Below are 115343 nucleotides of genomic sequence, written 5' to 3'. Positions count from 1 at the left end.
TGGCGGTGGCGAAGAAGAGAATCACACTGGCACCCAGTGCATATTGCCAGAACATCGGGATCAAGCCAATGAGAAAGAGGACCAGCAGCACCACAGTCAATATGTTAAGTCCAGCCGAGATCCAGAATAACGTATTTAGTGAGGAGGAGGAGCTTGAGGGCTGCTCAAGCCATTGTAACAGGCGTTTGCCCTCTAACTGGTCAAACTTCCCACGGGAAGCCAGTAAAGAATTGAGCGTGAGGCGATCCCGAAAACGTGTCAGTGGTGTTAACTCACGCACCAGTGCCTGCCGCTCCTGAATGGTGGAGAGATCGGGTGAGGTCTGGAGCAACCAGTCGCGCAGGCGTAACATCCCCTCACGCGAAACACCGGTATTCACCAGACGATGAATCGAGCGCTGGCCCGTAATATCAATGTCCACCTCAAAAGGATGACCCTCAATCGGGGGTTCAGAGAAGACCGCCGGGATACGCTCCCAGTCCAGGCGCATACGAGCGATATGCGCGGTCTTGATGTGTAGCCAGAGAGTATAGCGAGCAATACTTTGATCGATCAAGCCATGGAAGTGGGCCACCACCCCAAATAAGATCATTGAGACCACAAGGACCGGGATGGCCAGCCACCATAAAGATGCGATCAACAGCACAACGGTCAACGCGATCCCCACGAAGAAAATGGCGACCCGCGACCATGAATACACATTACTGCGGGGTGTCTGAGCATCTATGCGACGTTGCAGGCGGGCAATCTGCGCCTCAAGCAACTTGATACGTTCTTGTTTCTTATCCACTCTATTGTCTATCCTTTAATGGTCCAACAACTGGTTACATAGCAGTCTAACACTTCCCCCTATCATCGACAAGAGAACAGGTGGGCACGACTTGTAAGCAACACTTGCCACGAGGTATCATGAAACCAGAGAAGGCTGCGAAATCAAAAAGGGCGTCTCTATCCATATTATAATTGAAAACACGCCCATTAGCTTTCATTCAGGACCAGCTAACACCTGCTCTATTTATTCTATTCAACGAAGAAAGGGAATACCAGATGCATCTTCAGGATAAAACATTTTTTGTGACCGGCGGGGCCTCCGGATTGGGGGCGGCCTGCGTACGTCTATTGACGGCTTCAGGTGCCAGGGCAATCATCGCGGATCTTAACAACGAGACAGGGTCAAAATTAGCTCAGGAGCTTCCTGAGAAGGCCTTCTTTGTGTCAACTAATGTCACGGACGAACAGAGCGTGCAAAGCGCTTTAACAAAAGCCGTAGAGCTTTCTGGAGCGCTTCACGGTGTTATTAACTGCGCCGGTATCGGTTCTGCGGAAAAAGTGATCGGGAAACAGGGACCTGCAAGCCTGGAAAGTTTTACCCGTGTCATCAATATTAATCTGATCGGCACCTTTAATGTGATTCGGCTGGCCGCCATGACTATGAGCAATAATCAGCCGGAGGAGAATGGTGAGCGCGGTGTCATCATCAATACAGCGTCGATCGCGGCCTTTGATGGACAGATCGGGCAGGCCGCCTATTCAGCCTCCAAGGGAGGAATTGTTGGAATGACACTGCCGATTGCGCGCGAGTTTGCCCGCTATGGTATCCGCGTCATGACGATTGCTCCCGGCCTCTTCGATACCCCCCTGCTAGCCGGACTCCCAGAACAAGCCAGGATCTCACTGGGCCAGCAGGTGCCCTTCCCATCTCGCCTGGGACGCCCTGAAGAGTATGCGGCCCTCGCCAAACATATCATCGAGAATGAAATGCTCAACGGCGAGGTTATCCGCCTGGATGGTGCTATCCGTCTAGATTGGAACCGTCGTTAAGAAAATCACTGTAACTAATTTTATCTGAAGCAAGCCACCAATACGCAGTAAGCTCACCTCTTAGAGTGCTTTTTGCAAGCGTATTGGTGATTTCTTGCACCTGCTCTTTTTCCTGAGGTGTGCTTACCAGGTCCGCCACGGACTCTAAATCCTCATAGGTCACAGTTCGGTGGTATATGTTAACGAGTGCTCGTCCTTGACGGGGCAAAGCGCGGCGCGTGCTATATAATTTTGCTCTATCGTATATCCTATACCAGGAAAAACGCGGGAATGCTTTCATCAACTCTATCTGTGAAGCGGTAGGATATAGAGAACGCAATAAATTATCTTCTTCAGGAGTCCATGCGTCATTCGTGTTTGGCATAGCTCCTCTCCAGATGAGCGCGACATCTGGACTAGTAGCGATCCCATTTTCCCATATAATGTTCAGGAGAAACAGATGGGGAGATATGATATTTAGCTTAATTTCCTTAATGACTTTTCGTATCATTTTCTTTTGATATTCACTATCAAGTTTTCTATAATCCGTAGGCAAATGCGACAATATATAATAGAAATTAGGAATGACCGTCTCAGGGTCTTCCTTTTCATTCTGTGCTTTTTGTTTTTTTAAAATATTTTTCAGGGCGATTTCCGCACCTACCAATTGGTCTATATAACGGGCTTCCGTTTGCTTACTTAAAGGGCGGGCAGGGTTCGTAAGCAAATTATCCAAATGTTCGATATGTGCTTCCGCTCTTCCTATCTGTTCATTGAACAGCCGCACTTCGTCTACCAAATCCGTTTTCTGGTTTTCCCATAACACCCTTATTCTTTCACTCATTTCACTATCGCATCGAACAAGGTCGCATAAACGGTTCAGGACAATATCATCTAATTCCGCACAAGATACTGCCCATATTGATTTAGTTTTAATAATCCCAACTCTATTACTACCATACAATTCTGCACCTTGATCGCAGGCATAACGGCTTTTTATATTTTTATTTTCTTGATTATCAATGGAGAAGCTTACGGCCCCATTGTCACTTTTTAAGAAGCCATGTAGAATAGCTTCCGACTCCCATTTTTTGGTGTGGTTACGCGCACGCCTACTGTTTTTCCTGAAGCCAAAGGGAGTTCCATCAGGATAATGCCCGGTAATGGCAGCATAGCACGGGGTAAGCAAATCCATTGGAACTGCAGCCTCAAATGCTCCTGCCAAAAGGATTTCATTTCCCAGTTCATCCTTACCGATTTTGGCGTATCCTCCCAACGTCAAGTTACTCATGTAATGCTTAACAGAATCAAGGCTTGAGAATGTGTATCCAGTTTGCGTTTTCGACATAACGGTGAGGAAGTTATACCGTTGTAAATCCTCTGCCGAAGGATACGGGAAAAGATGGGGAAGCGTCTCAATGAAATGGGCAAGATATGCCAGGGAAAAATCACTAGTGATGAATTGCTTGAAAAGCTCCAGGGACATATCAAGCCACGAGCGATAGATAATCGGGCGCTGCTCGCCTTTACATGCTGTACGATCAATCACGTAAGGGGCAGGCAAATGGCCACCACCATAAAGGCCTCGCTGCACTTACTGCTGGCGCGTTTCAGTCAGGTAAAGGATCTGCGTGGACAGATAATTATACGCATCCTGCATCTCTTTCCTAAATGCCTGTACATCCTTTTTTATCACGAAATCATATACTGTATTCCCTGGCACAATCACTTTTAATTTTTTCTTCTCAGCCAGGTCGATGAACATACTGACATTGCGGAAATGTTCATCACGGAAGAGGCGGTCAGCGCGAGCAATAACCAAACTGCCCACCAGATCATTAGCGATATCGATGTATAATTCAGACAACTTCGGACGTTCATCATAGCCTTTCGTACCACTTATACCTGCCCCTTCATCATAAAGTAGGATATTGGAATTATCCTCATCCCCGCGTATCTCTATGGCGACACTCACCATCATTTCCTGCCTTAAACGGCCTTCATAATGGTTTTTGTCGGATTTCTTTCGGGATTGCCGGATAAGAACGCCGGTCTTTCGTTTGAGATCAACGCTAATACCTGCTAAATCGTATTTTGTTCCCTGAGCAGTATGTAGGATTTTAATAGCCACGTCTCTCGCCTCACTTACTATCCCCAATATATTGATTTAACCCTAATTCATTAGAAGTAATATGATATATAGACTATATTACTTTATGAAAATTGATAATATTATATATTATATTATACAAATCATTACAAGTATTGGCATCATAGCGGTTTGAACGGCATACTAGAGATATAATTTGTTTTTATTAGAAGTTTAACCTATGGGACTGGAAGGATGCTAAGTTAAGCTTGGACGGGCGGAGGCAAAACTGGCCCATGAAGCAAGAATTCGCGCCGCCACGGTGAGCGGCGCGAAATGTTTTAAACTGTGATATTCACATTAGTCCCCATCTGTCTTATTGGGGTTTATCGCCCTGATCCCAGTCAAGTGCCATTTTAGCGCTGGTGCCGCCGTCGATGTAAAGTATCTGACCAGTGATAAAATCGGCGGCATCTGAGGCCAGAAAGGCCACGGTCGGGGCGATATCCTTTGGACGCCCCACACGTCCTAGAGGAATCAGGCTATTGCCAAACTCGGTGGTATAGTTGGGGATCTCATGATAGCGTGGTACCTCGATCAGGCCTGGTCCGATGGCATTGACACGGATGCGCTTAGGAGCAAGTTCAATGGCCAGTTCACGCGTAAAGGCGATAATGGCGCCCTTGGTGGAAGAGTAGACTGAATGGCGCGTGAAGCCAGCCTCCCCATGGACTGAGGTGATATTGATGATACTGCCACCTCCCCGTTCCTCCATGGATTTGATGGATTGCTGGGCACAGAAGAAATAGCCACGCATGTTCAGCTGAAAAACCTCATTAAACATCTCTTCAGTGACATTCTCAAATTTATCAGCCCGCGTCACACCGGCATTGTTGACCAGAATGTCGATACCGCCAAAGTGATTGATCACACTATCCACCAGATGCCGACACTCCTCTACCACACCCAGTCTGGCTTCCAGAGCCATCGCACTTCCCCCCAACCGCTCAATCTCCCCCACCGTCTCATGCGCGCCAGCGGCGCTACTGGCGTAATGCACCGCCACCTTTGCTCCCTGACGAGCCAGTTCAATCGCGATCGCCTGACCGATCCCAACGCCTGCCCCCGTCACCAGAGCCACCTGTCCTGATAGTGTACCCATGATCTTAAATCCCCCTCGATAAGATGTCGAAAACGTACTCGGATAACCAATCTGACTATTTGGGTATAAGTCTATCACGCACCAAACCCGAAAAGAAACACGATACGCTACGGTGGGTAGCAAGCGACCCTGTGACGATGGTCATAGGGTCGCTTTTTTTGTTAGCTTCTTTGTGATTTCTGGATATAGCTGATAGCGATGGCAGTACCAACCACGGCGGCGAAGATGACCAGGAAGGCGGTGGCGTTATTACCGGGACTATATTCTTCTCCTTGTACAGCGGTAACCTCTTCATCCGAGACGCCCAGGAGGCCGCTCAGGCTATCAAGCATACTACCATAGATACGCTTGAGGCCGAGGGGAGCAAAGGTGCGCTCAAAGAAGCCTTTGACGCCTGTAGCACCATCCCACTCACTGGTGACACGGACACGAGTCTTGCTACCATTGTTGAGTGGTGCCAGGGACCAGGTGGTGATCAACGATGAATTATCATCACTCTCAGTCAGGACCGAGCCACGGACCGCCTCATCGACATGCATACGGTAGACGCGTTCACGGTTAGCGGCCCTTAAGAGATAGCTGATAATGGTGCCACTCCCCTTGCCGCCTTTTTCTACGGTGTAGTCAAAGAAATTTGGAGTTAACAGCTTTGGACGTTGCACTTTATAATCAGAAAGAATCGCATAGACTTTTTCGGGTTGTGCATTAATAATGCGCTCTTCGCGAGCGAAAACTCGACTCATACAATTCCTCACATTCTCTTCTCTACAAACCATCCACACTGAAAATCGTGTTGAAAAACAGCACAGTTCAGGTGAGGCAACCTTCCAGTTTTTGAGTACATGCACATGCTTATTTATGCAGCATTTAGAGGGTACTCTCTCTCATCATAGCACGTACTGAGAAGAATTGAGGCGTCAGAAACAATGAAACGATAGGAGGATGTTAATAGATGGGAAAAGACCGGGGCCGTGAGAATTTTTATCTCACGGCAGCAGTGGGGTGTTCTTCTGATTGCAGGCAGGCATAGATATTCAAAGTATCTGCCAACTGTATTTTGGTCCAGGTCTGCAACGCCGCTGGTACATCAGCATTTTCAGGCGTGCCGGACGTGGTCTCTCCGGTTTTCAACTCCACAGGTAGAACATACGAGGATGATTGTTGCTTGTTCTTGGCCGGCACATAGATGAAGAACTCATGGGCGGGCAATGGGTAATTACTCATCGATGGATACTCCTTATGGTTGGGCGAAGGCACCTGGCCTCATCCATAGTATGCCAGCTGAATATGAAGAGATAATAAAGAGAATGTTATAAATCTGTCATAAAGGGGCTTTTTTTTAACATATCCAATGGGACCAAATAAATCGTAAAGGCAGGGCTTGCCCCCAATACTTTCAACTTAAGCATGAGAAAAAAGAGGGATTGATGAGAAAAAGAAGTTCTCACTTCGTCATAGACAGAAGAATCTACGTCCTGTTTTTTGATGAAAGGAACTTCTTCATGCCTAGCTTACGCCATGTGGGCCCCAATGACAAGATCTGCGCCTTGATTGATATGAATGTTTTCGAGGCCTGTTTCCCTGCCACGCTCATTGCTGATATCTTTGGCGTGCCTTCCCACCAGCAGACCAAGCGTCGACCTCGGCGTGTGCGTCAGTGTACGCGCCTGAGCATCATCCTCTTCCAATGTTGTTGTTCTTACTGGCGTCGCTCTTGCCAGCAACAGGTCTGGAAAAAGCTTGTCGATGGGCTGATGGATCTGCATCCCACCATGCGTGAGCACCATATGTCGGCTCAAGCCTTAGCCGCACAACGTGCACGCTTAGGATCTGATCCCTTTCGCCAATTGCTGGAGCGTGCTTGCCGCCCGCTGGGTGATGCCCTCACAACCCCGAGCGCCTTTTACCAGGGATTACGGGTGATGGCCATTGATGGCACGCTCTTCAATGTTGCTGATACCCCAGCCAATGATGCGGCCTTCGGTCGATCAAGCAACCAATACGGCAAAGGAGCCTATCCTCAGGTGCGTGCCGTGATGCTCATGGAATGTGCCAGTCATGCCGTCATCGCTGCTGCATTAGGAGGTTACCATTGGGCTGAAGCGCATGGAGTGCGTGAGGTCATGCGATCGGTGGTGCAAGGGATGCTCGTGCTCGGCGATTGTGGCATCTTCAGTGGGATGTTAGCACAAGAGGCCAGAGAAAAGAATGCGCATGTGCTCTGTGGGCTTTCCCGTACGAGCTTACGCCATCGGCATACCGAGCTTTCTGATGGAAGCTACCTGGCGATCCTCAACCCCAATCGCAAAGCCACGTATCGCGCCACAGAGAAACAGACCGTGCGAGTGATCGAATACACCCTCACCGATGAGCGCCTCGGGAAGCCAGGACGCCTCTATCGGCTGGTCACCACGTTGTTAGATGAGAAAGCGTCTCCATCTCATGAGCTCATCGAGCTCTATCAGCAACGCTGGGAGGTGGAGCTCATGATCCGAGAACTCAAAAGTGTGTTGCATGAGCAGGTCAAAGTGCTGCGTGCGAAAAAGCCCGACGGGGTCAAGCAAGAAGTGTATGCTCTGCTGCTGGCTCATTACAATCTGCGATTTTGGATGGTCAAAGCGGGGGAGCAGGCAGGCATTGATCCCTGCAGGTTGAGTTGTAAGCACGCATTAGAGGAGTTGCGCCTGCGGGTCGAGCGGGTCGCAACATGGAGTCAGCAGCATCGCGAACCGCTCCTCGATCGAATGATACAAGAGATGAGTACGCATGTCTTGCCTGACCCCATATTGCGGAACAATCGAAGAGAAATCAAACAGGTCTATAACAAACACAAGCCAAAAAAACGAGGGAAGCCAGCGCCAGCTCCCTTCGAAAAAACGGACACCTATCTCTCTTTTGTTGTCATTCATGTCCGGGAGATGGGAACGCAGGACGCATCTCTCCCGGACACAAAAAGTGCTTAAGTTGAAAGTATTGGGGCTTGCCCCTGCTACCTGTTCACGTCTGACCCGCCGCTTAAACACGTGCCTTTGTGGCTGGCAGATCCAGGCACATCCAGCCGATAGCTTGTCCCTGGTTGTATCGGCACAGCCAGGGACAGGCTCTGTCTTTAGCGGGTGGCCAGTTTGTGGTCCTGGGTCTGCTGGCTCGCATCGGCGGTTGGAGGCGTCAGGAGCTGCTTGGCTCGTTCGAGTCCGATGGAGAGTAAGAGGGTCGGGATACGTGGACCGGTGTCACGACCACAGATCAGGGTGTAGAGCGCGATGAAGAAGGAGCGCTGCGCCAGCTTGAGCTCTTCGTTGGGTGGCGTATCTACGGCCAGTCCACGAATCACTTTGGGTATGCTGTACATAAGCTCGGAGAGTGCGGCCAGGTTCCAGGAAGCATCCAGGTGCTCGGCTAGCATGCGCACGCTGGCCTGGTCCAGTTCGGAAAACTCAGCGAAGGACTCACTATCAAAGCTGATGTTGATATGGGTACGCTCGTCATCGGGCAGGTAGCTATTAACCCAGTTTAAGGCGCAGGTGAAGCGTGGCTCTAGCTGGCTGCGTAAAGCTTCCAGGTTCTCCATCTCCGGTAGGGTCTGTGAGATGATGCGCAAGACCTGATCCTCATTGGCCTGGGTGACATCAATCACCGAGGTTAACAATGGGAAGGGGACCGCGTTATGGGTATAGACAACCTCTTCGGTACTGGTCCTGGTAGCACGCTCAAAGAGACGCTGGTTGCTCTCATTGGCCGTCCCCTTATTGATCTGGCGCACCAGGGCATCCCACTCTTCATACATGCGCAGCAGTCCCTGACCATAGTCGATGTCAAAGGCCTGGTTATTGGCGCGGCGGGCATAGAGCCAGCGTAGGATAGCAGGCTCAATAATATCCAGGGCCGAAGAAATGGTCGCGGTAGTACCGACCGAGCTAGAGATTTTGGAGCGACCGCCCATCCCGACAAACGCGTAGCCGACGAAGTACGGAGCTTTGACACCATAGACCTTCTCGATAATGCGCTGACCGACAATATAGCTACTACCCGGTGAAGCGTGATCCTCGCCGGCTGGCTCAAAATCAACCTGCTCATAACTCCAGCGCATCGGCCAGTCGATTTTCCACAGCAACTTGCCATCAATGCGCTCGTTCAGGCTATAACCACCCTCATGTCCACAGTTATCGCAGACATAGGTCAATGCGGCATCTTCATCGCGATACGAGGTCAGGCGTGTCGTGTCTTTATGGCAATTGTCGCAGTATGGCTTAAAGGGATAATAGGCGGCGCGGCGCTCGTCCACGGTCTCCTTCTGGCCTTCCAGGTTCTGATACTCAGCCAGAATATCAAAGATATCAAAGCGCTGCCGAATCGCTGCCTTGATCTGCTCGCGATAATCCCCACGGCGATAGGCCTCAGACTGGCGGATGTAGCGCGGATGAATGCCCAGGCGGCCCAGGCCTTCCACAAAACTACTGATATAGCGTGTGGCATAAGAATCATACTCGCCAAACGGATCCGGGATATCGGCATAGGGCATACCAATATACTTCGCATATTCAGTCGGAACGCCAGCCGGCACCTTGCGCAAACGATCATAATCGTCCCAGGAATGCAGATGATCCACCTTCCAACCACGACCACGTAGCTCCTCCGCCACCAGATGGACCGTCATCGGCTCACGCAGATTTCCCAGATGGACAGGACCTGACGGACTAATGCCCGAGGCACAAACAATCGTGGCGTTCTCGCCCTTACGCTGCCGCACACTTGCTTCTACACGGTCAGCTACTTTCGTTACCCAATCAGCTTTCATGATAATTTGTTCTCTCCAGAATATATGTTTATGTTGTCTTTTTTTTTATATGTGTTCGCCCAGCCACGATCGTGTTGATGGTTGCGTTACTTACGATACGATCAGGGATATTATGGCAGGTGGGTTTTGATGGCATTCACGAACTCGGTGGTGCCGGCCTGGCCACCCTGGTCGACAGGTAACAGGGTACCCGCTTGATAGGTTTGTTGGATGGCGGACTCTAGTGTTCGTGCCTGTTCATTATACCCCAGGTAATCAAGCAGTAATGCGCCCGATAGCAGCATGGCGGTTGGATTGATGATGCCTTTACCAGCCAGATCTGGCGCCGATCCATGCACTGGCTCGAAGTAGGCATAGTTCTCACCATAGCAGGCGCTGGGTGAGAGTCCCAGGCCACCGATGGTACCACTGGATACGTCGGCCAGGATATCACCATGCTCGTTGCCCAATACCAGTACGTCCAGGGACTCAGGCGATGCGACCAGGCGGCGCGCCATGTCATCAACCAGAAATTCCTGATAGGTTAGCTCAGGATGCTGGCTGACCGCTTCTTTGACGATACTACGGAAACGGCCATCGGTACGCGGCTGGATCGAGTATTTGGCGCCCAGTGTGACACGACCAGGATAGCCGGCGGCCAGGCGTTTCAGCGCCAGTTCACAGGCGTAGGTCGCCACACGCTGCATCTGCTCGTCCGTACTGACCTTGAGCGAGTAGGCCCCCACTTTATCGACCGGAGGGGCCAGCCACCACGAGCTACTGCTCGGCAACGCGTCCAGTTCCGCGACATCACCTTCCCGTGGAGGATACATGCCCTCCAGGTTGTCACGCGCAATCACATAATCGATACGCTCAGGATTGAGCATAGGACTGCGATAACCAGGAATCCAACGTACCGGGCGCACGTTAATATACGTCTCTTTATTCCAGCGTAGATACCACAGGATAGGTCGGCTGGGACCACCACTGGCACCGAACAACGTACAATCGGCCGCGTCGATCGCTTCGCGGGTCACATCTGGAAACGGCGTACCGTGGGTCACCTGCGCCTCACGGCCACAGGGCGCCTCCACAAAACGTATCTCAGGTACCAAGCTGCGCAATATCTCAACCGTCGGACGCATCACCTCAGGAGCCGCGTCATCACCAGGAATCACACACACCAGTGGCGGGGACTGTACTTCTCGACGACTCATCGCATGCCCTCTCTTTCGCTTCTTCACAAGGGATCAGCAAACAAACAACGATTCAAGCGCATAGGATCGGATAAAGTACAGCACACATAAAAAAGCCCTTCATCCTCCCAATAAGGACGAAGAGCGCAAACTTTCGTGTTACCACCTGTATTCACTGCTACCTCACAGTAACAGCCTCAGCGGGTATAGAAGCCTATCAAGCCGGCATCTATACACCAATCCATCACGGGGACCACCGGCGAGTTCTACTCTCATCACATGATTTCTTCTCGCAGCTCCAGGGTCTTCTTCGCGGAACCTCAACGTGCAAGCTTCTCAGCACCCGCCTGCTCTCTGTTCGTCGCAGCTACCCGCTACTCTCCCTGTCAAAGCCTTTTTCCATATAGCATTGTTATTGTAGCTATTTATAGCACGCCCCCCATATTATGTCAACAAATACCACCATACTATCCCTCACAGGGCGTCATCTATGCTGCGCTTTTCTTTTTGCGTTCCTGGTAGCCAACCCAAAATGCATAGAGATGGAATCCCAAAAATACAAAAGCCAACGATAAAGTTATCGCATCCGGAATTTCCACATGCCAATAATAGGCAAAAAACACTAAACCTTCCATAACAACAGCAACAGCCCAGGCAATGAGACGAAAAAAACAGGCTGTCTATGCCATGGTACAAAAACACCCGTCTCCCGCATTGTTTTCTTGCTATTCACCCATCTGAGCAACTCAGAACTTAACAACCCAATGCCGATCAGCAAACTACTCGTCACCGTTGGAATGTGCTTGTTATTGTCAAAAATGATGATCCCTATAACAGACAGAAATACAAGCGTGGCAAAAACAAATAGAACAACTTGTAGCCGCGTATATCGTTTTTTATTCATATGGCCCCATACCCTTATTTTCATCCTGATAATCCATAACCGATACCTGGATTTTTACGGTCCATATGACAATTTAGATTCATGCATAGGGCTAAGATGAAGTCTACGCCCCTCATGGTGGATGGTGCCGACGCCCATATCTCCGCGTACGTTCGGCATCATCATGAGTGGCGATCCTATGCGCGATGGAACGACGTGAACAGCGGGCCGAGCATACGCCGAGTGGGCGCCACACGCAAGGCCGGCACGCGGCTTTTTCGACGGCGATACGTGTTTAGAAAGCATCGCATGCCTGTGGCGCCTACACCATTCATATTTCTTCAACCCTGATCACTCGGCAACGTGTTAGCTGGCAACCATGCATGTAAACCATGGAGGTGCGATTCTGCCATTCCACACGTTCCTGTTCAACTCCAGCATCACCAAAGATGATTGGTGTAGGCGCCACAGACATACATGCCATTATGCACGTATCGCCGTTGACCAGGCTGTATGTCGGCCTTGCGTGTGGCGCCCACTCGGCGTACGTCACGCTGGCTCATGACGCCCCTGGCAGTCATGATTAGGTACAATATATCGTGAAACGAAATGGTGCGAGCAAAATAGCATGCCGTTATGCCGAGGTACAATCTTCTACCGGTGGGGCTATGACAATCTCTGGCTGCGGCGTTTTGCGCGGTACCAGGAATGGGATTGAGCCAGTGGTGGAGATCCAGGAGCCTGCGATGATCAACACAAAGCCTAGCACCGTGGCGATGGTGAGTTGCTCTCCAAGAATGGTGACACCCAGGAGGACAGAGACGGCGGGATTAACATAGGTAATCACGGTCCCACGGCTGGCTCCAACTTCGGCGATGAGGGCAAAGAAGGTTGGCAAAGCCAGGGCGGTACAGATCACGCCGAGGATGAGCAGGCTCACCAGCACACTCGCGCTGGGCACGCTACTGGGAAGCCGCGTCAGAATCAAGGGCAGCAGCACAATACTTGTGACGCTACATTCACCAGCCGCGACAGCAGTTCTGGGTAAATCAACCAGAGGTCGATGCTTGAGCATCATGGCCCCGATCGCATAGCCAGCCGCCGCAAGCAGGATCAATATGGCACCAAACCACAGCTGACTGTCTCCTCCAACATCGAAACCTAATAAGACAACCAGACCGACCAGACCAATCAAGAGACCAATGAGGCGCAGGCCAGTGACACGCTCGCTTTTATCGAAACCCAGCGCGATCAGCGCTACCATGATCGGATTAGAGGCAATCAGCAGGCTGGTGAGCGAGGATGAAACATGTTGCTCGCCATAACTAATCAACAGGAACGCCCCAACCATATGGATCATCGAGAATAGCAGGACCATGGGCCAATTTTTGAAGAGTGATCGTAGCGCCTTCTGATGTGCCACCATCGGCAACAACACCATAGCTCCAATTAAGGCACGAGCAAACACCACCACCGCCGGATCCAGTTCACGTACAGCAATTTTGATAAAAAAGTAAGGGATGCCCCAGAAGACAGAAATAGCAATAAAGAGTATCCAGCCCTTGCGTGTCATAATAGCTCCCATATCTGTAGTTAAATCGCCTGATAGCAATAGCTCTTGTTCATTGGGAATGATACCATATTGATGGACTTGCAAAAAGAGCCTTTTTTACATGCAAGAAGGGGGCCATTTTCCTCAACCATCAACCTCCACGCGTGACAACATAAGAACGTAAGAACGTAAGAACGTAAGAAACATAGTTTTTAGGGAAACGTAAGAATAAGAACGTAAGAAGCCAACAATCTCTGCTTATCTGGTTTAGCATAAGAACATAAGAACATAAGAACGTAAGAAAATATATTATTACAGGCAGAAAGTATAGTAACGTAAGAATAAGAACGTAAGAAGGCTTGATAGTTGTTTTGTATTTCTCTCCTTGCAAAGCTAACCGTATCTTTTTGTCTACTTTCCTTGCAGAGATTAAGTACCTTTACGTAACAACTACTTCTCTCTGCACAAATAAACGTATCTTTTTGTCTACTTTTCCTTGCAGAGATTAAGTACCTTTACGTAACAGTTAATTCTCCTGCAAAGCAAAAAGTACCTATTCGTTTAATTTCCCTTACAGTGATTAAGTACCCCTTATCGTTCCTTATAATATATATAATATCCCCCCCTCATGAGTCATCCCCAATTTTTCTGAAATCGCTCAAGGTCTCGGATGAGTGAGCAAACCGTGAGGGGATCATCAGAAGGTGGGAGGAAACAACCGAAGCGGGGACGGTCATCGTTCCACAAGCGACTGAGTGCCCATCGGATCCGATAGAGTGGTGCCTGCACGTGCAGGCACCGCTTTCCGGTTCGGTGACATCGGAAGCGCAAGAGCGCTTGCACGAGTTCGTGATGCCTCGGATCAAGCAAGGAAAGCAGGAAGGCATAGACGAGCATGACCATACCAAGCAACTTGAGTCGAGCTTCTAACGACCACAACCGAGGACATTCCAAGGCCAATTCACATTTCGCATAGCGAAAACTCACCTCAATTTGCCATCTCCGACGATAACTGAAGAACACATCCCATGCTTGCTCTTCGGTGTGGACTGGCTCATTGGTGATCAAATACATGATGCCTTTTTTGACCCGCGCTTTCACGAGAAACAATGGTTCGTGCGTCTGAGGATGGCGAAGGGCTGTCCACCACAGATCACAGGCCATCTTTTCTCCCGTTCTGCCATCCCAGATCTCTTTGTGCGCGCGATACTTCTTCCCCTGGCCAATTTGCCACAGCTTCTTTTCCTCTCCGGCCAGTGTCAGAAACACGTGATGTTTGACCCAGCGGATAATGAAACGGGCCCGATACTTGGCGAGCACGCGCAGCCAATATCCTGAGGCATAGCCGCGATCAAAGACATGAACCAGCAAAGAACCCCATTTCCTGACACAGATCCGCAATCCCTCTTCTTCCGCATCTCGGAGCCTGGTGGCAAAGACGCCTTTGGTTGACCACCACTTCGTGACTGCCAGATGAGGAAGCCCTTGCATTCCGACAATGAGTGCAGCATTCCACTGCATTCCCATGACCCTGACCGGACGAGCAGCAGGCCAATTGAACACGAAGCCCCGCTTTGTCCGCTGCCGCCTCTTGGCTTTACTCGAGAGAACCGGGCAGAGTCCTTCCAACTTTTCGCTTTCGGCTTTCTCCAGCACACTTCCATCCCAGATGCAGAGGATCCGCTTGCATTGCTCTTTGAGGGTGCGTACCTCCTCATCCGCTTTTTCCAGCAGATAGTGGTCAATGAGTCCTACCGTCCACTTCACGGATCGCAACAGCTTTCCGACCCGCTTGGTGCCTGCGGTAGCACTACATGCGTAGCCATCATAGCCTTGCAGATAGGATCCAAGTTCACTTATCCACAGGGCTTGCGGGTTATTGCGCAAGCGGATGATGGCGACCAGGCATTGCAGCAAGGTGCGCACCAACCGTTTGTCTAAGACATCATCGAGCCTGAGCAAAAAAGGCTGCAAAAACTGTTCAAGCAACTGAAGCAGATGCTGTGATCCCCCCTGCGGATCTTGTTCCAAGCGTTTGAAGGTTTCTGACAATTCTGACATAATAACGATGGATCTCCTCATTTAGTGATTGTTTGCTTTTCATATTCAACAGTCTAAATGACGAGATCCATTTTGCCTAGCCCTTCTTTTTTGCCTAGCCCTTCTTTTGAAAAATTAGGGATGACTCATATATTATATGTATTTTTTGTTTATTATAATTAACAGTATTCGTTTTGTCAAGCTTTTAGTAACTTTAACAAATTAAAGCATAAAAAATAATCATAAAATTATTTAACAAGTATTATATGTTTCTTACGTTCTTATTCTTACGTTGCAAGAGTTAAGCAGAGATTATAGGCTTCTTATGTTCTTATTCTTACGTTCCCCTAAAAACTATGTTTCTTACGTTCTTACGTTCTTACGCTCTTATGTTCTTACGCTAAAATAGATAGTAAATAGCGTGAATGTTCGGCGCTTTTTGAGGAGAAACCTGGGAAATCGGTGTCAGTCATGGGAATCAGCCACAGAGCGTCTAGAGAAACTAGTACTCTGTCATTGTTCAATTGATGGGTAGAGGCGTTTGAGCTTGATGCGAGCATCCGCGGTGGTGAAACGCCAGTTGATCGTTACGTTTGCCTGGTTGCGTTCACGCTGCCAAGCATCCACCTGAGCGGCAAGCGCCTCTCTGGTTGGAAAGCGATCGGACAAGCATTGACGCGCTAAGATGGACAGTTCGATCTCGGCCATATTCAGCCAACTCCCATGCTTGGGCGTGTAGTGGATTTCCAGTTTCTCGGTCAATCGGCGGGCCTCGGCTGGTTCAAACGTCTCGTAAAACGAAGAGGGAGTATGGGTATTGAGATTGTCCATCACCAAGACGATCTTCTCCGCATGGGGATACTGGACGTCAATGATCTCGCGCAAAAAGAATGCCCAATCCTTTTTCGTGCGCCGCTGGCTCACGCGCACCTGACAAGCCCCGGTTTCCGGTTCCATTGCCACAAACACGCTGCACACTCCTTTCCGTTCGTACTCATAATCGATGCGTTCGGGTTCACCCGCTTCCATCGGGATCGGCTCCCGGGTATGGGCCAATACCTGTTTACTCCCCTCATCCATACAGATCTTTGGGCACTTGGGATCATATGGACGCTGGTACACCTCAAGCACATCTTCCATATGATACACAAACTCCGCATTGGCCTCGGGGGGAATACAATACTGGTTCTTTAGCCACGGTTTGAGTTCATTTTTTTTAAGGTCACCCACACCGTTTGATGACTGATGTGATCGACAAACCCCAGTTGTACCAATTTGTCCGCGAGCAGGCGCATCGTCCAGCGTTTTTGCCCTCCTTCCGTCTGACTACACGCCAGCGTGACCAACTGCGCTTCCAGTTCCCCATTCATTTTCCGTTTCTCGGGTCGTTCCGGTTGGGGACGACGCACGAGCGCATCCAGCAGCCCTCCCTCCACAAAACGTTGCCGAACTCGTCCTACGGTTGCCGTTCCCACTCCCAGGGCTTCGGCAATCTGTTGATCTTCCCAACCCGCTCCTTGCTCTCCCTGATCGGCTTTTAGTAAGATCCTCGCATGGGTCTGGATGCGCGCTGGCGCCTTGCCTCCTGTGAGCAAACTCTCTAACAGCTTGCGTTGTTCTGCGTCTAACTGAATGGTATACTTCTTCATGGATGCCTCCTTGAGCTTGGTTTTTTATTCGTAACTCAAGGATACTCCTTTGGTCTCCATTTATCAAATCAAGGATGACAGAGTACTAGTTTGGGTAAGCGTAAGAATATCATCGACCACTTGAACAAGGGGTCGTGTAGCGTCTATTGTTACGCCGCTGGTGGGAATGGCTCCTTTTGTTTGATGCAAGCGCACAATAGTTTCCAGCTCCTCTGGTCTTCCGCCCCAGTCAGTTGGGTCCCGTGCCACTCGCTCATCAATCCGCCGAAGACAGGTGTCAAGGTCGACATCAAGGATAAACACGCCGTCTAATAACTCGATGAATTGGGGGAAATTCCTCGACGCACCGCAGAAAAAGGTGACCGCCTCATCCTTGTTCGCGATGAAGGCTTGGACTTTCTCTATATCCCAAAGGGGGGATAGGTGGAGATCAGACGTGAGGGCATCCGGATTGCCTTGATACCTCAATTCCCGGTCACCATGAATGGCCTGGTAGCCGCGCCGCTGCAATTCTGTACAAACCGAAGTTTTGCCGGTGCCGGAAACGCCCTCGATGAGATAATTCCTTTTACCCATAGGTCCATCTTACCTCGTTGTAGTCATAGCGACTGCATTTTTGTATGTTTCTCTATCTTCTTAATAGTAACCCCATGGCCGCCTTGAAGGTGGGAAAATAGACAGCATTTCCAACTCCAAGAAGAAGTATACCAGATGGAAAAGAAGGTTCTCTAGACATTGGGCCGCCGATTTTCCAGGCTTCACCTCAAAAAGTGTCGAACATTCACGCTATTTACTAACAGATAAGCAGATATTTCAGGCTTCTTACGTTCTTATTCTTACGTTTCCGTAAAAAATTATTTTTCTTACGTTCTTACGTTCTTACGTTGTGACAGATAATTGGATTGAAGACCAGAGACCAAAAAAGTACGCGATGATTGGTTGAGAATATGCGCAAAGGACAATACATTCAATTTAGCCATCTTACACAACGTGGGAACTCGGCGTGTGAAGCCGGCCTTACGTACGCCGTGTGGGCGCCACACGCAAGGCCGACATACAGCTTTATCAATGGCGATATGTGCATAAAAGCATGTATGTCTGTGGCGCCTACACCAATCATGTTTCTTCAAACATGATCGTTCGGCAACGTCAGGTTCGCCATCACTCATCCAAATCATGATCGTTCGGCAACGTTCAGGTTCGCGATCATGCACCCAAATTATGATGCGTGATCTGATTCGTACAGGAACGGGTCTAGATGGATGGACATGGAATGCCAAACGTTCCCCATCCCTTCCGCAACACCCAACGTGATTCGTGTAGGCGCCACAGCACTGCGTCTCGTTCAAACACGTTGGCCCACGTAAACGTAGCAGTGCGGCCTCGCGTGTGGCGCCCACTCGGCGTAAGTAGGGCTCGCTAAACGCGCCCTCCCGGCGTACGTAAGGCCCGCTAAACGCGCTATGCCATCCAGAACAAGTACACGAACTATGATTCGTGTACTTGCCTGGTCCGTTGGTTGAAAACGCCATCCCGTCTGGTCATTTTGGGGATGGCGTTTGAGGGTTAGTAGACGAGTTGGCCGTCGTTGGCTTGAATGTAGTTGATGATGCCTCCGGCGGCTACGATGCGGGCGACGAAGGGGTCGAGCGGTTCGGACTGGAAGGTCTGGCCGGTGGTCAGGTTGGTAATCTGGCCGGTGGTCAGGTTTACGTCGAGCTGCTGGCCGTCTTCGCTGTTGAGGACGGCTTCTTCACAGACAAGGACGGGCAGGCCGATGTTGACGGCGTTACGGTAGAAGATGCGGGCAAAGCTGCGGGCAATCACGACTTTGACCTGGTTGGCCAGGATGGAGGTCGGGGCATGCTCGCGTGAGGAGCCGCAGCCAAAGTTGTGTCCACCTAGCAGGATGTCGCCCGGTTGTACTCCCTGGGAGAATTCGGGATAGGCTTCGTACAGGCAGTATTTTGCTAGCTGGGCATGATCGGTGGTAACGTTATAACGTCCAGGTATAATCAGGTCGGTGTTGATGTTGTCGCCGACTTTCCAGATGCGTCCCATGGGTGTGTGTCCTTTCGTTTCGTGCGTGTACAGGTGTCCAACCAACCGGCTCAGGCCAGGTTTTCAGCGAAGAGTACGGTCCTTGGATCGGTAATATGGCCGGTCAGGGCGGTCGCGGCCACGGTGGCTGGACTACCAAGATAGATTTCGGCGGTGGGATCACCCATACGGCCGGTGAAGTTGCGATTCATGGTGGTCATGGCGCGTTCGCCCGGGGCCAGGACGCCGAAGTGACGGCCAATACAGGGTCCACAGCCTGGAGTACCCACGGATGCGCCGGCTTCGGCGAAGATCTCCAGGTAGCCGCGTCTCATGGCCTCCAGGTAGATCTCACGGGAGGCGGGAATGACGACCATACGCAGATCGGGGCTGATGGTGCGGCCGCGCAAGATGTTAGCGGCGATCTCCAGGTCGTCCAGGCGACCATTGGTGCAGGTGCCCAGGAAAACCTGGTCGATCTTGATGTCTTGGACCTCTTCGGCGGGATGCACAATATTGACATCCGGCGGGCAGGCGACCAGGGGTTTCATGTTGGTGACGTCGATCTCGATGACCTGTTCATAGTGTGGATTGTGGGCACGCAACAAAGGATAGTCTTTATCGGTTCGTCCACGTAACCATTCCCGCGTTGTCTCGTCGGCCGCGATCAGGCCGGCTTTTCCACCCATCTCGATGGCCATGTTAGAAAAGGTCATGCGCTCACTCATGGAGAAGTTTTCAATGACCTCACCGGTATATTCCAGGGCGCGATAGTTGGCTCCATCTACACCCAGGCGGCGCACGATCTCCAGGGAGATGTCTTTCGCAAAGACACCAGGAGGGATCTGGCCGGTGATATGCACATTGATGGTTTCAGGCACGCGGAACCAGCTACGTCCGGTGGAGTAGGCAACACCGATATCGGTTGAGCCCATACCGGTCCCGAAGGCTCCGAAGGCTCCATAGGTGCAGGAGTGGCTATCAGCGCCGACGATGATGCTACCAGGCAGGACAAAGCCCTTCTCTGGCATAACCTGGTGGCAGATACCTTCCTGAAGGATCGGGATCTCCTGTTCTTTGGCGAAGGTGCGTACCTCGCGGTGCAGGGTCGCGGCCTGAATCGTCGCGGCAGGAATGATATGATCAAAGACAATATGTGAGCGCTTCTGATCAAAGACACGGCCCTTATTCTGTTCGGCCAGCTTGCGGAAAGCTTTGATGGCCAGCGGCGTCGTCGTATCGTGGCTCATCACATGATCTACATCCACTACAACGGTATCTCCCGCGGACACAGGACGGCCCAATCTATAACTAAAAATCTCTTCGGCTAGCGTTCCCATACGAGGCTTCCTTTCTCTTCATACCAGGCAAGAATAAATGTGTTGACCTCTTCATCGTTGAGCGAGCCATGTTCGGCCCGCTCTTTGATCGCCCGGGTCAGTTGCGCGACCTCTTCAGAGGTCAGTTGTAGTCCCAAGGTGACGGCGCGATGTCCCACGGCATAGCGACCCGTGAAACGGGAACCGACATCGACGTGGCGCACCAGCCCAAAATCGGTGGGATTGAGGATTTCATAGGCGCCTGGATTATTCAATACGGCTTTGGTGTGTACCCCGGCGCGATGGGTGAAGGCGCAGGGAGCCGTGATCGGCATGTTATAGGGGATATTGATGTTCAGACACTCGGCCACGTATAGCTCTAACTCCATCAACTGGGTCAGATCGTAGTGTGCCAGCAGGTCTGGATAGTGGATATAGAGTTGCGAGATGATCCCACTCAAGGAGGCGATCCCGTTACGCTCTCCGATCCCCATGACCGTGACATCCAGGCAGTCGGCGCCAGCTTCAAAGGCGGCTATGGTGTTGGCGATGGCACAACCGGTGTCGTTGTGCCCGTGAAACTCGATACTTACATTGGGATAGCGTGCTGCTGCCAGGCTCACCAACCGGTCAACCTGACGTGGCGTTGCTATGCCAACAGTATCCGGCAGACCAATGCGTTGGACGCCAGCTTCGACTACGGCGTCAAAGATGGTCAGCAGGTCGACCAGATCGCTACGAAAGGCATCTTCGGCCGAGAAGCGCACATAGCGGCCAGCGGCACGTACCTGCTGGATCAGCGGCACGGACTGCTGGACGATCTGTTCAATGCGGCGCCCATGGCTATACGAGCGTAGTTCTGTGGAGGTCCCAAAGAACAGATTCAGACCATAGACGTCGGTATCTAAGGCGGCCTGGACATCGGCCTCAACGCAACGCACATGCGCCACGACATGCGATCGTAGACCCAGGGCACAGATAGCCTGGATCGCTTCACGGGTCTCAGGCGAAGAAACGGGCGAGGGCAGTTCGATAAACGTCACCCCCAGGCGATCCAGCCAGCGTGCGATCTTCACACGCTGCTCCAGCGTAAAAAAGGTTTTGATGAATTGCTCCCCCTCGCGCAGGGTGCTATCCAGAATAGCGAGCGATCTCATAAGGCTGTTTCCCTTTGTGCTGCAATCGTATGCAGAACATGTTCGAGTACATCAATCGCATGGGTATATTCCGTGAGGCTGATATGCTCGTTGGGTGTATGATCAAGGCTTGAATCTCCAGGTCCGTAGGCAACGATATTCTGTCCCCAATGTGGTCCGACGACATTCATATCGGATGTGCCTGTCTTATTTTTAAAGGTCGGCTGTGCTCCCGTCGAGCGGATAGCGGCGATGAAGGCGCGTGCCAGCGGAATGGTGCGTGTGGTCTGGTAGGCAACCTCTTCACCGGAAAACTGGATGTGGATATCATCTTCATAGGCCCAGCGCTGTAGTTGCTCACGCAGGGCGGGAATCTCAAACGCTGGTGGCAGGCGATAGCCAATCGTGAAACTGGTACGCTCCTCCAGGCCATTGTGACTGCTCTGGATACTCCGCAGGGAGGGTTGCAGGGCCGCGAAGGCCGAGCTACCGGCGTGCTGCTGATTCCATTCTTCAGCGTGGCGGCGCACGCGTTCCCAGAATGCCGCAGCAATCTCATTGCTGCTGCGGGCCGGGCCGGCACTATGACTTGATTGTTGGGCGACGCAGCCATTGATGAGTAGACGGCCCTTGTAGCCAATGGTTACGGCCCGACTACTACTTGGCTCACCAATGATGCAGGCGGATGGCTGATAGCGCTGGATGATCCCACGTGCCCCACGTGAGGTCGCGGCCTCCTCCTCGACCGCACCGACCACAATGATTGGTTGCAGTCCGGCTGACTGCTGGGCGATGCGAGCAACGGCACAGATAAAGGCGGACAGAGGTCCCTTGGCATCGACCGCGCCACGTCCATAGAGCAGGTCATCCTCGATACGGACAGGGATATTACCCGGCACGGTATCCATATGTCCGAGCAGGACCACAGGCGCTTGCTCAGTTGGCTCAGCATGGGTACTGGCGACAAAATTACCAACCTCATCGACATAGGCATGGAGTCCTAGCTGCTGCGCCTGCTCGACGAGAAAGTGGGCCAACGAACTTTCTTGACGCGAAAGACTGGCGATGGTCAGCATTCGCTGTAAGAGCGTGATTTCAGGCCTTGCGCCATCATTATGGATAGTTATGGCATTAATTGGTTGCAGAGGCTCTGACGCGCCTCTCAGGACCTCCTGAACGATGTCTAGTGCCTGGTCTAATTGTTCGCGGCTGATAACGAGTGGCGGCAGCAGCCGTAGAACATTGGCTCCGGCGGGCAAGGCCAGCACACCACGCTCGCAGAGGGCCTCCAGATAGGGCTGAACGCGTTTGGTAAGTTCAATACCTATCAAGAGTCCACGTCCACGCACCTCACGGATCAAAGGTGATTGTATGGCACGCAGACGCTGCTGAGCATAGGCTCCTAGCTCTGCGGCTCTGGTAGCCAGCTCTTCCTGTTCTAGGATGTCTAGCGTGGCCAGGGCGGCCGCGCAGGCTAGAGGATTACCACCGAAGGTGCTCCCATGGGCACCTTTCCCGATACGCCCGCTCTCCATTACTCGTGTTCCCAGACAGACCGCTCCCATCGGAACACCGCCGGCCAGGGATTTAGCCAGGCAGAGGATATCTGGCTGAACGCCATATTGTTCACAGGCAAAGAGGGTACCGGTACGACCAAAGCCGGTCTGGATTTCATCGATGATCAGGAGTGCCCCACGCTCACGACACAGGGCCGCCAGTCCCTGGACATATTCTTCCTGGGCGACATGGACACCGCCTTCGGCCTGTATCAGTTCTATGATCACGGCGGCGGTATCTTCACTAATCGCGTTAGCGGCCGCCGTCAGATCGTTATAGCGCATATGCGAGACATTGGGGATCAGCGGAGCAAATGGCTCGCGGTAGTGCTTCTCCCAGGTAGCGGAGAGCGCCCCCATACTACGACCATGGAACCCGCGTAGCGTCGCCACGATACCAGTACGCCCGGTCGCCAGGCGCGCAAATTTAAAGGCGCCCTCAACCGCTTCAGTACCACTATTACACAGAAAAAAGTTATTCAATCCTTCAGGCGTTATCTGCGCCAGACGCTGTAGTAAACGGGCGCGTACATCGTTATAAACCACTTCAGGACAGGTGATCAGGCGCTGGGCCTGCGCAGCCAGGGCGGCCGCGATCTCGGTCCGGCCATGTCCGATGTTGGCTACGCCATGTCCGGCCATGCAATCGATATAGCTCCTCCCATCGGCGTCCCACAATGTGGCACCTTGCCCGCGTACAATCTCAACCGGACGCTTCCCATACACACCGCTCGTATATTGATGCTCTATTTCTACTAAATTTGTGCCCATCTGGGACCTCCCCTCCTCTTTCTTTTCGCGATTATTTATTCACCGACGCCATCTCACGGATAGGTAGGTGGTGATTCTCTACTGTATAATTTGTCTGTGCCTGTTCACTCATAGTGGTTGTAGCAATAGTGGTGCCGGCTCCATTCAGTACGGCTCGCAGTGATGCGCTACCGATACAGACGCGTGCCACACCACCGTTCAGAGCTTCCTGAGCACCCAACAATTTCTTACGCATGCGCCCTCGGGCATAATCCATAAAAGTCTCTAGCTGGTTAGCGGGAATCGACTGGATCAGGGTCGAGCTATCCTGTGGATCACTCAGCAGACCCGGAACATTGGTCATGATAATCAAAGCATCGGCGTGTAAAGCCGCAGCCACAGCCGCCGCGGCCCGATCACCATCCACATTCAGGCGCTCCCCTTGATGACTCAGGGCCAGAGGCGCAATCACCGGTGTATAGCCAGTGTCCAGCAGCATCTCCAGCAACGTATTGTTAACCTGCTCAATCTGACCCGTATAATCATCGCGTAGAATCTGAGTTCGGCCTTCCGGCGTCACGGAGCGCACCAACGCCTTACGCCGCGCCACCAGCAGGCGACCATCCACACCAGCCATCCCAAAGGCATTCACACCCAGTCCTTGTAGCTGAGCCACCAGATCTGTATTGATCTGGCCCGCCACCGCCATTGAAAAAATCTCCAGCGTCTCACTATCGGTATAGCGGCTCGTCATCCCACTCGGCGAAGTAATCATGCGCTGTGGATGACCCAGCCGCTCAGACAACGTATTGGTCAGATCCGACCCACCATGTAACAGCACCACCCGCTCGCCCGCAGCCACCAGCTCCGCGATCTCGCGCACAATCGCCGTCGTCGCAACCCCGGCACCGCCACCAATTTTTACCACCAATGTCATCGTACACATCCTTTCAAAAAACCACGATATCCATCGCCATCACATAAACTGGGACCGCCCCGACGCAAGAGAGGCAAATCGGGCGCAAGGACCGAGCCTACACGGGATGCAGACCTGGGAAGGTCAGGCCCAGGGTCTCGTCCCAACCCAACATACAGTTCAGGGCTTGCACACCGTTACCGGCGGCGCCCTTCATCAGGTTGTCGAGGGCAGCCATAACGACGACGCGCCGCTGCTCCACGTCTACCTCAAAGCCAACGTCACAATAGTTGCTACCGGCCAGGATCTTGGGCTCGGGATAACGGTAGACACCATTACGTTCTTTGACCAGGCGCATAAATGGCTCGCGCTGATACGCTTCGCGGAAGATGCGCCAGATGGCTTTCTCTTCCAGGTCCTCATTCAAAAAGACATGGGCCGTCACCAGGATGCCGCGTACCAGCTCAACGGCGGTGGCCGAGAAGGCTACAATCTGTTTCAGGTCCGCCCCACCATCCAGTTGTCCCAGTTCCTGGATCAACTCGGCGCTATGACGATGGCCCGTTGGCTCAAACGAACGGACCGCGCCACTACGATCAGGATGATGGCTGGAAGGTCCAGCCTTGGCTCCGGCGGCCGATGAGCCGACTTTGGCCTCGACGACCAGTGGTAGCGCCTGATTCACGACTCCGGCTCGATACAGCGGGGCTAATCCCAGGATCGAGGTGGTCGCCATACAGCCGGTACCACTGACCAGGGTAGCCTCGGTTAGCTCACCACGATGGAGCTCAGGGAGTCCATAAACAGCCTTGGGCAACAAGTCGGACGCTGGATGCTGATGGCCATACCAGCGCTGATAGAGCTCCGGCGAACGCAAGCGGAAATCTCCGGATAGATCGATGACCCGTGGTGCCAGTCCACGATAACGCTCGATCTCACCCGACGAAACGCCATGCGGCAGGCACAAAAAGAGTACGTCACAGGCTGTCAGGTCGTCGGGATGACAGAAACGCAGTGTACTGATCTTGCGCAGGTTCGGGTGGGCGCTATGCACAAAATGGCCGGCCTGACTGCCCGAGGCGACCTGACTAATCTCGACCATCGGATGGAAGAGCAGCAGGCGGATCAACTCGCCTCCGGTATAACCAGATCCTCCTACGATACTTACGCGTACTCGACTCATAGCACAACCCCTTCGCGTACCTGACTGAAGATATAGTCAATCATCTCTCGCGGAATGTTTACGCCAGTTGGAGCAATACTGTTACGGAACTCCATTGTGGCGTTGATTTCATTGATCAACAGGCCCTGTTCAGGATCTTCAAAGACATCTACGGCCAGGATACCGCCGCCAACAGCCCGGGCGGCACGGACACAAAGGCTATCCAGTTCAGGAGTCACAGGACAATTTTCGGTGATGGCCCCACGGGCGGTGTTGGTGACCCAATGGGCGCTACTGCGATAGATGGCACAGATGGTGCGACCACCGACCACAAAGGCCCGGATGTCACGATTCGGCTTCTCTACATGCTGCTGAATATAGTGAATATGATGTTGATATGAACCCAGCGTCTCCTGATGCTCAATCACAGCCTCGGCTGCGTCACGATCATTGACCCGGGCCAGCAAACGCCCCCAGGAGCCACTAATCGGCTTGAGGACCGCTGGATAGCCAACCGACTCGATACCTTCCAGCGCACGATCGGCATCAAAGGCCAGCAGCGTACGTGGCACAGGCAGACCAGCTCGTAACAGGGCCAGCGAGGTCAATAATTTATCGTTACAGAGAGCGGTCACGGCCGCCGAATTAAACACCGGGATCCCCCAGTGTTCCAGCACGTGCAGAACAGCCAGGCCACGGGACTGACTCACGCTACGGCAGAGCACGGCATCATACGCTTGCCAGCGCTCCTGCGGCTGCGCCAGATCGAATAACAGTTCGCCATCATCGATGACGTCAAAATCGATCGCACGCTCTCGCAACGCTTCCACCAACAATTTCTCTTCCACGCGAACTCGCGATGTCAGGATAGCCAGGCGCATAGGGTTACTCCCCCCAATCTTCCTCGACCTCAGGGGCCAGGGCTACTTCAGGTTGCTCTACATTAATGACTTCCAGTTCAGCGTTACAATCAGGACAAAAGGTGATCTCGCCAACCATTAAACCCTGAACCTCAACGTTTGCTTCACATTCGGGACACTGTGCTGCCATCTTCTTATTCTCCTCTTTATATCTATTATTACTGTATTTACCGCTAAATTTTTCCGCTAAAAAAAGCCCTTCATCCTCCCAGTAAGGACGAAGAGCATCAACTCTCGTGGTACCACCCTCATTTACCTATACCTCACGGTACAAGCCTCAGTGTACAGAAATACGCATTTCTGTAACAACCCGGTAACGAGGGTAAGTCGACAAAGTTCTACTCTCACGTGAAACGTGATTTCTTCTCGTAGCTTCAGGGTCTTATTCACAGGATGGGCATACGAACATTCCAGCATCAGTTCGCTCTCTGGATGCGCCAGGGACCCGTTACTTTTCCCTACACTGCTTCTATCTTTTGTTTTGTTGTCTATGTACCTTATGTCATCTGTACGTGGATAAAAGACAAACAAAAAAGCCCTTCATCCCACTACTCAGGACGAAGAGCACATAACTCTCGTGTTGCCACCTGCATTCGTTGCCACCTCACGATAGCAACCTCAGCAAGTATGTATCTGTCATACATACTCAGACCCGATTACGGTGGTCACCGGCGAAGTTCTACTCTCGCGTGAAACGCGATTTCTTCTCGCAGCTACAGGTCCTTATTCACGATCAGTATACGTGTAGACTTCTCACCAACTATCTACTCTCTGTTCGCAACCATGGATCGTTACTTATCCTGTCACAGCCTTTTTTATGATGCGATTGTTTGTTTCCTTATTGAAATTTATAACATGCCCATTTCCCAAAGTCAATGCCTGTATCATGAAATCCACTCCCAACCACCAAATAATGACATTCCCTACAACCCCACCACCCCCCATATAGACAAAATCACCATGCCCCACAGAATCAACGGCCCCCACACCCACCCCAACGGATGTGATGGGAGCACGAATCGTAACGGCAGGGCTTGTCCCTGCTACCCGTTCGCGTACGAAATGCCCCTCAAACACGTAGCGTGAAGCCAGCCAGGCGTACGGCGAGTGGCGCCACACGTTTTCCCATCCAAAACCGGACCACGATCCATGCTCATGACCAGATACGTTTACGAGGGCCGAGGAGACGGCAACCCGCAAGGGGATTGCCCTACAATACTCATTTCTAGGTTACTTTATCTTCTATTTCAAGCATAAATGTTTCTTCTATCTTGAAGACATGAAACAAGAAAGACGACAGATGTAGGGCAATCCCCTTGCGGATTGCCGTCTCCTCGCTCCACATAAAGTTTCTTTTGATCACGACCATGCTGGATAGGAAAGAGCACGACGTACGACTCGCTCCGGGCACAACACTGCTCTGCGATAAAGTACAGAAAACATGGAGAGTACAACTATGATAAAGCATTTCCGTAATATGTTAGAGTAGAGGTAGACTATCTGGGATGAAAGGTTATCGTGAATCATAATTCGCAAGCAGCACAAACAGATATCGATGAAGAGACGAATTCGGTACGGGCCCGATCATATCAGGCTATGGCTAAATCGTGCCTGTTTCGTGGTCTGAGCGTATTTCTGGCTTTTTGTATCCTGACCTTTCTGATCATCCAGTTACCAATAACGGATACCAATAAGCTGCTATTTATGCTGGCCTTGATCAGTGCAGGCCTGCTCGCTATCTGGCTAACGACACCGCGTACAGCGACACCAGTATTTGAGGATGAACTGGCCGAGTCTGAGGACCTGGAAGCCACTGAAATAATTGAGCAACCAGAGGATAGCATAGATGAGTCGCTACCACTATCCACAGACTATTTTGAACAATTGGTGCAAGAAGCCCTCAATGAAATTCCCCGCGAATTCGAGCCGTATCTCGCTAATCTGGCGGTCATTGTCGAGGATGAACCGGATGCAGAGCTACGTAAACAGATGGGACTCAAAGCGAACCAGACGCTATTCGGACTCTATAATGGCAATCCTCTGACCAGCCTGGGACACAGCAATAGTCTCCTCCCCGAACGTATCACGATCTATCAAAAGCCGATTGAGACCTATAGCCATGGAAATCCCAATCGTATCCGTAAACAGGTCCGTGCCACGGTCCTGCATGAAATCGCCCACCACTTTGGCATCGATCACGACGAGATGCCCCGCTGGCTTAAATAAACCCACTCCCCCTTCATAACATACTATATGGCCCCAACCTGATCATGGCGCAAGCTAATCGACCGCGCGGGTAATCGACCGCATGCGTTCAGCCTATGGATCAAAGGAGGAAAAGAACTAATGGCTGATCCAAGGCAACCATTCAATAGTGATGATGTTGAGCAGCAGGTAGATCAGCTCTCGACCTCTGATCATACTACCTACCATACCGCGAACACCGACCAACACTTTCTTCATGATTTGCGCCGGGTGCTCGCTAGCGAGGACGTGAGCACACAGATGCAGCAAGATAAAACCTCGCTACAACAGGCCCTGACTCGGATCAAGGCAGCCAGCACGCCAGCATCCGCCATGCGTGGACACCTATATACTCGCGATGATACCGGTATCATTTTCATGGATCTACGCTCACCGCAAAAGGTTCTCCCACCATCCAAACCAGGTATGTTCAGACGTGCTTTAAGCACGCTTGCAGTGGCTATTATTGTCCTTACTATTGTGGGTGGCTCAGTGTTCTTTTTCGCCCAGAGTGCCCAAAATCCACGTGCCCATCAACCATCATCCAGTACAGGTGCAGCCGCCACGAAACCAGGAACGATCGTCTACCGGCAAATCGAAAATGATCTTATTGGAGACCTGCAATGGACACATGGCAGTAAACGTCTTTTCTCAACAGCTGCTCAACTCTCCAGTTGGGATGCATTTACTGGTGCCCATGTCATAAAATATCCCGTCATCGCTAAAAATTCAGGCCTTCTAAGTTCCCGACTTTCACCAGATAATCAGATGCTAGCTGTCTGGCAAGTAAAGCAAATTGTACTGCTGGATGCCAGTACAGGCCACCAACTCAAGTCTCTTACGGCTCCTTCTTTGCCAGCAGGCGATAAAGCTCTCGCGGACCATTACTCACCTGAGCTCCATTGGTCCCCAGATGGTAAATTCCTGAGCACTGTTCTACAGTCTCCATTCAGTGTTAAAAACACGCTAAAATCTACCAATATCCTGCTGACATATAATGTCGCGACGGGAGAACGCCACGAGACTCGTCTCTCGCAAACCGATCTAACAGGCATATCCTGGTCTCCTGATGGCAAATATATCGCGGCAGATAATTTTACAGGTACACTCTCCATACTTGATGTCACCAACGGGCACAGCATCAAAACATTTCAAGTTAATCAACCACCGATTACAACCATTAAATTAAACTGGTCATCCGATAGCAAGTTGTTGGCGACGACAGATTACCAGACGGAGGCTCCTTCCCGGACTGTCTCAACCACTATCTGGAATGTCGCAACCGCCACCAAAGTTATGACCTATAAAGGCGCATCACAGCTGACGTGGTCTCCTGATAATAGATATATTGCCTTTATCCCTGATAACAATATCTCCGATGTCAGGGTTGTGGATACAGCCAATAATCGCGAGGTTATGACCTACCATCAGAAGAGCCATATTCGTAGTATTGTCTGGTCTCCTGATGGCAAGCACGTAGCCTCTGGCGGCGATGGCTCCGTCGACATCTGGGTAGCCCCTTACTAAGTCCAGTCTGGCAACCATGAGCCTTAACTTCAATAAACAAGAAAACAGGGAGCCCTCAAATCGCATTCGTGGTGGCTGAGGGTTCCCTGTTTTCTACTAACAGTAAAGGAGAGGGAGGCTCTGAAGCAAACCATAATAGCAGCCTGCCTCAGGCATCCTCTCGATCCCCTCCTCTACCTGGCACATACCTTAGCCCCGTGGATCACTACCAGTCAAAGGCAATGCTGGATAGTGATGAACCTGGACCTCTTGATGGTGCTGCTGATGATGGTGTTGCTCGTGATGTATGATATTGACATTTTCATTCGCGTTGTTGTTGTTATTGTTGTTATTTATATGTATACGATTGTTCTCGCCGTTATTTTCATGACGATTATTTTCATGATCGTCACCGCTGGAATTGGCATCATTGTCAGCGTCACCAACACTATTGTCTACACTATTTGTGTCGCTATGAGTGTTTTCTCCACTGCCTGGATCACTCTGGGCGCTATCTACGTTACCGTTGTCTCCACGCAGTCCGTCTGTGCTTCCATTATCTCCATGGGGGCTGGCCACACTGTCAGTACCACCGTAGGAGTTGTCTGCACTGCTGTTGTCAAGCTCGGGATGGGCTGAACTGTCAGTGTCACCCTTGGGAGACGAGTTGTCCGTTCCCATGAGTGAGGTATAGGGTGTAGATGAAACGACAGGTAAACTTGCTTTCGCGGCAACGACATTACCCCGGACAGAAGCCTGGAAGAGCACCACACTTCCCAGGAGAAGCATAAACAATAGCAAAGCTCGTATAGCTAAGCCAGTCCGTGCTATAAATTTTTTAGCACCTTTTGTTTGATACATAGCATAGTCCTTCTTTCATATTTTAAACCAGTAATATTTTTTTCACGTCATAAAAGATAGCCTCACATTAATTAATGATCAACTAATAATTTAGCGTGAAAAAGATTTCCTGCTACGATAATTCTATCGGCATACGTAAGATTTTTAGTGAGGGCATGCTGCTTTGAAGCTATCGCAAACACGCTGCTTTTTATCATATCCATCCAAAACTACCATTTGAATCGTCCTGGAGCGCCGAATCCTTATGACCGGACAAATGCTCCTTTACCATATTTTTTTGTTTTGCATACTCGCGAACACATTTGCAGGTGATGAGAAGACACTTGTCTCTGTTGTCTATGACTTTGTGGTGGTTCCCATCCAACATTGGACATAAGGATTCGTCGCGGTGGCTATAACTGAGGTGAGCACAAAACGTGGCGCACAGGCAGGCAACAAATGTATAATTTACCCGATATACGGCTGCACCTGCCTCCATACGCACTTGACATCTTTTGTATAGGATGGTACCATTTCTCACGGACACGTATAAATTCATGGAATTAAGGTTTATATGAAAAGGGCATTACCACTTGCAGTCTATAACGCCGCATAAGCGACCACGCCTGGGCTTTTGCGGCAGGAATTGGCGCTTATGATGCTTACTCACACTATGTTTCGTGTGGGTGCTTATAAGTATGCCTTTTGCATCCTCTTCGCCTCTTTTCCTTCCTGAACGGGTCATCACATTATCGCCTACCCTTGTGATTGCGTGTGTGTCGCCAAGCATCGATCCTCTCGTTGCTGATTGCCTGCGGCACTGTGTGCTTCCCGTTTGCATTAAGGTACGAGAGTACTCGTATGCGATCGTGCAATGCTGCACTTGCCCATACAACAATTTATTCACCAGTCTGACGGACAGACAGACAAACAGGAAATTTATTCAAAACAGCAATTATTAAAAGAAGCACGCAGGGAGATAAAAACGACACTATGCTACAGGTTAATCATATTAAACTAGCTTACGGCGCTCGCACTATTCTGGATGACATTTCGTTAACGGTAGCCCCGGGCGAAAAAGCCGGCTTGATCGGTATTAATGGAGCGGGTAAGAGCTCGCTACTGAAAATCATTGGCGGTTATCAAAGTCCTGATGGTGGCAATATTATGCGCCCCAGAACATATGGCTATCTTTCCCAGGATGTCGCCCATGAGACGCCGGTCAAGGCAGGCGGTACGGTCCGGGATTTCATTTTCAGCGGCAATGGCCTTGATGATGCGATCGTGAAATACGAGGAGCTTTCGCTGAAGATTGCCGATCCTGAAATAGATGATCTTGAGGCGGCGCTGGCTGAGTTTGAGGAGGCGCAAAACACGCTGGAGCATCTGGGATACTATGATGCCGATGCCCGCAGTGAACAATTAATTAGCGGCTTAAATATCGGTGGTGTGACCCTGGATCGCGAAGTGAGTACACTCAGCGGTGGACAAAAAACCAAGCTGGCCCTGGTTCGCTTACTCTTCCAGTCGCCTGAGCTCCTACTCCTCGACGAGCCTACCAACTTCCTGGACGTAGAGGCCACCATCTGGCTAATGGAGTTCCTGGAGTCCTATAAGGGCGCTCTGCTGATCATCTCGCATGATCTAGACCTGTTGGACCGCAGTATTAATAAAGTTTTACGCCTCAATGAGTTTACCCATAAGCTGGAGGAGTATAAGGGTACCTATACCAACTATCTGAATGCGATTGGTGATGCTCAGGCCCTGATTGAACGTACCAAGAAGCAACAGGAACGTGAGATTGCTCGTCTGCGTAAGACCTCCGAGCGCCTGCGTGGCTTCGGTGCTACCCGTGTAAAACAACGTATTGCCATGGATAGGCGTATCGAGAGCCTGCAAGAGAGCACGCCACAGGTTGCTCAGGCTAGCCGCCGCATGAAGATCGACTTCCCGGTGCGCGAACAAAGCAGTCAACTGGTGGTTGAAGCCAAAAATCTGTATAAAAGCTACGGCACAAAAGAGATTTTTAGCAATATCAGCTTCGAGGTTGATCGCAGCGAACGCCTGGTTATCGTTGGACTCAACGGTGTTGGTAAAACCACCCTCTTACGTACCGTACTGGGTCTGGTCCCCCTCAACTCTGGTAAAGTCATCCTGGGCGATCGCGTCCAGATCGGCTATTATGCCCAGGAGAGCGAAGGACTCGATTATGACAATACCGTACTCAATGAAGCCAACGACGTCCTACCAACCGACGCCAAGCGTGTCCGTGGCGTCTTAGGCCGCTTCATGTTCAGCGGTGATCGCGTCTTCCAAAAGATCGGCACACTCAGCGGTGGAGAAAAGACCCGTCTCGCCCTCGCCAAGATGGTGCTTGAAGGTCCCAACGTACTGGTCCTCGACGAGCCAACCTCCCACCTGGACGTGATCTCTAAAGAGATCATCGGTGAAGCACTTGGTAACTACCGTGGCACCATCATGACCGTCACCCACGATGTCGAATTTGTGCGTCTACTCAAACCAACCATGATGCTCTTAATGCCCGAAGGCCGACTCGTCCCTTACGACACCAAATACGACGAACTGCTCGAACGCGCCTAAAAGTAGCGGCAGGGCTTGCCCCTGCGAACGTTTCACGCACAACCCAACAAAAAAATAATAAATACAGTAGCGGCAGGGCTTGCCCCTGCAACCAGTACCACGTACGACCACGTCCAAGCCAGAGGCTGAATGTACATAAATCTGCCAGCCTCAAGACCACGTGTTTGGGCAGCAGATCAGACGTGAACAGGTTGCAGGGACGAACCCTGCCGCTACTGTACTTATATCTTCTTTTGGCGCAAATGCCCTCTGTTATGGACAGCCCTCCTGAATCAGCGCAGACAAATCGCCACGGTATATGCTATAAATAGATTAGCGTCCCCGTTCCTCAAGAAGCACAGGTATCAGGTATAGATGCAAAGAGCCGAATATATACAGTGTTAGTGTAGCCAGAATGAAGCCAGGCAAAGAAGAGGTGCTTGCTATGACATTCCTCTCGCTCCTGACCAAGGAGATGCGCTTACGTTTACGCCGTGAACGAACAATCTGGGTCATTATTAGCTATATACTTCTATTAGGTCTGTTAGGCTGGACATTCCTGAGCAAGACGAATAGCGACTACACGGGCGTGAGTAATAACCAGCTTAGCAATACAGGATCCAGTCTGTTCTCCCTACTGGCTCAAGTCCAGCTTCTTTTGATTGTGTTTATCACACCATCATTAACCACGACAGCCATTAATGGCGAGAAAGAGCGCCAGACCTATGAGATGCTGATCTGTTCACGGCTCTCGCCGTTGTCGTTGATTATGGGCAAATTAGGGGCTGGCCTGCTAAACGCTTTACTATTAGTCGCGGCCTCCCTCCCCCTCTTCAGTCTGGTCTTTTTCTTTGGTGGGGTCGGGCCTGCCCAGATCGCCAATGCACTCCTGATCTTTATTGTGACCATTCTATGGCTGGGGGCCATGGGTATTTTTTGTTCAGCCCTGATAATAAAGCCAGCCGTCTCAACCGGCCTTGCCTATCTGGTCAGCCTGTTCTGGGTCCTTTTTCCACTGTTAATCTCATGGATACTTTCATTTTCGGGACGAGGTTATTACATCTTCCAGCTTTATCCTAACAAAGCCAGGCTGCTCTATATTTGGAATCCCATTGTAGCGATAAGTTGCGTTATGCCCAACAGCATCAGCGGCATCTCTGCCATTAGTCTCTTCCAGGGTTTTAGTTATGGCGCAACGTATAGTAGTGGCACGGACCCGCTCTCACCAATTACATTGGGAGGGTGGCACCTCACATATGTGGCGGCTTACCTGTTCATTAGCGCCGCAATAGCCCTCCTCTTTCTAGCATTAAGTATCCTACTGATCACTCCACGCCGTCATCGGCAGCGTCGTCACCAGTTGACACCTCAACCTGAAAAAACGACCGCAACGATCTAAACGTTACTGGCGATACCCACCAGAAGTCCTCAGAGCACATAATCTGAGGACCTCTGCGTTTTTGGTCCTGGTGTGGCAACACAATAGCAGCGTTATTCGTAATAAGAAGATAGATATTTGTACACTATAGTTAGGAGCATGGATTGCTATGCATCTACAGAAGAGATCTTCGGTTTTGCGCATAAGCTCGCTCTGCCTTATTTTGTTGCTTTTTTTGAGTGCCTGCGATCAGGTTCAGACGGCGCCACCCAAACAGGCGGCTAAAATACCGCCAACGGCAACTGCGACTGCGACGGCACCCAATACCAATAATAATCTGCATTTTCCTCAGAAGCCTACACAGGCAGTACCAACGCCGACGCCTGTACCACAACCAACCAGCACACCAGTACCAGCCGGCAATAATCCACAGAATATCCAGCCATTGGCCAATGATCATGGACATCCAGTGCTGGCATTTTATTATCCCTGGTACATACAACAATCCTGGACCTTACAGCAGATGTCGGACCTGCCCTCGGTTCAGTATAATTCTGGCGATGATGTGACGATCGATCGTCAACTGAATTTCGCGGCCGGCGCTGGCATTACTGGCTTCATCAGTTCATGGTGGGGAGCTGGCGATAAGACCGATGTCAATTTTGGCAAGCTCCTTGTACATGCCGCGACCCTGGAGCAGCAAGCCAACTATCACTTTGCGTCCAGTCTCTATATGGAGTGCGATGCACCCAACCTGAATACTCCGGCGAAGATGGCGAGTGGACTGACCTATGTCAGGGATCACTATAGTAATGATGCCCATTTCTTCCACTGGCAAGGCAAGCCTGTGCTCTTCTTCTGGAGTCCTCTGGGTAATGGACGCACGTTGGCCCAATGGGCCTCTATTCGCCAGCAGGTCGATCCAAACCACCAGATGATCTGGTCGGCGGAAGGCGTGGACACAAATCTCTTGAGCGTCTTTGACGGCCTGCACCTTTTTAGTGCCGGCTACTGGGGCCTCAAAAATAATACAATGCCTCAGGTAGACCAGGGCTTTCGCGATAAGATCACAGCCTACAATCAAGCCAACAATACCCAGAAGATCTGGGCGGCCGGTGTAATGCCGGGCTATGATGATACCCGCGTCCCCGGTCGTAAAGGTACCTTTACAGTGCCACGCAACAATGGCACAACCTATACAACCAGTTGGAATGCCGCCATTGCGAGCAATCCCGAATGGATTACGATTACCAGTTTTAATGAGTGGTTTGAAGGAGCCATGATCGAGCCCAGCGTTACCTATGGCAACCAATATCTGACTCTGACGCAGCAGTTTGCGCACCGCTGGCACGGCTAAACAGATTTGCCCCGCCATGAGAGTAGCGAACGTCTATGCATCGTTTGCTGCTATCTTTGCGTGACTATAATGATGTAGGCAGCGTGCAAAAATATTTAATTGAATACAAAGGAGTCATATATGGCGGTAGTACGTACATCGAAAGTAGATTTACCAGTCAATGGCGATGGAGCTTATGCCTTTCTGGCACAGCCCGATGATGATCAGAAGCATCCTGGCATCGTACTGATTCAGGAATGGTGGGGCATTGAGCCACACGTCCTGGATCTGGCCCATAAGCTGGCGACGGATGGCTTTGTGGTGGCGGTCCCCGATCTCTACCATGGTAAGGTAGCAACCGAGCCTGATGATGCTCAGCGCATGATAATGTTGGTCCGGAAAAATGTGGATCGTGCGGCCAATGAGATCATTGGTGCCCTCGATACGCTGAAACAGCTCCCTAATGTGCAGCCGAAAAAGCTGGGCTTGATGGGATTCTGCTTCGGCGGCTTCCTGGCTTATACCGTGGCTTCACGCTATCCTGATCTGGGCGCTGTGGTGCCGTTCTATGGTGCAGGCTATGATCCTACCCCTGAAGAGGTGGCCAAAGTCAATGCGCCGGTGCTGGCTTTCTATGGCAAGCAGGATGATAGCGTATCCCTGGAACAGATTCAAAAGATCGATCGGCTCTACAAATCTGCGGGCAAGGATTATACGGTCCGTGTCTATGATGCCGGTCATGCGTTCATCAATCCTACCCATGGCATGGGCAATGAGCAGGCCGCTGCCGATGCCTGGCCTCGCGCAGTAGGTTTCTTGAAGGACCACTTACGTTAATAAAACCTGACATGTACCAGTCAGAACAATGATGAAATGGCCAACCAGCTTCATGTCTGGTTGGCCATTCACTTAAGGATGAGGATGTATAACGATGAAGATGTTCAGTGCCCGTGAACTCTTACGACTCCATCTAGAGGCTGTCTGGGGTATCTCACTACCGGACCTGACGATGGCACACCATGATGTGGCGGCAACGGGACTCCAGCCACCCTGGCATCTCTATAGTGCTCAGATGGACTCCGATACTCTCTTTATCTGGCGTGCCGATGTATTAGCACAAACACGTGTCGACCTACAACAGCATCTAGCCCATAGCCCCGGCTACAAAAAGCAAGCCGAGATTGCACTGGTCCAGACTGAGCCTTCCGTTATGGATCTACAGAGAGCCAGCAGCCTGGCCCGCCCCCTGACACGAGACGATTATCCCCTCATGGAAAGTTCTGAGGCTGGTTGGGGAGATTATTTTCTTCAGGAGCACGTAGCGCCAGTGTTTGGCGTGGTGGAAGATCATCGCGTGGTGAGTATCGCCCATAGCTCACGCCGTACAAAACAGGCCTGTGAACTGGGCGTTGAAACGCTTCCTCAGGCCAGACACCGTGGCTTTGCGCTGGCCGTCACACTCCTCTGGGCCAACGCCATCAAGCAGGAGGGCCTGATCCCATTTTATAGCGCCATGGCCGAAAATAGCTCCTCACTCAAGCTCGCCCATAGCGCCGGATACCGTCCATTTGTAGAGGGTACGACCATCACGCCCATTCAGGAGACGCGAGTATAATTCTGCCGTTATAACCCGTTAAAATGCTCTGGCACTCCGTTCTATTCAAGTAGAATTAAGAATTTTATAGCGCCCCCTTCTTATACAGTCATCACCTATCACCAGGAACAGTCTTTCTTCTACCTATCAGGAGCCAGCAATGTGTCAAAGCGAAGTCGCCCTACTGCGTGAGAGGATTGCGACAGAATATGAAGCCATGAAGCGTGGCTTGAATGGATTGGCAAGCGGACAGGCCCAGCACGCCTTTATTGATGCACGTATGCGCCGGGTCGATAACTATCATGAGCAACTTACCCACCATGTCAGCGATACAGAGGCCACGACCATCATTTGTGATCTCTATACCCAGGTCATTGGCTAAGCCTGGATAGAGGTTGTCGCTACTGACAACTTCTATCCAAACCACTCACATTCCCGATAACCCTCTCCCCACCGATCTCACACTTCAAGCCTTTTCCTCTGATATAATGAAGCGTGCAACGCAGATAAAAAGATGATCAAAGGAGACATATATATGCGCCTCAGACGATCCGAACTTTCCACACCTGGTAGTAATGAACGCATGATGGCAAAGGCAGTCGCCAGCACCGCTGATCTGGTCTTACTGGACCTTGAGGATGCGGTCGCGCCCAATGAAAAGGTGGCGGCCCGAGCCAGAGTAGTTAAAAGTCTGAAGTCCCTGGATTGGGGCACGAAGACCCGGGCGGTCAGAATCAATGACCTTGAGAGCGAGTTTGCTTATCAGGATGTGATTTCGATTGTGGAAGAGGCTGGCGCGTATCTGGATATTCTGATCGTCCCAAAAGTAAAGGCGGCCCGTGATGTCTGGTGGGTTGATACCTTATTGACACAGATTGAACAACATAAAAGGCTCTCACGGCGCATCGGGATCGAGGTGCTGATTGAAGAAGTGGAGGCGATGCTCAATGTAGAGGAGATCGCACGCGCCAGCACACGGTTAGAGGCGCTGATCTTTGGTCCAGGTGACTATAGCGCATCCCAGGGCGTCGACAGCAAAGGCATCGAGGGCTCACACGCCGATTATCCTGGCGATCTCTGGCACTATGCGCGCAACAAGATCGCGATCGCCGCCCGGGCCGCCCATATCGATGCCATCGACGGAGCCTATGCCAACTTCAAGGATAGCGCCGGTTATCAAAGTGAATGCATTCGCGCCAGAACGCTAGGCTTTGTCGGAAAGTGGGCCATTCATCCAGACCAATTGCAGATTGCCAATCAGGTTTTCTCCCCTTCCGCTGAAGAGGTAGCCTATGCACGTCGCCTGGATGCAGCCTATACCGCAGCCCTGGATCAAGGTCTGGGCGCCATCGCCTTCGAAGGTAAAATGGTCGATGCCGCCATTGTCAGAAGTGTACGCAATATCATCATCAAAGCAGATCTCATTGGTATGTAGCCAATCCAACGTATCATTCAGACATACCTTAAACGTAAGATATTTAGGTAGAACATTTTAACCATAGACAACATAAGAAACAGAGAACATAAGAGCTTAAGAGAGCGCACACAAACATCTATTCGTGTTGAGGCTGATGGTATCGTGACGGAACACAATCGACCGTAAGGGTCGAAGCTATATAAAAAGGATCATACTGATGGAAGATACACTTCACAGGGCTGCTAAAAATCTCCACGGAAAAACAAAAACGACAGAAACACGGGTACTTCCAGAGACGGCCCTGGCCGTCGAGCCGATGCCAACTGGCATTCCACCCGCAGGCTCTGTAGTAGTGACCATCTCACGCCAATTTGGCAGCGGTGGCTCAGACATTGCCCGCATGGTCTCCGAAGTTGCAGGCCTCAACTATATGGATAACAGGATTATCGCCGAGGTGGCCAAACGCCTGGGCGTTGATGAGGCGGAGGCGGCACGCCAGGATGAGCAGACCATTGGCCTCTCTAACAATATTCTGGAAGCGCTGCGTTCCAGTAATCCGTTTACGGTTCACTATATGTACGAGCACAAGAACACCCGGCACCAATCCCAGGAACTGGCCTACTTCCAACTCACCCAACGTGTCATTTTAGAGCTAGCCACCCAGGGAAATGCTATCATCGTCGGTCGTGGCTCCCAATTCTTGCTCCACAACAATCCCCGTACCCTGCACATCTATATTTTCGCGCCCCTAGATTACCGCATCGATTATGTCATGCGACAATATCACCTGGACCGTAATGCGGCCCGCGACATGTTAGAACAACGCGACGATGAGCAAGATAGCTATCTACGTCGCTACTACGGCGTCGATGGCCATCAGCCAAACTTCTACCACCTGCTCATCAACACTGGCCTCTTCTCCTTTGAAAACGCCACCAACTTCATCTGCCAGGCACTCAACACAGTGAAAGCACAACCATAGTCCTCAGGTGCAACTTTTTACCACAGTTTTTTGTGTATATGGTGAGCTTACGCTCAAGATGAAGTGGTTAGTGCGAAGCAAAGAGAAGGAAAAAACATATGAGTATTCAATCTATTAATCCCGCAACTGAAGAAGTCCTCGAATCCTTTGAAGCATATAATAAAGAGCAGATCGATGCCGCGCTAGAAGACGCGCACAACAGTTTTAAAAGCTGGCGCAAAACCAGTTTCGCGGAACGTAGCAAACTATTTCATCGTCTCGCAAGCTATATGCGTGAAAACAAAGCACAGCTAGCCCGCATCGCCAGCCTTGAAATGGGCAAACCAATCGTTGAGTCTGAGGCCGAAGTAGAGAAATGTGCCCTCAACTGTGACTATTATGCGGATAATGCAGAGAAGTTTCTGGCACCACAGGAGATGCAGAGCAACGCCACCAAAAGCTATGCCTCGTTTCAGCCTCTGGGCGTAGTGCTGGCCTTAATGCCCTGGAACTTCCCCTACTGGCAGGTCATGCGCTTCGCGGCCCCAAGCCTGATGGCTGGCAATACGGCCATCCTGAAACATGCCTCCAATGTCTCACGCTTGTCACTGGAGATCGAGAAGATGTTTCAGGCCAGTGGCTTCCCCCATGGCGTCTTCCGTACCGTCCTGGTCCCTGGCGCGGAGACTGAGGCCTTGATTAAAGATCCACGTATCGCGGCTGTAACCCTGACGGGTAGCGAGGCCGCAGGCACCAAGGTGGCCGCTACCAGTGGTAGTGTGCTTAAAAAACACGTGCTGGAACTGGGTGGCTCGGACGCCTATATTGTCCTGGCTGACGCTGATCTGGATGCGGCCGCCAAAACCGCTGTCCAGGCCCGTTATCAGAATACCGGACAAAGCTGTATCGCTGCCAAACGCTTCTTTGTGGAGGACTCGGTCGCCGATGAGTTCACGGAAAAGTTTGTGAAGTATACTTCCCAGTTGCGCATCGGTGATCCGCTGGATCGTGAGACCAAAGTTGGTCCATTGGCCCGCAAAGATCTCCGTGAGACACTGGACAAACAGGTACAGGATTCCCTTTCTCAGGGTGCTAAGCTGGCGCTCGGTGGCAAAAAGGTTGAGGGTAATGGCTACTACTACGAGCCAACCATCCTGGTTGATGTGCAGCCTGAGATGACCGTCTTTAAAGAAGAGACCTTTGGACCTGTGGCCGCTGTGATACGCGTACGTGATGCTCAACAGGCCATAGAACTGGCGAACGCCTCTATCTATGGACTCAGCAGCAATCTCTGGACACGCAATGTGGATCGTGCTCAGGAACTGGCTAAAGAGATCGAGGCGGGCGGTGTCTTTATTAATGGCATGACCGCCTCCGCTCCAAGTCTACCCTTTGGTGGGGTCAAACATAGCGGCTATGGCCGTGAGCTCTCCCACTTTGGGATCCAGGAGTTTGTCAACGTTCAAACCATCTGGATCGGCCCCAAAGTAGAGGAGACCCCAACCCAAAAACCCGCCGAGTAAATCACAAACACAGGTAGCTATTCAAATCTGTGTGGTATGGCAGAAAACCGGGGTGCAGGGTCCTCCCTGCCGGGGTGCGGGGCATGACGTCCCCGCTCACTCTTTCTCCCTCGCGCGCGCCGCAGGCGGCGCACAAAAACAGAGCAGAAAAAAGGTGGATAGAAAATTCTATCCACCTTTTTTCTGCTCTGTTTATCTTCCTCAGTCTTTGGAGCGAGGGTCAAAGGCGTCGCGCAAGCCATCACCCAGAAATGAGAAGGCCAGTACAATGATGACCAGCACAAAGGAGGGCATCAAAGCTTCCCATGGATGATTCTCTAGGAAGGTGGTGGCGTCCGAGATCATCAAACCAATACTGGAGCCCGGAGGTTGTACACCCAGACCGAGCAAGCTGATACCAGCCTCACTGATGATCGTATTCGCAATATTAAGGGTAGCGGCAATGATCACAATACTTAACAGATTTGGCACCAGGTGGCGCAAAATAATCGTGAAGTCTGTCGCGCCAGATGTGCGGGCGGCCTCTACAAATTGTTGCTCTTTTAGCTGTAACGTCTGTCCACGCACATAACGAGCCATCAAGGGCCAGACGGTCAGAGACAGGCCGATGGAAACTAAGAGAAGCCGGGCATTACCATTCGCACCGATCACCGGGATATTATTCAATGCATCGGTACTGGAGCCCAGAATACCCACCAGCAGGATAATAAAGAGCAGTCCGGGAAAGGCAAAAATCACATCTGTGAAACGTGCCAGCACAAAATCAATCCAGCCACCATAGTAGCCTGCCAGCACACCAATGGTCACTCCCAGAATAATGTCAATCAACTCAACCACCACGGCCACGGCAATCGAGATCAACATACCCTGCATCAGACGGGCAAACAAATCACGACCAATAGAATCGGTTCCCAGCCAGTATTGCGCCGATGGACCTTCATGTTTACGGTCCGCCTCCTGGTGCGTAAAATCACGATAAACGGAGGCCGAGATCACCGTATTGGTCATGTTACTTTTATAACTGGGGCCAACCGCTTTATAAATGATGGGGCCAAAGATAGCCAGCAGGATATAAAAAACAATCACACCAATGCACACCATGGCCCGCACATCTCTGCGCAAACGGCGCAGCGATTCCTGCATTGGGGTCGGCGATTTCTTACCACTATCAGATGTACGAATCTCTTTGCCATCCACCACTTCAGCCGCCAGAGCAGGTGCTTCTTCTTCAATCATCAATTCTTGAGGAGATCCGGGCGGCATCATCGCTTCATCGGGCTGAACAAATCGCGGCTTTGAAAATCTTGGTCCTTTATCTTGTTCCATTTAAATTCTCACCTTCTTACCTTATTCAGCTTTGATGCGGGGATCGACCAGTGTATAGCATATATCAGATAAGAGATTACCGAACACCACACCGATAGCCAGAATTACAGTTGTGCCCTGCACCACAGGATAGTCCAGGTTATCAATTGAGTCCAATGTGATACCAGCAATACCGGGAATGGAGAAGATGCGCTCAATAAAGAAGGCACCTGCAACCAGGAAGCCTACCGACAAACCGATGATAGTAATCAACGGAATCAACGCATTACGGAATGCATGGCGATAAACGACGGCACGCTCATACAGGCCCTTGGCACGCGCTGTTCGCACATAGTCCTGGCGCAAAATTTCTAACATACTTGTTCGTGACAAACGCGCGAAATAAGCCATACCGGTGGCACCATAGACCAGAATGGGGGCAAGTTTATATTGAATATCGGTCCAGCTATACTGCCAGGGATTTCCCCATTGGGTGTTGGGCCAACTCCAGCCAAAGGTATTATCGAGCCAGATGATCAAAAACTGTACCAGAATAGCCAGAATAAAGGATGGGAGCGCGTAAATAATCAGCGCGGCACCCATACTGACAGTATCGGTCCAGCTATTGGCACGAAGAGCAGAAATAATACCAACCGGTACACCAATGCCAACCTGAATCAGCAGGGCCCACAGACCAAGTTCTAATGAAATAGGCAGGCCACCAGCAATAATATCGTTGACGGGCCGACCAATCGTTTTAAAAGAGGTACCTAGATCAAGGTGCAACAGGCGAATAAGAAAATTGGCATATTGCTGTAACAAGGGCTGGTCCAGACCATACGCATGCATTAATTGTGCTTGCAGAGCCTGGTTGGGGTGATCACCCATCATAATCTGGATGGGATTACTCGGGGCATAGTAACCAATAATAAACGTGAGGAAGGTCACGCATAAAATCACAAAAATGAGCCCAATAAATCTTTTGATCAGGAATTTCAGCATTTCAAGCTCTGTCCTCCTTTTTCCAAGGTTTCTTATCTCTTACTGGAAATGGACGCTTAGCGGAGCTTCCTTTTGATGTCACCCATATACTCTATCCGTGTGGTTCTTCTTTATATATTGGATATGTGTGTATTTGCAGATGGGGAAAAGGAAAATATCCGCAACGTGAATTATTCTACAAGGAGAGCCTTACGTCGCGGATACCTACAATAACTGATAGGGAAGCTCATTTACCACACTACTACCAGGAGCAGTGCCGTAAATGAGACATCCCAATGTACGAGTACTCAGTTATGCCGACATGTAGATGTTGCTCCAGTCGTCGGGCGGAATTAACTGCTGAGAATTAAGCTTCAGATTGTTAACGTTTTTGTTGGTCAGGGAGTGAACTTTCTCCTGCCACAATGGGATCCAACCAACATCATTGATGATCTTCTGCTCTGCGTCATTGTACAGTTTCATACGTGCGGTCTGGTCCTGAGTGACGTCAGCCTGGCGCAACTCTTCCTGTACCTTCACCTGCTCAGGGGCAGCAGTTGATTTGTTCTGACCATAGTTGAACTGGTTGTAGTCTGAACCTTTGTCAAAGAAGGTGGTCAGCCAGTCCTGAGGATCTGGATAGTCAGCGTTCCAACCAGCCTGCCACATGGGCAGAGAAGCGTTGTTCTTGGTGGCGTTTTCCAGGTCCAGCAAGCGGGGACGAGCGACGGTGTTCACATTGACCTTTACACCCAGGTTGCTCTGCCACATGGACACGACCTGTGCCATCGCATCTTTGTAGCTCTGCTCACGTGGATAATAGGTCAGAGTCAGGCTTGGCAATGCGCTCTTTCCTATTTCCTTGAGTCCTTCTGCCAGCAATTGTTTTGCTTTCGCAGGATCACCCTGGGTAGTGGTACCTTCAGGACCGGTGAGGGCCTCGTTGTAGCCAGGCATACCTTTAGGGATGATGTGGTTGCTTGCCACAAAAGCGTTGTTGATGGCGGTCTTCACAATGGTATCTTTGTTAATAGCCAGTGCGAAGGCCTGACGGATTTTGATGTTATCAAAAGGTGCCGCCAGGAAGTTCAAGCTCAGATAGCGGATGGTCAATACGTCGGTTGCGCTGTAATCGGGTTTGCCAACGACCTCGTTGACACTGGAGGTTGGCACATACGCAAAGTCAAGCTGTTTCGCCTGATAGGCTTTGTACATACCGTCCTGGTCTTTGTAGAAGACGACGTTGAGGGTTTTCAGTTTCGGCTTGGCATTGTAATAGTTGTCATTACGTACTAGCTTAATACCAGTAGAGTGATTGTAGTTATCAACTTTGAATGGTCCAGCACCAGCACCCTCTTGCAGGTGATCGGTCCATGGGCTCTTGCCACCTTTGTATTTCTCAACAATCTTCTTATTTACAACATAAGATGTTGGATAAGAGAGTGTCTGCAAGAAATATGCGGCTGGCTTGCTGATTTTCATCACCACAGTGCTATCATCGGGTGTTGTCAGGCTATCGCCAATCAAGGTTGGCATTTTGCCTGTGTTGACTTTATCGAAGTCTTTCAACAAGCTCAAATAGTAGCTAACAGGAGAATTGGTTTCTTTAGCAACAGCACGGTTGATGCTATAGACCACATCAGCTGATGTCAAAGGATCGCCATTGCTAAACTTTAGACCTGATTTCAACTTAAAGGTATAAGTCAGACCATCAGATGAAACTGTTGGTAAAGCAGCTGCCAGTTGAGGCTTTACCTTTAGATCTTTGTCCAGGGTGACCAGACCAGTAAATACGGCCTGGATCGGGAAGTTCGAGTCGGTATCCTGCACAGTAGCAGGATCGAAGCTGTTGATATCACCAACAACAGGGAAACGCAACACCTGCTTATCATCCGAGGCGGTTGAGCCATTGCTAGGTGCGGTACTGCCACCACCACAAGAGGCCAGGAAAACGGCCATCAAGCACAGGAGGCTGGTGAGGAACTGCAAAGAAAGTTTCTTACCGGCTTTCACAATTATACTCCTTGTATAAACCCAAAGAGGTAGAACAATAATACAGCACACATGGACACAATGATCGGTAAAAATAAAAAGAGCTCTTCATTTAACTTTTTTGCGTCTCACTTTTGACATATTTTTTATCCAAACATGCTTCTCTGTCAAAAGGGTGGGCTGGTAAAAGATTGGATATTAATTAATACGCACATTCACAACGAAACCTCTCATCAATACAGAAATTTTTTTTATATTGAACAATCTTTGTCTCCCAGGTGCTATTATTGGGAGTATCAATACAGAAGTATTAAATTTTTTCCCGCTCGTTTTGTTGGCAGGAAGAGAGGATCGTTAGGTATGGATAACACAACCAATGGAACCTGGTGGGCAGAGGGGGATACGCCAGTACACAACAAAGATTCACGTGTGACGTATTTTGTGGATGGAGAGGCGGTTCTACTGGAGATGTGTTTGTGCTTTATGCGGGCCAAACATGTAATCTATCTGGCAAACTGGGGGATGGAACCGGATCTCCTCCTTGTCCGTGGAACAGCATTACTGGTTGAGCAAGAGAATGAGGACCTTCGCGCAGAGTATTGTGCGTATTTACGTTCCCAGGGCTTGCAAGAGGCGGATATTCAGTTCTGGCTGACACATCGGCTTTCGGTGAAAGAAGTACTTGGCTATGCGGTCAGTAAGGGTGTTACAGTAAAGGTACTACTCTGGAAAGCGAATCCGGCTTTCGCGGTCTATGATTCACACGCGGCCGTTGAGAAACTGAAGGAGTATGATGTTGCCGCTCTTGAGGATGATAGCTCGCTGGGAGTTCTACACCATCAGATTGAGTCTCTCCACCAGAAGGTTACGGTGGTAGATCATGGGATCGCATTTGTGGGTGGCCTGGATCCTCTGATTGAGAAGAGCGATGATTTTGATCGCTGGGATACCAATCAACATGTCTTTGATACGCCTTTACGGCACACTGATTCAGGGAAAACACCTCACGGCTGGCACGATACACATGCGAAAATAGAGGGTGCCGCGGCCGCTGATGTCGAGCTGAACTTTCGCCAGCGCTGGAATTATGTGGTTTCACGCCATCAATTAGGTGAACAACTGCTTGTTCCCCATCAACCAGAGCCTGCACGCGTCGAGAGTCAGAGTATCGTACAGATAGCTCGCACCATTCCTAAACATACTTATAACTTTGATAAACATGCTATCCAGGGTATCACACAGCTATATAATCACGCCCTGAATAATGCCCAACACTTCATCTATATAGAGAATCAATATTTCTGGTTACGAGCATATTATGGTGTAGATCTGTCACTGCTGGGACCAGATAGTCCTGAGATGAAGGAGCATCTACGGCAGATTGCCGCCGCGCTACGCCGTGGGGCCACAATGAGTATCCTGTTACCTGACCACCCCAATGTGGGACGCGCTTTTAGCGATGCGGGACTGGATACACTCCGCAGATCTGTACCTGAAGCGGTGGAGGAGGGCCGGATACGTGCGTTTTGTCTGGCCACCTCACATTTTAAGATGAGCGATGGCTTGATCCACTATCGACCCATCTATGTACATTCTAAAGCCGCTATTGTCGATGATCACTGGTCTACTGTGGGCTCAGCCAATCTGAATAACCGTGGTATGCGCGATGATACCGAGATTAATGTGGCCACATTGGACCAATCATTGGCCCGTGGATTACGCCTGTTGCTTCAGGCGGAACATTTAGGTCTACTCAAACCCGATGAGCTAACTGTGGCAGCCCGGCTTTACCGTAAAGAACAACTCAAGCCGAATGAACAGGAATGTGCGCAACAGGCCTGGCAACAAATGGAGTCCGCCCTTAGCGATCCTCATCAGGCAGTACAATTGATGCAACAACGCGCCGAGGAAAATCTCCAGCACTTTAAGGACCGTCAGCCCTTGAATGGCCACTTACTCCCCTACCTGACGGCAGAGGAGGCAACCGAACAAGGACTGGACGTTCGTATGGATCATGGTTGGATCGAAGAACCAGAACACTAGATCAGTTCGAGATAGCGGCGGCGCTCCCAGTTCGTCACCGCTTTCTCGTACTCCTGTACTTCCCAGCGGCGCGTAATGGCATAGTGCTCGACAAAATCTGTGCCAAGATACTCATGCGCGACTTCACTGCGCTCAAAGAGATCTGTGGCCTGCGTCAGGTTACGGGCCAGTGGATGCATCTGCCCGCTGGCAATAGCTTGCTGGATACGCTCAGGATTATAAGCGTTACCATCCAGACGAGGTGGTAGTTCCAACGTATGCTCGATACCATAGAGTCCGCTGGCCAGCATACCTGCGAAGACCAGATAGAAGTTAGCATCCGCTCCTGGCACCCTATTCTCCAGGCGGATCGCTCGTTGTCCATTATTGATCACGCGGACAGCACAGGTGCGGTTATCCATACCCCAGGCGGTATTCAACGGCGTCCATGTACCCTCAATATAGCGCTTATACGAATTGATCGTAGGAGCATAGAGCGCCATAAATTCCGGCATCTTTTGCAGCACGCCAGCCAGGAATTGCTGCATCGTCTCAGACATATGGCTATCGGCAGATCCATCCCAGAAAACGTTACGCCCTTGCTTCACGTCCCATAGACTCATATGGGAATGTCCACTACTCCCATCTTCTTGATCGCTCCACTTGGCCATAAAGGTTGGCATAAAGCCATTCTGGTAGCAGACCTCTTTGACCCCATTTTTAAAGAGTAAGGTACGATCAGCGGCGGTGAGGACATCGCTATAATGCATGTTGATCTCATACATACCAGGACCATGTTCACGATTATAGCCCTCGATCTCAATACCATAGGCGCGCATCTGGCGCACAATCTGGCCAATCAAATAATCATCAGCCGTACCATGGCTGATCACATAGCAGTTGGTACCCGGATTCAATGGCGTCAGTGCTGGACCGTAATCTTTGCTACGCAAGGAAACCTGATCCTCGCGGAAGAAACGCATCTCCAATTCTGAGGCGGCCATCGGCACAAAGCCAAGCTTCTGTGCTCGCTCAATCAGTGACTGTAGTACATAGCGCGGCGATACCGTAATTGGATCGCCATGCTCGCTCCAGAGATCACAGACACAGGATGCGACACCCTCTTCCCAGGGGACCGCAGCGAAGGTGGCCAGATCGGGCTTCATCACAAAATCTCCGAAGCCGCGATTAATGTTGCTGACCTTCAAATTCGGCAATACATTCTCCGCAATATCCCAACCAAATAGCACATCCGACTGCGCCAGACCGCTCTCTAAGGAATCCAGGAAGAACTGGGCTACAACACGTTTCCCACGAAAAACTCCGTCAATATCAGGGACGCCTACCTTGATATATTCAATCTTCCCTTCCTCGATGAGCTGTTTCACCTCGGCAAGATTCATATATTTTTGTTTCCTTTCTCAGAAGAAATATGCCGCGCCCTGTTGTTTCTAGTAGATTGTTTCACTTCAGCTGAAACACCGCCTATTGCGGCCAAAAGAGGAGACCGGGACGCAGACCGCTGCTATATCGTCCGCAGGGTAGCATGTGGTCGCCAGCGCGTCAAGTAGTCGGATGTGCTAGTGCTTCTCTCAGCAGCGGGCGGGCGCGTTGAAAGTAGGTCTTGGCGGTATTCTCGGGCATATCCAGTATCCGACCGATCTCGCCGAAACTGAGCTCTTGCGTGTAACGTAACATTACTACAGAGCGAAAACGTGGTGGAAGAACGCGGATGGCTCGGCGTAGCTGGGTACGCAGCTCATGCTGCTCAACAATGGTCTCGGGCAATGGATCATGGTCGGGTAGAATGCTGATTAAGGAGAACTCATCTCCACTATCATTCATCTCTAAAACTGAGAATGGCAGTGGCTGTTGCTTGCGTCTTTCATCAATGCAGCGATTCCAGGCCACCTGAAACAACCAGGCTTTCAAGGAGTTTCCAGCACGGTCCTTATAGAGAGTATGCTGCAATTTGGGCAAAGAGGTATATAATTGGAGAAAAACAAACTGTAAGACATCACTGGCCCATTCAGTCTCTTTCAGTGTCTGCCGAATAAATTTATAGAGAGGCAATTGATAGCGCTGAACCAGAACAGCAAATGCTTGTTCGTTGCCTGTCAGTGCTTCTGTGATCAACGCCCGATCAGAAAGCTCCGAGCCTGCGTAAGATGTATCGTATTGCATGAACATAAATACTTATCCTGATTCCTAAAAAGAGTAGGCGGAAGATATCCCAGCACTTCCCATTTATACCAGCCAGTTCTGCGCATGTTATATAGAATGATACGAATGCTTCCAACAATGTATAATAATGCGTAGAGAGAGTCTTCCGGCTACTATAGCAAACAGAATTAAGAAAAGCTTCAAGGATTTGTAAGATTTGTAAAAAATTTTTGCTCGTGATGAAGCAGTAGATCAAAATCAAACAAGTTTGACCCAGAGCAGGCCCACTAAAGCCGGGAAAGATGCGGTTTATTACCATAATGACCGCTACTTCGCCGAAAGTTGACAATCGAGAGGGCGGCTGAGTAAGATAGATAAAAGTAATTTGTAATCAGAAAAGCTAATAAAGCAATACATTCATATATTATCCCATTAGGCTGACGAAAACATTTAGAATGGAGAGGACTGGCGGATGCGAAGAACGCCCTCGCAAGAAGATCAACAGTTTGAGGAAGAAAACACGCGGACGCCGTCGAGACGCCGCCGTGTGCTGGATGAGGATGAAGAGAATCAACTCGCAGATCATCCTGAGATTCCTAAAATAAGGCGAGCTTCTCGCTATCAGGATCCTGTCGCTCCTTCAGCCAGACGCCGCCAATCTCCCCAATCCGCGCAGCGAGCTCGCTTAGAGCGGCCTCAAACGGATATGAGTGTTGACGAAGATCAGTTGATGCGCCGCCGTGCCCAACTTCGTAAAGAGCAACGCGCAAAAGGCGAAGACACAACCCTGCGCCGTCCTGCTCCTCGCAAAGCACCCGTTAAGCGCGGTCAGACCACGGTACGCAAACCAAAAGTCTATATTGATAATACCTATGATAAAGCCCCTGACGAGGAATTTGAAGAGCCTCATCCACGGGTCCAGCAGACAACTACCCTGCGCAAGCCACGACCAAGAAGGCCTGTCGCAGCTTATCATGTACCCACAATTCAGGAATCCCATAAGCGCATCGAGCGCCGTGAGCGCCGTACCCAACATGCGTTATTTGACAGATTCCAATACTTTTTGCAAAATCGCCCACTGCTAGTCACAATTGGTGGCATCCTCGCAGCCATCCTGATTCTTCCATTATTGATCAGCTCATTAATACGTACACCCCAGACGACCGTGGGGCACTTTCCCAATCCGGTAATTGGGCAACCTGGCACCCACGAGACTCCGATCCCGGTTGATCCAAATAAAATCGTGGTCACGCCACCCAACAACGGCCATCCAGCTCCACCGGTACTGGCCAGCTCGGCCTATCTGCTGGATGCGGACACAGGCAAAACCCTCTATGCGGCTAATCCGACCACACGTATACCGATGATGAGTACCACAAAACTCATGACTGCTCTCCTTACCGTTGAGAAGGGAAATCTGGATCGCTCGGTCACCATCAATACCTCGATGAGCCGGGACCTCAATGAGCTATCGGCTGATAGTTCGGTAATGGGTATCAAACCGGGCGAGACCTATACAATACGTGAGTTAATGTATGGTCTGATGCTGGTATCGGGCAATGATGCAGCTATTATTATTGCGGATGCCGACGCTGGTAGCGTCCCAAGGTTTGTCGATCAGATGAATCAGCGTGCCCAACAACTCGGCTTGCGTGATACACATTTCCGCAATCCCCATGGCTTGATGGAGGATGGACACTACTCCAGCGCGCACGACCTGGCAATTTTAGGTGAACATGCCTTTAATAACTCCCAGATCCAGCAGATCAGCGCGACCAAAGAGTATCATGTTACCGCCACCAGACAACATGCGGAACACTTTTTGCAGAACGGCAACCAGTTTATGTACTGGTATCCTGGCGTCAATGGTGGCAAAACTGGTTGGGATGCAGCCGCCAACTTCTTACAGGTCATCTCCTGTACCCGCAATAATCACCATCTCATCGGCGTCGTGATGCATACAGTAGACTGGTGGACCGATATGCGTGATCTGATGAACTGGGGCTTTAACACCTTCACCTGGATCTCGCCACGTGAGATCAACGCCAACGTCCATGCTATTCCCTGGGCCGCCGAGTGGACCTACTTCCACAGCGACACCCGCGAACGCACCATCCCAATGGGCACCAATGGACGCTACTATGTCTACACACAATATGGAATCGCTGGTCCGATTATGAGCTACTTCGACAAAAACCAGGGACTCAAAAAGTTTGGCTATCCCATAAGCGAAGTCACAACCGCCAGTACCACCACCATCAGCCAGCGCTTTGAACGTGCCACCATTCAATGTGATGTAAAATCTCAACAATGTAAAACCGCATAATATAGTGTACGTTCGCCCAGGACATTCCTGTGATGCTCATGTGATGTGGCTGAGCTATTTGTGAGTATGCTGTGCTGTCACACTGCAATACTATGAAGTAGAGAATATGCGTGTAGTACGTATTCATTCTTCTATTTCAGGGAAGGCACCACAAAATGACAACATATCAACCACACCAAAGCATTACAGATTTGTTTAATTTGAAGGGCCAGGTTGCTATTGTGACTGGAGGAGCGCTGGGCATTGGTCAGGGTATCGCGTTCCGGCTAGCCGAGGCTGGCGCGACAGTGATGATTACCGATATCAACCCGGAGGCGGCTCAGTCCACAGTAGCGCAAATTAAAGAGTCCGGTGGTACGGCCGCTAGCATGATGGCGAATGTCGCCAATCTGGGGGATGAGAAACATGCCATTGAAGAGACGATCAAAATCTTCGGACGCCTGGACATCCTCGTCAATAACGCCGGCATATTCCCGTTCGCACCCGCACTAGAAGTAACCGAACAATTGTGGGACAAGGTCATGGGTGTTAACCTTAAAGGTCTCTTCTTCACTACCCAGGCCGCTGCCAGAGAAATGATCAAGCAAGGTCATGGTGGCAAGATCATCAATATCGCATCGATCGATGCGTTACATCCCAGCGGGATGCTCGTTCACTACGATACCTCAAAAGGTGGGGTAGCCATGATGACCAAATCGCTGGCACTGGAGTTTGGTCCAAAGAATATCCTTGTCAACGCCATTGCTCCTGGTGGCATCCAGACACCTGGCGCGAGCAGCCCGGACACCTCAGAGGAGCTACTAAAAGCGTTTACGGCCAGAATTCCGCTACGCCGTATGGGTATACCAGATGACATCGCAAAGGCCGCTCTCTTCCTGGCCAGCGATATGGCAAGCTATATGAACGGAAGTCTGATCGTGATAGATGGTGGCTACCTGCAGGCATAGTACACAAGTAAAAAGGAGGATGATACTATGGATACATCCAGATTAGCCCGAAAACGCTCCTCCAGAAGGAGAGGCGGCTGGTTAGCTGGCATCCGCATTATACTTATGCTGACCGTCCTTGTCGCCATCGTCAGGAGCAACAGAAAACAAATTCTAGATAGGATACGTATTTTCAATAAGCACTACACAAATCCTCGCGTCCTAAAAATTGCAGCTCGTCGGAATAGTCCCTATGCGGTTTTACACCATGTGGGTCGCCACTCAGGAAACGAATATACGACACCAGTAGTGGCTGACTTTGCACAAAAGTTAGAGAGTTTCGTCATTCCGCTCCCTTATGGCTCGAATACCGATTGGTGCCGCAACGTCATGGCAGCCGGTCGCTGCACGCTGATCAAGGATCAAGTGGCCTACACACTCGTAGCACCTACGATCATTGACGCCGCTGCGGTACTTCCCGAACTACCAGCACCGGTGCAGCGAACATTGCGAGCACTGGGACTCCAGAAGTTTATGCAGATACGCATTGAGGCTTCGCGTGAAGTCGAACGACCAGTGGCATCCGGGGTCGCCAATAAATAGTAAACAAACACAAGGATAGCATGCTGCAAAGAATACTGCAGCATGCTATTATTAGTATGCTACCTATAAACGTACCAGCTAATCTCCCTTCATACCAGATGACTACAACGAAAGGACAATCCAGACCAGTGCGCCCGGACAATGTGCCTAATTCACTTGCTCGCACTACTCATGTTTGTTATACTTCAAACGGCGTACCTGTAGAGAGCATGGACCTCAAAAAGGACATCACTACTTACATGCCCCCTGATAATAAAAACAGACGGTAAGGGCATTGCGCTCCTTTTCATTTTGACGCGGCGTGATCCAGCGGGACATTTCCCATCGGTACGCCTTACAGCATTTTTAGTCAAGGTATGGGTTTCTATGCAAACAGATAATTCAAACAATGACAGCATAACGCCATCTGGATTACGCAAAGCACGCCTGGCATTCGCGATATCCGCCGGCAAACTGGCTGGTGCATCCGGGCGTTTATTTCATATTGGTGGCGGTACCAGCTTACCTGGTATGATCGCACGCCGCATTGATCCAAATGTGCTTAAATCGGTTGTCGGTGCCAGTAAAGCCAAGAAGATTGTGATTACTGGTAGTAATGGTAAAACCACCACCGCTCGTATGACTGCGGCTATCGCGGATGCAGCCGGTCATCGTGTCTCACAGAACCGCACAGGTTCGAACCTGATTCAAGGTATCACCTCAGTGGCGGTCAATTTTGCGGACTTCTTTGGACGCATGGAGAGCGATGTCTTGCTCTTTGAAATTGACGAAGCGACGATTCCACTGGCCGTTCCGGAAATCCAGCCTGATGTTGTCGTAATCACAAATATTTTCCGCGACCAGCTCGATCGCTATGGCGAATTATATGCGGTAGCCCGAGCACTGGACGAGATGCTGGAGAGCCTGCCAGAGACCTCAACAATCCTGCTCAATGGGAATGATCCACAGGTGGCAAACTTTGGCATTAACGCCAAAGCCAAACGCGTCTTCTTTGGTCTTGAGACCAAGGATATCGGCACCCCTGTTCCTGAGCAGTCGGCCGATATTATTCGTTGTATCCACTGTAATAGCGACTTCACCTATGAGGTGGCATATCTGTCCCACCTGGGTCTGTATCGCTGTCCAGAGTGCGGCTATACCCTTCCCGACCTTGATCTCGCTGTAACATCAGCGTCCCTGGCCGAGAATGGTGAGGGTCCCAGCCATATTAAGCTGCGCACACCTCAAGGTGAGATGGATCTGGAGATCCCGCTGCCCGGCGTCCATAACATCTATAATGCCGTTGCCGCCATCGGAGCCGCCATGGCCGCAGGTTTCCCATTGGATACCGTCCAGACAGCCCTGAGCAATATTCGCACCGCCTTCGGCCGTATGGAGAAGATCCAGGCGGGTGATAAGACCATCTATCTGTCATTTGTGAAAAATCCTACCTCTTTCAACCTGATGTTGCGCCTGATCGCCCAGCATCCCGGAAAGAAACATCTTTTACTGGCCATGAGCCATACTGTCGTAGATGGACAGGACTTTGCCTGGCTGTGGGATGTAGAGTTTGAAGATCTGGTCCCCGATATCCTGGATGTCGTCTGTAGCGGCAATAAGACCGAAGAACTGGCTATGCGTATGAAGTATGCTGAGCTTTCTACGGATAAGATTTCGCTGATTGAAGATCGTGAGGCCGCCCTGGATGCCGCGATTAAACAGGTTGAGCCTGGTGGCACACTGTATATTATGAGTGGTTATACTCCAACCCAGGAGTTACGTCGAGTTATGCAGAAGCGCGGCTGGGTCAAGCACTTCTGGGAAGAATAGGGAAGCACATGAGCGAGAATAAAACAGATACAGGCATGGTTATTAAAATCGGGCATCTTTATCCGACCCTGATGAGTGTAGCCGCGGACCGTGGCAATCTTTTTTCGATCGAGCGCCGCAGCAAATGGCGTGGCATCGCCACCGAGGTGGAGCCAATCTTTGTGAAGCAGACGCCTGATTTCACTAAATATGATCTGATCCTGTTCCATGGTGGCGCTGACCGCGAGATGGAGATCGCCTCTAAGGATATTCAGCATAAAGCATCATCCTTACGCGAAGCCGCTGAAGCAAACACCGTCTTCCTGAGCGTGTGCGCCGGCTATCAACTGCTCGGACACTATTATAAGCCATTCGATGGTCCTGAATTAAAGGGAGTCGGTCTCTTCGACATGTATACTGAAGGTGGATCCACTCGTTTCATGACCCATATGGCCCTTGAATGTAATTTTGAGGAGACCGGTACCAAGGTTCTGGTCGGCTATGAAAACCATAGTGGACGTACCTATCTGGGATCAAAAGCTCAGCCGCTGGGAAAGGTCCTGGCTGGTTGGGGTAACAATGGCAAGGATGGGGTTGAGGGTGCGCTCTACAAGAACGCCTTTGGCACCTATACCCATGGACCTGTGCTGCCAAAGAATCCCTGGCTGACCGATCTACTGATCCAGCGCTCACTTGAGCGCCGCTATGGCAAGGTGAAGTTGCTACCATTGGATGATAGTACAGAGAACGCTGCCCATGCCTCAGCCTTAAAGCTGGCGATGGAGTTCAAAGGTACTATGTCCGCCATTGAGGCCACATCCTGGAAACGCTAGTGTTCTGCAGCTAGCATAGCAAGGAAAAAAAATCGTTATGCCTTTTAACAACAATCGTGAACGCCGCTTACGCGCGGCTAGTGAAAGCGCCGCTGCTCAGCAGCCGAGCGCTGATCTTCTTCGCCAGGCCGATGCAAGCAGTCAGGCACTTTCACTCACACGATTGAATGGCAAGCCAGCAAGACATGCTCTTAAGCTTACGCTCCTGATCGCGCTCCTGGTCTGTTCATTGCTGGCCTGCGATGTGGTACCGAGTATTACGTATAAGGGAACGCCCGTGACTGCTCCCTCTAAGGCTGGTGGATCCGATACCCTTGATACCTGGATCCAGACGCAGCCGGGAGTAGAGCTACGGCGGGAACATTGGAAAAGCGCGGGTGGTAACGAAGATACCGTGACCATCACGCGCTTTGATACAAAGAAGGTCCATCTGAGTATTGGCTATCAGCCTGATAAACCACTACAGTTAAAGGAGTGGATGAAGCAGAGTAACGCCATTGCTATCATGAATGGTGGTTACTTTGATCAGCAGAATCGCGCTACAGCCATGCTGATCTCGGATGGACAGGTCTTTGGTAGTTCTTATCAGGATTGCTGCGGCATGCTGGCCGTTGACGCCGCCGGTAATGTTGCGATCCAGTCCTTACATGATCAACCCTATGATCCCAACACACAGCAGATTCAGCAAGCCACCCAGAGCCGACCAATGCTGATGGTGGATGGCAAACGCACACAGTTTCAAGAGACCGCCGCCGCAAGTCCGCGTAGCGTCGTCGCCATGGATAATCAAGGTCGACTCCTCTTTATTGTGAGTCCTGCCCAATCTTTCTCCGTAGACGAACTGGCTGACCTGCTGGTGCAATCGGACCTCTCGCTGAAGACGGCACTTAATCTAGATGGAGGCTCATCAACTGGACTCTACGTGCGCTCTGGCGATCAACAGGTCAGTCTAGACTCTATCACCCCCCTACCCATCGTAATCATCGTCAAATAGCCATATCGACAGCCCTCGCGGCCGCAGGACAGTTTACATACAACAAGAGCGCCGCCACATGTTTGTGGCGGCGCTCTTGTTGTATGTAAACCTTTTCACTACCCCATAGCGCTAGTCACGATTGACCGTCAGGCGGTGCTCCGTGGTACGTGCAATCAAGGAGAGAGGATAACACATAGCCAGGTAGAGGAGCGCACCCAGGATAAAGACGAACATTTTATTGTTCGGGTCGGTCTGAGGTAACGCCAGTCCAGTAGTGATATATTCCAATTCAACCACGGCAATTACCGCCAGAAAAGCACTATCCTGAATCAGCGTAATAAAATTATTCGTGAGAGGCGGTATGGTGGTCCGTATGGCCTGGGGTAAGACGATATGCCGCATAGTCTGTCGCGCGTCTAATCCCAGGCTTAAGGCAGCCTCTGTCTGTCCCTTATCAACCGAGAGGATACCGGACCGGAAGACTTCGGTCAGGTAGGCACCATAATTAAAGCTTAGCGCCAGGATGCCATAAAAGTAGCTATTAAAGGCATCCGGTACCAGGCTGTTACTCTGTAAGACGGTCATACCTTGAAAGGCCAGGATATAAGGATCGAAGCCGAGATTGGAAAGAACGATGCGCACGCCAAAATACCATAGAAACAGTTGTACCAGTAGCGGCGTCCCACGAATAATCTCCACATATCCTAATGAGATCCAGCGGAGCACGCGAAACCGTGATAAACTGCCCATTGCTCCTAGCAGCCCAAACACACAGGCGAAGATGGCGCTCAACACCGACATAACCAGGGTCACCAGTGTACCACCCAACAGACTAGGGAGGTACAAAAGGGCTAGTTCTCGATAGGTATACAGATAATAGATAAAAGCGCCCAACGCGATCAGCAACAGAATAATATACAGATAATCAGCTCCAACGAAACGGTTACGCGGCCAGAGGTTCCGTTTGCTAATGGACAATTGGTCGCGTTGCCGCTGGGTATCTGAAATCATCGCTCCACTCCTTCCTTGTTCGTGACAACATCAATAAGCTTTTGATCAGTCTCACTTATCTTAAAACTAGAATGCGGCCCGCAAACGGCGCTCCAGACGCTTCGCCACATATGAGACCGGTAAGCTCATCAACAGATACAGCACAATCGCCAGGAAAAAGAATGGCAGTGGATTGCTGGCATTCTTACGCACAAAGAAGTTTAAGACCGATGTTAGTTCGGTGCCGGCAATAACGCTGATGATAGCGGAATCCTTGAGCAAATAGATAAAATCATTGACAAAGGGCGGAATCATCAACGGGATGGCCTGCGGCAACTGAATACGGAAAAAATTCTGGCTGGGTGAGAGTCCTAACGAGTAGGCGGCCTCCTCCTGTCCTTTGTCGACTGATTGGAAGCCCGCCCGATAAATCTCCGCTTCATAGGCCGCATAGTTTAACGCCAATGTCCCAATGCCTGCGGTCCAACTATTGATCCACAGCGCCCAGGATGGATGAAGGCTGGCCAGGATTGCTCCCAGACCATAATACACGATGAAGATCTGTGCCACGATCGGCGTGCCACGCACAACTTCAATAAAAATGCGGGCAGGATTACTTAGCCAGATGAAGCGTGACTCATCCATCAATGCCAGTAGCAAACCCAGCAGCAAGGCCAGAGGAAAAGCTGCCACACAATAAAAGATCGTATTACGTGCGCCCACCAGAAAAGCTGGCAGGGCAGGCCAGATCACATCCATAGCGTTACTCACTCCAGACTACTTAATACCAATCTCAGGCTGTTGGTCAGTCCAGAGTCCCCAACGTTGATAAATAGCTTTCAGCGTACCGTTACTCTTCAACTCGGACAGCGCCTGGTCAATTTCTTTTTGTAAAGTCGTGGCATTGCTACTATTCTTATTGAAAGCAAGCACATAATCGCTGGAGTCAAAAGCTTTACCAATCAGTTTTAATTGCTTGTTGACATCACCACCAGGACCATCACCCAGCACATAGTAGGTCACGGTCGAGAAATCGATCAACACCGCATCAATACGTCCAAGCGCCAGATCATTGAAGGGCAGATCAGGATCGTAGGATTTCAACTTGATGTTTTTATCGGCAGATAATATTTCTTCAGCCTTGAAGCCCGCACCGGTGCCAACGGTCAGTCCCGCTAAATCTTTCAGGGACATGCTATCTTTCGTGGTTTTATTGGTAAAGCGGCTATCATTCGAGCGCACCACGATCTGCTGTCCATTGCGATAGTAAGGCTGTGAGAAGATCTCTGTCTTCTTACGATCATCGGTTATTTCCCAACCATTGAGGATCACATCAAAGGCATTGGCCTGTAAGGACTGATCCAATTGGGCGTAGTCGGTCTCGATCTGTTTCTGGCCAATCCCCATCAGACCAGCAATCGCCGCAGCAATCTCTAGTTCGAATCCCACCAATTTACTGGTCTTGGGATCACGATACACATAAGGAGCCCCGTTATCCGAGGTCGCGCCCCACTGGAGCATACCTGGAAGTTTCAAGCCATTACTGGCAATTTTGGAACTCTTACTGCCCGTTGGCGCCGGTGTAGTGGGAACGTTACCCCCACAGGCCGCCAGTAGCGATTCAACCGCACCACCCATTGCGGCCAGGGCGCCTACTTGTCCCGCACGCTGCAAAAATACACGCCTGTTTAGATCACGAGCCATTCTTGTGCCTTTCATATGCAGATAAAAAAGTCAAAAAAAGAAAAGATGAAAAGAAAAAAAAGTACGGATGATTATCCGGTCTATGGTAATACCGAGAGAACACGCTCCAGGAAGAGTTGGGTACGCTTCTCCTTTGGCTGCCGGAATAATTCATCGGGATCGCCTTCTTCGACGATCGATCCATCCGACATAAACACCACACGGTCAGAGACATCACGAGCAAATTGCATCTCATGGGTCACAACAACCATGGTGCTGCCTTCATAGGCGAGATCCTTCATTACCTTAAGCACTTCCCCTACTAACTCGGGATCGAGAGCTGAAGTCGGCTCATCAAAGAGGAGGGCGCGCGGCTGCATTGCCAGGGCACGCGCAATTGCGACACGTTGCTTTTGGCCACCAGAAAGACGACTGGGATAGACATCGCGTTTCTCCAGCAACCCGACCTTGGCCAGCAAACTTTCACCCAGGGCTACCGCCTGCTCTTTTGAAAGCTTACGTACCAGGAGAGGTGCCTCGATAACATTCTGGAGGACCGTCATATGAGGAAAAAGATGAAAATTCTGGAACACCATTCCCAGTTCACGCCGCATGGGACTGAGTTGTTTCACTGACAGATTGGGATTTAAGAGTTCGCCTTGAATATATATTTCGCCGCTATCAGCCTTCTCCAGAGCATTCAAACAGCGAATCAACGTACTTTTGCCAGAACCACTGGGACCAATCAGGGCCACCACTTCGCGCCTTTTTACCTCAAAATTGATATCCTTAAGGACATGTTTATCTCCAAAATACTTATTGAGGTTCTCGGTCCGGATAATAATGTCACCCTCTACTGGAGTGAGATCTTGTAATGACGCATTTTCAATAGTCTGCGGCTGCTCTGATTCGAGGTTCATGCGTCTATCCTCCTGAGGCGTTAGTCCTTGATTCAATTCAGTACGTATCCTCTTTTCTTTATATAGAAATACAACAAAAATTTTTTTCCCAATATGAATACGAATATTGCTGGCCTTTGATAACAACCAGACAAAATTCTCTTTTAGATAGAAACAAGTCAATCTATCAACACACAAAAAGATTCCAGATCTCATCGGAAGGGCAGAAGGTATGCACAAGGAGATCTGGAATCTTGAATGCCGGGCACCGCATAGACGGTGGACTTTATACGGAGTTCTGATCATCACAGTTCAAGGTATCTGCGACTTCCAGGTCTATCAGGGCCATAGCCCCGGGAGCAGCCTGCAAACATTGGGACAACAAAGCGGTGTCAATCTGATATGTGCCTGCTTCAATCTCGGCTTTGAGGCGCTCAACCAGAGCAATGCGAGCTTCTCCATCAGTTCGCGCCATGACGAGTGCCTTTAAATAGGCAATGCTTTCTGCCTGCCCGCTTAGCGGTCTATCTGCAAGCATACGCTTCACCGCATGACGAGTATGAACTGGATTTGCGGATGCCAGGACATCCACATGGCGTCTTTGTACATTCATAACTGGTGGCCTCCACCTACTTCTCTTTATTATATCACATCCTCATCCCTATCCCCACTACACGCAAGTTGCGGCAAGACGAGAGTAGGAGCGGGGATTCCCATTTTTCCCAACACCCCATAACTACTTTCCCCAAATCATTCCATCGCCCATCTTCCAACCCGCCCCGTCCTCTCTCGACTTACATAAAGAGCATAACTCAGTTCTTTCAGCATCAGTAGAGAGATTTGTCACTGAATAAGCGGTCAAAAGGTCCCAAAATGAAAAACAGGCGAGCGCTCTATTGAACTCTCGCCCGTTATTTTTTGGGCATTCACTAAGAATTTTGCCCAATGACTACTTATCATTCATAATTTGAGGAAACCTGAACTGACGATTGTTTGAGCTCTTTCTGGTAACGTCGCCGCCTCTCAAGGCGTTGCATACCTGCGTCCCGCTTGATATAGCGCCGCAGCCGGAAGAGGAGCAGAATAGCCATCAACACAGCTTCAGAGCCCGCAGCAATCGCCAGGGCCAGCGGCACAACCATAATGGCCTGAGTTCCATGGATAAATTGGAACAAGAAGTAGAGCATACCCCAACGTACGACCAGAGCATAGGTATTGGTGGCAAAAGGCGTCCAGGCGTCCTTGAGAGCAAAAAAGCCACCGGATAACAGGTTTCCAGCTGCCAATCCTGGTAAGGCAAAGGCATAGCCCAACAAGGCCAGATTGGTCAGATCCGAGGCATGGGGATCAAAGGCTCCATGCTCAAACAAGAGGTGAATGGTTGGTTTGCCTAGTAGAACCAGCAGCAACGCAGCGGGCAAGGTCAAGGCAATCGAGAAGCCAATCACCTTTAAGGCCATCTGCCGCATACGTATATAGTGTCTGCCAGCCGCCTGAACCGCTAGATGTGGTAGCAGGGATTGCCCAATTGCCTGTCCAATCAGGGCCGCGGGCAGGGCCTGCAACATCTCAGCGTTATGTAAGGCGGCCAGGCTGGCGCTATCAGGGAGATAAGAGACAAAGTACGTGTCAACAATATTTCCCACATAGGCCACACTGATCGCCAACGCATTTGGCAATAACAGAACGAGGACCTGACGCAGGCCCGGATGCCGAAAGTTCCAGACAAATGAATAACGCACATTCTGCTTAAATAAACCCGGCAATTGTACTACTAACTGTAATACTACCGCGACCAGCGTTCCATATGTTGGTCCATAAATACCGACACCTGGTACCAGTTTCGCGACAATCAATCCACCGATCAAACCAACATTATAGACAGCCAGAGACACCGCCGGTAGCAGAAACTGGCGACGGCTATTCAGGATCGCGGTGATCACAGTTCCCAGGCCAAGGATTAGTGGCTGAAACAACATAATACGGGTCAGGGTTGTCGTGAGATCACGCTCGGCTGGCGTGTAACCAGGAACCAGGATATGATTGACAAAGGCAGGAGCCACAAACTCGCCCAGCAACAAAACTGCGCTCATCAGGACCAGCACCAGATTAAAGACCAGGCTGGTCAGACGCCAGGCCTCGGTCTCGCCTTTTTCCTTTTCATAGGCCAGAAAAACTGGTATGAAGGCATGAATCAGTGCTCCACCTGCGATCAAGTTGTAGAGTGTATCAGGCAGGCGCGCGGCCGCATAGTAGGCATTTGCATCCGCACCAGCGCCGAAGAGGGCATTAAAGATAACCTGGCGCACTACCCCTAATACACGGGAAGTCATAAGCGCAAGCATGAGTAGAAACGCACCCTCAACCACGCTAAAACGACGCAGTGAGAGGCCACCACTCAGACGAAAACTGCTCAAGTTAAAGCGGAACGTTCGTCCACCCCACACCCGGCGTCGCCTGGGTGTAGGTTTAGCTGGCGTATTAGGAACTGCATCCCGGTGCGGCTCGACATTGGCAAGTGCCGACGATGAATTTTCAACCGTGTTACGTGGTTCGTACGAGATAAGAATCCCTCCTCTCGACGTAGCGAAGAACAGCACAGCTCTAACGTCGCCGATGTTACCCAATCTATTCGCCAAAATGATGAGCCACACTCACGAAAGGTAGTTCTACCATAGTGGTGGCTCCATAGTGCGAAAGTGTATAGAAGATAAATAATGATTTTATCTTAACACACTTACGCCTTTGTGGGTACTAAACGTACTATCTATGAACTTTTGGGGCGTGGCTTGTAAATATTGATGCCCATTTTGACTTCTTCGCGTCCAGGAACGGCAATATTTCCTTCGGTGCTCGCAATCGTAATAGATTTTCCGCTGGAGGAAGGGCCATATTCTTGTTCTAAATCCACTTCAATAATCAGCTTATTGCCATCAAGCTTTAATTCAATATTTTTCATCGTTATCCTCCTACATATACATGCTTTAAGCATGTTTTCGCGCCTTTAGCGCTCCAAGGGTTTTGCATGTGATATCAAAAAGTGTTCTCCGAACACTTTTTGATATCACATGCAAAAGAAGCATGGGCCCTTCAGGGCCCGAGTGCGATTGGCTGCACGCTCCACGATGAGAGTGAGGAACAAACACTATCTTACTAATGAATATACCTGAGTCGGAAAGAAAAACGAAAAAAAAGCAGGGATGCTGGCCCATATGAGCTAAGTAGTTACTTACTCATAGTGGACGAGCATCCCTGAAAGTAGGTTGTCTATTCAAAACACTTAAAAAAGAGAGGGAGGGCCAGCGTTTATATACCGGCCCTCCCTCTCTTTTTAAGATAACTTCTACGCCTGAACATTGTACTTTGAACGTCGGCGACTGATTGAACCACCTTTACGCCCTGCCGCCTGCGCCTCTTCACTTGTCCATTTGTGTGCAGTGCCCAAAGCGTGGGCAGCTTTTCCACCTTTGCTGGCGATTTCACGTTTCTTCTCTGGACTCATCGAAGCAAAACCGCGGCCACGCCCTTTTTGTGTCTGCATTATCTTTCTCCTCCTAAAAGTGTGTGAGAATTTACACCTTTAACTCATTCAGGACGTAAGAGTACAGGTAACCCCCGGACTCTCCTCCCTTCACACGCGTTCTCCCTGGTACTCGTTTTAAGGTTAAGTAGGATTTCCTCAACCTACTAATAACAACACGACTCATCTGATAGTTTTGATACACATGAGACGACCAATTTTTTTGTTGCTATTTTTGATTCCTTGCTTTTAATCTTTTTCTAAGCATGGTTGAGCTTGGCGTTTTGTATTAAGAGGTTTTAGCGCGTTTATGGCAGGCATCCGTACTCGTCCCCTGGCGGGGACCTGCCTGTATGATGAAGTGGGTGAAAAAATGGCACAGCCCATTTTTTCACCCACTTCATCATACAATGAGAGTATTGCTATTCTATACATGCATAGGTAAAGGGAGGCTGATGCTTGCTGTATTACAGCAGCCTGTCAACTCACATCCTCCTCCATCGTTGGTGCAGCAATGGCGCATTTGCGCCATTGCTGCACCAACCAACAAAACATGAATGGGGGCGCCTGCGCTCCCCAGCCTGGCCTGAAGCTCACCTCTCTCATTGGGATAGGAGTCTGACTCTCTGTAAAAGAGAGGGCTATTTTTAGGGGTTGGCAGCGCTTAATAATCTGGTTGGTTTTAGTGTCTGGTCTGGTTGGTTTTGATTTTGGGCAATGGATGGATGGGCTGCGACGGCAATTGGAAGGGTCAGGGTGACACTGGTACCCTGGCCTTCGTTGCTCTTGAGGATGATAGAACCATGCATGGTTTCAATGAGTTTGCGGACGATGTATAATCCCAGACCATGGCCGGCGATCTGTCTGGTCGCGGGTTGCTCAAGGCGTTGGAATGGTTTAAAAACGTGTGCTTGTTGCCATGGGGGAATACCAATACCATGATCGCGTATGGTAATCGAGAGTTGGAATAGAGATCCAGCGTTATCTTCTACCTGGAGCCGGCGGTCGATGGTAAATGGATAGAGGGTAGAGACAATGATTTCTATCAAGCCACCCTCGGGAGAATATTTGATAGCGTTCTCTAATAGATTTTCCAGGATCTGACGTACACGATGTTCATCGGCCCAGACAGGAGGAAGTTCAATGGGACCGATGCAGCGAATGACGAATTGTTCGGTTGCCTGTTGATCTACTCGATCCTTCATCTGTTGCGCGACGCGTTGACAGAGCGCGAGAAGGTCCAGTGGGGCTGGTCGTAACTTGATCTGTCCCGCTTGTAGACGTGAAAGATCTAGCAGATCTTCGACCAGGATCTCCATATGCTGTACTTGCTCCATGACGTTCTTTAAATAGCTTGCCTGTGACTCGAGACTCATCTGTTGTGCATACAGCTCATCTTTTCCTGTACAGCCATATACCTGCAGCAGTTCAATATAGCCTTTGATTATACTTAAGGGGATGCGAAGGTCGTGGCTGACCATTGAAAAAAAAGCATCTTGTTCAGATAAGTCCAGTTCGTGTTCAGCTGAGGTTTCAATGGAGGTGAAAGGTGCTTCAGTACGCGGACAGGTAGCCTCTTGTATACAGGTGTATTCAAGGGCCTGTTCGACTTGCAGCGCCAGGCTGGTCAATTGTTGATAGAGGAGACGATGCTCTCCCGGACCAAAGCCTGTGGCACAGGTAGTGGTGCAGATAATCAATCCAACAATGCCGTGTGGACGCAATAAAGGTGCAATCAATCGCATAGAAGGGGGAGATTGTGGTGACTCGCTACAGGACCAGATGGTTCCGCTCTGGATAGCGATATCGCACATGGCACGCATGCGCTCCTCTTTTAGCATAGGAACGCTGGAGGGTGAACTATTATAACGTATGCTCCGATCTAAAGAAGAGGGCAGCTGCTCTAAAAGAGGATGTCGCAACGATGCTTCTGGACACTCTAAGAGGATGCATGTGTCATCACAACACAGCAAAGCACAGATCTGCTGCGCTATAGCGCTCAAATATCGGATATCACGCGTGCTCACCATCTTGCTTTTCACCTCCTCGCTAGAATTCACCTTTAGTATATAGGCGAAAACAAGAAGCAGACGGTATTTTAAGGACACCACTCAATAGAGATACGCAGATAACCAGCATGAAATACCCTTGACCAGCATGAGGTTGAACGGTACAATTAAACAACAGCTATTACTGTGTAAGTATGCAATACTAGCGTAAGAGAGGGCCAAGTGTATGTCTGAGAGAGAGAATGAACGGGCACAGCCTATCCAACAGCCAGAAAACGCCGATCCTTCAGAAGGTTTTCTGCATCTCGAAAAAGACACAGACCGCGATCTACAGGCACCAGATTTAGCCACGGTCGAGGTCAATCCCGCCACTCCACTTTCCACCCAGGCGCGTGAGCGCACAGGCACGGTCGAACATCTCGCTGCACGCAAAGCGGTTCCTACGCTGGACAAGCATACGCCAGAAATGAAGCTACGCCTGAGCGCACTACGCACAGAGATTACCCGCATCATTACCAGCCTGCGCTGGGAAAACCAGTCCGTTGCAGAAACGGTACAACGCCTGCAGCCATTCCTTAATATAGGTCCCATTAAACAATGGAAAGATACACTGATTCCATTTTTGTATGAAATCGATCGCGGCGGAGCCCTGATTCCAGTCTGGCTACAGATCATTGAGCAGGGCGATCCAGAAAATTTGCCGGTGGATGCGAATCCTGGTGAGACGGAACAGGGACGGGCCCGGCGCTATGCGATTCTGATGCTGGGCAATTATCGGACCATGGGGATCGCGGGTAAGGGAGCTCAGACGCGCTTTGCGAGTCGTCGTGATGATGGTAGCATGGTCTCAACAGATCTGGCCCAGTATCTGGGTAAACTGGCAACAGATCCCGATGTCTCAATGTATGCGACCCAGGCCTTGATTCAACATACCACGGCCGCATCAATGCAAGCGTTGATCGGAGCCCTACAAGAGGCGCACGGCTGGGCAAAAGTAGATGTGGTGGAAGGCTGCCTGGAATTTCAGCAGGAACGCTTCTATGATATCCTGCTGGCCAGTGGTCTGGAACATGTCAGTGGATTAGAAACATATGTCGCGCTCCCGCTCTATAAAAACATTCCACTGGAACGCTATCTGGAAGATAGACAGGCTGATCCACTCTTGAAGGCCAATGCCGCCCTGGTTTTTCAATATATGTTACAGGACGGCCGCCAGCTTCCAACTGCTACAGATCATGCTGATACGCTACCAACCGCCTTCTCACGTGATTTCCCAGCAGTAGCGCGCGCACTGATAAATAATGCCGCCACAGAACCGACCTGGCAGAACGCCATTGCGATGCATCAGCTCGGCTTCTTCATGGGCCGGTATTGGAGTGAAATCAACAAGCATAACATCAAAGACGCACGTATCATTGAGCCAGTCTATCAGGTTCTCCCACTCATGCACGAAGTCGAGCGCTGGATGGATGGTCCTGGTCGTGATATCTTATTACAAGCCCTGGCAAATCCAGAGGAAGAACCACTCATCCCGGTTGCACGTACGCTAAGTGAGTTACGCGATCCACGCGCGGCCTCTCCGATCATAGAGCGTCTGGAGACCACTCGAACTATCAAAGATCGCAGCCACGCGCTCATGTTGGGCACCCTTTGTGACACGCTAGCGCGGCTGAACGACCGGCGTGCGGCCGCCCCAATGTTCCAATTGTTGGCCCGTACAGTCGACATCGAGCAACGCAAGCACCTGCCAAAGAGAAGCGAAACACTCCCACCTGGAGATCCACATATTCCTGGCAGTATTGTCTATGCCGCCGTCATTCATGCCTGTGGACAGCTTGAAGATATCAGCATCATCCACGGTGTCTGGGATGCCACCCGGGACCTCGATCCCTATGTACGTACCCAGGGTCTCGATGCCCTGAAAATTTTAGATCCACGCGGCGAGCAAGCCCTGAGCAAAACAGTTGTCCGCGAAGCACTCTCTGATCCCCGAGAATCAGTTGTTCGTGCCGCCAGCCAGCTCGCCTTACAATATAAAGACTTTGAAGCTGTCCCCATCCTACGCAATGTCATCGACAACCGCCCCGAACTCAGCTATACACTCAACGAAACCCTCAAACAACTGATAGACTAACTATTCACCATGCAAGAATTCTTTGCGGGAGGTGCAGGAGGGCGGCCAGCCCTCCTGCCGGGGTGCGGGGTGTCCCCGCAACCCCTTTTCTCTTTTTGCGCGCCGCCTGCGGCGGCGCGAGAGGGAGAAAGAATGAGCGGGGACACCCCGCACCCCAGCGATGAGGGTGAGAATCTGACACTACCAAAAAAATCCACCTATATTTATCGTGTTTGAATAGCACATATCTATAAAGACTTAAAGTAGCACAATTGTCTCACCAAACACAAAACATTTATGTGCCTCCTGTATACTGGATAATAGGGAAGAATATGATTTAATGGTTGAGAGTACCCGTTTGCTTTAGCACCACACTTTTTTGATAGCACATGTATACTATAAGCAGGGTGAGAGGGCCGTGGCGAGCATTCTTTCACGATCCGCTTTAGTTATACACATAACACAATCTTTCTTTCTGTATTTACAATACTCTCACCTTCTTAAAATCACGAGGAATCTAAAAGATGAATATGTTGGTGGGGAAACATCTCGGTGGGTATCGCCTGCAGCGACTTGTCGAGAGTGGTGGTATGGGTGATATCTACTTGGCCCAACATACACGTATTGGCAGAAGAGTCGCGATCAAAGTCGTCTGCGGAGACCTGCGAGCTGTCCCTAATACGCCTGAAGGCAAGCAGGCCGCCCAACGTTTTGAGCGCGAGGCGCGTGCTGTTGCCGAATTGGAACATGAACATATTTTACCTCTCTATCATTTTGGCGAGGAAAATATGGAGACCAGTGTTGGTCCAATCACTTATCTGGTGATGCCCTATATCACAGAGGGATCACTCTGGAACTGGTTACAGCAGCGCACACAACAATTTGGTTTTGGCTGGCCTATCTCAGCTGAAGAGGCGGGCTATTATCTGTTACAGGCAGCTTCAGCTCTACAATATGCACATGATCATGGTATTATTCATCGCGATATTAAACCAACAAATTTTTTGATTCGCGTTGAGCGTGGCCCTTTAAAAAGTGATCAATATGCTTATCTTGCTACTATTTTTCCTCATGGAAGACCACATCTTCTACTGGCTGATTTTGGCCTGGCTTCATTTTATCGGGCCGGTCGATCGCTGCATCGCTCTGTAGGTACACCACTCTATATGGCTCCTGAACAGTTTGATGATCCTTCTTTAGCCACCTCGGTCCATGTGGGTCCTTCAGCGGATCAATATGCGCTGGCAGTGATGATGTATCAGTTGATGACGGGGCGGGCGGTCTTCGAAGGGACGGCTGCCCAGCTTTTACATCATCATCATCATACCGCGCCTGAGCCGCCCAGCCTCTGCAATTCCAGTATTCCCAAGGAGCTAGATGAGGTTTTTCTACGTGCGCTGGCCAAGAAACCAGAGCAGCGTTATCCGAGTATCCTGGAATTTGCGCAGACATATGATGCGGCCCTGCAAACAGCGCTGCGCAAGCGGCAGGCCAATGTAACAACCAGTCGTCCTGCGACGATCCAGCGTGAAAATCCACGTGAGACCAGGACGTTCGCGGCCCAGAAACCACGTGATGCGACGGTCCTATCAGTTCCTCAACCAGATCAAGAGGGACATTTGGATCAGCAATCCACCAGGGAGTCACAAAGGGCTGGTCTTCAGGTTGCACTCATGGAGCAACCACCTGATGTACAGCATAAACAGGTGCCAATCTCACCTACAATCAGAGGAAGGGCGATTACGGATCATCCCGCCTTGCTCTCCGCACTTCCAACCTTTACTGGATTGCAAAAAACCATGCCGCTACGCTTTGTGCGCTTATCTCCAATCCTATCATTTGTGTTATTGGGCATGGTCTTCCTGCTCCTGGTTGCTGTGGGTATCCTCATAGCGATGTTGCTCGTGCTCCATGGACGTTAGCCAGCAGGAACCACACTTGTAGCTCCTGCTCGATGTCAGGCAGAGATCGAGTCTGCCTGACAGATAGGACTATACACCGGGTACGATGGGCAAGGTGATAAAAGAAGGATGCTCGGCATCGTGCAGAATAGTCTGCTGTGCTACCACCAGTTCGCTATCCGCTCCCAGATCATGGCCAGTATTGGGATTACGGTCCCAGCGTGGGAAATTACTGCTGGTTACATCAACCCGAATACGATGTCCTTGCTTAAACACATTACTTGTGGCCCAGAGGTCAATCACATATTCATAGGGCTGTCCAGGCTCAATCAAGGATGGCTCGGCGCCAGTTGAGAAGTCACGATAACGGGCGCGAATAATACCATCGGTCAGATTCTGAGCATAGCCATCTGGATATACATCTACCAGGCGGGCAACAAAATCAGTATCAGGAGCGCTGGAGGTGGCCCAGAGATGTACAGAGATTGGTCCAGTAACCTCGGTATCCTCGGTTAATTCCGGTGTGGTGTAGACCAGTACGTCGGAGCGCTGCTCGGTTGGTCGCTGATCAAAGACACCACCAGGATACTCCGGTGTCATCAGCAGGGCACCGCCGCGTGTCATAACTGGTTGGGCTGGATCATAAGCATAATGATCTGGCTCTTCTGCTGCTGGAACCTCTACATTCAGACTACCATCGCCTGTCAGCGTATTAGCATGTCCGTCGCTGTGCAGATAATAACGCGTCTCCACCGCACGGGCCAGCGGCCACTCCTGCTCATCACGCCAGATGTTGGCACCCATTACATATAACTTGACAGGAGCTTCAGCCAGGATGCCAGTATCATTGCCCTTCAGGAAATGGTCAAACCAGCGCAACTGCATACTCATAATATCGCTCTGGAGGTTAATTAAGCCTGGTGTTGAAGCAAAGCCAAAGTTCTTTTCACCCACAGGATTGGTATTGCCGCCGTGAATCCAGGGTCCGATTAATAGCTTACTCTGACGCGCAGCCTCGGTCGTACCCTCCTGACGCATGATCCTGAAGTTTTCTAACGTGTCATGCAAGAAAATATCATACCAGCCACCGATATTGAAGGTCGGAACCGTCACCTGCTCGTGCTTACCCAGGATAGTCATTGGCTCAACCAGTTCCCGGCTCATAGGAGCATCAAAGACCTCAAAGAAGGCTGGCGCAATATCTTTATATTTCAGTGGCACAAATTCTTTGAGTGGCAATGACCAGTAGCCCTCTGGTCCCAGACTATCAAGGGTCTTTGACCAGACATACATATCGGTTCCCAGTTGGGAGGGATCTCCACTCAGCAGATGTCGGCGCATGAGTACATTTGCAGCCATGGATAGTTGCCAGGAGGCCGTTGTACCCAGTTCCAGGGCTCCCCCACGAAAGGTAACGCCATTTAAAGGATCATTCCAGGTTATATAGGGGACCATGGTCCTCAAGGCTTCAGGCTGATGCACGGCCGCCGACCATTGTGTAAAACCAAAGTAGGAAGCGCCATACATACCGACCGCCCCATTACTATAGGGTAGGCCAGCCGCCCAGGCGATGGTATCAACTCCATCCAGGGCCTCCTGGCGCATCGGCACCCACTCACCTTCGGAGGCGAAGCGCCCACGTGTATCCTGAATGATCACGACATAACCACGACGGGCTGTCTGTACCGCATCCAGCACACCACCCGGATTGGGGAAATCTTTTCCATAAGGAAGGCGCGTCAGGAGCACTGGCCAGCGCTCATCGCCAACCGGTCGATATACATTTGCGCGCAAGGTAACGCCATCTCTCATCTGCGCAGGAACGTCAAACTCGATCGTCACTTGCAAACCCGATTGAACTGGCATGGTTGCTTTTCTCCTTCTTCTCTTACACAATTGCTTCTTTACAATATCTTACCATAGGGAAAGAGCACACCTGCCCATCATACAACGCATAAGAAAAGTGTGCCAACTGGCGTTCATCTATTAGGAATGTCCAACAAATATGTACAATCATTTAACAGATTTATTCTTGACACACCGAGATATCATTCGTTATACTCAGTCCAATGATGGAAGAGAAATCCATTATGTAAATTCTTGCAAGCCCACATCAGGCAGCAAAATAGAGTGGAGCCATATGTCGCAAGAACCAACAACGGGAGCATACCTTGTCATCCAGAAAGGCTCTCTGGCTGGTAAGCGTATCGAATTGTGGAAAGAGTGTACAACCATTGGTCGCAGCCGAGATAGTGATATCTTCCTGGAGGATATCACTGTTCATCGTAAGCAAGCCAGTATCCTGTTTACGGATAATGGCTATATTTTACGTGATGACCATGGGAGTGGAGATTGTTTTGTCAATGGTAACTCGATCATTGAGCAGCTTCTCAATAGTGGGGATGAGCTCCAATTCGGCAATACACAGATTACCTTTTTTGCAAATGAGGGGACACGGCCATTCCAGCTCCCGTCATCTCGCGGTCGCGAATTGCATAAGGGAAAAACACCCGAGCCCAGCACGACGATTATTGCCCAGCTGCAATTGCTGAATCCTGGCACGGGCATGCGGAGTATCGAGCTTTTACCTGGCATGACGATTGGACGGAGCCGCGAATGCGACATCTTCCTTGAAGATCTAACCGTTAGCCGCCATCATGCGACCATCAAAGAGGTGGCCGTAGGTCAATATGAACTGATCGATAATAACTCAGCCACGGGTACATTCGTAAATGGGCAACCGATTACGCATAGTGTATTGCAGGAAGGCGATCTACTGCAAATCGGGAATACAAGCTTCACCTTCCGTTTATCCCGCATGTAGTGCAATTGCTGCGCATTGTGTTGCATAGTGCGCAGCAATTCTGGGAGAGTGGAGCACATCAGGAGACCGGGCCTATGTGTTGCGTTAAATATGCAAGGTGCTCCTGATAGATATCTTGTTCTGTTCCGTCCAAACGCTTCACAGGAGGGGCATAGGGGCGGATACGGTGGATGAAGTGGCGTACTTCCTGGGGAGCCTCGTGCTCATAGCTGACCCCCCCCTGTCGAACCTGTGTGGCTGAGATATTGCGATATGCGGCATCAAAAGGACGGGATATGACATAGCGTGCAAAGCGCTTATTTTGTGGCTGCGCTAGAAGTTCAGCCAGTTCTTTCTCGCCGGAATCTCCCCGCGGCACGACAAACAATTCCGCCAGACTAAACAGTTCCTCTAGCGAAGCATCGCGATCCTTATAATAATGGGGATCAAAAATCTGGATGATTTTATCAAAACCCATCAAGAACAGCACTCGTTTCACCTTTGGAAAAGACTGGCGAATAGCCTGAGCCTGCTCTACATACAGCCCACGATTAAATAATAAGATGCCTACGGCAGGCAGACGCCTACGCAGTATATCTCGCAGCAACATAATCCGATCCAGCAGCACTGGGCGCTCAACACCTTCTTTATCCACAGTACGCTTACTAAAGGCAGCATAAACGTGTGCTGGACCATAAATATCCAGCGCATAGTGTTGGGCCTGCTTCAATAAGGCAATATGCGCAATCGTGGGTGGATTAAATGAGCCAGTAAAAACAATTACGGTACCCTCTGGCTCCTGGGAACCGGGTATACACACAACTTCAGCCGGGGCCGTTGGCTGTAATTGATCAAGCAAACGCTGTACCTGTTTCATCTGGTGAAGTCGCTTCGCTGATATATACATAGTAGATATCACTTCCAATCTTGTGCAGACGTGCGCTGACGCGCCCGAATTTTATTGTGTATGGTGCCCAAAAGAGCGCTGTGCGCTTTTTGGGCACCATACACAATATTACAACTTGCGCACCTTTGCCACTCTCGCTTGCGCACCTTTGCCACTCCCGCTTGCGCACCTTTAACACTCAAAGGATTTTAAATGTGCTGTGAAATTGTGCTCTTTAGCGCACAATTTCACAGCACATTTAAAAGAAGCATGGCGCTTTAGCGCCCGCATGTGGCTGGTTATATGGTTCGCCACTAAAAGTGCTATTCAAACACTACCTATGAACGAATGGGGCGAATCATAATATAGTCGTTTGTAATGTCAGTTATCTTATATGAATAATGATCGGCCTTAATCTTCTTCTCAACGGCTTGCCGTAATCTTGTATCTGTCTTATCGAGCACATAGACGGCAGATGGATCGGCCACAACCTCTTTAAAGTATGGTGCATATCTATTATGAACGTAGCTAATCTTGCTGGAACGTTGCGAATCATAACGTATAGATGCACCGATAATGCCTTCCTTCGTAGTAAAATTGAGGCGATAACTGATCCAGTAATCGGCGTAGAGATGGGTAACACCCTGGGATTTCAATGTTGCGATAAACTGATCTTCATCTTTAACAGCCTGCTGTGCAGCCGGAACCTGCGCTAAAGCCGTCCCGGTGCCATATATTAAGATGCAGAGAAAAAGGGCCAACAAGCTTAGACAGCCCACCTTCCCTATTTTTTCCAGGAGACTAATTTGTTGCTCCGCCGACCATTGAAGCCGTGTTCCACCCACCCAGAGAGGCCATAGGAGCGCAGGAAAACTAATCCAGACTCCAATTAAGTACCGAGCAGTAACACCAGCTTCATCTATAGCGACACCACTACGCAGATACGGCAACACGGTGCCTGCAATACCACATAAGAGAACCAGGCGAGCGCATTGTAGTACGAGAAACTGGCGATCTTCAAGCGAGAGTGTACGCCGACGTAAAGGTAAAAACTTTTTTGCCAGAGCATAAACCACCATACCAGTCGCAATCAGCGACAGCAGCACAAAACAAGCAGACCAGATAGTATTCGTTACCGTACAATAGCTATACCAGGTAGTGCCAAAACTCCAGTATTGCAGAAACGGGAATTCGGATTTATAGCAGGTCGGGCTACCGATCATGGTTGGTAAACTGACGGTAAAGACGTTGTGAGCCTGCTGATATAGTGTATGGAGGGTTAAAGGCACGGGATTCACTTGACCCAAAAGGACAGCGACAGTATTATTTCTAGCAGGCACAAGAAGGTTATCAATGATCAGTGGCAGGCCACCTAAAAAGAGGCCAACCAGCAAGATCAGAATGGCTCCTTTAAAAACCAGCTCACGCCAGGAAAAGAGTAGTAACAAACTTGAACAGGCAACCCAGGGTAAAATAAGGGTATCATTCCATATCCCTAATCCAATCGACACACCCCAGAAAAAGAACAATCCATAGCGTATGAAGAGATTCTTTAATTCTCCTGTTGGGGCTGTCAGAGCCAGTCTAAGTCCAATGGCCAGAGAAAGCGTAGAAAATAAGATGGTCTCAGGATAACCACCAATGGCTGTAAGCTGTCGTGTTAACATCGCAGCCGAACCAAAGCAGAAGAGCGCGACAATAAAGATGGCAAAGCGTTTCGTGTAAAGCTGCGCAACCAGCCAATATATGCTGAGTAAAAAACCAACATAGAGTAAGATCATACCCAGTCGGAGTGCGAAAAGCGAGGAACCAAAGAAAGTAAAGAAGAAAGCCCCCAGATATGCCTGCAAAACTCCCATATAATACTGCCCATAGTAAATAACCGGGTGTGCTCCCCGCTGGATGTGCATGCTCATTACACCCATAGTAGATTCATCACTATTCGGAAGAGGCCAGCTCTGGTATGCGAGGTAGGCACGAATGACGATTGCAACCAATACTAAAATGCCAAGTGCTGCACCTTGCCAGCTCATTTTAAATTTCATGCTTTTCATACGCCTGATCATCATTTTCCCTTTTATAGGATTATTTTATCTCCCTGGAATATCAAAATAACGTTGTGACATGACATCTACCAATATCTATACAATAATAAACAACGCTAATCTTGCTAATCATAGATGAGTTTTGACGTACATTCAAGCTGATAGCCAAAATGGAAATCCAGCTTATGCATAGGATTGCTAAATTTATAGCTGTGTGGTTACAAAGAAACAGCCGGAATATCTTTTCTATTATGATATCTCGGCTGTTTCTTTGTAAAGCGGTGTAACTAAGTATCTTGTCAAACTTCGTTTGATAATTTGTGCGCCCGCTACGCGGGCGGGAGAGAAGAGGGAGGCCGGGGTCACAGCCCCCGATCCCCCAGCTCGCCGCCCCTTGCATCCCCGCTTTTCTATCACATGATGTCTGAAAGATTACTAGTCTTGAAGCAAGCGGCGTAAGACGGTGGGAAGAATGCCACCATTCTCGTAGTAGGTAACGTCGATAGCACTGTCCAGACGGGCAATGGTCTGGAACGTAAAGGTAGAACCATCTTCACGGGTTACCTGAACGCTAACTTCCTGACGAGGCTTCAGGCCCTGCTCGATCCCTGCGATCTCGTATGTCTCACGACCGGTCAGGTTCAAGGATTCTTTGCTCTCACCTGCTTTAAATTGGAGTGGCAGGATGCCCATACCAACCAGATTACTGCGGTGGATACGCTCAAAGCTTTCAGCGATAGCGGCACGCACACCGAGCAACAAGGGACCTTTGGCAGCCCAGTCGCGTGAACTACCGGAACCATATTCTTTACCGGCAATGACGATCAAGGGTACGCCGTCCTTCTGATATTGCTCAGATGCCTCATAGATGGTGGTCTCGGCACCATCTGGCAGGTGTACGGTATAATAACCCTCTTTTCCACCCACCAGACGGTTACGCAGGCGGATATTGCCAAAGGTACCACGAACCATAACTTCATGGTTGCCACGGCGCGCACCGTAGGTATTGAAGTCCCGTCTGGCTACACCATGCTCAACCAGGTACTGACCGGCAGGACTCTTCTCATTGAAACTACCTGCGGGCGAAATATGGTCGGTGGTGATCGAGTCATCAACCATGACCAGGACACGTGCCCCGTGAATATCCTTCACAGGTGCAGGCTCTGGCTTAATGTCCTTAAAGAAAGGCGGCTCCTGTACATAAGTCGACGCTGGATCCCACTCAAAGATGGGGCCAGTCGAGTTAGAGAGGGCCTGCCAATGCTCATCACCCTCAAAGACATGGGCGTAGTTTTTGGAGAACACCTCCGGCGTTACTGCCTTCTGGACTAGATCACGTATCTCTTCCTGAGTTGGCCAGATGTCACGCAGATAGACTTTGTCTCCATTCACATCGGTTCCGATAGGATCGGTGGTTAAATCGATGTCGACGGTACCAGCCAGAGCATAGGCGACAACCAGGGGAGGAGAGGCCAGGAAGCTGGCACGCACCTGTGGATGGATACGGCCTTCAAAATTACGATTCCCACTCAGCACGGCTGCTACAATCAAATCATTGTCTTGAATAGCTTCCGCGATTGGCTCGGACAATGGTCCGCTATTACCAATACAGGTAGTGCAACCAAAACCGACCAGATGGAAACGTAGCGCCTCCAGATAAGGGATCAACTCTGCATTCTCTAGATAATCGATGACGGCTCGTGAACCAGGAGCAAGACTGGTTTTGACGGCCGGATTGACCGAGAGGCCGCGTTCTACGGCACGTTTAGCAACCAGACCGGCGGCAATCATGACCGAAGGATTCGAGGTGTTGGTACAACTGGTAATGGCGGCAATCGCGACCGAGCCATTGTTCAGGTGTGTCTGCATCTCACCCAGGTCGACTTCGATTCCCTTGGAGGTTGCGGCAGGCTTTTCGGCCACGGCGACCCCACCTTGAGTCACAGACGGAGCTTCTTTAAAGCGATCGGCATAAGCGTTACGGAACGTCTGAGAAAGCGCACTCATTGGCACACGATCCTGTGGACGACGAGGACCGGCCAGGCTGGGCTCAATCGAACTTAAATCCAGTTCGAGCAGATCATCAAACTGTGGCTCGGGAGTGTCATCAGTACGGAAAAGGCCCTGAGCTTTAGCATAGTGCTCCACGAGCTCCACCAGTTGTGGATCGCGACCAGTATCGCGCAGATAGCGTAGCGTCTCAGCATCCACCGGGAAGAGTGTGGCGGTCGCCCCAAACTCAGGCGACATATTCGAGATGGTGGCGCGATCGGCCAGGCCCAGTTGACTGAGCCCGGGACCAGTAAACTCAACAAACTTGGCCACCACACCGCGCTTACGCAGAATCTGTGTCACGGTCAACACCAGATCTGTGGCCGTGGCTCCTTCGGGCAATGCACCAATCAGGCGCATACCAATAACCTCAGGTGTGAGCAAATAGAGCGGCTGACCCAGCAGGACCGCCTCGGCTTCAATACCACCAACACCCCAGCCTAATACACCCAGACCATTAATCATCGTTGTATGCGAATCTGTGCCAACTAATGAATCAGGATAGGCAACGGTCTCCCCATTATCATCTTTGGTCAATACCACCGACGCCAGATATTCCAGATTGACCTGGTGCACAATACCCGTTCCCGGAGGTACGACCCGGAAATTGCTGAACGCCTGCTGACCCCAGCGCAGCAGTCCATAGCGCTCGCTGTTACGCTCATATTCACGTTCAACGTTACGCGCAAACGCCAGCGTAGAGCCAAATGAATCCACCTGGACCGAGTGGTCGATCACCAGATCGGCAGGGACAAGAGGATTAATTTTTTGTGGATCACCCTGCATCCGTGCGACAGCCGAACGCATCGCAGCCAGATCAGCAACCGCTGGCACACCCGTAAAGTCCTGAAGCAAGACCCGACCGGGCAAGAATGGATATTCAGCCTCACTGCCAGCCGACTTACCAGGAGTCCAGCCAGCCAGTGAAAGCACATCATCCTTCGTCACCAATTCACCACCAGCATGGCGTAACAAATTCTCCAGGATAATTTTGATCGTAAAAGGAAGGCGCTCCAGTCCTTGTACTCCATGTTCAGCTAGAGCAGCCAGACGATAGTAATGGATTGAGGAATTTTGAATGCCCTCTAATGTTGTACGGGCATTAAATACATCTTTGTACGTCGTCATATCAAGTCCTTTTAGGAATTTTTTTTGTAGGGGGACAGTTGACTGCACACAACTACCGTGCAAGCCAGGCCTACATCAGAAATAGTTAACATTCAGTCTTATTATATAGCATAGTGACACCTTTGTGGAAATGCGGAGAGGGATCATCAAAAGTGGGGAGATGCATGCATACAGATACTGGGAACATGGCTGTCCCCAGCATCTGGCTCTTCATTATTCGTGGATCGTATCACCGAGACGGATATTGCCACCGGAAATAATCTGGGCTCCAAGTCCACCACGATGGATGAAACCAACGACAACCTTGTGACTTGTCTGCTCCATAAGGTGGGCACAGGGTTCGCGCAACGCAATGCCACGGAGGACGGTGTCACCAATGCGGAATTCACGATTGACGAGGTGGTTCAATGAAAAACCACGGGTGACGATGTTACGACGCATATCTGCATAGGAAACGGAAAGCTTGTTTTCTGTCTCCACGCTTTCAAAGGCTTCACTCTCGATCAGAGTTATCTCGTAAGCCTCTTCGTCAGGTACAGAGTGGGTTCCATTTTTGGTATAATAGCGATCACCAACAATGCCACGTCCTTCTACCAATTGAGCTTCATCAATCAACTGCATCGGTTCATCAGCGGCCGGAGCAATACACAGTGCGACAACCTCGCCTTCCCATATGATGTTTTGAGCCATACATTTCTCCCTTTTTCACATACATACTAAGAAACTTCTACTCTTTTAACGTTATTTTTGCATCCTTTTGAGGGGTTGAATCCGTCTTTGTATACAGGAGATCTTCATATCTTTTTCAGACAGCAAAGAAGCATAATCACTGGCGCAAATAAATAGATCAAAAGCGCAATGATGAGCGTATATACAACAAAGAACTTATTTTTGCCCAATAGTAAAAATAGACAGGCGCAGTGCTTGTTTACAAACATTCGCATATCAACTTAGCTGCCTTTTGGGCAGTATAGAAGAAACATTTAGCGAAGTCAATAGTAATTTTATATAAATATAGACTATATGCTGAGAAAGAATAAAAGCCTGATAAGTGCTTTAGAGACACAGCAATACATTGTCACTGATGATACACTGGTGCAAGACTGTTATGCCCTGATGCATGAGCGATGTCCATGATTGCAGATTTGTAGCATGACAGACTGAATATATGGACACACCTTATATTGACAAAGCAGCACTACTTTCGCTACAGTAGAGAAACGTTATATTCTATGCACACGATACATGCGTAGGACAGGGAGGAAGGACGGTCATGGGGAAGTGCTTGGACTTTAAGAGTTGTGGGTTTGATAATCGCGATGAGGCACGCTTCTGCTCGCACTGCGGTATTCCGACGAAGGGAACCCTGCTGCAAGGCCGTTATGCTATTGAGGCTTTACAGCAAAAAGATCGCGGGACGGTTACTTTTCAAGCAACCGATCAACAAACATATTTGCCGGTGACGATTCGGGCGTTAATTCCCAAGGATACCAATACACAGGAACAAGAGAATTTTTTGCAGGATGCCGAGTTGGCTGTGTCGCTTTCTACCCATGTTAGTGATCCTGGAAGTATTCGTGTGGTTGACTATGGGCAAGATGGCCCGGTGGTGTTTATGGTGAAGACAGCACCAGCACCAGTCCAGCAGCCTCCTTCGACCCTGTCACGGCTGGTAAACCGGATTTCGGGCGATTTCTTTCCCCAGATGCCACTTGCAGGGAGCTCGATTAGCGATGAGGAGACAACACAGGTACGTATTGCGGTCCCGACTGGTACTATGCCACCTCCCACACCCGTCCGCCAGACACCTGAACCAGTAGTTCATGATTGGCTAACTGAAGGTAACCTGGCCTATGAACATGGTGCCTATGAACAAGCGCTCGCAGCCTATGAGATGGCGACGCGCCAGAACTCCACGCTGGTTGAAGCCTGGAGCGGAAAAGGAGCGACCCTCCTACATCTGGGACAGGCGCAAGAGGCGTTACAGGCCTATGATCATGCGATCTCACTGAGCCCACATGATCCAGAATTATGGACATCACGTGCCAGTGTGCTGCATGATCTCCAGAGCTACGATGAGGAGATGTATTGCTACGATCAGGCACTGACTTTTGATCCAGATTATGTCTATGCCTGGAGTGGACGCGGTATGGCGCTGGCCGAACAGGGCTATCCAGAAGAAGCGTTGGTTGCCTTTGACCGCGCCTTGCTCCTGGATCCACAACGCAGTACGATCTGGCAGGCTATGGGCGATACATTATATAGCTTGCAACGCTATGATGAAGCCTTGATCGCCATCGACCGGGCCTTTGCCCTGGATGATAGTCAGGCCTCATTGTGGGATACCAAAGGCAATATTCTACGGCGTTTAAAACAACCCGAGCAGGCCCTGGCATTACATGAGCGTGCCACACTAATCGAACCAGATAATGCGACCAGTTGGTTCGATAAAGCCAATGATTTACGCGATCTGCGCCGTTATCGCGATGCGCTCGCCGATTACGATCAAGCATTAGCACTTGACCCAACATTAGCTGGCGCGTGGTATAATCGAGGCAACGTCTTAGCAGCACTCCGAATGTTTGAACAGGCATTGGACTCATATGACCATGCTCTGCAATATGATGACGGACTTATATCAGCCTGGTATAATAAGGGAAGTTTATTGCACGAGCTCAAACGCCACCAGGAGGCACTCGCGGCCTTCGATCGTGCCCTCGCACTCGATGTCCATTACATTGCCGCCTGGAATAACCGAGGACTTTCACTTTTCGCATTGGGTCGCCTGGATGAGGCACTTGCAGCCTTAGATCAAGCAACATCCTTTGCACCAGAGGAACCGGACGCTTGGTATAACAAGGCGGTCGTCCTCGAAAAGTTGGGGCGAAAGCAGGAAGCGGTCACTTGCCAGGACTGGGCACGCTCTCTCGATCAGCAGGCCAAAGACGCACAGGGACTTTAATCCCAACTACAGGTTTATAATGTCGGTGCCACTGACCAGGTGCCCTTAGATCTCGACACCTAAGAAGGGTGTTTCGCTACACGGAGGAGGGAATGCGACGCTGCGCCGATCAGGTTGACTGCGGATATGACAACCGGGACAGCGATTTATTTTGTAGAGCATGTGCACTGCCGTTATTAGACACCGCATTGGCCGGTCGTTATGTTGTGGAGGCTCTCTTGAGCAAGGGTGGATACGCGGCGGTATTTCGTGGAATAGACCAAAATCTTTCTCGTCACATTGCTATCAAGGTGCTGTTACCCAGTAAAACCACACCGAATGAACGCGATCATTTCCTGCGTGAAGCACGGATCGCTGCGACGCTGGATCACCCTAACATCGTTCCCATACTAGATTATGGTAAGGATGGCTCAAGCGTCTTTCTTGTCATGCCTTTGTACACGGTTGGTTCTCTACGTACACGGCTGGCACAGGTCAATGGCCCTTTACCAATACAGGAAGTTACTCATGATTTCCATCAGCTCGCTCATGCCCTGTATTATGCTCATACCCGTCAACGCCCAATTATTCATCGTGATATTAAACCAGAAAACATTTTGATCCATCAGGAAGATTATCGCCTGGTGATTACTGATTTCGGTATCGCACGTTCCCTGGAACCAGGGGCACGTGTGGGCCAGACAATTACTGTGCGTGGAACCGTTGGCTATATGGCTCCCGAACAAAGTAGTGGCATCGTGGACCCGCGTAGCGATCAGTATGGCAGCGCGGTTGTCCTTTATGAATTGCTTACCGGCTATCATCCTCTTGATCCACGAGGGGGCTCTATCCCGCCGGTGACTACTTTGAATCCAGATCTACCCTCAGGGATGGATATTGTGATGCAGCGTGCCCTGGCTTCGCATCCTGAGGATCGCTATGCTGATATGATGGAGTTTATGCGCGCCTTTGATTATGCCTATCGTCCCACTATACGGACGCGTAGCTCACATGGCGGTTTACTTGCAGAGGAGCAGCAGATTATTGTGCTGCCACGCCGGGAAACCAACGCGGCCCAGGGAGGGGATAATCAGGTCCAGATCAAAAACACAAACAAGGGCTATGTACCTAGTAGTAGCTATGAACCAGATCAAAGTTCTCAATATCAACGCTCACGTATCCGTTATAGTACTGGCAGCATCCGCGAGAAGTGCCGTGAGGGTGATCAATACCTGAAACAGCAATCCTACTCTCAGGCCTTGATGGCATATGAGGAAGCGCTACGCATGGACCCGCGTAACTTCTATGCCTGGAATGGTAAGGGCACTGCACTTTATAATCAGGGCAACTACCGCAAGGCTCTGGAGTCCTATCAACGGGCAACGGAGATTGAGCCAAATAATGCTATCGTCTGGGTCAGTGCTGGACTCGCGCTTAACCGACTGCAACGCTATCAACAGGCTCTCGTCCATTTCGAGCGGGCACTCTCGATCGATCCTGTCTATGTGGCAGCCTGGAATGGGAAAGCAGACACCCAACTGGACATGAATCAACCGGAGGAGGCCTGGGCTTCATATGAACAGGCACTTAAGATTGATGCCAGAAGCTTCCATGCCTGGAACGGCCTTGGCAATGCCCATTCGAGTCTTCATGACTTTACGGGTGCTGTCGATGCGTATACGCGTGCCTTGCTCATCAATCCACGTAGTGCGGTAGCCTGGTGTAATAAAGCTGAAGGCCTTATTCGCCTGGGACATAATAAAGCGGCCCTGGATGCATTAAACGAAGCGACCGAGATGGATAAGAATTATGCACGCGCATGGTTGTTGAAATCGGAGGTCTATGAATCCCTTGGTAATTCTCAAGAGGCTCAGAAGGCTCGTAGACTTGCTAATCGCTGGGGCTTAAAAAGTTAGGTTGATCAATAAATAAACGATAACTGGGTCCTCCCAACAGAAAAACAACACTACTGCTGGGAGGACCCGCTCTCTTGGAAACTATGCGACTATTTAGGGAGTGCCATGGGGTAACGCAACTTTGCGTATTCCTCTTTTCTCCACTTACGAGCATAAATAAAAAGTTCTTTAAAGGCGCGTATAATTACTTGAGGCTTTGCACCGGTGGCCTGCCCTTCCTCACGTGGCAAATGCTTGACGCCGACTTCGGTATATGTGCGGCCATCACGCTTAAGCTTATAAAGAATTTCTGTATTAATCATCGCTCCCCGTGTCTCCAGATTCAAGGACTGAAAGAAATCCGCTCGATACAGTTTAAAGGCACAGTCAATATCGCGTACTTGTATACCAAAAGCGAGGCGGACTAATTGCTTCCAACCCCAGGCATTCAATTTACGAATCCAAGGATCATGGCGTGGATTACGATAACCCAGGACGGCATCATAGTTCTCAATCAATGGGAAGAAACGCTCCAAATCGTCAATGTCAAACTGACCATCCGAATCCATGAAAAAGACCAGATCTTTGCTTACAGCATGAAATCCTGTTGCCAGAGCGGCACCGTACCCCTTGTTGACAGGATGATTGATTAAGCGGATCCGTGGCTCACTGATAATCAATTGCTCGACAATCTGGCGCGTCCGATCCTGGCTCCCATCATTTACCACCACAATTTCAAAGTCGTTGGTCCATTTCTGTAGTGCCAGAGTCGCCAGAGAAACTGTTTTCTCGATTACCGCCTCTTCATTGTAAGCGGGCAAGACTACCGCCAGGCTCTGTGCAAGACGCGCTTCTTCAGTTGTGGTCGGCGCGGATACGCCTTGCGGTCTGGTTTGAACCAACCACTCCTCTTGAGAAGACATAGCTAATTGTCCCGTGGCCAGACTTACCAGTGACTCTTTTTGCCACAGTGTTAGCGAACAAAATGGTGCTCCTTGAGCATACTCCGTAAAAAATTGTCGTAGTCCCATCGCATGATAACCTCCTTCTCCAAATCGCGTATGTACAGCAATAATAAATGGCCCGCTAACGCCTATGTGAGCAGGTACAGATGGAGTTGGTCGCGTTGGGAGAATTTCATCACCATTGCCCCACATTCCCTTCCACCAATGAAAGTAAACGCTTATGTCGGACCTTGAAGCTCGTACATTGCAGTAAAATCCAGTGCATGCTACATTTCCTGTACCACACTTCCAGTCTACCAGGGTGATCCAAAAATACAGCATCCTCTCTACTGTACTCATTAGTATAATGAGCGATATAGAGAGGATGTCGCCAAATGCCTATCCATAAATCAGGTTCTCCACGCTACATACATAGGAGATTGAGAGGTCACTCCACTACACATAGAGAGGAGCCTACATACCAGGAGTAGTAAAACATTTGCATGCGTACAGACTAAGGGGTTTGATCAAAGATGATATCATCAAGCTGTGGACGTCCAGCTTTAAGCTGCGAATTATCATTTCGCGTTGTATGCAAGCGCGTAATGCGATGAAATCCAATGGAGAGGTGTACAAAGACTGCTATAAGTAATACGACAAGGATAATCAAAAACGCGACCAGAAATGTAGTCATATAATATCCCTTGCCTTCTAGAGATGGCTCCAACCATCTTAATGAGAATATAGTTCCACTATATCAAACGTAAAGGTGGAGCTTTTATCAAATCTCTTGACATACGATAAAACACAATGGATAAAAATGAAACTGCAGCGAACGATATATCGTTTTAGTGGAATCCCCTCATATCAATAAAGACTATTGTGAGAAGCAAAAAAGGACAGCCGTTCTACTAAAAAAACGGCTGTCCTTTTTAAAGATAGTGTTTGTTTGCCACTCTCATTGTGGAGCGTGCAGCCAACCGCACTCGGGCCCTAAAGGGCCAACGCTTCTTTTACGTATGGTGTCAAAAAGTGTTCTCCGAACACTTTTTGACACCATACGTAAAAGAAGCGTTGGAACGCCAAAGGCGCGAGAAAAACGATAACGGGGCATGGATTTCATGGGATTCGGACACTTCTAAGAATGTATCTGACTCTCGTGATGGCCGTCTTTTCTCTCGCTGTGTTTCGGCAACGTAGCAGCTCACACCCTCTTTCATCGTTGGTACAGAAATGGCCGAATGCGCCATTTCTGCACCAACGATGAAAACAAGAATGGGGGCGTCTGCGCTCCCCAGGCTGGCTGAAAACACACCACTGCCATTGGGATGGGAGTAAGACACACATTCTAAGCGAGGAGATGCTGAAGGCAACTATAAAGTCGTGGCAACCTCAGCATCTAGACGCGGGAATAATAGTGATCCTGGCACGACCTTGGTCAAGGGAATACTGCCCCAATCAGTCTGGGTCTCCCAGGAACCTGGCTGGATACCCGGCAAACCAAGTTGCTCGTTGATACGGTTACAGGATGCTGGAATGAATGGGGCGAGCAAGATAGCCAGGATACGGGTGGCTTCGGCGGCTGAATATAGGACGGTATTCAGTTGCGGCTCGGCCTCTGGCTGTTTAGCTAGCTTCCAGGGCTCGCTATGCTCAATATACTGATTGACACTACGTACCAGATTCCAGATGATTCCCAGCGCATTGCCAATCTCCCAGTTCTCAATGGCTGCGGCCGCACGCTCACGCGTAGAGAGGGCAATGGCCTGTAACTCTTCTTCGCGTGAACCCACTGGACCCGGTTGCGGCACCGCACCTTTGCGGTAGCGCTTGATCATCGAGACGACACGATTGAGGAGGTTGCCTAAATCATTACCCAGTTCATCGTTATAAAAACGTACCAGACCAGTACGTGAGAAATCACCATCCGAAGCAAAGAAAAGATTACGCGCCAGATAATAGCGTACGGCATCCACACCAATATTCTCAATGAGCTTCACTGGATCAATCACGTTGCCAAGCGTCTTTGAGATACGCTGGTTCTCAATGGAAAGAAAGCCATGCACTGGAATCTGCTTTGGTAGGGGCAGATCAGCGGAGAGGAGCATGGCGGGCCAGTACAGACAGTGGAAACGCGTAATATCTTTACCAATCACATGGGCATCCGCCGGCCAGTAGTTAGCAAACTTCTGCTCATCGTCTGGAAAACCAACCGCCGTCAGATAGTTGGTCAGAGCATCAAACCAGACATAGATAATATGCTTTGGATCGTCTGGTACAGGAATACCCCAGCCCTCAATTCCTGGGCGCACCAGGCGCGACACCGAAAAATCCCTCAGCCCCTGCTTAAGTAGTCCCACAACTTCAGCTTTACGCGATGCTGGAACAATAAAGTCTGGATGAGCCTCGATATGGGCCAGCAAGCGCTCACCATATTTTGAAAGGGCAAAAAAGTAGTTATCTTCATGCAACCATTCAGGCGAAAGCGAGGGATGGTTGGGACAGCGGCCACTCACGAGTTCTTCAGTAGCATAGAAAGTATTGCAGTTAGGACAATACCAGCCAGAGTAGTTGTCTTTATAGATATCGCCTTTGGCCAGCGCCCGCCGAAACATCTCTTGTGAAGCGCGTTGATGGCGCTCCTCCGTGGTTCGAATCCAATAGTCGTAAGAGATATCCAGCGCCTTCCAGACTTTGCGGAACGTCTCGTCCAGCGTATTGATCCACTCGTGCGGCTCTATGCCCCGCTCATTGGCGGCACGCAAAACATGCAAACTGTTCTCATCAATGCCCATGCTAAAAAAAGTATCATCACCACGTAAACGATGGTAACGCGCCACAATATCGGCCGCGACCTTCTCTAGCGCATGCCCAATATGCGGCGCGCCATTGGGATAATCAATGGCCGTCGTAATATAATAGCGGGACGCGCCACCTTCATCCTCCTCAGAATGTTTATATGTCATAGTAATCCCCTCATAAAATCAAGCCACAAACAACACAAAAAGAGAGGAGCGCAGATCGTGTCATCTGCGCTCCTCCCAGTATCTAAACTTCTGTAGTACTCACCTTTTCAGGGATCTCAGCGATCGATCAGGAAAGAGACATGACACGTTACCGCCTGCCATAGCCATCATCTGAGGCATTGGCATGCACATACGCATACTATTAGACATAGAAAATCGCTGCGCCTGCTGCAAAGTGATCTCACCCCGCTAACACAAAAAAGGCTTAATAGAAAACAGAAGAAGAATATCTAATCCATACCCGAAGGTGTCTCTTCTAAGTGTAGCTATAATAGCTCTCATTTGTCAAGCATCCACTCATCAAAAGCAGAACTTTTTCCGGGCGTCTGCGGCGCCAGATGGGAGTGTGGAGTGTGTGGTGCGCGGCTGCGACCGCGCACCACACACTCCACACATGAATTACTGTTTATTTGCGGCTTCTGGGAGAATATAGAATACGTCTATTTGCGGCCTCTGGGAGAACAGGAAAAATCCCTGTCACTAAAGGAGCACGACCAATATATCCATAGAAACTTGATCAACATTGTCAGAAATGGACACCCAAAAAGTCTGCAACGTATGTTACAATTATAAAAACCTCATCACGCTGCCTTTTCTGCAGGCGCATGATGCATATGTTCGAACAAAAAAATTCACTGGATATCCAATAAACATAATTGCTCTTGAAAGGCTTCAAACATGGAAGGTTCAAACACAACAACCAGAGCAGATCGCATACTTGATCTTGGTACAGAAGGATGTAGCCGCTTATTGGAAAACATCGAAGATGCTCTTGTAGGCCTTGAACCCGGCCAGACGCTGCTCGTCATTGCTAATGATCCTGCCGCGCCACTAGATATCAAAGTTTGGAGCCGTACCACAGGAAACACCCTGTTACAGGCCAATCTCCTCACTAATGAATACCTCATCCAGAAAAAAATCTCCTGATCTATGCTCCTCTCACCTGTGATGAGAGGAGCTTTTATATCCTTTTTTAAGATAGTATTTGATGTTCATGAAATCCATGCCCCCCGGGAAATGTAACGTAGCTGCGACCCTCAGCGGTCGCTTGCCACCCGCCGCAGCGTGGTGGCTCGCTATCCTCCTGGTTCGGCTCCCCCACCTCTATCACCTACGGCAGAGAGAGTTCCCCCGCGATACCACTGGGTGAGATCATCCATGGGAGGTTCCTTTTGGGCACTGCGTAAGGGCACAAGTCAGTCTGTTCCTTCCAGGATTGCGGGGAGACCGGGTCACCACGCTACGGCGGGTGACAAACGGCCGCTGAGGGCCGTAACTACGGGGACGTGGTCGTGATAAGGGGAGGGATCACTGAGGTATGGTTTTTCTTCTTATGCATGTCGTTGCAAAAAAATGAAGTGCATCCCCAAGAAGTAAATGCATTGACTTTTGCTCCATTTTTGGGTATACTTGTAAGTACCACAAACTTAGAGGAGAAATGACGAGTGATAGTCTTTAATTAACCATGGATCAACCGTTTAACATGTGTCGCAGCTGTTTTTGGTATGCCCATTCTGGCATCCTGGCCGGCAACATATGGTGTAGAGCGGTATCTGGTGATGAAGACTCTCTCTGTTGTATGCTTCCGATCAACTGAGAAACTATTCCCCCAACAAAGATAAAGACGCAGATTTTCTGCCACCATCATCAGGTATCTACTCGCAGCAGCATGAGCATAGGTTTCTGTGCTCCTCTATATACATAGCCGGCATATAGACTACAGCGTTATTAACGACACCCGATACCTTTATTCATATGGCCTCTATACATAAAAGGAGTGCAATTTTGCCGGAACACATGTCTTCTCAACCGAGAAACAATAACGATAGTAATGAACAAAAACCTATGCGCGGCCTGCTGGCCGATGCACCACTGCGGGCGATTCTGGTGAGTGTGGAGACTGCCGAGACGGATTGGCCGCTCCAGGAGTCGCTTGATGAGCTTGAACAGCTGGCGTCTACTGCTGGTGTACAATGCGTGGATCGCGTTGTTCAGAAAATGGATCATCCTCATCCTTCGACTTTGCTTGGCTCTGGTAAAGTCAAAGAGTTGGGCGAGCTACTCCATGCTCATGACTGTGATGCAGTCATCTTTGATCTCGAACTACGACCAAACCAGCATCGCAACCTTGAGCGTGAGCTAGATATTCAGGTGCTTGATCGTACAGCCTTGATCCTGATCATTTTTGGGCAACGTGCCCGTACACGTGAAGGCCGTCTACAGGTTGAACTGGCTCAGGTCGAATACGATCTGCCGCGCCTGACGCGCCAGTGGTCCCACCTTTCTCGACAGAGTGGTGGTGGTACCAATCAACGTGGTGAGGGTGAAAAACAGATTGAGGTGGACCGCCGTTTACTGCGCCGCCAGAAAAATCTGCTTGAAGAAGAGCTCGAACAGGTACGGGGTCAGCGTCAGTTGCACCGCGAGCGCCGCAAATATGCCGGTGCGCCTGTAGTGGCTCTGGTTGGCTATACTAATGCCGGCAAGTCCACTATGTTGAATCGACTGGCAGGCTCTGAAACGCTGGCAGAAGATAAGCTATTCGCGACCCTGGATCCAACCACGCGCCGTGTGCGTCTGGCTGGTGGTCAGGAGATACTGTTCTCAGACACAGTAGGATTTGTACAACGTCTACCAACGACCCTGGTGGCAGCTTTCCGCGCTACCCTGGAAGAGGTGGCGGAAGCTGATCTGCTGGTACATGTGGTCGATGCATCACATCCCCATGTACAGCATCAGATTGAGGCGGTAGAGCTGGTGCTGGAAGAGATTGGTGGTGGTGGCCTGCCAATGGTACTCGCCTTAAATAAAGCGGACCTGCTACCTGAGGACCATCAACTGGAACTGAAGGGGGTTGCCGCCACGCTACCAAAAGTAGAGGTTTCAGCCATGCAGGGCACAGGCGTTGATAGCCTGCTGCGCTGTATCAGCGAAACACTGGTCGCGCAATTCACGGCCCTGGATGTGTTGATCCCCTATGATCATGGTGAGTTAGTCGCGCAATTCCATCAGTATGGCACTATTGAGCTTGAGGAATATGAAGAGGGAGGTACCCACCTCCGTGGCCATATGCCTCAAAATCATAGTGGACCATTCATGCCCTTCCAGATTGAGGCCCAGCCTAAAAAGGCCCGGCTATCCAAACGTGCCAAACAGGAAGAGCTTGAACAGGATGCAGATCAACCAGCAGAAGAACCGGCACAGGAAGAGTCCTTTGTTTCATAGTTTTATGGCTTCGTAGCCTTGCAATCGTGTGAGCGCCACTTCATTGTGGACAATGCTCACACGATTGTTTTTTTTAGCTAGAAGGAGTTCAAACAATGACAGAGACACGCGATGGCTTCAATGGTTTGGGAATGGGATTGGGTAACCTTTCCCGCCTCTCACATGCGAAAACACGCTCGATCAGTGCTGAGAACTTCAGTGGCGAAAAGGGCCAGGGCGGGATGGCTACTGAGGGTACCGGCGCATTTCATGCTCGTGAACTTGGTCAAGGCTGGAAGGTCTCGCCTTCGGTCAAGATTGCTCCCCGTAGTACCTTTACGCTGGCCGAGATCGCCGGATCTGGCGCAATCCAACATATCTGGCTGACAACCTATCCTGCCCAATGGCGACAGCTTATTTTACGCGCTTACTGGGATGGCGAGGAGCAGGCTTCCATAGAGTGTCCTGTCGGCGACTTCTTTGCCAATGGTTGGGGTGAGCGCTGCAATATTAATTCAATGCCTATCGCCGTAAATCCGGCTGGCGGTATGAACTCTTATTGGGAGATGCCATTTCGCCAGGGTGCGTGCTTGACGGTCGAAAACATGGGTGCTGAGGAAGCTGTCCTCTACTATCAGGTTACCTATACCCTCACCACTGTACCAGAGGATACTGGCTATTTCCATACTCAATGGCGACGTAGCAATCCCCTGGGCTATAAAGAGGTGTATACGCTGCTGGATAACGTTAAGGGCCGCGGTCACTATGTTGGCACCTATCTGGCCTGGCAAGTCAATAATCGCGGCTGGTGGGGCGAGGGCGAGATCAAATTTTACATGGATGGGGATCAAGAATATCCGACCATCTGCGGAACCGGGACCGAGGATTATTTTGGCGGCGCCTGGAACTTTGAACATCCACAGGGCCAATATGGTACCTATTCAACGCCTTTTCTAGGCCTCCCCCAGGTCATCAAACCTGATGGACTCTATAAGAGTCAGCAGCGCTTCGGTATGTATCGCTGGCACATCATGGATCCTATCCGCTTTGAAGATGATCTACGCGTCACTATTCAAGCACTCGGCTGGCGCAGTGACGGGCGCTATCTTCCTTTGCAAGATGATATCGCCTCAGTAGCTTACTGGTATCAAACCGAGCCCCACATTTCTTATCCAGTATTACCAGATCTGAATGGATTGGAAATTATCTAAAGATAGTGCTTGATTTCCATGAAATCTGTGGCCCTCTGATCGTTGTTTTCGCGCCTTTGGCGCTCCGAGGAGGTTAAGTGTGCAGTGAAATCGTGCGCAAAGCGCACGATTTCACTGCACACTTAAAAGAAGCCTGGGCGCTTTAGGGCCCGAGTGCGGCTGCTAGTATGTTCCCCGGTGAGTGTGGGCATCAAACACTATCTCAGCAATTAGAAAAGGATGCTTTTCACCTCAACGGGCACAGCTATAGGCGGCGCTGGCGGCTGATTTCGTAGAGGAGGATAGAGGTGGCGCAGGCGACGTTGAGGGAGGAGGCGGAGCCGCCAGCCATGGGTATACTCACAACGGTATCGCAGAGCTCGCGATAGGCGGCGCTCATGCCCCAGGTTTCATTGCCAACAATGAGAAAGGTGGCCGACGTAAAGTCGTGTTGGGTGAGCTCACAATCCCCTTTTTCATCACTACCAACCACGTGTACATGCTCCAGCTGGCGCTTCAGGGATTCAATCCAACTAACAAGCTCTTTTTGTGAAGGCAGGCGCACAACCGGCAAGGCAAAAAAAGATCCTGTGGTAGCACTGATAGTTTCAGGATCATAGAGGTCGACACTATGGCCTGTGATGATCATGCCGTCGACGCCTAATGCGTCACAGGAACGGATGATGGTGCCAAGGTTACCAGGACTGGAGGGCCGGTCAAAGACGACTACCAGCATGTCCTCTTTGACGGGAATACGGCTAACATCGTCATCGGGCATGGTAACCAGAGCGATAAGCTCGGATGGTTCAGACTTATTGCTTAACTTTGCGTGCAGGTGCCAGGGCAGCTCGTAGTGGACTTCGGCCTGTGAGCTATTGAGTATGTTTTTAGCCCAATCAGATAAGGGCTTGTCCCGAGAATATAAGAAGGCGCGCACCGGCCATTGATAGTGTAAAGCCTGGTTGATGGGCCGGACACCTTCAACAAAGAATTCGCGCTGGCGCAGTCGTTTCTCACGCTTGCGCCGTAGAGTCTCGGCATACTGAAAGTCGTTGTTCTCGGAAAATATTTTAACGATCCGTGGCCTGCTGCTCTGCTGTTTCATCCCCGGTAATTTCCTCTCTGAGTATAGCTGCATCCTATATTACACTATCATAGACGGGATGCAAGCGAAAAAGCTAGCTACACGAAAAAGCAAAGGGAGCAGGCGGCACTGGCCAGCCTGCTCCCTTTGCTTTGATGCTTTAGAATTTACTCTACATTCACTGGTAGGCCCGTTTTGGCGGATTCAATAGCTGCAAACATCAAAGCCAGGGTCTTGAGGTTATCCCGGCCAGAGGTCTCAGGTACGGTCTTTGTTTCGAGCGCGGTCACAAAAGCAGCCAGGCTACCTGCACGGTCGAGGTTGGTGATCGTAGGCAATTCCAGCGCCTCGGTCTTTTTTTCGCCCAGGAGACGCAGCTCAACTGATTCAGGCAATTCACCACGACCGGTCCAGAGCAGTTCGCCTTTTTCACCTTCCATGTGCCACTCACCGGTCCAATTGGTCTGGGGACCAGTGCTGACCCAACTACCACGATAATTGACAACGGCACCACCATCAAAGGTGATGGTCATCGCACCTTCAGCTGGCTCATCGTATTTACTCCAGGCCGCATTCCAGGTTTTACAGATGACCTGTACCGGCTCCTGGCCAATGACCAGACGCATCAAATCGAAGTGATGGATGGTCATATCCACCAGCAAGGGCTCCCAGATGTGGTAGTGACGATTCTCAGCTACTGGAGCAGTGTTGTCATAACGACGAAAATCAATATTGATGTTGCCCAGGCGGCCGACTTTCTGCTCGCTAATGGCTTTTGCCGCGGCACGGGCGGCGGGCGCAAAGCGATAGTTCTGGCTAATCTGAAGGGTCAGGCCACGCTCTTCCGCCAGTTCGACAAGTTCCAACGCCTCAGCGACGGTAGGGGCAAAGGGCTTCTCCATCAATACATGCTTGTTCGCCAATAAAGCTGTGCGCGCACTAGGAACATGGCCAGGCAGGCTCGCCGTCACCAGCACAGCGTCAGCGGCCACCGTATCCAGAGCTTCATTCAATGATGTGAAACAACGCTCAGCAGGAAGATCGAGACGCTTACGCGCCGCTTCCAGCGAAGGTGCATCAATCTCAACCCAGGCAGTTGTCTCAACGTTTTTATTTTTTGCTACAACATCTCTAGCCCATGCCTGGCCCCAACCACCAAGTCCCACTTGGATTACCTTTAATGTCATGATAATACATCTTTCTAAGTGCATTCAGCGAGATAGCGCTTAGCAACAGCGTAGTGATATGAACACTGCTCGCCCAGCGAAACTGCAAATCCGATCGTAAGTAGTTCTATGGCTTCCTATTATCGCACCAAGCCCTAACATTGTACATAGCTTGCTAGCTAAAAATAGTGTTATTTACGGGCAAAATTTAAAGTGCCTAACCAATCGATACAGGGATACGCCCAGAAATCCTGGAGCCCACCACCATGGTTGCCAAAGTTGCCACGTATATAGGTAACCGGGATATGAGCTCGTTCAAGGGCAGCCACATAGCTATCTGAGTGCTCAACACCAATCACGCGATCATCTATTGAGTGCATAATAAAGGCGGGTGGAGTCCCAGCTGATACATGTTGCGCGCTATCCAATTCATCAAGCAGTGCATAAGAGGGCCGGGGATCATGGTTCAACAGGCTGCTGACAGGCGAGTAGCTCAGGCGTAATGAAATAACTGGATAGATCAAGATCTGCGCGTTTGGCCGCGCGGAAAACTGGCTGAGCGTATCTATCTGTGACTCGCCCATCGACGAGGGATGCGTGGCGGTCATACTGGCTAAATGCCCTCCAGCCGAGAAACCCAGCATTGCAATGCGCTCCGGATCTAACTGCCATTGCTGGGCATTGGCACGTACTAGACGGATAGCACGTTGTCCATCCTGTAGTTGTGCAGGATATGTGTAGGTTGTTCCAAGACGATAGCGCAAGACAAAAGCGGTCACACCATGATCTGTCAACCACTCAGCCACAGGCTCCCCTTCATAATCTGCCAGTATCCTATAACCACCGCCAGGACACACGATACAAGCGGCTCCTGTAGCCTGTTCGGCCGCTGGAAGATACACTTGTAGCGTGGGTATATCTGGATGAGGCAAGTCTGTAATAGCACCTGCTGTGATAGGCCAGATAGCAAAGAGTTCTTTTTGGGTTAGTGACACAAATATCCATCCTTTGCGTATTGCCCACTTTCAGCTTTAGCAGGCAAGCAGATATAAAACACTTTTATGCCTACAATTATACACGAAGCTGATTAACGAGTGAATGCGGCAGGAACTCCACCATCCACAGTAATCATACGGCCAGTGGTTTTAGCTGATTTCGAGGAGGCCAGATCAGCCCGCTCGTTACGCCAGCGAGAACTCCAAATGCTAGAACCTTGCGTACACTCTTAGCTCTTAACTTGCAGGTTAGCGTGCAAGTTAGTCAAAAAATAAGGTAAACTGATTTTATAACTACTTTAGGTCGCTTTTGTAGCATTAGAAGGATGGTTGGACCAGAATGTCAAGAACCAAAATTGGAATAATTGGTTGTGGGAAGATCAGCGGGATCTATTTAGAGTCCGGTAAGAATTTCGAAAATATCGAGGTTGCTGCGTGTGCTGATATCGACATGGAGCGCGCTCGCAGCCAGGCTGCCGCCTATGGCATTCCACGAGCCCTTACCGTTGAAGAGTTATTGGCCGATCCTGAGATTAAAATTGTGGTGAACTTAACGATCCCAAAGGTTCATGCTGAGGTAGATCTAGCGGCTATCAGAGCGGGTAAGTCGGTGTATAGTGAGAAACCATTAGCGGTACATCGCGAGGAGGGACTGCAGATTCTAGAGGCGGCTAAAGATCGGGGGGTACGGGTAGGTTGCGCGCCAGATACCTTCCTGGGAGGTGGCCTGCAAACTTGTCGTAAACTTATCGATGATGGGGCGATTGGTGAGCCAGTAGCTGCAAGTGCGGCCATGCTCTGCCATGGACACGAAAACTGGCATCCCGATCCCGATTTTTATTATCAGCCTGGAGCGGGTCCACTTTTTGATATGGGCCCCTACTATCTGACAGCATTGATCTCGATGCTGGGTCCGATCCGCCGTGTAACCGGCTCGGCTCGCGTGACGTTTCCACAACGTTTAATTACCAGCAAGCCAAAATATGGACAAACGATTCAGGTGAATACACCCACCCATATCTCGGGTGTGATGGATTTTGCCAATGGCGCCATTGGGACACTGGTCACCAGCTTTGATGTCTGGTCGGCTAATATGCCGCTGATGGAGATCTATGGCACAGAGGGCACACTGAGCCTACCTGATCCAAATAGTTTTGGCGGTCCTGTTAAACTATGGACGCTTAAAGAGCCACAATGGCGAGAAGTTGAACTGACCCATGGCTATACCGAGAATAGCCGGGGATTGGGGGTAGCAGATATGGCCCAGGCGTTACAGAGTGGTCGGCCACATCGGGCCAATGGTGAACTGGCCTATCATGTCCTGGATACGATGCAGTCATTCCTGGATGCCTCTGAGGCCGGACGCCATATCGAGTTGAGCAGTACCTGCACTCGTCCAGCGGCCCTGCCTGCTGGTCTGGCAAATGGGCAGATCGACGCCTGAGCTCTTTAGTACACTAGCCATGAGCATGGATGCTGTGTTTTTCGGCAGTATCCATGCTCATGCTGAAAAGGTGCTAATTACAAGAGCAAAGCTTCATAGAGCCGCCATTCTGGATCAAGCTCTATCTGCCCATAGGGTTTCTCGCCAGAGGTACCGGCACGCAACACAATTCGTGTCTTTTTCCCATCAACCAGCACCCAGAGATCACTACCAGGATCATAGGAACAGTCCTGGAGCCAGTTGGTCTGAGCATCAACCTGGGCCTCGATCGTACCTTTAAGTCCTTTAATATTGACCAGCAGGCCACGGCCACGGCCAGTGTCAGCGATGGTGACATAGTCTTCATTGAGGATACGCACCGAATGGGGATGATCCAGCCCATCAAGCACGACCTGCCAGTTACCGCTCTCGCGATCGATGGCGATAAGCGTGCCCTGATGGAACAGGGTGGCTAGAATGGTGCCGTTGGGCAATTCAGCCACAGAATTGACGTGTGTGGTCTGGGCCAGCGTTCCAAATTTAACACCACGATAATCCTCGCTCTTATTGAGAAAGCGTGGCTCACCATTCGGTGTGTGCTCAAAACCATGTTCCACGGCCCACCAATCCCAGAGGCGCTCACCGCTTTCAGAGAACTCCACAATCACATCCAGACCAGTACTGGCGACCAGGTAGCCGCGCTGGCTGCGTGAGAGCGAGTGAAGCAGATTAAATGATGGCAGGCTGATAGTTTCAGGCTCGACCCGTGATAGATCACGCGAGACACGCTGTACATCATACATGGTAGCAATCAAAAAACCATTGGTGGATGGCACGATCCCGGCCGGCATCGATAGATCCAGCTCGGCCTTGACGTTGCCTGTATCATCGAGTAAACAGAGCAGACCACCCTGATCCTCTTTCGGCTTTTGCAGACTACCCAGGACAGTGACGGGACATTCTGTCTGTGGCTCCTGCTGAGACTGCTGGGATTGTGCCCAGTGATTTTTCAATAAAGAATGTCTGGTCGAGATGCAACTCAGGAGAAAATTCATTATGTTTAGTCCTCACATATTTCAGCGTATTCCAGTGTCCAATAGCTCGAAAAAGGTTGACAGAGTGATCCCCTGGCCTTATATTTAAGTATAACTTCTACTTTGTTGATCTACTATATCAACAAATTGATTAAAAATGCAAGGGATAAATTCGCCATATTTGGCGGTATAAAGCGACTATAAAAGCGTAAAAAAAGTTCTATTGTCGCGCAAATCTCAAAGGAGATGCCATGAGCACACCCGATCAAGATAAGAGCACAACAGAAAAAACTATTTTGGGACTTGGCCCTGGCGAAGGTAGCAAGGTTGAGCATATTAAGATTGAAAGCAATTATCTGCATGGACAGATAGTTGAAGAACTTCAACAGGACACTCCACGCTTCACAGAAGATCAGGTGCAGCTCATTAAGTTCCACGGCATGTACCAGCAGGAGGACCGCGATGCGCGCCAGGCTCGTAAGGCGGCGGGTACCGAGAAGGCGTATCAATTTATGATTCGCTCGCGTATCCCCGGTGGAGCACTGACAGCGGAGCAATATCTGGTCCAGGATGATTTGTCGGAGCGTTATGGTAACCATACGATGCGTATCACGACACGCCAGAGTTTCCAACTCCATGGCATCCTGAAAGGTGATATTCATAGTACGATCCATAGCATCAATGAATCGCTGCTCTCAACACTGGCGGCTTGCGGCGACGTAAACCGCAACGTTATGGCCTGTCCCGCCCCGGTCTCCTCACGTGCGCAGGCACAGATCCAGGATATTGCCCATAAGCTGGCGCTGCACCTGGCTCCAAAGAGTAAGGCCTACCATGAGATCTGGATCGATAATGAGAAGGTCGCATCCAGCGAAGAGGAAGAGGAGACGATCGAGCCAATGTATGGTCAGACCTATCTCCCCCGTAAGTTTAAGATCGGTGTCGCGTATCCTGGCGATAACTGTGTGGATACCTTCACACAGGATATTGGCTTTGTGGCCCGTATCGAGAATGAGGAACTGGTCGGCTTTACAGCTGTTATCGGTGGTGGCATGGGTTCGACCCATGGCAAGAAAGAAACCTTCCCACGCCTGGCTAATCCTTTTGCTGATGTCACTGTTGAGCAGGTCTTACAGGTCGCTGAAACCATTATTACGGTCCAGCGCGACTATGGTGATCGCACCAACCGCCGCCACGCACGAATGAAATATGTGGTGGAAGAGCGCGGTATCCCCTGGTTCCGCCAGCAGGTCGAGGAGCGCCTGGGCTATACGCTAAGCGATCCAAGCGAAGTACATTTCCATGATGTGGATCATCATCTTGGCTGGCATGAGCAGGCAGACGGCAACTGGTTCCTGGGTCTGCACATTGAAAATGGACGCTTGAAAGATACTGAGACCCGCCAGTTAAAGACTGGTCTGCGTACTGTGGTTAAAGAGTTCCAACCCAATATCCGTCTGACCGGTCAGCAAAATATCTTACTGGTAGATATTCCTGCGGAACAACGCTCAGCAATCGAGGCACGCTTACAGGAATTCGGGATCGCGACTGATCCTAAAGATGCGGGAGCGTATCGCTATGCTATGGCCTGTCCCGCGCTTCCTACCTGCGGCCTGGCTGTAGCTGAGGCTGAACGCGCCCTACCGGACGTGGTAACTATCCTGGAAAATAATTTGCGCGCATTAGGACTGGATAATGAGAAGCTCAGCTTCCGTATGACTGGCTGTCCCAATGGGTGTGCCCGTCCATATATGGGAGATGTCGGTTTCGTTGGTCGCTCGCGGGATCTCTATAATGTGCATGTGGGTGGCGACTGGTCTAATACACGCCTCAATACCATCTATGCCCAGAATGTGAATGTTAAGGATATCCCGGCTACGCTACAGCCACTATTTGTACTCTGGCATGATGAGCGCCAGGACGGTGAGGGCTTCGGTGATTACTGCCATCGCATCGGCATCGAGCAACTTAAAGAGAGAGCCGCTGAAAAATCTCCCATAGGATAAGTAACGATGCCAAATTACTATCCCATTATGTTGGATGTACGCAATCGCCCGGCCCTGGTGGTCGGCGGCAATAGGGTCGCAGCAGAAAAGGCTGCGGCCCTCAGCGCAGCTGGTGCGCAGGTGACCGTGATGAATGCTGATTTTTGCGAAGAATTGCAGGATATGGCACGGCAGCAACAGGTTACGCTACGTTATAAGGCGTATGCCCATGGAGATCTAAAGGGTGCATTTGTGGTGGTGGCGGCAGCAACCTATGAGCCTGAACTGGCCAAAGCAATCTGGCAGGAAGGCCAGCAAAACGGCCAGCTGGTCAATATCGTGGATGTACCATCCCTCTGTAATTTTATTGTACCTTCTATCCTGCGCCGTGGCCAACTAACGATCGCCGTCTCCACCGAAGGTTCCAGTCCCGCGCTAGCCAAACGGATTCGGCAACGGCTGGAAGATATATTTCCCTCTGCCTACGAAGGCTATATGCGCCTGGCAACGATTGTACGTGCCTATCTACGCAAGCATGGCCTTTCCTATGATGAGCGGGATGCCTTCTTCGGCGATTTTTTCACCTCTGATATTCTTAACTTACTGATCGAACACGATGAGATCGAGGCGCTCGCCACCACTGTCCGCTTACTCCGTCGCTATAATGTCGAGATCTCCGTATCAAGCATTATCCATGATATGAAAGAGGCAGAGTTACACCATGAGAGTTCCCGCTGAGTCTGACAGCCAGACCGACAAAACCAATATAGCTGAAAATACGACGAGCTCTGCCAGGGCCGCATCCCATCCCGGTACCGTGTATTTAATTGGAGCCGGCCCCGGTGATCCTGAACTGATGACGGTAAAGGGACTACGCTATCTACGTAGCGCCGATGTTGTGCTCTATGATCGCCTGATCAACACAGACTTATTACAAGAGGCCCGACCCGATGCCACCTTAATCTATGTAGGCAAGGGTCCTGGCTGCCATACCATGCCACAGGAAGAGATCAACACGATTCTGGTCAGCCATGCGCAACAAGGATTAACGGTGGCACGCTTGAAAGGCGGCGATCCATTTGTCTTTGGACGTGGCGGTGAAGAGGCGCTGGCACTGGTAGAGGCCCACATTCCCTATGAAATTGTACCCGGCATCACATCAGCCATAGCCGTACCAGCCTACGCAGGCATCCCGGTCACCCATCGCGACTATACCACCTCTTTCACCGTCATCACCGGTCATAAAGGGCGTACAGCCTCTCCCGCAGTAAACTGGGAGGCGCTGGCCGCGCTGGATGGTACACTGGTGGTACTGATGGGTGTCAAGGCGCTTCCAGATGTCACGCGACGCCTGATCGCTGGTGGACTTGATCCCGCGACTCCCGCGGCGGTTATTCAAGAAGGAACCACACCACAGCAGCGCGTGATTTCAGGTTCCCTTCAAGAGATTGCCGAGAAAGCCGCGGCCGCCAACTTTTCTTCACCCGCCCTGACCGTGATCGGTTCGGTGGTTAACGTCGGCGAAGCACTGGCCTGGTATCAAAACAGCCAGCTAGCCCGGGAAGCATAAAAAATATTGCCTGCTTACTCGCTAATTACTTGATCTATATGGTACACTAATAGGATAGTGCACAGGTCCTATTACAGCGTTGTAATAGGGCCTGTGCCTTTACCCCACATGTTTACTCTCAGCAATATGTGAAAAATCACCTGTCTCATGCGTCTTAAGTTCTTGTTCTTAAGTCGTGACACGATCTCCTTCCTTTGTCATGACCACGTTGCGGCGAGGTTGACGCTTTCATTGAACCTTGCCTCAGGAATTTTGTGCTGCGATGTGGGTATGCAGTGGTAAGAGCAGACCAAGAAAGATGATAACAGTGGCGGCGAAGGCGAGTGGTAAAAAAACAATCGCCGGAACACTGGTCAGGTCCCAGAGCCAGCCTCCGATGAATGGTCCCAGAAATGAGAAGAGATAACCCACCATCAGCATTGTCCCTGTCCACGCAGCAACCTTCTCCTGCTTCGCCAGGAGCGCGGGTAAAGCAATAGACAGCGTAAAGAGAAGGATAGTCGTACCTCCAATTAAGGCAGCCCAGACGGGCTCTAAAAAGGCTGGTGTCCAGATCCAGCCAGCCAGGGCGATCAAACAAAGCACGGCACAAACCACAAATGGCTGACGCCGCCCAACCAGTTTGTGAGCGAAAAAGGTGGCACCCAGACTAACAGGAAGTTGGGCCGCGTTCAAGGCACCCAGAGCCAGCCACGTGAGATTGGAAGCATGGACAGCCTGATTATAGGAGGCAATCCAGGCATTGGTACCGAAGTAGATGAGTTGGGTGCCTCCGATTAGCAGGCCGAGAGTCCAGGGGTTGACTGGAATAAGACTATGGGATACGGGAGGGGGAGAGTCAAGAGATCTAACGCTTTCGCTGCGCTGTTCCGGCTGATTGGCAGGCGCCAGCCAGAGCCAGAAGATAAGGGCAATCACGATGGGAATGCTCCAGAAGACAAAGCTGCTGCCCCAGGCATTTTTTCCCAGCCAGTTATCCATGATCGGGATGGTCAACATAGCACCTAGCGTCTCACCAACGACCACACCATCACTATACAGTGCCGTAGCCAGCCCAATCCGGGTTGAGAACCACTGGCGAATCAGTAAGGGAATCGCGGTCTGTGCGCAGGCGCTCCCCAGGCTGAGTAATGCTGTAAAGCTATAGAGGGGAATGAGCGCGGGCCAGAGCGCACGTAAGTATGTTCCGAGAGCGACCAGCAGAAGGCCAAAGGCAACCATCACACGCCCGCCTAGCTTTCCAATAAGGAGACCAACGGGTATAGATACAACTCCCATTACTAGCGTCGGCAACGAGGTGAGTAAACCAGTCTGGACATAGGAGAGATGGAGATCATGCCTGAGTAAAGGCAAAATGGGCGGGACTCCCAGAAGGGCGGTGCGTAGGTTGAAGCCCACGAACATAAGCAAGCCAAACAAAAGAATCGAAGGCCAGGATCTTCTCTTCGCGGTATCTATCTCTCGCTTCTTACGCATAAACACTCCTTATCAAATACTGGCTTCATATATATCTTTGAGTGTGTTTGATTCGCCTGCAATCCATGTCCTGCTTAGCATCTTTTTCGCGCCTTTGGCGCTCCAAGGGTTTTACGTGTGGTGTCAAATGTTGCGCAATACGCAACATTTGACACCACACGTAAAAGAAGCATGGGCCCTTCAGAGCCCGAGTGCGGCTAGCTGCACGCTCCTCGATGAGAGTGAGAAACAAACACTATCTTTGATATATAATGAGTAATGTGACTTTTAGTCATTAATAGAATATCATCTGGTTTTTAATAAGTCAAAGCCATTTTGGTCATTATAATTTTAAGAAATATGGAGATAAAGGAAAGGAGAGTCCTGATGAGTGGAGTCAAACATGCGGGAACACTGGAACTAAGAGGGGAAAGGCTGTGCCTGGACTTTGCCAATACGGTTGGCTGGCATGCTTCTGATCATCCGCAGGAATGGCTGCTCAGTTATACAGATCTTCTCAATTGGAGTCTGCACGCTGGGATTATTACTGAGCAACAAAATGAGCAACTTCTCCAGGATGCCAGGGAGCAGCCATCCCTTACGGAGGGAATTCTCACAAGAGCCATCAACCTGCGCGAGGCGCTCTACCGTATTTTTTCCTATGTTGTGCAAGGTCATGCTCCGAAGAGTGAGGATCTTGCGATTTTACAGGAAGCATATATAGAAGCCATAAGCCATGCTCATATTGTGCCAAAGGACGATAGTTTCACTTTTAGCTGGCAACACAACGAGCATGCACTTGACTTCCCTCTCTGGTCGATCGCACATTCGGGAAGGGAGTTATTGCTCTCTCCGGAACTGCGGCGCGTGAAAGAGTGTCCCGGAGATGGCTGTGGATGGCTGTTTCTTGATAAGAGTCGCAATCAAAGTCGGCGCTGGTGTAATGGACAAGACTGCGGCAATCGCGTCAGAGTGCGTCAACACTATCAGCGCCGCGTGGCTGCCACCAGTCAAACAGATGATATATTATAATAGACACAATACGGCACGCCCTTGCGACTCGCTGAGGTTAAAAGTAGTAGCTGCAAGGGCTAGGATGCGTGCTCGTTTCGCGGTTCTAGAAGCGTACGGGTAGCAGCCAGCGGAGTGGGGGAAGGATCTGCTGGATAACGGCGAGATGATCGTAGTATCCGCGCTGACTACGGATGCGTCCGTCTTCAATCATGAAGACACTGACACCATCGACATGGAAGGGACGCGAGAGCCAGTTAAGCCAGGTGCGCTTGCCCGGTACAGGACTACGTCCGTGGGTGGTCCAGGTGACCACGGCACGTTGATCGGTGACGACGATATATTCACTGGGAGTGTAGGTAATGGTGGGCATGGTGCTAAAACGTTGAGTAAACCAGGCTTCAATGGCTTTCTCTCCGTGGCGCGGATATTTCATACCGGCATCATTGAGTTCGGCATCTTCATGATAGAACGAAACAATGCTCGCTACATCGTGGGCATTGAAAGCGGCAATCCATTTACCAGGTAACGAAGAGATAAGCTCTGGCTGACGCTCATTGATCGACATTATGGTTTCTTCCTCTCAACTATTTTATTACGGCTTATACTAAGTGTAGTTTTCCATTTTTGCTGAGAAACTTTCAGGTTAAAATAGACGTATCTAATAAGAGTCTCCCGCCCCTGGGATGGGGATAATCATGGGTAGAAAATGGCCCGGGGTCATTATTCAGGATGCGTGTTTTTTGACCCTATTTCTAGTAACGAAGGACTTTGATCGGTGGAAGGGATTTCCTGAAATTGTGTCTGGATAAGCTAAGCTCTAGCTGACTTACTATCTGGTTGCATAAAGGAGAGATGTGATGAGTGCTAAAGACGATAAGATGAAAAAGGTGGAAGTAGAGCCTATCTCTGGTAAAGAGAAGCAGGCTGAAAAAAAAGAACTGATGGAGGCGGCCAAAAAGGCCAGGGCCGATACCAAAGTTAAAGATGAACTTGACGATGTCGAGACTATTTCCAAGGAACAGGCCCAGAAGGAAATCCAGCAGGCAGCCCAGAAGGTAAAGAACGCGGGAAAACACAAATAATCAGCAAATCTAACACATCTAGCCAAAAGTACCTGGATCGGTATGAGCAGCACTCAATTCCAGGTACTTTTGTGTTTTCAGAGGTAGCAACTGATTTTTATGTATGGCAATATGATAACCAGAGAATAGGAATAATCTACAAAAAAATCTTTAAGCACAACTACAGAAAAAGAGGTCAACAATTCTTCAGCCAAAATGGTACAGTAGTAAGACAGCACATTCGTTACACCTGAGGGTAGCGCATGCGCAGACTCGCAGGTGTTATTTTTATGCATTATTTGATACCAACTGGCCATGTAGCGCAGTGGGAAAAGTAATCAGGGAGGCAGCTATTGACCACTCAGAAAGATCGCTGGATCGATGATGCAACGTTCCATGAGGATGTAGATTATATAGAATCGCTCTGGCAACAGAGGTCGATTGGTACAATTGAGTTGCCACTGATCGATATTGGCAAAGGGGAGCCGCTGGTCTTTGTTCCGATTCTTGAGCATCTGGAATTTGTCTATTCACGCCAGGTGCGCAAGATGAGCGAGTCACGTCGCGTCATTCTCTATCGACGGCAAGAGATGCGCACGACCCCATTTGGTCCCAATGATCGGGCCGAAGAGCTACGCCAGGTACTGGATGGCCTGGGATTAGAGTGCCCCGACCTGGTCGGACATGGGGACGCCGCGATGGTGCTGTTTGAGTTCGCTTTGCGCTATCCCCAGCGTTGCCGCTCCCTGACAATCATTGCCCAGGGGGCAGATTATCGTATCTCCCCCCATCCTTTTATCTGGTTCTTGCATGAGCTTTTCTACCGCCTCCCGATTGAATATGTGCTGCCAGCCTCATTTTTACGGGCGAATGTCATTAACTATATTATGGCGCATAGTATGGATAATCGCACCTCACCCTCGCTACCTCGTCACTTGATTGAGGAGCAGTTCAACAAAATCTCTCAATGGCCCTTTGTTTATAAATGCTCTGTACTCCCGATCATCCACAATTTTGATATCCGCAAGCGTCTCAGCACGTTAACCATGCCCATTTTACTGATTAATCGCACCGATGACGCGCTCTCACCAGAAGCAAAGACGCGCTGGCTGGCGAAACACTTACCTAATTGTTCCGGCTACCACGTCGTTTCTGGTAGGGAACGTTTCTTTATGTATTCTCGTAACGAGACTGTGACACCATTGATTGAAGCATTTCTCGCCGCTAGGGATACAAGGAGAGGTCCGCTCAAACAGCTACAACAATAATAAAGGGAGAGGCCGATGGATGAAGCCCTATTACAGCCACTACGTCGCGTCGTTATCACCGGCATGGGAGTTATTGCCGCTAACGGCATTGGAAAAGAGTCGTTCTGGCAATCCTGTCTGGCGGGTCGTTCGGGTCTAGGTAAGATTACGCACTTTGATGCTACTGCTTTGCCGTCTCAGGTCGCAGGTGAGGTGGCGGATTTTGATCCGACTATCCTCGGCCTGAGCACCCATGAGATTGAACATATGGATCGTGCAACCCAGTTTGCGCTGGCCGCCGCCAATCAGGCCTTGGAAGATGCGCAGATCTATCCGGACCTGGACGATGAGCAGCGTGAGCGTACAGGTGTGATCATGGGATTGGCATTAGCCTGTTTAGAAGAAGGTGAGCGCCAGTGGACGCGTATGACAGAAAAGGGGACCCGGCATCCCCAACTTGTGCCACAAGAACAACTTCCCGCCACCTTGCTGATGTCTCATGCGGCCGCCAGTAGTATTGCCGCCCACCATCAACTCCATGGTCCCAATCAGGTGATCGCCACCGGTTGTTCGGCGGGCGCAGATGCGATTGGGCAGGCGTTCTGGCATATACAGGAGGGCCAGGCGGATCTGATGCTGGCCGGAGGGACCGATGCGGCGGTGAGCTATGGGGTTATGGATGTTTTTTGTGTGATGGGGGCGCTGAGTACAAAATATAACGAGACACCCACACGCGCCTCACGTCCCTATGATCTGGACCGCGATGGTTTTGTGATGGCCGAGGGGGCTGGAGTACTGCTGTTAGAGGAACGCGAACATGCCCTGGCACGCAAGGCACATATCTACGCTGAGATCCTCGTCTTTGCCTCTAATAGCAACGCCTATCATATGACATCCCTCCCTCCTGAAGGACAACCCTTGCAGCAATTATTGCGCCAAACCCTGGCGCAGGCGGAGATAGCGCCGCAACAGCTTGACTATATCAATGCCCATGGGAGTTCAACACCTCCCAATGAGGTGGCGGAGACCGCAGCCTATAAAGCGGTTTTGGGCGAGTATGCAACGCAGATACCGATCAGCGCCACCAAATCAATGATCGGGCATAGCCAGGGGGCGGCCAGCGCGATCGAGACCCTGGTTACGGCCCTGGTACTTAACCATCAGCAAATTCCACCCACCATCAATCAGGAGCATGTTGATCCTCGTTGTGATCTGGACTATGTTCCCAATACTGCCCGCTCGGCCACTGTCAAGATAGCATTGACGCACTCGAGTGGCTTTGGAGGAGTGAATAGTGCGTTGCTGCTCGCACAAGCAGACTGGAACGAGAGCGAATGAAACAGATACAACAAAGACGAGTGGTGATCACTGGTCTGGGTGTTGTTGCACCCAATGGCATCGGTAAGAATGCCTTCTGGCAGGCCAATATGGCTGGACGCTCTGGCGTTATCCGGCTTCCACAGGAGCATGAGTTGCCGATTCAGGTAGCGGGCGTGGTTCAGAATTTCCTGGTTGAGGATTATATCGAGCGTAAACTGGCTAATCGCTCAGATCGCATGACACATTTTGCCTTTGCGGCCATCCAGGAGGCACTGGCGGATGCGCAATTGTCACTGACACAGGAGAATCCACAACGTGTCGGGGCAGTGATCGCCAATACGATGGGTGGCGTGAACTATGTGCTTGAACAGTTACAGGCTTTATATACGCGTGGTCCACGCTTTATGAGCGCGTATACCGCCATAGCCTGGCTGCACGTAGCCACGATTGGTCAGACAGCGATCCGCCATAGTATACAAGGCTACTGTAAAACGCCCGTCAATGATACCGTAGGCGGTCTGGACGCGCTGGGAATGGCCTATGGAGCTATTCGCCGTGGCGCCGCCGATGTGATTATCTCCGGTGGCTGCGAGGCTTTTCTCAATCCTTTTATCCTGCTCATCCTCTCCCAACAGGGCCAATATGTAACTGGCACCGATCTCTCCGGCTATCGCCCCTTTGATCAACGCGCCTCAGGACTGGTACTGGCCGAGGGGGCAGGCATCTGTATTTTAGAGGAGTATCAACATGCCCTGGATCGTGGGGCCACTATCTATGGCGAGATTACGGGCTATGGTCAGAGCAATGATGCGCATGGTCTTCTTCCTCCATCCTCAAATGGCACACGCTATGCCCGGGCGCTCTGCCAGGCGATCCAATCCGGCCAGATGACACCAGACGATGTGAACTATCTTAGTCTGGATGGACGGGCCTGGCCTGAATCGGATCAGGGAGAGTTCGATGGACTGCGGCAGGTCTTTGGACCACGCCTCCCGCAAATTCCGGCCAGTGTGCCGCGTACCATGTTTGGACATAGCTATGCGGCGGCCGGCGCGATTGATACGATTACCACATTGCTGGCCCTCAAGTATGGTCGCATTCCTCCCACCATCAATTGTGATCATCCTGACACCAGCTATGAACTCAATCTGGTACGCGATAAGCCCTTATCGCTGACCGCCTCCAGAGATCAACAGGTCGCGCTGGTCGGTGGACGTGGCACAGGTGGTACTAACGTGGCGCTGGCACTCAGGCGGGAGAGATAAAAGGTGCGCGTTGCTATTGTGGGAGCCGGACCAACCGGACTATTGGCCGCCAACCTGCTGGGACAGGCTGGTATTGAGACAGTGCTACTTGAGCGTAATCCTGGCCTGACAGATCATCCTCGGGCCATTACTATCGATGATGAAGGATTACGGATCTGCCAGGCAATTGGACTGGTCGAGGAGATTTGTGGGCATGCCTTGCTGAATCGGGCGGCCCACTATGTTTCACGTGGTCGCTACCTGGTCAAGATAGCGCCCGCGCAACACCCCTATGGCTATCCACAGATCTCGACCTTCCACCAACCAACCTTTGAAGCGATCCTCCTTAAAGGACTGGCACGCTTCTCCTGTGTCCAGATCCACTTTGAAGTCAACGTCAAAGCACTTGCGTATAATCATCATGGCGTAACACTACAACTTGAAAAACGCGATGGTAGCATAGAAGAGCTAGAGTTTGCCTATGTGCTGGCCTGCGATGGTGGTCGTAGCGCTATTCGCCAGCAATTAGAGATTCCCTTGCGGTCCGTACGCTTCTGGCAACTGCTGGATTTACGCGGGCGTGGCCGTAGATCCAGTAAAAGGTCCAGGCAAGAACGTAGTCAACGCTGGCTGGTCGTCGATACGGTTGATACCATGGCTGCTGCCCCAGCAATTATCTTCTTCTGCAATCCAGCCCGGCCTGCTGTCACGGTGCCTGCCCCCAATGGAGGAAGACGCTGGGAGTTTATGCTCAAACCAGATGAACAGGAGGAAGACCTGCTCTCTGAAGTAGCAATCGCCCACTGTATCCAGCAGGCACTCCACAGCCTCCCCCCAAAAGATCGGACCAGCATATCATCCATGGCCACCAAAACTATACGAAAGACAATGTATACCTTCCACACCACCATCGCCGAGCGCTTTTCAGTCGGCCAGCGTATCTTCTTAATGGGAGATGCCGCCCATCAGATGCCGCCATTCGGTGGACAGGGCATGAATAGCGGTCTACGCGATGCCAGCAATCTATGCTGGAAGCTTCAACTCGTCATCCAGCAGCAAACCACACCACAGATTCTCGCTAGCTATCAGCAGGAACGACTACCGCATGTTATCCAAATGATCATGTTCTCCTCCACACTAGGTAGCCTGATCATGCCCACATGGCAACCGCTAGCAATAGCGCGTGATCTGGTCCTAAATGCTATCCACAGCATCCCCCCACTGCGCCGCCTGCTCACCGACATGGAAGTCAAACCGCAGCCCCACTATCGCTCAGGATTCCTACTCCCCCATGGAGGCCCATGGACCGGCAAACTCATACCACAACCACTCGTCAGCGACAGCGCAGGCCAGCGCCTGCTTCTTGATCAGGTTATGGGCAACGCCTTCTCCATCCTAAGAATATCCGATAATCCAGTCCAGGCATTCGAACCGTTCACACACAAACTCTGGAGCAAACTAGCCACCCAATATATCTGCCTCACCACCACAAAATCTGTAGAGCGCCAATCAAAGAATATAGGAAACATCCATACAATCACCGATGAAAGCGGACAACTCGCTAGCTTGCTCAAACAGCAACCAGACCGCTTCCTCATCGCCCGCCCCGACCACTATTGTATGGGTATCTTTCATATCTCCGAACTCGCCCACGTAGAACAGACACTAATAAAATTACTCGATTACAAACCCGTAAAAATCAAAGAAACAATAAACGAGCAGTAGCGGCAGCCCTCGTGGCTGCGCACGTTCCCCATCGAGCGTAGCCGCTCACACCATGAGCGCACTTTACCCTCCAGCCTCCATTTATGACAACCATCGTCCACCTCCCTCTGTGACCTTATGCCATCCACATTGACGCAGGTGAAGGTGGACGATGGTTGTCATTGAGCGGGGCTTGGAGGAGGGTGAGCGTATGGTGCTTGCTAGCTACGCTCGTAAAGGGAGGTGAGCAGCCACGAGGGCTGCCGCTACTGCTCGTTTATTTATTATTGCATGTAATGGGGGTATACCGGGCCATTTGTGGGAAAATGGTCCGGTATGGGATGTTTGTTAGTCGGCGAGGAGGCGTTGGTAGAGGTCGTCCTGGCGGGCGACGGCTTTGCGGTAGATTTTGCCGTCGTTGGAATTGGGTTGGGTGGCGTCTTTGATTACGGGTTCGACGGAGGCAACGTGGGGGATGGCGTTGAGGGCTTCCAGGGCGAGGAGGGCGACTCCACGGGCGGAGGCTTCTTGCTCACGCGAAGGGTAGATGGTGGTGTCGAGGGTGTCGGCGACGATTTGTCGTAGGAGATGAGAGTGGAAGAGCACTCCTCCACTGGCCATGAGATGGTGATCGGCTGGCTTCATGTCGAGGGCTTTCAGGAGTTGGCCGTGGATGACGCTGAGGCGGTAAGCCAGGGCTTCCATGCCGGCACGCAATATCTCTGCGGGCGTGCTGTGATTGGAGAGACCAGAGATGGTCATACGGGCCTCTGCGTGCCAGCCGATGCTGCGCTCACCTGAGAGGAAGGGTAAAATGGTGAGTCCATGGCTATCGGGCTTGACGGCGGCGGCCAGGGGCTCGGCATCTGCCAGGGCCGGTAGTTTGAAGGAGTCTGTGAGCCAGGCCAGCAGGTTGCCGCCTTCACTCATTGCTCCCCCTAAAACGGCACGCTTCTCGTCGATATAGTATTGCCAGAGGCCTAATGGCGGGGCTGAAATACGATCGGGGGCGACCACAACGCGAATGGCACTGGAGGTACCCATGGTCAGGGACCAATTTTTGGCGGCGACACAATTGGTACCGATACAGGCAGAGGCACCATCACCGATGGCCGCATACCAGGGCACGGCATTCAGAGCAGGCCAGCGTTTAGCATAATCCCCTTGCAGACCCTGGATAGCATCCTTAAAATCACCAATCTTCGGCAGTTGCTCGGGCTGTACTTCCAGCGCCTTCATTAATTCTGGATCCCATTGCCGCGTCTTGATAGCTAACATACCAGTGGCGGATGCCATTGAGAGGCTACAAATAGATTTGCCCAGTAGTTTGCGGTGCAGATACTCACCAAAGGAGATCCATTGCTTGACGCGTTTAAAGACCTGAGACTGGTTCTGCGCAAGCCAGCGTAACTTGGCGGGCCAGTAACTGGCGTGGAAGCGGACGCCCACACGGTCGTGTACCGTCTTCTCATCAAACTGCTTGCGCAACTCACGGGCCGTCCCGAAGGCGCGGGTGTCCTCCCAGGTAATCACGGGAGTCAATGCCTGATTATGTTCATCAACTCCCAGTAAGCTATGCCAGAAAGTATCGATGGCCACCGCGCCAATGGGAGCAGATAGCTTTCCGGCCTTTTTTAAGACTTCATCGATGGTCTGGCCCACCACATCAACCAGATGGTCGGCATCAACCGAGACTTCCCCCTCACTCGATGTGGTCAGTTGATAGGTCAGTTGTGAAACCATGTCCGGGATAGCTTTGCCTGTGTTATCAAATAGCAAGGCTCGGGTTGAGGATGTACCGACATCCAGAGATAGAATCGAAATGGATTGTGTATCTGCCATCAAAAAACTCTCCTACACAACAAACGTAGAACAACAGTGTCAGGATTTCGGGCTACTCCCTGCTACAGGTGCATCCTTATCCGAAGGTGAAACGACTTCACTATGGGCATACGTTAGTGTACAACCATTGTCCCCACATTGTCGCTCTTGTTTGGCTTTCAGGATAGCTTTGCGCTTTGAAGGTACGGTCAGGGCCGCACAGATAGCACTAATAAAGGCGAGTCCGGCCGAGATGATCGCGGCAACACGGAAACTGCTAATAAAGGATTCCGAGATATCTTGCTGCAGGCGGGCGCGCATAGACGCATCTACACTGGTAGGCACGACGGCATCGGCCAGTTTGGGTCGCTCATTATCCAACAAATGACTGGTAGCCGCCGGTACATTCTGGCTAGCCAGACGATTATCCAGCGCAAGGTTGAAGGATGATAGCACGATCAGTCCAAAGACGGCGATGGCCAGCAGTCCAGCCACACGCGCCACGGCATTATTGACGCCAGAGGCGGTACCAGCATATTTGTCTTCGACCGCACCCATAACGGTTGTGGTTAGCGGGGCCACCGTAACCGACATACCCAGACCTAACACCACAATAGCCGGAAAGTAAGTGGTCCAGTAGCTACCACCAATACCAGGAATAGCAAACAAGATATAGCCCAGTCCAACAAGAATTGGTCCAATCACCAGAGGGAGTCGTGCCCCATAACGAGCGACGAGTCCACCAGACCAGCGAGAAAGTGAGAACATAAGGATTGTAAAGGGTAGCAGGGCCGAACCAGCAAAGGTAGGCGAGTAGCCCTGAACACGAATCAGATTGAAGGGTAAGAAGTAGAACAAGGCTCCCAGGGCTGCATAGAGGAAGAAGGTTAACAGGTTGGTGCCGCTAAAGGAACGAGACTTAAACAGTTGTAAGGGCATCATTGGAGCACGACTACGGCGCTCAACCAGGATAAAGGCGACCAGGGACGCAATACCAATCAGCACACACCCAATCACAATAGGACTGGTGATGCCATAGGTGTTGGCTTCGATCAACCCAAAGACGAGTAAGCCCAGTCCAAGCGTGGCCAGGATAGCTCCGGCTAGATCCAGGTGGCGCTCGGCTTCCTCACCGCGACTCTCTGGGACGAAGAAGAAGAGTACGATCAGCACAATCACAGCCAACGGAATATTGATAAAGAAGACCCAGCGCCAGGAGGCATATTGGACAAGCCAGCCACCAATGACGGGTCCAAGGGCTGAGGTAATAGCCGAGAAGGCAGACCAGAGTCCAATAGCTTTGCCACGATCCGCTTCATTAAAGGAGGCACGCAGAATAGCCAGGCTCTCAGGCGTCAACAATGCGCCACCAATACCCTGGAAGGCACGAGCTACGATTAACTGGGTAATATCTGTGGTCAGACCACACCAGATCGAGGCGAGCATAAAGATAATAATACCCAGACCAAACATACGCTTACGACCATAAATATCTCCGAGCGAGCCTCCCACCAGAATCAAGGAACCCAGGAAGAGGGAATACGCTTCGACAACCCATTGGACACTGGCGGCACTAGCGTTAAGGTCCCCCTGGAGCCGTGGTAGCGCCACATTCACCACGCTACCATCAATAAAGGCCATACTAGAACCCAGAATAGTTGCCACAAGAATCCAGAAGCCTTTGTTTTTTGGCGTCATGATTTATACTGCTTTCTCTGTCGCAAGATAGGACATAAATAAAAGGTGGGGG

90 protein-coding genes and 2 other annotated features (1 of these 92 only partly in view) are annotated in these 115343 nt (G+C 50.5%); of the genes, 38 read left to right on the top strand and 52 right to left on the bottom strand.

What is annotated here, in order from left to right; genetic code table 11:
- Positions 1 to 790, bottom strand: the beginning of a protein-coding gene (locus EL633_RS13995) for a MutS family DNA mismatch repair protein (RefSeq protein WP_126627770.1). Its footprint begins 1067 nt before the window's first position; 790 of the gene's 1857 nt are visible here — the first part of the coding sequence; its start codon is at positions 788 to 790; its stop codon lies off the left edge, out of view.
- A gap of 257 nt (positions 791 to 1047) precedes the next feature.
- Between EL633_RS13995 and EL633_RS13990 the strand changes: the two genes are divergently transcribed.
- A complete protein-coding gene (locus EL633_RS13990; protein WP_126627769.1) occupies positions 1048 to 1821 on the top strand; it encodes a 3-hydroxyacyl-CoA dehydrogenase in 774 nt (257 codons plus the stop codon).
- Here the strand turns inward: EL633_RS13990 and EL633_RS13985 are convergent.
- The 5 genes from EL633_RS13985 to EL633_RS13965 form a co-directional block, all read right to left on the bottom strand.
- Positions 1793 to 3394, bottom strand: a complete 1602-nt coding sequence (locus EL633_RS13985; RefSeq protein ID WP_161982138.1) for a hypothetical protein — start codon at positions 3392 to 3394, stop codon at positions 1793 to 1795. The two genes, EL633_RS13990 and EL633_RS13985, sit on opposite strands and share 29 nt — an antisense overlap.
- On the bottom strand, positions 3395 to 3931 hold the full coding sequence (locus EL633_RS13980) for a recombinase family protein (RefSeq protein WP_126627767.1): 537 nt from the start codon (positions 3929 to 3931) through the stop codon (positions 3395 to 3397).
- A gap of 334 nt (positions 3932 to 4265) precedes the next feature.
- On the bottom strand, positions 4266 to 5051 hold the full coding sequence (locus EL633_RS13975; RefSeq protein ID WP_126627766.1) for an SDR family NAD(P)-dependent oxidoreductase: 786 nt from the start codon (positions 5049 to 5051) through the stop codon (positions 4266 to 4268).
- A gap of 161 nt (positions 5052 to 5212) precedes the next feature.
- Positions 5213 to 5794, bottom strand: a complete 582-nt coding sequence (locus EL633_RS13970) for an SRPBCC family protein (RefSeq protein ID WP_126627765.1) — start codon at positions 5792 to 5794, stop codon at positions 5213 to 5215.
- A gap of 238 nt (positions 5795 to 6032) precedes the next feature.
- Positions 6033 to 6275, bottom strand: a complete 243-nt coding sequence (locus tag EL633_RS13965) for a hypothetical protein (protein WP_126627764.1) — start codon at positions 6273 to 6275, stop codon at positions 6033 to 6035.
- Between the two features lie 278 nt (positions 6276 to 6553).
- Here EL633_RS13965 and EL633_RS13960 point away from each other — a divergent pair, with 278 nt between their 5' ends.
- Positions 6554 to 8014: an IS4 family transposase gene (locus tag EL633_RS13960; protein WP_161982015.1), complete on the top strand. Its 1461-nt coding sequence runs from the start codon at positions 6554 to 6556 to the stop codon at positions 8012 to 8014.
- Between the two features lie 146 nt (positions 8015 to 8160).
- Here the strand turns inward: EL633_RS13960 and lysS are convergent, their stop codons facing one another.
- The 15 genes from lysS to EL633_RS13885 form a co-directional block, all read right to left on the bottom strand.
- On the bottom strand, positions 8161 to 9849 hold the full coding sequence (gene lysS / locus EL633_RS13955) for a lysine--tRNA ligase (RefSeq protein WP_126627763.1): 1689 nt from the start codon (positions 9847 to 9849) through the stop codon (positions 8161 to 8163).
- A 110-nt stretch (positions 9850 to 9959) separates the two neighbouring features.
- On the bottom strand, positions 9960 to 11045 hold the full coding sequence (locus EL633_RS13950) for an isocitrate/isopropylmalate family dehydrogenase (RefSeq protein ID WP_126627762.1): 1086 nt from the start codon (positions 11043 to 11045) through the stop codon (positions 9960 to 9962).
- 109 nt (positions 11046 to 11154) lie between these two features.
- Positions 11155 to 11423: a binding site (T-box leader), on the bottom strand.
- A gap of 223 nt (positions 11424 to 11646) precedes the next feature.
- Positions 11647 to 11928, bottom strand: coding sequence for a hypothetical protein (locus EL633_RS13945; RefSeq protein WP_126627761.1), 282 nt, complete (start codon positions 11926 to 11928; stop codon positions 11647 to 11649).
- Positions 11929 to 12541: 613 nt separating this feature from the next.
- The gene (locus EL633_RS13940; RefSeq protein WP_126627760.1) at positions 12542 to 13564 is read right to left on the bottom strand and encodes a DMT family transporter; all 1023 of its coding nucleotides are present in this window, start codon (positions 13562 to 13564) and stop codon (positions 12542 to 12544) included.
- A 528-nt stretch (positions 13565 to 14092) separates the two neighbouring features.
- Positions 14093 to 15520 carry a hypothetical protein gene (locus EL633_RS13935; RefSeq protein WP_126627667.1) on the bottom strand — a complete coding sequence of 476 codons (1428 nt, stop codon included), beginning with the start codon at positions 15518 to 15520 and terminating at the stop codon, positions 14093 to 14095.
- A 492-nt stretch (positions 15521 to 16012) separates the two neighbouring features.
- A protein-coding gene (locus EL633_RS13930) for an IS630 family transposase (RefSeq protein ID WP_126627759.1) occupies positions 16013 to 17148 on the bottom strand; the annotation gives its coding sequence in 2 pieces (ribosomal slippage) (positions 16013 to 16728 and positions 16728 to 17148; 1137 coding nt in all).
- 63 nt (positions 17149 to 17211) lie between these two features.
- Positions 17212 to 17724 (bottom strand): AAA family ATPase, encoded by a 513-nt coding sequence (locus tag EL633_RS13925; RefSeq protein ID WP_126627758.1) that lies wholly within the window; start codon positions 17722 to 17724, stop codon positions 17212 to 17214.
- A gap of 990 nt (positions 17725 to 18714) precedes the next feature.
- Positions 18715 to 19209 carry a 3-isopropylmalate dehydratase small subunit gene (locus tag EL633_RS13920; protein WP_126627757.1) on the bottom strand — a complete coding sequence of 165 codons (495 nt, stop codon included), beginning with the start codon at positions 19207 to 19209 and terminating at the stop codon, positions 18715 to 18717.
- Positions 19210 to 19259: 50 nt separating this feature from the next.
- Positions 19260 to 20528, bottom strand: a complete 1269-nt coding sequence (locus EL633_RS13915) for a 3-isopropylmalate dehydratase large subunit (RefSeq protein WP_126627756.1) — start codon at positions 20526 to 20528, stop codon at positions 19260 to 19262.
- Positions 20516 to 21664: a hydroxymethylglutaryl-CoA lyase-like TIM-barrel protein gene (locus EL633_RS13910; RefSeq protein WP_126627755.1), complete on the bottom strand. Its 1149-nt coding sequence runs from the start codon at positions 21662 to 21664 to the stop codon at positions 20516 to 20518. The genes EL633_RS13915 and EL633_RS13910 overlap by 13 nt, the downstream gene beginning before the upstream one ends.
- On the bottom strand, positions 21661 to 23970 hold the full coding sequence (locus EL633_RS37285) for a [LysW]-lysine hydrolase (protein WP_126627754.1): 2310 nt from the start codon (positions 23968 to 23970) through the stop codon (positions 21661 to 21663). Before EL633_RS37285 ends, EL633_RS13910 begins: the two co-directional genes overlap by 4 nt.
- 31 nt (positions 23971 to 24001) lie before the next feature.
- Positions 24002 to 24886, bottom strand: coding sequence for a [LysW]-aminoadipate kinase (locus EL633_RS13900; protein ID WP_126627753.1), 885 nt, complete (start codon positions 24884 to 24886; stop codon positions 24002 to 24004).
- Positions 24887 to 24983: 97 nt separating this feature from the next.
- Positions 24984 to 26048 (bottom strand): N-acetyl-gamma-glutamyl-phosphate reductase, encoded by a 1065-nt coding sequence (gene argC, locus EL633_RS13895; protein ID WP_126627752.1) that lies wholly within the window; start codon positions 26046 to 26048, stop codon positions 24984 to 24986.
- Positions 26045 to 26908, bottom strand: coding sequence for a lysine biosynthesis protein LysX (gene lysX, locus EL633_RS13890; protein WP_126627751.1), 864 nt, complete (start codon positions 26906 to 26908; stop codon positions 26045 to 26047). The genes argC and lysX overlap by 4 nt, the downstream gene beginning before the upstream one ends.
- Positions 26909 to 26912: 4 nt before the next feature.
- The gene (locus tag EL633_RS13885) at positions 26913 to 27077 is read right to left on the bottom strand and encodes a lysine biosynthesis protein LysW (protein WP_126596867.1); all 165 of its coding nucleotides are present in this window, start codon (positions 27075 to 27077) and stop codon (positions 26913 to 26915) included.
- 420 nt (positions 27078 to 27497) lie between these two features.
- Positions 27498 to 27763, bottom strand: a binding site (T-box leader).
- Positions 27764 to 28465: 702 nt separating this feature from the next.
- On the opposite strand from EL633_RS13885, the gene EL633_RS13880 reads away from it, so the two are divergent.
- The gene (locus EL633_RS13880) at positions 28466 to 29173 is read left to right on the top strand and encodes a metallopeptidase family protein (protein ID WP_218027486.1); all 708 of its coding nucleotides are present in this window, start codon (positions 28466 to 28468) and stop codon (positions 29171 to 29173) included.
- Between the two features lie 120 nt (positions 29174 to 29293).
- Positions 29294 to 30718 carry a WD40 repeat domain-containing protein gene (locus tag EL633_RS13875; protein ID WP_126629431.1) on the top strand — a complete coding sequence of 475 codons (1425 nt, stop codon included), beginning with the start codon at positions 29294 to 29296 and terminating at the stop codon, positions 30716 to 30718.
- A gap of 189 nt (positions 30719 to 30907) precedes the next feature.
- Here EL633_RS13875 and EL633_RS13870 read toward each other — a convergent pair whose 3' ends face one another.
- Positions 30908 to 31558 (bottom strand): hypothetical protein, encoded by a 651-nt coding sequence (locus tag EL633_RS13870; protein ID WP_126627750.1) that lies wholly within the window; start codon positions 31556 to 31558, stop codon positions 30908 to 30910.
- Between the two features lie 972 nt (positions 31559 to 32530).
- On the opposite strand from EL633_RS13870, the gene EL633_RS13865 reads away from it, so the two are divergent.
- The 9 genes from EL633_RS13865 (at position 32531) to EL633_RS13825 (ending at position 42326) form a co-directional block, all read left to right on the top strand.
- A complete protein-coding gene (locus tag EL633_RS13865; RefSeq protein WP_126627749.1) occupies positions 32531 to 34138 on the top strand; it encodes an ABC-F family ATP-binding cassette domain-containing protein in 1608 nt (535 codons plus the stop codon).
- Positions 34139 to 34562: 424 nt separating this feature from the next.
- Positions 34563 to 35516 (top strand): ABC transporter permease, encoded by a 954-nt coding sequence (locus tag EL633_RS13860; protein ID WP_161982137.1) that lies wholly within the window; start codon positions 34563 to 34565, stop codon positions 35514 to 35516.
- 148 nt (positions 35517 to 35664) lie between these two features.
- Complete coding sequence (locus EL633_RS13855) at positions 35665 to 36852, top strand: glycoside hydrolase family 99-like domain-containing protein (RefSeq protein ID WP_126627747.1); 1188 nt, start codon at positions 35665 to 35667, stop codon at positions 36850 to 36852.
- A 120-nt stretch (positions 36853 to 36972) separates the two neighbouring features.
- A complete protein-coding gene (locus EL633_RS13850) occupies positions 36973 to 37668 on the top strand; it encodes a dienelactone hydrolase family protein (protein WP_126627746.1) in 696 nt (231 codons plus the stop codon).
- Positions 37669 to 37762: 94 nt separating this feature from the next.
- Positions 37763 to 38446 carry a GNAT family N-acetyltransferase gene (locus tag EL633_RS13845; protein ID WP_126627745.1) on the top strand — a complete coding sequence of 228 codons (684 nt, stop codon included), beginning with the start codon at positions 37763 to 37765 and terminating at the stop codon, positions 38444 to 38446.
- 139 nt (positions 38447 to 38585) lie between these two features.
- Positions 38586 to 38807, top strand: coding sequence for a hypothetical protein (locus EL633_RS13840; RefSeq protein ID WP_126627744.1), 222 nt, complete (start codon positions 38586 to 38588; stop codon positions 38805 to 38807).
- Positions 38808 to 38960: 153 nt separating this feature from the next.
- A complete protein-coding gene (locus tag EL633_RS13835) occupies positions 38961 to 39860 on the top strand; it encodes an HpcH/HpaI aldolase/citrate lyase family protein (RefSeq protein ID WP_126627743.1) in 900 nt (299 codons plus the stop codon).
- Between the two features lie 199 nt (positions 39861 to 40059).
- Positions 40060 to 40824, top strand: coding sequence for a cytidylate kinase-like family protein (locus tag EL633_RS13830; RefSeq protein WP_126627742.1), 765 nt, complete (start codon positions 40060 to 40062; stop codon positions 40822 to 40824).
- Between the two features lie 98 nt (positions 40825 to 40922).
- On the top strand, positions 40923 to 42326 hold the full coding sequence (locus EL633_RS13825; protein WP_126627741.1) for an NAD-dependent succinate-semialdehyde dehydrogenase: 1404 nt from the start codon (positions 40923 to 40925) through the stop codon (positions 42324 to 42326).
- Positions 42327 to 42527: 201 nt separating this feature from the next.
- Here the strand turns inward: EL633_RS13825 and EL633_RS13820 are convergent, their stop codons facing one another.
- From EL633_RS13820 to EL633_RS13810, 3 genes are all read right to left on the bottom strand, one after another.
- On the bottom strand, positions 42528 to 43652 hold the full coding sequence (locus tag EL633_RS13820; protein WP_246039134.1) for an ABC transporter permease: 1125 nt from the start codon (positions 43650 to 43652) through the stop codon (positions 42528 to 42530).
- A gap of 21 nt (positions 43653 to 43673) precedes the next feature.
- Complete coding sequence (locus EL633_RS13815) at positions 43674 to 44633, bottom strand: ABC transporter permease (RefSeq protein WP_126627740.1); 960 nt, start codon at positions 44631 to 44633, stop codon at positions 43674 to 43676.
- Between the two features lie 291 nt (positions 44634 to 44924).
- The gene (locus tag EL633_RS13810; RefSeq protein WP_126627739.1) at positions 44925 to 46625 is read right to left on the bottom strand and encodes a peptide ABC transporter substrate-binding protein; all 1701 of its coding nucleotides are present in this window, start codon (positions 46623 to 46625) and stop codon (positions 44925 to 44927) included.
- A 339-nt stretch (positions 46626 to 46964) separates the two neighbouring features.
- Between EL633_RS13810 and EL633_RS13805 the strand changes: the two genes are divergently transcribed.
- Positions 46965 to 48647: a phospholipase D-like domain-containing protein gene (locus EL633_RS13805; protein WP_161982136.1), complete on the top strand. Its 1683-nt coding sequence runs from the start codon at positions 46965 to 46967 to the stop codon at positions 48645 to 48647.
- Here the strand turns inward: EL633_RS13805 and EL633_RS13800 are convergent.
- Both EL633_RS13800 and EL633_RS13795 read right to left on the bottom strand, forming a co-directional pair.
- On the bottom strand, positions 48644 to 50029 hold the full coding sequence (locus EL633_RS13800) for a glutamine synthetase family protein (RefSeq protein WP_126627737.1): 1386 nt from the start codon (positions 50027 to 50029) through the stop codon (positions 48644 to 48646). The genes EL633_RS13805 and EL633_RS13800 overlap by 4 nt on opposite strands.
- Positions 50030 to 50189: 160 nt before the next feature.
- Complete coding sequence (locus EL633_RS13795) at positions 50190 to 50816, bottom strand: RNA polymerase sigma factor (RefSeq protein ID WP_246039133.1); 627 nt, start codon at positions 50814 to 50816, stop codon at positions 50190 to 50192.
- Positions 50817 to 51261: 445 nt separating this feature from the next.
- Between EL633_RS13795 and EL633_RS13790 the strand changes: the two genes are divergently transcribed.
- The 6 genes from EL633_RS13790 (at position 51262) to EL633_RS13765 (ending at position 58259) form a co-directional block, all read left to right on the top strand.
- Positions 51262 to 53115, top strand: a complete 1854-nt coding sequence (locus EL633_RS13790) for a D-alanyl-D-alanine carboxypeptidase family protein (RefSeq protein WP_126627736.1) — start codon at positions 51262 to 51264, stop codon at positions 53113 to 53115.
- A 155-nt stretch (positions 53116 to 53270) separates the two neighbouring features.
- Complete coding sequence (locus tag EL633_RS13785; protein ID WP_126627735.1) at positions 53271 to 54062, top strand: SDR family NAD(P)-dependent oxidoreductase; 792 nt, start codon at positions 53271 to 53273, stop codon at positions 54060 to 54062.
- Positions 54063 to 54089: 27 nt separating this feature from the next.
- The gene (locus tag EL633_RS13780; RefSeq protein WP_126627734.1) at positions 54090 to 54644 is read left to right on the top strand and encodes a PNPOx family protein; all 555 of its coding nucleotides are present in this window, start codon (positions 54090 to 54092) and stop codon (positions 54642 to 54644) included.
- A 366-nt stretch (positions 54645 to 55010) separates the two neighbouring features.
- On the top strand, positions 55011 to 56453 hold the full coding sequence (locus EL633_RS13775; protein WP_126627733.1) for a MurT ligase domain-containing protein: 1443 nt from the start codon (positions 55011 to 55013) through the stop codon (positions 56451 to 56453).
- 8 nt (positions 56454 to 56461) lie between these two features.
- Entirely contained in the window at positions 56462 to 57265 is an 804-nt protein-coding gene (locus EL633_RS13770) for a type 1 glutamine amidotransferase (RefSeq protein ID WP_218027485.1), read from the top strand.
- Between the two features lie 37 nt (positions 57266 to 57302).
- Positions 57303 to 58259, top strand: a complete 957-nt coding sequence (locus EL633_RS13765) for a phosphodiester glycosidase family protein (RefSeq protein ID WP_126627732.1) — start codon at positions 57303 to 57305, stop codon at positions 58257 to 58259.
- Positions 58260 to 58370: 111 nt separating this feature from the next.
- Here the strand turns inward: EL633_RS13765 and EL633_RS13760 are convergent, their stop codons facing one another.
- From EL633_RS13760 to EL633_RS13720, 9 genes are all read right to left on the bottom strand, one after another.
- Positions 58371 to 59252, bottom strand: a complete 882-nt coding sequence (locus EL633_RS13760) for an amino acid ABC transporter permease (RefSeq protein ID WP_126627731.1) — start codon at positions 59250 to 59252, stop codon at positions 58371 to 58373.
- A gap of 66 nt (positions 59253 to 59318) precedes the next feature.
- The gene (locus EL633_RS13755) at positions 59319 to 60002 is read right to left on the bottom strand and encodes an amino acid ABC transporter permease (RefSeq protein ID WP_218027484.1); all 684 of its coding nucleotides are present in this window, start codon (positions 60000 to 60002) and stop codon (positions 59319 to 59321) included.
- 6 nt (positions 60003 to 60008) lie between these two features.
- Positions 60009 to 60935 (bottom strand): ABC transporter substrate-binding protein, encoded by a 927-nt coding sequence (locus EL633_RS13750; protein ID WP_126627730.1) that lies wholly within the window; start codon positions 60933 to 60935, stop codon positions 60009 to 60011.
- An 80-nt stretch (positions 60936 to 61015) separates the two neighbouring features.
- Positions 61016 to 61756, bottom strand: a complete 741-nt coding sequence (locus EL633_RS13745; RefSeq protein WP_161982335.1) for an amino acid ABC transporter ATP-binding protein — start codon at positions 61754 to 61756, stop codon at positions 61016 to 61018.
- A gap of 343 nt (positions 61757 to 62099) precedes the next feature.
- Positions 62100 to 62426: a flagellar biosynthesis anti-sigma factor FlgM gene (locus EL633_RS13740; RefSeq protein ID WP_126627728.1), complete on the bottom strand. Its 327-nt coding sequence runs from the start codon at positions 62424 to 62426 to the stop codon at positions 62100 to 62102.
- 343 nt (positions 62427 to 62769) lie between these two features.
- Positions 62770 to 64452, bottom strand: coding sequence for a murein biosynthesis integral membrane protein MurJ (gene murJ, locus EL633_RS13735; protein WP_126627727.1), 1683 nt, complete (start codon positions 64450 to 64452; stop codon positions 62770 to 62772).
- Between the two features lie 128 nt (positions 64453 to 64580).
- Positions 64581 to 64772 carry a hypothetical protein gene (locus tag EL633_RS13730; protein WP_126627726.1) on the bottom strand — a complete coding sequence of 64 codons (192 nt, stop codon included), beginning with the start codon at positions 64770 to 64772 and terminating at the stop codon, positions 64581 to 64583.
- 384 nt (positions 64773 to 65156) lie between these two features.
- On the bottom strand, positions 65157 to 65354 hold the full coding sequence (locus EL633_RS13725) for a KGG domain-containing protein (protein ID WP_126551677.1): 198 nt from the start codon (positions 65352 to 65354) through the stop codon (positions 65157 to 65159).
- 626 nt (positions 65355 to 65980) lie between these two features.
- Entirely contained in the window at positions 65981 to 67156 is a 1176-nt protein-coding gene (locus tag EL633_RS13720; protein ID WP_161982135.1) for a sensor histidine kinase, read from the bottom strand.
- Positions 67157 to 67568: 412 nt separating this feature from the next.
- On the opposite strand from EL633_RS13720, the gene EL633_RS13715 reads away from it, so the two are divergent.
- Both EL633_RS13715 and EL633_RS13710 read left to right on the top strand, forming a co-directional pair.
- Positions 67569 to 69476: a HEAT repeat domain-containing protein gene (locus EL633_RS13715; RefSeq protein WP_126627724.1), complete on the top strand. Its 1908-nt coding sequence runs from the start codon at positions 67569 to 67571 to the stop codon at positions 69474 to 69476.
- 503 nt (positions 69477 to 69979) lie between these two features.
- On the top strand, positions 69980 to 71377 hold the full coding sequence (locus EL633_RS13710; RefSeq protein ID WP_126627723.1) for a serine/threonine protein kinase: 1398 nt from the start codon (positions 69980 to 69982) through the stop codon (positions 71375 to 71377).
- A gap of 69 nt (positions 71378 to 71446) precedes the next feature.
- Here EL633_RS13710 and EL633_RS13705 read toward each other — a convergent pair whose 3' ends face one another.
- Positions 71447 to 73222, bottom strand: a complete 1776-nt coding sequence (locus EL633_RS13705; RefSeq protein WP_126627722.1) for a CocE/NonD family hydrolase — start codon at positions 73220 to 73222, stop codon at positions 71447 to 71449.
- 274 nt (positions 73223 to 73496) lie between these two features.
- On the opposite strand from EL633_RS13705, the gene EL633_RS13700 reads away from it, so the two are divergent.
- Positions 73497 to 74180 (top strand): FHA domain-containing protein, encoded by a 684-nt coding sequence (locus EL633_RS13700; protein ID WP_161982134.1) that lies wholly within the window; start codon positions 73497 to 73499, stop codon positions 74178 to 74180.
- Positions 74181 to 74238: 58 nt separating this feature from the next.
- On the opposite strand, the gene EL633_RS13695 is transcribed toward EL633_RS13700, so the two are convergent.
- The 4 genes from EL633_RS13695 to EL633_RS13680 form a co-directional block, all read right to left on the bottom strand.
- Positions 74239 to 75036 carry a nucleotidyl transferase family protein gene (locus EL633_RS13695; RefSeq protein ID WP_161982133.1) on the bottom strand — a complete coding sequence of 266 codons (798 nt, stop codon included), beginning with the start codon at positions 75034 to 75036 and terminating at the stop codon, positions 74239 to 74241.
- A 347-nt stretch (positions 75037 to 75383) separates the two neighbouring features.
- Positions 75384 to 77090, bottom strand: a complete 1707-nt coding sequence (locus tag EL633_RS13690) for an ArnT family glycosyltransferase (RefSeq protein WP_126627719.1) — start codon at positions 77088 to 77090, stop codon at positions 75384 to 75386.
- A gap of 435 nt (positions 77091 to 77525) precedes the next feature.
- On the bottom strand, positions 77526 to 80270 hold the full coding sequence (gene acnA, locus EL633_RS13685; protein ID WP_126627718.1) for an aconitate hydratase AcnA: 2745 nt from the start codon (positions 80268 to 80270) through the stop codon (positions 77526 to 77528).
- Between the two features lie 213 nt (positions 80271 to 80483).
- On the bottom strand, positions 80484 to 80960 hold the full coding sequence (locus tag EL633_RS13680) for an MOSC domain-containing protein (RefSeq protein ID WP_126627717.1): 477 nt from the start codon (positions 80958 to 80960) through the stop codon (positions 80484 to 80486).
- A gap of 583 nt (positions 80961 to 81543) precedes the next feature.
- Between EL633_RS13680 and EL633_RS13675 the strand changes: the two genes are divergently transcribed.
- Positions 81544 to 83232 (top strand): tetratricopeptide repeat protein, encoded by a 1689-nt coding sequence (locus EL633_RS13675; RefSeq protein WP_126627716.1) that lies wholly within the window; start codon positions 81544 to 81546, stop codon positions 83230 to 83232.
- Positions 83233 to 83324: 92 nt separating this feature from the next.
- A complete protein-coding gene (locus EL633_RS13670) occupies positions 83325 to 85127 on the top strand; it encodes a serine/threonine-protein kinase (protein ID WP_126627715.1) in 1803 nt (600 codons plus the stop codon).
- An 89-nt stretch (positions 85128 to 85216) separates the two neighbouring features.
- Here the strand turns inward: EL633_RS13670 and EL633_RS13665 are convergent, their stop codons facing one another.
- From EL633_RS13665 to metG, 3 genes are all read right to left on the bottom strand, one after another.
- Positions 85217 to 86137, bottom strand: coding sequence for a glycosyltransferase family 2 protein (locus EL633_RS13665; protein ID WP_246039132.1), 921 nt, complete (start codon positions 86135 to 86137; stop codon positions 85217 to 85219).
- Positions 86138 to 86564: 427 nt separating this feature from the next.
- Complete coding sequence (locus EL633_RS13660) at positions 86565 to 86744, bottom strand: hypothetical protein (RefSeq protein ID WP_126627714.1); 180 nt, start codon at positions 86742 to 86744, stop codon at positions 86565 to 86567.
- A 679-nt stretch (positions 86745 to 87423) separates the two neighbouring features.
- A complete protein-coding gene (gene metG / locus EL633_RS13655; protein WP_126627713.1) occupies positions 87424 to 89016 on the bottom strand; it encodes a methionine--tRNA ligase in 1593 nt (530 codons plus the stop codon).
- A 738-nt stretch (positions 89017 to 89754) separates the two neighbouring features.
- Here metG and EL633_RS13650 point away from each other — a divergent pair.
- From EL633_RS13650 to EL633_RS13640, 3 genes are all read left to right on the top strand, one after another.
- Complete coding sequence (locus EL633_RS13650; protein WP_126627712.1) at positions 89755 to 90003, top strand: sulfurtransferase TusA family protein; 249 nt, start codon at positions 89755 to 89757, stop codon at positions 90001 to 90003.
- Positions 90004 to 90861: 858 nt separating this feature from the next.
- Positions 90862 to 92301 (top strand): GTPase HflX, encoded by a 1440-nt coding sequence (gene hflX / locus EL633_RS13645; RefSeq protein ID WP_218027483.1) that lies wholly within the window; start codon positions 90862 to 90864, stop codon positions 92299 to 92301.
- Between the two features lie 95 nt (positions 92302 to 92396).
- Positions 92397 to 93491 carry a glycoside hydrolase family 172 protein gene (locus EL633_RS13640; protein WP_126627711.1) on the top strand — a complete coding sequence of 365 codons (1095 nt, stop codon included), beginning with the start codon at positions 92397 to 92399 and terminating at the stop codon, positions 93489 to 93491.
- 244 nt (positions 93492 to 93735) lie between these two features.
- On the opposite strand, the gene EL633_RS13635 is transcribed toward EL633_RS13640, so the two are convergent.
- The 3 genes from EL633_RS13635 to EL633_RS13625 form a co-directional block, all read right to left on the bottom strand.
- Positions 93736 to 94575, bottom strand: coding sequence for an RNA methyltransferase (locus tag EL633_RS13635; protein ID WP_218027482.1), 840 nt, complete (start codon positions 94573 to 94575; stop codon positions 93736 to 93738).
- 146 nt (positions 94576 to 94721) lie between these two features.
- Complete coding sequence (locus EL633_RS13630; protein WP_126627710.1) at positions 94722 to 95741, bottom strand: Gfo/Idh/MocA family protein; 1020 nt, start codon at positions 95739 to 95741, stop codon at positions 94722 to 94724.
- Positions 95742 to 95911: 170 nt separating this feature from the next.
- On the bottom strand, positions 95912 to 96715 hold the full coding sequence (locus EL633_RS13625) for an alpha/beta hydrolase (protein ID WP_161982131.1): 804 nt from the start codon (positions 96713 to 96715) through the stop codon (positions 95912 to 95914).
- Between the two features lie 340 nt (positions 96716 to 97055).
- On the opposite strand from EL633_RS13625, the gene EL633_RS13620 reads away from it, so the two are divergent.
- Positions 97056 to 98159: a Gfo/Idh/MocA family protein gene (locus EL633_RS13620; protein ID WP_126627708.1), complete on the top strand. Its 1104-nt coding sequence runs from the start codon at positions 97056 to 97058 to the stop codon at positions 98157 to 98159.
- Positions 98160 to 98236: 77 nt separating this feature from the next.
- Here the strand turns inward: EL633_RS13620 and EL633_RS13615 are convergent, their stop codons facing one another.
- Entirely contained in the window at positions 98237 to 99193 is a 957-nt protein-coding gene (locus tag EL633_RS13615; RefSeq protein ID WP_126627707.1) for an aryl-sulfate sulfotransferase, read from the bottom strand.
- Positions 99194 to 99423: 230 nt separating this feature from the next.
- Here EL633_RS13615 and EL633_RS13610 point away from each other — a divergent pair, with 230 nt between their 5' ends.
- From EL633_RS13610 to cobA, 3 genes are read left to right on the top strand one after another with little or no spacing between them, the layout of a single operon-like run.
- Positions 99424 to 101178, top strand: coding sequence for an NADPH-dependent assimilatory sulfite reductase hemoprotein subunit (locus tag EL633_RS13610; RefSeq protein WP_126627706.1), 1755 nt, complete (start codon positions 99424 to 99426; stop codon positions 101176 to 101178).
- A 6-nt stretch (positions 101179 to 101184) separates the two neighbouring features.
- Entirely contained in the window at positions 101185 to 101895 is a 711-nt protein-coding gene (locus EL633_RS13605; protein ID WP_126627705.1) for a precorrin-2 dehydrogenase/sirohydrochlorin ferrochelatase family protein, read from the top strand.
- Positions 101879 to 102727, top strand: coding sequence for a uroporphyrinogen-III C-methyltransferase (gene cobA, locus EL633_RS13600; RefSeq protein WP_126627704.1), 849 nt, complete (start codon positions 101879 to 101881; stop codon positions 102725 to 102727). The genes EL633_RS13605 and cobA overlap by 17 nt, the downstream gene beginning before the upstream one ends.
- 243 nt (positions 102728 to 102970) lie before the next feature.
- Here the strand turns inward: cobA and EL633_RS13595 are convergent, their stop codons facing one another.
- Positions 102971 to 104203: an MFS transporter gene (locus EL633_RS13595; protein ID WP_126627703.1), complete on the bottom strand. Its 1233-nt coding sequence runs from the start codon at positions 104201 to 104203 to the stop codon at positions 102971 to 102973.
- A gap of 366 nt (positions 104204 to 104569) precedes the next feature.
- Between EL633_RS13595 and EL633_RS13590 the strand changes: the two genes are divergently transcribed.
- On the top strand, positions 104570 to 105214 hold the full coding sequence (locus EL633_RS13590; protein WP_161982130.1) for a CGNR zinc finger domain-containing protein: 645 nt from the start codon (positions 104570 to 104572) through the stop codon (positions 105212 to 105214).
- An 85-nt stretch (positions 105215 to 105299) separates the two neighbouring features.
- Here the strand turns inward: EL633_RS13590 and EL633_RS13585 are convergent, their stop codons facing one another.
- Entirely contained in the window at positions 105300 to 105761 is a 462-nt protein-coding gene (locus EL633_RS13585; RefSeq protein ID WP_126627701.1) for a nuclear transport factor 2 family protein, read from the bottom strand.
- Between the two features lie 292 nt (positions 105762 to 106053).
- On the opposite strand from EL633_RS13585, the gene EL633_RS13580 reads away from it, so the two are divergent.
- The 5 genes from EL633_RS13580 to EL633_RS13560 all read left to right on the top strand — a co-directional run bounded on the left by EL633_RS13580 (position 106054) and on the right by EL633_RS13560 (position 111793).
- Positions 106054 to 106278 carry a hypothetical protein gene (locus EL633_RS13580; protein WP_126627700.1) on the top strand — a complete coding sequence of 75 codons (225 nt, stop codon included), beginning with the start codon at positions 106054 to 106056 and terminating at the stop codon, positions 106276 to 106278.
- 332 nt (positions 106279 to 106610) lie between these two features.
- Positions 106611 to 107525 (top strand): alpha/beta fold hydrolase, encoded by a 915-nt coding sequence (locus tag EL633_RS13575; RefSeq protein WP_126627699.1) that lies wholly within the window; start codon positions 106611 to 106613, stop codon positions 107523 to 107525.
- A gap of 15 nt (positions 107526 to 107540) precedes the next feature.
- Positions 107541 to 108842, top strand: coding sequence for a beta-ketoacyl-[acyl-carrier-protein] synthase family protein (locus EL633_RS13570; RefSeq protein ID WP_126627698.1), 1302 nt, complete (start codon positions 107541 to 107543; stop codon positions 108840 to 108842).
- Positions 108839 to 110089 carry a beta-ketoacyl-[acyl-carrier-protein] synthase family protein gene (locus tag EL633_RS13565; protein ID WP_126627697.1) on the top strand — a complete coding sequence of 417 codons (1251 nt, stop codon included), beginning with the start codon at positions 108839 to 108841 and terminating at the stop codon, positions 110087 to 110089. Before EL633_RS13570 ends, EL633_RS13565 begins: the two co-directional genes overlap by 4 nt.
- 3 nt (positions 110090 to 110092) lie before the next feature.
- Positions 110093 to 111793, top strand: a complete 1701-nt coding sequence (locus EL633_RS13560; protein WP_126627696.1) for an FAD-dependent monooxygenase — start codon at positions 110093 to 110095, stop codon at positions 111791 to 111793.
- A gap of 327 nt (positions 111794 to 112120) precedes the next feature.
- Here the strand turns inward: EL633_RS13560 and EL633_RS13555 are convergent, their stop codons facing one another.
- Both EL633_RS13555 and EL633_RS13550 read right to left on the bottom strand, forming a co-directional pair.
- Positions 112121 to 113614, bottom strand: a complete 1494-nt coding sequence (locus EL633_RS13555; RefSeq protein WP_126627695.1) for a gluconokinase — start codon at positions 113612 to 113614, stop codon at positions 112121 to 112123.
- Positions 113615 to 113653: 39 nt separating this feature from the next.
- Positions 113654 to 115291: an MFS transporter gene (locus tag EL633_RS13550; protein WP_126627694.1), complete on the bottom strand. Its 1638-nt coding sequence runs from the start codon at positions 115289 to 115291 to the stop codon at positions 113654 to 113656.
- Positions 115292 to 115343 lie beyond the last annotated feature (52 nt).

This window comes from Dictyobacter alpinus (genome assembly GCF_003967575.1).
GTDB classification, from domain to species: Bacteria; Chloroflexota; Ktedonobacteria; order Ktedonobacterales; family Ktedonobacteraceae; genus Dictyobacter; species Dictyobacter alpinus.
Note: the sequence above shows the minus strand (reverse complement) of the source record. Positions and strands in the feature narration are given on the sequence as shown.

What these genes read in the sequence shown, in the direction of transcription:
- EL633_RS13805 (WP_161982136.1), top strand. Translation starts at nt 46,965, where the DNA reads ATGGATAACACAACCAATGGAACCTGGTGGGCAGAGGGGGATACGCCA.
- EL633_RS13570 (WP_126627698.1), top strand. Translation starts at nt 107,541, where the DNA reads ATGGATGAAGCCCTATTACAGCCACTACGTCGCGTCGTTATCACCGGC.
- EL633_RS13785 (WP_126627735.1), top strand. Translation starts at nt 53,271, where the DNA reads ATGACAACATATCAACCACACCAAAGCATTACAGATTTGTTTAATTTG.
- EL633_RS13900 (WP_126627753.1), bottom strand. Translation starts at nt 24,886, where the DNA reads ATGACATTGGTGGTAAAAATTGGTGGCGGTGCCGGGGTTGCGACGACG.
- EL633_RS13695 (WP_161982133.1), bottom strand. Translation starts at nt 75,036, where the DNA reads ATGAAACAGGTACAGCGTTTGCTTGATCAATTACAGCCAACGGCCCCG.
- EL633_RS13835 (WP_126627743.1), top strand. Translation starts at nt 38,961, where the DNA reads ATGCGCCTCAGACGATCCGAACTTTCCACACCTGGTAGTAATGAACGC.
- EL633_RS13630 (WP_126627710.1), bottom strand. Translation starts at nt 95,741, where the DNA reads ATGACATTAAAGGTAATCCAAGTGGGACTTGGTGGTTGGGGCCAGGCA.
- metG (WP_126627713.1), bottom strand. Translation starts at nt 89,016, where the DNA reads ATGACATATAAACATTCTGAGGAGGATGAAGGTGGCGCGTCCCGCTAT.
- EL633_RS13640 (WP_126627711.1), top strand. Translation starts at nt 92,397, where the DNA reads ATGACAGAGACACGCGATGGCTTCAATGGTTTGGGAATGGGATTGGGT.
- EL633_RS13975 (WP_126627766.1), bottom strand. Translation starts at nt 5,051, where the DNA reads ATGGGTACACTATCAGGACAGGTGGCTCTGGTGACGGGGGCAGGCGTT.
- EL633_RS13710 (WP_126627723.1), top strand. Translation starts at nt 69,980, where the DNA reads ATGAATATGTTGGTGGGGAAACATCTCGGTGGGTATCGCCTGCAGCGA.
- EL633_RS13585 (WP_126627701.1), bottom strand. Translation starts at nt 105,761, where the DNA reads ATGTCGATCAATGAGCGTCAGCCAGAGCTTATCTCTTCGTTACCTGGT.
- EL633_RS13970 (WP_126627765.1), bottom strand. Translation starts at nt 5,794, where the DNA reads ATGAGTCGAGTTTTCGCTCGCGAAGAGCGCATTATTAATGCACAACCC.
- EL633_RS13945 (WP_126627761.1), bottom strand. Translation starts at nt 11,928, where the DNA reads ATGAATAAAAAACGATATACGCGGCTACAAGTTGTTCTATTTGTTTTT.
- EL633_RS13740 (WP_126627728.1), bottom strand. Translation starts at nt 62,426, where the DNA reads ATGAATGTACAAAGACGCCATGTGGATGTCCTGGCATCCGCAAATCCA.
- EL633_RS13670 (WP_126627715.1), top strand. Translation starts at nt 83,325, where the DNA reads ATGCGACGCTGCGCCGATCAGGTTGACTGCGGATATGACAACCGGGAC.
- EL633_RS13855 (WP_126627747.1), top strand. Translation starts at nt 35,665, where the DNA reads ATGCATCTACAGAAGAGATCTTCGGTTTTGCGCATAAGCTCGCTCTGC.
- EL633_RS13815 (WP_126627740.1), bottom strand. Translation starts at nt 44,633, where the DNA reads ATGCTGAAATTCCTGATCAAAAGATTTATTGGGCTCATTTTTGTGATT.
- EL633_RS13635 (WP_218027482.1), bottom strand. Translation starts at nt 94,575, where the DNA reads ATGAAACAGCAGAGCAGCAGGCCACGGATCGTTAAAATATTTTCCGAG.
- EL633_RS13965 (WP_126627764.1), bottom strand. Translation starts at nt 6,275, where the DNA reads ATGAGTAATTACCCATTGCCCGCCCATGAGTTCTTCATCTATGTGCCG.
- EL633_RS13700 (WP_161982134.1), top strand. Translation starts at nt 73,497, where the DNA reads ATGTCGCAAGAACCAACAACGGGAGCATACCTTGTCATCCAGAAAGGC.
- EL633_RS13935 (WP_126627667.1), bottom strand. Translation starts at nt 15,520, where the DNA reads ATGTCAGAATTGTCAGAAACCTTCAAACGCTTGGAACAAGATCCGCAG.
- EL633_RS13675 (WP_126627716.1), top strand. Translation starts at nt 81,544, where the DNA reads ATGGGGAAGTGCTTGGACTTTAAGAGTTGTGGGTTTGATAATCGCGAT.
- EL633_RS13715 (WP_126627724.1), top strand. Translation starts at nt 67,569, where the DNA reads ATGTCTGAGAGAGAGAATGAACGGGCACAGCCTATCCAACAGCCAGAA.
- EL633_RS13925 (WP_126627758.1), bottom strand. Translation starts at nt 17,724, where the DNA reads ATGGGTAAAAGGAATTATCTCATCGAGGGCGTTTCCGGCACCGGCAAA.
- EL633_RS13550 (WP_126627694.1), bottom strand. Translation starts at nt 115,291, where the DNA reads ATGACGCCAAAAAACAAAGGCTTCTGGATTCTTGTGGCAACTATTCTG.
- EL633_RS37285 (WP_126627754.1), bottom strand. Translation starts at nt 23,970, where the DNA reads ATGGGCACAAATTTAGTAGAAATAGAGCATCAATATACGAGCGGTGTG.
- EL633_RS13780 (WP_126627734.1), top strand. Translation starts at nt 54,090, where the DNA reads ATGGATACATCCAGATTAGCCCGAAAACGCTCCTCCAGAAGGAGAGGC.
- EL633_RS13915 (WP_126627756.1), bottom strand. Translation starts at nt 20,528, where the DNA reads ATGGGAACGCTAGCCGAAGAGATTTTTAGTTATAGATTGGGCCGTCCT.
- EL633_RS13730 (WP_126627726.1), bottom strand. Translation starts at nt 64,772, where the DNA reads ATGAAAAATATTGAATTAAAGCTTGATGGCAATAAGCTGATTATTGAA.
- EL633_RS13790 (WP_126627736.1), top strand. Translation starts at nt 51,262, where the DNA reads ATGCGAAGAACGCCCTCGCAAGAAGATCAACAGTTTGAGGAAGAAAAC.
- EL633_RS13960 (WP_161982015.1), top strand. Translation starts at nt 6,554, where the DNA reads ATGCCTAGCTTACGCCATGTGGGCCCCAATGACAAGATCTGCGCCTTG.
- EL633_RS13775 (WP_126627733.1), top strand. Translation starts at nt 55,011, where the DNA reads ATGCAAACAGATAATTCAAACAATGACAGCATAACGCCATCTGGATTA.
- lysS (WP_126627763.1), bottom strand. Translation starts at nt 9,849, where the DNA reads ATGAAAGCTGATTGGGTAACGAAAGTAGCTGACCGTGTAGAAGCAAGT.
- EL633_RS13660 (WP_126627714.1), bottom strand. Translation starts at nt 86,744, where the DNA reads ATGACTACATTTCTGGTCGCGTTTTTGATTATCCTTGTCGTATTACTT.
- EL633_RS13595 (WP_126627703.1), bottom strand. Translation starts at nt 104,203, where the DNA reads ATGCGTAAGAAGCGAGAGATAGATACCGCGAAGAGAAGATCCTGGCCT.
- EL633_RS13620 (WP_126627708.1), top strand. Translation starts at nt 97,056, where the DNA reads ATGTCAAGAACCAAAATTGGAATAATTGGTTGTGGGAAGATCAGCGGG.
- EL633_RS13760 (WP_126627731.1), bottom strand. Translation starts at nt 59,252, where the DNA reads ATGATTTCAGATACCCAGCGGCAACGCGACCAATTGTCCATTAGCAAA.
- lysX (WP_126627751.1), bottom strand. Translation starts at nt 26,908, where the DNA reads ATGCGCCTGGCTATCCTGACATCGCGAGTTCGCGTGGAAGAGAAATTG.
- EL633_RS13750 (WP_126627730.1), bottom strand. Translation starts at nt 60,935, where the DNA reads ATGGCTCGTGATCTAAACAGGCGTGTATTTTTGCAGCGTGCGGGACAA.
- EL633_RS13845 (WP_126627745.1), top strand. Translation starts at nt 37,763, where the DNA reads ATGAAGATGTTCAGTGCCCGTGAACTCTTACGACTCCATCTAGAGGCT.
- EL633_RS13830 (WP_126627742.1), top strand. Translation starts at nt 40,060, where the DNA reads ATGGAAGATACACTTCACAGGGCTGCTAAAAATCTCCACGGAAAAACA.
- EL633_RS13920 (WP_126627757.1), bottom strand. Translation starts at nt 19,209, where the DNA reads ATGGGACGCATCTGGAAAGTCGGCGACAACATCAACACCGACCTGATT.
- EL633_RS13860 (WP_161982137.1), top strand. Translation starts at nt 34,563, where the DNA reads ATGACATTCCTCTCGCTCCTGACCAAGGAGATGCGCTTACGTTTACGC.
- EL633_RS13885 (WP_126596867.1), bottom strand. Translation starts at nt 27,077, where the DNA reads ATGGCAGCACAGTGTCCCGAATGTGAAGCAAACGTTGAGGTTCAGGGT.
- EL633_RS13770 (WP_218027485.1), top strand. Translation starts at nt 56,462, where the DNA reads ATGAGCGAGAATAAAACAGATACAGGCATGGTTATTAAAATCGGGCAT.
- EL633_RS13870 (WP_126627750.1), bottom strand. Translation starts at nt 31,558, where the DNA reads ATGTATCAAACAAAAGGTGCTAAAAAATTTATAGCACGGACTGGCTTA.
- EL633_RS13840 (WP_126627744.1), top strand. Translation starts at nt 38,586, where the DNA reads ATGTGTCAAAGCGAAGTCGCCCTACTGCGTGAGAGGATTGCGACAGAA.
- EL633_RS13820 (WP_246039134.1), bottom strand. Translation starts at nt 43,652, where the DNA reads ATGGAACAAGATAAAGGACCAAGATTTTCAAAGCCGCGATTTGTTCAG.
- EL633_RS13950 (WP_126627762.1), bottom strand. Translation starts at nt 11,045, where the DNA reads ATGAGTCGTCGAGAAGTACAGTCCCCGCCACTGGTGTGTGTGATTCCT.
- EL633_RS13690 (WP_126627719.1), bottom strand. Translation starts at nt 77,090, where the DNA reads ATGAAATTTAAAATGAGCTGGCAAGGTGCAGCACTTGGCATTTTAGTA.
- EL633_RS13665 (WP_246039132.1), bottom strand. Translation starts at nt 86,137, where the DNA reads ATGGGACTACGACAATTTTTTACGGAGTATGCTCAAGGAGCACCATTT.
- EL633_RS13990 (WP_126627769.1), top strand. Translation starts at nt 1,048, where the DNA reads ATGCATCTTCAGGATAAAACATTTTTTGTGACCGGCGGGGCCTCCGGA.
- acnA (WP_126627718.1), bottom strand. Translation starts at nt 80,270, where the DNA reads ATGACGACGTACAAAGATGTATTTAATGCCCGTACAACATTAGAGGGC.
- EL633_RS13580 (WP_126627700.1), top strand. Translation starts at nt 106,054, where the DNA reads ATGAGTGCTAAAGACGATAAGATGAAAAAGGTGGAAGTAGAGCCTATC.
- EL633_RS13865 (WP_126627749.1), top strand. Translation starts at nt 32,531, where the DNA reads ATGCTACAGGTTAATCATATTAAACTAGCTTACGGCGCTCGCACTATT.
- EL633_RS13800 (WP_126627737.1), bottom strand. Translation starts at nt 50,029, where the DNA reads ATGAATCTTGCCGAGGTGAAACAGCTCATCGAGGAAGGGAAGATTGAA.
- EL633_RS13720 (WP_161982135.1), bottom strand. Translation starts at nt 67,156, where the DNA reads ATGCGTGCCATGTGCGATATCGCTATCCAGAGCGGAACCATCTGGTCC.
- argC (WP_126627752.1), bottom strand. Translation starts at nt 26,048, where the DNA reads ATGAGTCGAGTACGCGTAAGTATCGTAGGAGGATCTGGTTATACCGGA.
- EL633_RS13725 (WP_126551677.1), bottom strand. Translation starts at nt 65,354, where the DNA reads ATGCAGACACAAAAAGGGCGTGGCCGCGGTTTTGCTTCGATGAGTCCA.
- EL633_RS13850 (WP_126627746.1), top strand. Translation starts at nt 36,973, where the DNA reads ATGGCGGTAGTACGTACATCGAAAGTAGATTTACCAGTCAATGGCGAT.
- EL633_RS13590 (WP_161982130.1), top strand. Translation starts at nt 104,570, where the DNA reads ATGAGTGGAGTCAAACATGCGGGAACACTGGAACTAAGAGGGGAAAGG.
- EL633_RS13910 (WP_126627755.1), bottom strand. Translation starts at nt 21,664, where the DNA reads ATGAGATCGCTCGCTATTCTGGATAGCACCCTGCGCGAGGGGGAGCAA.
- EL633_RS13565 (WP_126627697.1), top strand. Translation starts at nt 108,839, where the DNA reads ATGAAACAGATACAACAAAGACGAGTGGTGATCACTGGTCTGGGTGTT.
- EL633_RS13555 (WP_126627695.1), bottom strand. Translation starts at nt 113,614, where the DNA reads ATGGCAGATACACAATCCATTTCGATTCTATCTCTGGATGTCGGTACA.
- cobA (WP_126627704.1), top strand. Translation starts at nt 101,879, where the DNA reads ATGAGAGTTCCCGCTGAGTCTGACAGCCAGACCGACAAAACCAATATA.
- EL633_RS13610 (WP_126627706.1), top strand. Translation starts at nt 99,424, where the DNA reads ATGAGCACACCCGATCAAGATAAGAGCACAACAGAAAAAACTATTTTG.
- EL633_RS13765 (WP_126627732.1), top strand. Translation starts at nt 57,303, where the DNA reads ATGCCTTTTAACAACAATCGTGAACGCCGCTTACGCGCGGCTAGTGAA.
- EL633_RS13680 (WP_126627717.1), bottom strand. Translation starts at nt 80,960, where the DNA reads ATGGCTCAAAACATCATATGGGAAGGCGAGGTTGTCGCACTGTGTATT.
- EL633_RS13650 (WP_126627712.1), top strand. Translation starts at nt 89,755, where the DNA reads ATGGAAGGTTCAAACACAACAACCAGAGCAGATCGCATACTTGATCTT.
- EL633_RS13795 (WP_246039133.1), bottom strand. Translation starts at nt 50,816, where the DNA reads ATGTTCATGCAATACGATACATCTTACGCAGGCTCGGAGCTTTCTGAT.
- EL633_RS13875 (WP_126629431.1), top strand. Translation starts at nt 29,294, where the DNA reads ATGGCTGATCCAAGGCAACCATTCAATAGTGATGATGTTGAGCAGCAG.
- EL633_RS13825 (WP_126627741.1), top strand. Translation starts at nt 40,923, where the DNA reads ATGAGTATTCAATCTATTAATCCCGCAACTGAAGAAGTCCTCGAATCC.
- EL633_RS13615 (WP_126627707.1), bottom strand. Translation starts at nt 99,193, where the DNA reads ATGAATTTTCTCCTGAGTTGCATCTCGACCAGACATTCTTTATTGAAA.
- EL633_RS13705 (WP_126627722.1), bottom strand. Translation starts at nt 73,222, where the DNA reads ATGCCAGTTCAATCGGGTTTGCAAGTGACGATCGAGTTTGACGTTCCT.
- EL633_RS13605 (WP_126627705.1), top strand. Translation starts at nt 101,185, where the DNA reads ATGCCAAATTACTATCCCATTATGTTGGATGTACGCAATCGCCCGGCC.